The 115,343-nt window shown below is 51.2% G+C and carries 74 protein-coding genes, 1 tRNA gene and 1 pseudogene (1 of these 76 only partly in view); 48 read left to right on the forward strand and 28 right to left on the reverse strand.

All coding sequences use genetic code 11. The annotated features are described in order from the left end of the window. The first annotated feature begins 387 nt into the window (after positions 1-387). The 4 genes and pseudogenes from SH449x_RS25575 to SH449x_RS25590 all read left to right on the forward strand — a co-directional run bounded on the left by SH449x_RS25575 (position 388) and on the right by SH449x_RS25590 (position 4,077). The gene (locus SH449x_RS25575; RefSeq protein ID WP_482378914.1) at positions 388-693 is read left to right on the forward strand and encodes a hypothetical protein; all 306 of its coding nucleotides are present in this window, start codon (positions 388-390) and stop codon (positions 691-693) included. Positions 694-708: 15 nt separating this feature from the next. Next, a pseudogene (locus SH449x_RS25580) lies at positions 709-1,437 on the forward strand (RHS repeat domain-containing protein); the annotation flags it as partial. 65 nt (positions 1,438-1,502) lie between these two features. After that, positions 1,503-1,910, forward strand: coding sequence for a hypothetical protein (locus SH449x_RS25585; RefSeq protein ID WP_482378915.1), 408 nt, complete (start codon positions 1,503-1,505; stop codon positions 1,908-1,910). 1,108 nt (positions 1,911-3,018) lie between these two features. Then, the gene (locus SH449x_RS25590) at positions 3,019-4,077 is read left to right on the forward strand and encodes an endonuclease/exonuclease/phosphatase family protein (RefSeq protein WP_482378916.1); all 1,059 of its coding nucleotides are present in this window, start codon (positions 3,019-3,021) and stop codon (positions 4,075-4,077) included. Between the two features lie 42 nt (positions 4,078-4,119). Here SH449x_RS25590 and xseB read toward each other — a convergent pair whose 3' ends face one another. Then, entirely contained in the window at positions 4,120-4,473 is a 354-nt protein-coding gene (gene xseB, locus SH449x_RS25595) for an exodeoxyribonuclease VII small subunit (RefSeq protein WP_482378917.1), read from the reverse strand. A gap of 228 nt (positions 4,474-4,701) precedes the next feature. Here xseB and SH449x_RS25600 point away from each other — a divergent pair, with 228 nt between their 5' ends. From SH449x_RS25600 to ispG, 4 genes are all read left to right on the forward strand, one after another. Then, positions 4,702-5,895, forward strand: coding sequence for a hypothetical protein (locus tag SH449x_RS25600; protein ID WP_482378918.1), 1,194 nt, complete (start codon positions 4,702-4,704; stop codon positions 5,893-5,895). A 73-nt stretch (positions 5,896-5,968) separates the two neighbouring features. Beyond that, positions 5,969-7,438 carry a leucyl aminopeptidase gene (locus SH449x_RS25605; RefSeq protein WP_482378919.1) on the forward strand — a complete coding sequence of 490 codons (1,470 nt, stop codon included), beginning with the start codon at positions 5,969-5,971 and terminating at the stop codon, positions 7,436-7,438. Beyond that, on the forward strand, positions 7,435-8,193 hold the full coding sequence (gene tsaB, locus SH449x_RS25610) for a tRNA (adenosine(37)-N6)-threonylcarbamoyltransferase complex dimerization subunit type 1 TsaB (protein WP_482378920.1): 759 nt from the start codon (positions 7,435-7,437) through the stop codon (positions 8,191-8,193). Before SH449x_RS25605 ends, tsaB begins: the two co-directional genes overlap by 4 nt. Before the next feature lie 61 nt (positions 8,194-8,254). Further along, complete coding sequence (ispG, locus tag SH449x_RS25615; protein ID WP_482378921.1) at positions 8,255-9,409, forward strand: (E)-4-hydroxy-3-methylbut-2-enyl-diphosphate synthase; 1,155 nt, start codon at positions 8,255-8,257, stop codon at positions 9,407-9,409. A 28-nt stretch (positions 9,410-9,437) separates the two neighbouring features. Here ispG and SH449x_RS25620 read toward each other — a convergent pair whose 3' ends face one another. Next, complete coding sequence (locus tag SH449x_RS25620) at positions 9,438-10,835, reverse strand: hypothetical protein (RefSeq protein ID WP_482378922.1); 1,398 nt, start codon at positions 10,833-10,835, stop codon at positions 9,438-9,440. 460 nt (positions 10,836-11,295) lie between these two features. Between SH449x_RS25620 and SH449x_RS25625 the strand changes: the two genes are divergently transcribed. The 3 genes from SH449x_RS25625 (at position 11,296) to SH449x_RS25635 (ending at position 38,117) form a co-directional block, all read left to right on the forward strand. After that, positions 11,296-36,177: a golvesin C-terminal-like domain-containing protein gene (locus SH449x_RS25625; RefSeq protein WP_482378923.1), complete on the forward strand. Its 24,882-nt coding sequence runs from the start codon at positions 11,296-11,298 to the stop codon at positions 36,175-36,177. Positions 36,178-36,287: 110 nt separating this feature from the next. Then, complete coding sequence (locus SH449x_RS25630) at positions 36,288-37,319, forward strand: Lpg1974 family pore-forming outer membrane protein (protein ID WP_482378924.1); 1,032 nt, start codon at positions 36,288-36,290, stop codon at positions 37,317-37,319. Between the two features lie 18 nt (positions 37,320-37,337). After that, a complete protein-coding gene (locus tag SH449x_RS25635) occupies positions 37,338-38,117 on the forward strand; it encodes a hypothetical protein (protein ID WP_482378925.1) in 780 nt (259 codons plus the stop codon). A gap of 43 nt (positions 38,118-38,160) precedes the next feature. On the opposite strand, the gene SH449x_RS25640 is transcribed toward SH449x_RS25635, so the two are convergent. The 3 genes from SH449x_RS25640 to SH449x_RS25650 form a co-directional block, all read right to left on the reverse strand. After that, entirely contained in the window at positions 38,161-39,597 is a 1,437-nt protein-coding gene (locus SH449x_RS25640) for a transposase (RefSeq protein ID WP_482377353.1), read from the reverse strand. A 490-nt stretch (positions 39,598-40,087) separates the two neighbouring features. Further along, positions 40,088-41,629 (reverse strand): tryptophan halogenase family protein, encoded by a 1,542-nt coding sequence (locus tag SH449x_RS25645; protein WP_482378926.1) that lies wholly within the window; start codon positions 41,627-41,629, stop codon positions 40,088-40,090. Positions 41,630-41,699: 70 nt separating this feature from the next. Then, on the reverse strand, positions 41,700-41,948 hold the full coding sequence (locus SH449x_RS25650) for a hypothetical protein (protein ID WP_482378927.1): 249 nt from the start codon (positions 41,946-41,948) through the stop codon (positions 41,700-41,702). Positions 41,949-42,087: 139 nt separating this feature from the next. Between SH449x_RS25650 and SH449x_RS25655 the strand changes: the two genes are divergently transcribed. Continuing rightward, positions 42,088-43,287, forward strand: a complete 1,200-nt coding sequence (locus tag SH449x_RS25655; RefSeq protein WP_482378928.1) for a formylglycine-generating enzyme family protein — start codon at positions 42,088-42,090, stop codon at positions 43,285-43,287. Between the two features lie 11 nt (positions 43,288-43,298). Continuing rightward, entirely contained in the window at positions 43,299-44,291 is a 993-nt protein-coding gene (locus SH449x_RS25660; protein ID WP_482378929.1) for a UbiA family prenyltransferase, read from the forward strand. 229 nt (positions 44,292-44,520) lie between these two features. Here SH449x_RS25660 and SH449x_RS25665 read toward each other — a convergent pair whose 3' ends face one another. Beyond that, the gene (locus tag SH449x_RS25665) at positions 44,521-46,467 is read right to left on the reverse strand and encodes an ABC transporter ATP-binding protein (protein WP_482378930.1); all 1,947 of its coding nucleotides are present in this window, start codon (positions 46,465-46,467) and stop codon (positions 44,521-44,523) included. 185 nt (positions 46,468-46,652) lie between these two features. Continuing rightward, the gene (locus tag SH449x_RS25670) at positions 46,653-48,065 is read right to left on the reverse strand and encodes a glycosyltransferase (protein WP_482378931.1); all 1,413 of its coding nucleotides are present in this window, start codon (positions 48,063-48,065) and stop codon (positions 46,653-46,655) included. A gap of 289 nt (positions 48,066-48,354) precedes the next feature. Here SH449x_RS25670 and SH449x_RS25675 point away from each other — a divergent pair, with 289 nt between their 5' ends. The 5 genes from SH449x_RS25675 to SH449x_RS25695 all read left to right on the forward strand — a co-directional run bounded on the left by SH449x_RS25675 (position 48,355) and on the right by SH449x_RS25695 (position 53,684). Next, complete coding sequence (locus SH449x_RS25675) at positions 48,355-49,143, forward strand: O-methyltransferase (RefSeq protein ID WP_482378932.1); 789 nt, start codon at positions 48,355-48,357, stop codon at positions 49,141-49,143. Positions 49,144-49,173: 30 nt separating this feature from the next. Next, positions 49,174-50,340 carry a hypothetical protein gene (locus tag SH449x_RS25680; protein WP_482378933.1) on the forward strand — a complete coding sequence of 389 codons (1,167 nt, stop codon included), beginning with the start codon at positions 49,174-49,176 and terminating at the stop codon, positions 50,338-50,340. 73 nt (positions 50,341-50,413) lie between these two features. Continuing rightward, positions 50,414-51,307, forward strand: coding sequence for a hypothetical protein (locus SH449x_RS25685; protein WP_482378934.1), 894 nt, complete (start codon positions 50,414-50,416; stop codon positions 51,305-51,307). Positions 51,308-51,343: 36 nt separating this feature from the next. Then, positions 51,344-52,639, forward strand: coding sequence for a polysialyltransferase family glycosyltransferase (locus tag SH449x_RS25690; RefSeq protein WP_482378935.1), 1,296 nt, complete (start codon positions 51,344-51,346; stop codon positions 52,637-52,639). Positions 52,640-52,709: 70 nt separating this feature from the next. Further along, positions 52,710-53,684: a glycosyltransferase family 4 protein gene (locus SH449x_RS25695; protein ID WP_482378936.1), complete on the forward strand. Its 975-nt coding sequence runs from the start codon at positions 52,710-52,712 to the stop codon at positions 53,682-53,684. Here the strand turns inward: SH449x_RS25695 and SH449x_RS25700 are convergent. Further along, positions 53,676-54,629, reverse strand: coding sequence for a hypothetical protein (locus SH449x_RS25700; RefSeq protein ID WP_482378937.1), 954 nt, complete (start codon positions 54,627-54,629; stop codon positions 53,676-53,678). The genes SH449x_RS25695 and SH449x_RS25700 overlap by 9 nt on opposite strands. A gap of 264 nt (positions 54,630-54,893) precedes the next feature. Between SH449x_RS25700 and SH449x_RS25705 the strand changes: the two genes are divergently transcribed. The 5 genes from SH449x_RS25705 to SH449x_RS25725 all read left to right on the forward strand — a co-directional run bounded on the left by SH449x_RS25705 (position 54,894) and on the right by SH449x_RS25725 (position 60,760). Further along, positions 54,894-55,610 carry a class I SAM-dependent methyltransferase gene (locus SH449x_RS25705; RefSeq protein ID WP_482378938.1) on the forward strand — a complete coding sequence of 239 codons (717 nt, stop codon included), beginning with the start codon at positions 54,894-54,896 and terminating at the stop codon, positions 55,608-55,610. 19 nt (positions 55,611-55,629) lie between these two features. Then, positions 55,630-56,217, forward strand: a complete 588-nt coding sequence (locus tag SH449x_RS25710) for a class I SAM-dependent methyltransferase (protein WP_482378939.1) — start codon at positions 55,630-55,632, stop codon at positions 56,215-56,217. A 59-nt stretch (positions 56,218-56,276) separates the two neighbouring features. Beyond that, a complete protein-coding gene (locus SH449x_RS25715) occupies positions 56,277-56,969 on the forward strand; it encodes a TylF/MycF/NovP-related O-methyltransferase (RefSeq protein WP_482378940.1) in 693 nt (230 codons plus the stop codon). Between the two features lie 321 nt (positions 56,970-57,290). Then, positions 57,291-58,199 (forward strand): hypothetical protein, encoded by a 909-nt coding sequence (locus SH449x_RS25720; RefSeq protein WP_482378941.1) that lies wholly within the window; start codon positions 57,291-57,293, stop codon positions 58,197-58,199. Further along, positions 58,196-60,760 carry a U32 family peptidase gene (locus SH449x_RS25725; RefSeq protein ID WP_482378942.1) on the forward strand — a complete coding sequence of 855 codons (2,565 nt, stop codon included), beginning with the start codon at positions 58,196-58,198 and terminating at the stop codon, positions 60,758-60,760. Before SH449x_RS25720 ends, SH449x_RS25725 begins: the two co-directional genes overlap by 4 nt. Before the next feature lie 86 nt (positions 60,761-60,846). Here SH449x_RS25725 and SH449x_RS25730 read toward each other — a convergent pair whose 3' ends face one another. Genes SH449x_RS25730 through SH449x_RS25740 form a run of 3 tightly spaced genes read right to left on the reverse strand, consistent with a single transcriptional unit; the run spans position 60,847 to position 63,673 of the window. After that, a complete protein-coding gene (locus tag SH449x_RS25730) occupies positions 60,847-61,914 on the reverse strand; it encodes a hypothetical protein (RefSeq protein ID WP_482378943.1) in 1,068 nt (355 codons plus the stop codon). 28 nt (positions 61,915-61,942) lie between these two features. Continuing rightward, positions 61,943-63,427, reverse strand: a complete 1,485-nt coding sequence (locus SH449x_RS25735; RefSeq protein WP_482378944.1) for a DUF1593 domain-containing protein — start codon at positions 63,425-63,427, stop codon at positions 61,943-61,945. A 33-nt stretch (positions 63,428-63,460) separates the two neighbouring features. Further along, on the reverse strand, positions 63,461-63,673 hold the full coding sequence (locus SH449x_RS25740) for a hypothetical protein (RefSeq protein WP_482378945.1): 213 nt from the start codon (positions 63,671-63,673) through the stop codon (positions 63,461-63,463). A 311-nt stretch (positions 63,674-63,984) separates the two neighbouring features. On the opposite strand from SH449x_RS25740, the gene SH449x_RS25745 reads away from it, so the two are divergent. Next, positions 63,985-65,382: a hypothetical protein gene (locus tag SH449x_RS25745; protein WP_482378946.1), complete on the forward strand. Its 1,398-nt coding sequence runs from the start codon at positions 63,985-63,987 to the stop codon at positions 65,380-65,382. A 53-nt stretch (positions 65,383-65,435) separates the two neighbouring features. Here the strand turns inward: SH449x_RS25745 and SH449x_RS25750 are convergent, their stop codons facing one another. The 5 genes from SH449x_RS25750 to SH449x_RS25770 all read right to left on the reverse strand — a co-directional run bounded on the left by SH449x_RS25750 (position 65,436) and on the right by SH449x_RS25770 (position 70,887). Next, positions 65,436-66,332, reverse strand: coding sequence for a DUF58 domain-containing protein (locus tag SH449x_RS25750; RefSeq protein WP_482378947.1), 897 nt, complete (start codon positions 66,330-66,332; stop codon positions 65,436-65,438). An 80-nt stretch (positions 66,333-66,412) separates the two neighbouring features. Continuing rightward, positions 66,413-67,795: an ABC transporter permease gene (locus SH449x_RS25755; protein WP_482378948.1), complete on the reverse strand. Its 1,383-nt coding sequence runs from the start codon at positions 67,793-67,795 to the stop codon at positions 66,413-66,415. Between the two features lie 2 nt (positions 67,796-67,797). Beyond that, positions 67,798-68,529, reverse strand: coding sequence for an ABC transporter ATP-binding protein (locus SH449x_RS25760; protein WP_482378949.1), 732 nt, complete (start codon positions 68,527-68,529; stop codon positions 67,798-67,800). Between the two features lie 106 nt (positions 68,530-68,635). Further along, complete coding sequence (gene smpB, locus SH449x_RS25765; RefSeq protein WP_482378950.1) at positions 68,636-69,181, reverse strand: SsrA-binding protein SmpB; 546 nt, start codon at positions 69,179-69,181, stop codon at positions 68,636-68,638. Then, positions 69,178-70,887, reverse strand: a complete 1,710-nt coding sequence (locus SH449x_RS25770; protein WP_482378951.1) for a DUF6798 domain-containing protein — start codon at positions 70,885-70,887, stop codon at positions 69,178-69,180. The genes smpB and SH449x_RS25770 overlap by 4 nt, the downstream gene beginning before the upstream one ends. A gap of 388 nt (positions 70,888-71,275) precedes the next feature. On the opposite strand from SH449x_RS25770, the gene csrA reads away from it, so the two are divergent. From csrA to SH449x_RS25790, 4 genes are all read left to right on the forward strand, one after another. After that, entirely contained in the window at positions 71,276-71,470 is a 195-nt protein-coding gene (gene csrA / locus SH449x_RS25775) for a carbon storage regulator CsrA (RefSeq protein WP_482378952.1), read from the forward strand. 294 nt (positions 71,471-71,764) lie between these two features. Beyond that, positions 71,765-71,837: transfer RNA gene (locus tag SH449x_RS25780), tRNA-Glu, on the forward strand. Positions 71,838-72,354: 517 nt separating this feature from the next. After that, positions 72,355-72,603, forward strand: coding sequence for a DUF4160 domain-containing protein (locus SH449x_RS25785; RefSeq protein ID WP_482378953.1), 249 nt, complete (start codon positions 72,355-72,357; stop codon positions 72,601-72,603). A gap of 24 nt (positions 72,604-72,627) precedes the next feature. Continuing rightward, entirely contained in the window at positions 72,628-73,521 is an 894-nt protein-coding gene (locus tag SH449x_RS25790) for a helix-turn-helix domain-containing protein (protein WP_482378954.1), read from the forward strand. A 513-nt stretch (positions 73,522-74,034) separates the two neighbouring features. Here SH449x_RS25790 and SH449x_RS25795 read toward each other — a convergent pair. Together SH449x_RS25795 and SH449x_RS25800 are read right to left on the reverse strand one after the other, a co-directional pair. After that, a complete protein-coding gene (locus tag SH449x_RS25795; protein ID WP_482378955.1) occupies positions 74,035-74,238 on the reverse strand; it encodes a carbon storage regulator in 204 nt (67 codons plus the stop codon). A gap of 95 nt (positions 74,239-74,333) precedes the next feature. Beyond that, a complete protein-coding gene (locus tag SH449x_RS25800; protein WP_482378956.1) occupies positions 74,334-74,600 on the reverse strand; it encodes a hypothetical protein in 267 nt (88 codons plus the stop codon). A gap of 47 nt (positions 74,601-74,647) precedes the next feature. Between SH449x_RS25800 and SH449x_RS25805 the strand changes: the two genes are divergently transcribed. Then, a complete protein-coding gene (locus SH449x_RS25805; protein WP_482378957.1) occupies positions 74,648-74,821 on the forward strand; it encodes a hypothetical protein in 174 nt (57 codons plus the stop codon). Positions 74,822-74,981: 160 nt separating this feature from the next. On the opposite strand, the gene SH449x_RS25810 is transcribed toward SH449x_RS25805, so the two are convergent. Together SH449x_RS25810 and dnaG are read right to left on the reverse strand one after the other, a co-directional pair. Then, positions 74,982-76,613 (reverse strand): sigma-70 family RNA polymerase sigma factor, encoded by a 1,632-nt coding sequence (locus tag SH449x_RS25810; protein WP_482378958.1) that lies wholly within the window; start codon positions 76,611-76,613, stop codon positions 74,982-74,984. A gap of 74 nt (positions 76,614-76,687) precedes the next feature. After that, positions 76,688-78,616, reverse strand: a complete 1,929-nt coding sequence (dnaG, locus tag SH449x_RS25815; RefSeq protein ID WP_482378959.1) for a DNA primase — start codon at positions 78,614-78,616, stop codon at positions 76,688-76,690. A gap of 330 nt (positions 78,617-78,946) precedes the next feature. Here dnaG and SH449x_RS25820 point away from each other — a divergent pair, with 330 nt between their 5' ends. Together SH449x_RS25820 and SH449x_RS25825 are read left to right on the forward strand one after the other, a co-directional pair. Next, the gene (locus SH449x_RS25820; protein WP_482378960.1) at positions 78,947-80,143 is read left to right on the forward strand and encodes an amino acid aminotransferase; all 1,197 of its coding nucleotides are present in this window, start codon (positions 78,947-78,949) and stop codon (positions 80,141-80,143) included. A gap of 23 nt (positions 80,144-80,166) precedes the next feature. Then, positions 80,167-81,261: an AAA family ATPase gene (locus SH449x_RS25825; protein ID WP_482378961.1), complete on the forward strand. Its 1,095-nt coding sequence runs from the start codon at positions 80,167-80,169 to the stop codon at positions 81,259-81,261. Positions 81,262-81,383: 122 nt separating this feature from the next. Here the strand turns inward: SH449x_RS25825 and SH449x_RS25830 are convergent, their stop codons facing one another. After that, entirely contained in the window at positions 81,384-82,820 is a 1,437-nt protein-coding gene (locus tag SH449x_RS25830; RefSeq protein ID WP_482377353.1) for a transposase, read from the reverse strand. A gap of 196 nt (positions 82,821-83,016) precedes the next feature. Here SH449x_RS25830 and SH449x_RS25835 point away from each other — a divergent pair, with 196 nt between their 5' ends. The 3 genes from SH449x_RS25835 to SH449x_RS25845 all read left to right on the forward strand — a co-directional run bounded on the left by SH449x_RS25835 (position 83,017) and on the right by SH449x_RS25845 (position 88,073). Continuing rightward, positions 83,017-83,415, forward strand: coding sequence for a hypothetical protein (locus SH449x_RS25835; protein ID WP_482378962.1), 399 nt, complete (start codon positions 83,017-83,019; stop codon positions 83,413-83,415). Positions 83,416-83,783: 368 nt separating this feature from the next. Next, positions 83,784-87,587, forward strand: a complete 3,804-nt coding sequence (locus tag SH449x_RS25840) for a PAS domain S-box protein (protein ID WP_482378963.1) — start codon at positions 83,784-83,786, stop codon at positions 87,585-87,587. A 30-nt stretch (positions 87,588-87,617) separates the two neighbouring features. Continuing rightward, positions 87,618-88,073, forward strand: coding sequence for a response regulator (locus SH449x_RS25845; RefSeq protein WP_482378964.1), 456 nt, complete (start codon positions 87,618-87,620; stop codon positions 88,071-88,073). Between the two features lie 819 nt (positions 88,074-88,892). On the opposite strand, the gene SH449x_RS25850 is transcribed toward SH449x_RS25845, so the two are convergent. The 5 genes from SH449x_RS25850 to udk form a co-directional block, all read right to left on the reverse strand. Further along, entirely contained in the window at positions 88,893-90,698 is a 1,806-nt protein-coding gene (locus tag SH449x_RS25850) for a hypothetical protein (RefSeq protein WP_482378965.1), read from the reverse strand. Positions 90,699-91,106: 408 nt separating this feature from the next. Next, entirely contained in the window at positions 91,107-91,361 is a 255-nt protein-coding gene (locus SH449x_RS25855; RefSeq protein ID WP_482378966.1) for a hypothetical protein, read from the reverse strand. A gap of 105 nt (positions 91,362-91,466) precedes the next feature. Beyond that, on the reverse strand, positions 91,467-91,697 hold the full coding sequence (locus tag SH449x_RS25860) for a hypothetical protein (protein WP_482378967.1): 231 nt from the start codon (positions 91,695-91,697) through the stop codon (positions 91,467-91,469). A gap of 13 nt (positions 91,698-91,710) precedes the next feature. Continuing rightward, the gene (locus tag SH449x_RS25865) at positions 91,711-91,845 is read right to left on the reverse strand and encodes a hypothetical protein (RefSeq protein WP_482378968.1); all 135 of its coding nucleotides are present in this window, start codon (positions 91,843-91,845) and stop codon (positions 91,711-91,713) included. A gap of 27 nt (positions 91,846-91,872) precedes the next feature. Beyond that, a complete protein-coding gene (gene udk, locus SH449x_RS25870) occupies positions 91,873-92,535 on the reverse strand; it encodes a uridine kinase (protein ID WP_482378969.1) in 663 nt (220 codons plus the stop codon). Between the two features lie 118 nt (positions 92,536-92,653). Here udk and hisN point away from each other — a divergent pair, with 118 nt between their 5' ends. From hisN to SH449x_RS25940, 14 genes are all read left to right on the forward strand, one after another. After that, the gene (gene hisN, locus SH449x_RS25875; RefSeq protein WP_482378970.1) at positions 92,654-93,556 is read left to right on the forward strand and encodes a histidinol-phosphatase; all 903 of its coding nucleotides are present in this window, start codon (positions 92,654-92,656) and stop codon (positions 93,554-93,556) included. A 269-nt stretch (positions 93,557-93,825) separates the two neighbouring features. Then, entirely contained in the window at positions 93,826-97,524 is a 3,699-nt protein-coding gene (locus SH449x_RS25880; RefSeq protein WP_482378971.1) for a hypothetical protein, read from the forward strand. Further along, positions 97,521-104,114, forward strand: a complete 6,594-nt coding sequence (locus SH449x_RS25885) for a hypothetical protein (RefSeq protein ID WP_482378972.1) — start codon at positions 97,521-97,523, stop codon at positions 104,112-104,114. Before SH449x_RS25880 ends, SH449x_RS25885 begins: the two co-directional genes overlap by 4 nt. Before the next feature lie 39 nt (positions 104,115-104,153). Then, positions 104,154-105,512 carry an N-succinylarginine dihydrolase gene (locus SH449x_RS25890; protein WP_482378973.1) on the forward strand — a complete coding sequence of 453 codons (1,359 nt, stop codon included), beginning with the start codon at positions 104,154-104,156 and terminating at the stop codon, positions 105,510-105,512. Positions 105,513-105,640: 128 nt separating this feature from the next. After that, positions 105,641-106,963, forward strand: a complete 1,323-nt coding sequence (gene odhB, locus SH449x_RS25895) for a 2-oxoglutarate dehydrogenase complex dihydrolipoyllysine-residue succinyltransferase (RefSeq protein WP_482378974.1) — start codon at positions 105,641-105,643, stop codon at positions 106,961-106,963. Positions 106,964-106,965: 2 nt separating this feature from the next. Beyond that, positions 106,966-107,886, forward strand: a complete 921-nt coding sequence (locus SH449x_RS25900) for a sugar phosphate isomerase/epimerase family protein (RefSeq protein ID WP_482378975.1) — start codon at positions 106,966-106,968, stop codon at positions 107,884-107,886. Positions 107,887-107,897: 11 nt separating this feature from the next. Next, positions 107,898-108,890, forward strand: coding sequence for a 3-oxoacyl-ACP synthase III family protein (locus tag SH449x_RS25905; RefSeq protein WP_482378976.1), 993 nt, complete (start codon positions 107,898-107,900; stop codon positions 108,888-108,890). A gap of 317 nt (positions 108,891-109,207) precedes the next feature. After that, positions 109,208-109,975: a metal ABC transporter ATP-binding protein gene (locus SH449x_RS25910; protein WP_482378977.1), complete on the forward strand. Its 768-nt coding sequence runs from the start codon at positions 109,208-109,210 to the stop codon at positions 109,973-109,975. A 577-nt stretch (positions 109,976-110,552) separates the two neighbouring features. Next, the gene (locus SH449x_RS25915) at positions 110,553-110,846 is read left to right on the forward strand and encodes a PIN domain-containing protein (RefSeq protein WP_482378978.1); all 294 of its coding nucleotides are present in this window, start codon (positions 110,553-110,555) and stop codon (positions 110,844-110,846) included. Positions 110,847-111,040: 194 nt separating this feature from the next. After that, complete coding sequence (locus SH449x_RS25920) at positions 111,041-111,268, forward strand: addiction module protein (protein ID WP_482378979.1); 228 nt, start codon at positions 111,041-111,043, stop codon at positions 111,266-111,268. 209 nt (positions 111,269-111,477) lie between these two features. Then, a complete protein-coding gene (locus tag SH449x_RS25925) occupies positions 111,478-111,795 on the forward strand; it encodes an SMI1/KNR4 family protein (protein ID WP_482378980.1) in 318 nt (105 codons plus the stop codon). Between the two features lie 480 nt (positions 111,796-112,275). Beyond that, positions 112,276-112,677, forward strand: a complete 402-nt coding sequence (locus SH449x_RS25930) for a hypothetical protein (RefSeq protein WP_482378981.1) — start codon at positions 112,276-112,278, stop codon at positions 112,675-112,677. A gap of 44 nt (positions 112,678-112,721) precedes the next feature. After that, positions 112,722-113,054: a hypothetical protein gene (locus SH449x_RS25935; RefSeq protein ID WP_482378982.1), complete on the forward strand. Its 333-nt coding sequence runs from the start codon at positions 112,722-112,724 to the stop codon at positions 113,052-113,054. Between the two features lie 524 nt (positions 113,055-113,578). Then, a complete protein-coding gene (locus tag SH449x_RS25940; RefSeq protein WP_482378983.1) occupies positions 113,579-113,818 on the forward strand; it encodes a hypothetical protein in 240 nt (79 codons plus the stop codon). Between the two features lie 336 nt (positions 113,819-114,154). On the opposite strand, the gene SH449x_RS25945 is transcribed toward SH449x_RS25940, so the two are convergent. Both SH449x_RS25945 and lpxD read right to left on the reverse strand, forming a co-directional pair. Continuing rightward, positions 114,155-114,997 carry an LpxI family protein gene (locus SH449x_RS25945; RefSeq protein WP_482378984.1) on the reverse strand — a complete coding sequence of 281 codons (843 nt, stop codon included), beginning with the start codon at positions 114,995-114,997 and terminating at the stop codon, positions 114,155-114,157. A 27-nt stretch (positions 114,998-115,024) separates the two neighbouring features. Next, positions 115,025-115,343 carry the end of a UDP-3-O-(3-hydroxymyristoyl)glucosamine N-acyltransferase gene (lpxD, locus tag SH449x_RS25950; RefSeq protein WP_482378985.1) on the reverse strand. 755 nt of this gene lie beyond the right edge of the window, so 319 of the gene's 1,074 nt are visible here — the last part of the coding sequence; the start codon falls outside the window, past its right edge — the gene reads right to left on this strand; it ends in the stop codon at positions 115,025-115,027.

Genomic DNA, 115,343 nt, shown 5'->3' on the forward strand with positions numbered 1-115,343 from the left:
GGAGATATGCATGCCTCGATGGCCGGTTGCAGTATGCCCCGACCACATACTGTGTCAATTAAAATTATGGAAAATTTGGCATCGAACTTCACCCTCCCGAAGAATTCGGGAGGACCAGAGTGGAGGGACGATCACTCGGGGAGGGGGCTTGTAGTGGACGAGGCAACGAGTCCCGGCTGTTGTAGTGGACGAGGCAACGAGTCCCGGCTTTTTGTAGTGGACGAGGCAACGAGTCCATTTGCACTGGAGACCGCCTGTTCTTATACCAAAAGGACTCCTGCCGTATTCGTGCCAGGCGGTCGGGCCTCGTTGCCTCGTCCACTACACGCGAAAAAAATCCCAAAAATCAGCTACCAATCCGCCTCCTTGACCGTTTACAATTCGGATATGACGAATCACCCGACCATCACTTCCGAAGCCCCCTCTTCCGCATCGCTGCCATTCGATGCCTCGTTGGATTCCATCGACTCGCTCACCACCTCTTTCACCGCGTCCGTAGTACCTACATTAGAAACTACGACCGTCACCGAAGTTGCACTAGGCTACCATCGCAACCAACAGTACTCCATCACCGCTATGACCACCTCAAGTGGCGCAGTCGCAGAACGCTACGCGTACACGGCGTATGGTCAACCTACGATCCTAAACGCCAGTGGAACTGTACTTACGAGTTCCGCGGTTGGCAATCGGTAGACGTATACCGGCAGAGAATGGGACGAGACCTTAGGTCTCCATCACTTCCGAGCCCGATGGATGAGTCCGCTGGCAGGTAGATTCTTGGGGAGAGATCCGATCGGATATTTGGATGGATTAAATCTCTTCGCACTATTTATTAACCTTCATTTGACAGACCCTGAAGGTCTCGCTGTTTTCTATGATGTTTTGGTGCCAAACCTTAATCCAGGTGCATTCCCGTTTGAACCACCACGATTGCCGACAGGCCTTCCGTTCAGGCTGCCTATCACAATTCCGGCTAATCTTTTACCAATACTAACACAGGTTCTACCCAGAATCTTAATTGGAGGTGGGATTCTTGGTGGTGCTGTGATAGTTGCACGTTTATCGTATTGTGCATACGTGTGGCATCAATGTGAACAGGCGAAACCTACTGGCCAAGTTTTGGAAACATGCGCTTGGAATGATTTTCAACTATGCAGAGTGAAGTGTGGCAATCAAGGGCAACGTCCGCCAACTCAAAACTCGTTCTACAACTGCGCCAAACCGGCTCACAAAGCAGCTTATTCCGCAGGGTGTACGGCTAAATTTATCGCTTGCATTACGAGCTTTAACCCTTTGCGTGGATTTGGACCGTTTTCTCCACCATGTATACCGGGCGCGGGATCCATTCCGGTTTGTTGCAATTGTTTGCGAAACCCAGCGAGGCCAAATGTAGTTCCGGGCAATCCTTCTGGAGTAACGTCATGCGAATCACGGTAGGATTTCATCCAAGGGAGGAGAAGCTTCTTGCATTCGCATTGCGATATGTGTTCAGTTCTGCACCTATGGGTACAACGATGGTGTTTGCCACGATTGACGAACAAGAAAGTTTGTTTTTAGGAATTGGTGATTCAATTTTCTATCAATACTCGATGCTTCGAATCCCTCGTCTTCTTTGGGTATTTGATTTTGCGTTTTCCATTGAGGATTTTCCGGAATGCTTTACGTTAGAGAAACCCGACTGTAGTGCAAAAGCGATTAATTGTCGAGTTGTAGACAATCACGACAGATTCAAACCTTGCGTAGCGATTGAATTTAATCGTAACGAGGTTGATCGCTGGCTTGATTCAGCGTCACTAGATTCAGAAACTAATGCAGACGCAAATCTTCTGCTCCTTGGGCGGACGATTGATCCAGGGGATACACACACTTTTCGAATCGATAGAAAAAGGAAGATGGTTCTTTACGAATAACAGTGGTCAAGCTGAAAACCGTTCACAGAATAAGAGATAAGACCAGTCAGTAAGGTCTCCGCCAATTGCGGTCGGGCGGAGGAAATTTGAAGGGTGAAGTGGGAAGTTTCAAAGAAAGCCAATCTTTTCCCTATAGGATTACCAACGGTGTTTTGGTTTTCCTAGTCTTCCGATCGAGGCTCAAGCGAGCCATGAGATACCGTTTTCGAGCAGTTTGTTGCACCGAATTCGGTCATTTGCTCTCCACTGAGTTCACTCAGTGGAAGCACGACTAACAAAGCTAGCCACGACGCTCTCCTCCCCCCTCCCTTCTGTCTCGCCTGCGGCGAGACAGAAGGGAAGGGGGAGGTTTATATTGGGGTATCCGTTGCTAGCCTGTTAGTCATCGCTCCACCGACTCGAGGTTGGCTGGAGGCGTTCACGAACAGGTCAATGCTACTCACACGAGTGCATGAGCACTCCAGTTGTGAGCAGGTTATTGTTTCGCCAACTTCGAGCTCACTGATCGAGGCGAACTCTTGGCTCGTGAACCACCAGTCCTGCAGCGTGAGTTACCGCCTTATTCACCCTCCCAAAGAATTTGGGAGGGTCGAGTGGAGTTTACGATCACGAGGGGAAGGGGCTTTAGGATCGCTGACTAGTCGGGGCCATTATGCATCGCTGTGCCTCTCACCCTCTCCGAGCTACGCTCGACTCTCCCTCAAGGGAGAATGAATGCGTTCTTATTCACCCTCTCCGAGCTACGCTCGACTCTCCCTCGAAGGGAGAGTGAATGCTGTAACTGCGCAGAGCCTTGTTACAGCATACCTAGCTGCCAGTTCCTGAGGATTCAGTGCTGGGGAATCTTGCGGGATATCGACCTATCCCACTCACGCAATACCCGGCAAGGAAGCGGTATCTAGGGCATTTCGACAGGATTCGACCTCGACACCCTCTCGTATTTTGGCTAATTGACCACATAGCCCGCGAACAGTGCACTGTTTAGGCAAGCTGCATCGATCGCACCTTTGCCGGTGAGGCATGTTCAGGCTGGATGCGCACGGATAGCGCATTGGCGATCGTTTTCATTGGTTTTGTTGTCAATTACCCGAGCATGGAGGCGAGGGGAATGAGCCGTAAGACAGCTGCATTCGCTATTTTCGCGAGCCTTTTTCTGATTTCGTTTTTCGTCGGCTGCGAGCATGTCGAATCGTTTTCCGACCAAATCCTTACGCAGAATAACGAACGCCTTGCAGGAGCTCCGAACGGGGCCACACTCGAGAACAATCGCCCCGCTAATGCAGGTTGGTTGGTATCGCAATCAACGGCCAGCCGGGCGCCCGGACTCCCGGCTCGCAATCCGCAAACCATACTGATCGCCAGCTTCAACATTCAAGTCTTCGGCGTGTCAAAGATGTCCAAACCGGGCATCCCGGAGCAGCTGGCAGAGATCATCAGGCAGTTCGACATAGTTGCCATCCAAGAGATCCGCGATAGATCCAACAAGTCCCTCCCTGCTCTGATGGAGTACGTCAATCGAAACGGTGCTAAGTATGACTATATCATTAGCCCGCCCCTCGGCAGAACGGTTTCGAAAGAACAATACGCTTACGTGTTCAACACAGAAACCATCGTTTCCTCAAATGAGTTTAGCTACCTTGTTGAAGACACTCAGGACCTGCTGCACCGAGAACCTCTGGTCGCACGATTTGTGACGCGGGTGCCAACAGGATTCCAGCCATTCCGCTTTACATTGATCAATATCCACTCCGACCCGGATGAAGCGTTAGAAGAGAGCGAGGTTATGTCCGCTGTATTCAAGTCAATCCAGAATTTCGAGTATGCCAACGCGGGTGAAGATGATGTCATACTGCTTGGAGATCTCAACATCGAGCCTAGGAATTTCCAGAGCTTGGCTCGAGTTCCCGGGTTGATCTGGTTGTTTAATGAACCGACCAACACCCGGCGAACCCGAATCTGGGACAACATACTACTCGATCGGGACCTCACCAACGAATTCACGGGACGTTTCGGAGTGCTAGATATGGAGCAGATGTTTCGTATAAGTCGCGACGAAGCACTTGCGATCTCGGACCATCTTCCTATTTGGGCCGAATTTTATGTCACAGAAATGCCACTCGCCGGACCAAGTAGGGCTGCCGATGGAAGAGGTTCAGCCTTCAGATAGTTTGGACCCGCTTCCCGTAACCCTCGCAACTTACGTGCTGGCTTAAGGTTCTGATTTCCGACGCCTAGGAGAAGGCGAGTCTGGTTCTGGTGCAGTCTCCTGCCAGGTTGTGGCGACAACCTCCCCGGATTTGGACATGCTTCTCAGCTGCTCGATTTTTTGCTTGGCTTGCCCAAGCCGATTCTGGCAGTGCGTTACGTACGCCACTGCTTTGGCATATTCCTCCAGCGATTGCTCTAGTCCCAGCGAATTACCCTCGAGTCTTCTGACGGATTGCTCTAGGGCAAATATAGCGTCCTCAAACGTCATGTCTTCGGAACAGTGGTTCTTTTCGGTACTCAACAGCAACTCCTTATCATTGTGATCATCGCTCAAATCGGCAAAACCGTTAATCATCCTCACGAAAAATTCTACCCTCCCGGCGCGAAACGGGAGCTACCGGTAACCTAATAACCTATCGTTCACGCGTAGATTGCTCCATAGCACCTGGAGTGGAGCCCAAGCCCTAACAACGTGATTCAGATGATACCTAATCGGCGTAGAATTAAGAAAAAAGCAAAGCGTGGAGGTTTGGCTTCCGCTGAACGTCCCTCTGCGCTTTCGGCCGAGAAAGCGGATCAAATCATGCCATTCGATCAAACTTTAGAACAGCTCGAGTCGTTGTTAACCGTCGACTCTCAAGCTAAACCGGAGACCGATTCAGCCACGCCCAACGAACTTGTGTCCTCCCCGGGCACCAGTAAGGCAGATGAAGTTCTGATTGATCGAATCGATCGCAAGCTTTCTGAATTGGCAAGTAGTGCGGCCCAACTGGAAAGAGAGAGACTCGAGATCCAGGATCTGCGAAGCCAGTTACAGCATGCTATTGATGCCGCAGAATTGCGAATCGCCCAGGCCGATACGCGTTCAATCGGACAGGATACGTCGGGGCAAAGCGGGATTGTTGAATCCATGCGTATAGAGAATGAGCGGTTGAACAGCCTGTTAAACCATTCGCGAGCTGAATATCAGACCTTGCTCGACTTCATTGAGAATGAAGACATCAAGGAGCTTACCACCGTCGTTCGCAACGAGCACATTGAGCGAGAGTGCGAATTGAACCGCGAGATCGATAAGCTCAAGGAAAAGAATCAGCTTCTGGAGGACGAACTCGGGTCAAGCCTCGGTACCGGATCAGAGAGCGAGCTTAGGAAGCAGATAACTACCCTGAAGAGCGAGCTGATGGAGACAAGACACGAAGTTGTCGAGCTTCGGCTTCACAGCAACGAGCTCGCATCAAGGCTGGCAAAATACCAGGACCCCAGCACGATAAGCCACGAAGCGGTCACCTGGGAGGATCGAAAGCAAGCCTTGCTACAAATTCTCGAGCAGCAAGAATTGGACAGCAACGAGGGTGCAGCAGAGACCCTTGATATAAAGCGGATTCTTGACGAGACATCCGCTCAGGTCAACCTTAAAGACAAGGAAATTGCAGACCTACGTAGCCTGCTCGAACAACAATCTGTGGCGGCGAACGGCATGGCTATCGGTGCTGCTGCCGTCGCTCAATTTGTTGACGCAGACGAAATTATCGCCGAGGAGCGTCAGCGATTGAAAGAAAAGCAACAACAATGGGAGCAGAAGCAACGCCAGGACGAGATCGAAATGTCTCTAGAACGTGCAAAATTGGCTAGAGAAAGGCTTGAGATACAAGAGAAATTACAACAATTAGAGGCGGAGCGAGCCAGTCAAGTGCCGACTGACGGAGAAACAGCCTCATCCCCGAGATCGCTCCAGAAAGGAAAATGGTGGGCTAGGTTGGGGCTGAAAGATGACTGATGTACCATTCTGGTTTTTCGGATAAGATACTGCCGTTGTCTTAACGATACTCCAACACCAACTCGTCAGCTTCATGAGATCTTTACCAGCTCCTCAGCAATGGATTCAGAGTCCGTGTGATGCACTTGTGATCGCCGTATCCGATCAGTGGCGAACCACTCCTTCGATTCTTGAGCTAGACCAAACAACTGGGGGCTTGATCTCAAAACTGATCGAGTCCGGCGAGATATCTACAAAGCCGAATCAAATCTCCACGCTCTATTCCTTGATCGGTGTCGCTTCTTCTCAGGTGGTAATGGTCGGGGTCGGCGAAGCTCAGGAACTTGCTCCCTTGGTCGCACACCGTGCAGCCGGTAGCGCGATGAAGAAAATTGCGAACAAATACCGCGAGCGCGTTAGATTCGTTGGCTTCCATGGTCTACCGATCGCAGAACGAGCTGCGATCTGCGGAGCTACCGCAGGTTGCGTCGGGCAAGACCTGTTCAAACAGGAAAAGTCATTGATTCAGCCTGAGTTTTGTGAATGGGTTGGTCTTAGCGAAGCGAACATTCGTCGCGGCACAATCATCGGGGACTCGGTGAATTTAGTACGTAAACTAGTAAACTTGCCGGCTAACTATCTGTACCCAGAGTCGTTCACCGAAGAAGCCACCTTGGTCGCACAGCAATGCAAGCTGGAGCTCGAGATTTGGGACAAGTCGAAATTGGAATCGGAACGGTGCAACGCTTTGTTAGGAGTGTCGCGTGGTTCGAGTCGGGAGCCACGACTGCTCATCATGCGATACCGAGGAGGTGAGTCCACCGAACCGCCGACTGCCCTAGTCGGTAAGGGGGTAACCTTTGATAGCGGTGGTTACTCTATCAAACCGTCAGACGGTATGCTCACCATGAAGTGCGACATGGCTGGCGCAGCGACCGTGCTTGGGATCATGCAGGCTGCCGCACTACTCAATGCTAAGTGCAACTTAATCGGCATTATTGGCCTAGTCGAGAATATGATATCGGGTTCAGCATTCAAGCTTGGTGATGTGCTCGTTGCTCGAAGTGGCAAAACGATCGAGATCCATAATACTGATGCCGAGGGGCGATTGGTTCTCGCCGATTGCTTGAACGTCGCTCTGGACTCACAACCGAGCAAGATCGTTGACTTTGCTACTCTGACGGGGGCGTGCGTCGTAGCTTTAGGAAATGACATTTCTGGTTCGATGTCGAACAACACATCTTGGCAATCTGAGATCTCACTTGCAGCAGAAGCGGCAGGTGAGTATATGTGGCCGCTGCCCATGCATGCATTCTTCTCAGAACAAATCGCTGGCAAGATCGCTGACATCAAGAACGTGGGCGAAGGACGATGGGGGGGAGCCATTACAGCGGCTAAGTTCCTCGAAGAGTTCGTCGGCCAGACACCCTGGACTCACATGGATATCGCAGGTCCCGCCTTTCTCGATTCAGCGAAAGCTTGGTGCGATGCCGGAGCGACAGGTACTCTGGTTAGAACCTTTGCGGAGATGTTCGCAAAAGAATCTGCGGATGCAGACTCATGAACTACCTCCTAGCTATCGAAACGAGCGGGAAATTCGGATCGGTTGCTATCGCCTCAAGAACTGAAGAATCTTCTCAAGCGATCGTCTCCCTTGATCTCCCCAAAACGATTGGTTCGGCGCAGTCACTTGCTCCATGCATAGAACAAATCGCAGCGACGCACGGTATGCCTCTGTCCGAGCTGGGGTGTATTGCCTTAGTGAACGGTCCAGGCTCCTTTACGGGATTGCGAGTCGGGGTGGCCACCGCCAAGTCTCTGGCCTACGCGCTGCGGGTTCCGGTTGTTCCTTTGGATACGCTGGATGTGGTTCATTTGCAAGGGGCAAACGCCGCGTTGCTCGCGCAGCGAACGGATCCTCCTAAGCACATTCATGCTTTGCTGGATGCGTACCGGGGGCAATTGTTTGTGCAATCGCGAAGCATTCGCAGCTCCCTTTCGAATACCGGTGTGCTGGATATCGAAGACTTTTTGCGAGAATGCCGAGAATCAAACGATTCCCCGCAAGCTCACGCATTAATCGGCCCCGGTTGTCAGCGGGTTCTTCGATTTTGCGAGCGGGAACTAGAGGATGCAGAGCTAAAAGGGTGGTGTGAGCAATTGCCCTGTTTTGAGAGTACCGATTTTGAGCCGCATGCAGTTTTTGTGGCAAAACTCGGACTTGAACGCTGGAACCAGGGCCGACAAATCGACCCATTCCTCCTGCTTCCCAATTATTTTCGGGGAAGCGCAGCGGAGGAGAAAGCGAAAGCCTTATAAGGAAATTGCCAAATAGGTATAGTAAAGCGACCTTGCAAAGTACCTGTCGAGAAAAACAAACATGGAAATAAAACGCAATCCGACCCGCTCCGTCAAAGTTGGCAATATCTTCATCGGTGCCGCTCATCCTATCGCAGTCCAGAGCATGACTGCCACGCATACGACCGACATTGATGCCACCGTGGCATTGGTCAATGATTTGCATCGTGCGGGAGCTCACGTAGTCCGAATTGCAGTGGATAGCGACAAGGATGCGTTGGCCCTAGCTGAAATTCGTAAACAAACAGAAGCCAACTTGTCCGTCGATTTGCAAGAGAACTATCGACTGATCGAAAAGGTCGCTCCTCACGTTGATAAGGTCCGGTACAACCCGGGTCACCTTTACCACCACGAGCGAAATCGCCCCTGGGAGGACAAGGTCAAGTTTATTGCTGAGGTTGCAGCGGCAAACGATTGTGCGTTGCGAGTCGGTGTGAATTGCGGCAGCGTCGATCCCGCTCAGAAAGAGAAATTCGGGGATAAGGACTCTATCGGTCCCATGTTAGCTTCGGCCTTTGAGCATTGCGAATTACTTGAGTCGATAGGTTTTGTGAGGTTCGTCGTATCTCTTAAAGACAGTGATCCGAGCAAGGTCGTCGAGGTCAACAAACGATTCGCCGAGCAGCGCCCAGACATTCCCTTGCATTTGGGAGTTACTGAAGCAGGGCTTCCACCAGACGGCATTATCAAAACACGCATCGCCTTCGAGCAGCTCATCGGACGAGGTATAGGAGATACGATACGGGTCAGCTTAACTGTACCGAACTCGAAGAAGTCGATGGAGATCGAGGCGGGGAACCAGATCATCGACGACATTCGAAACGGACGCCTCCGATCTGTGGTGGCATTGGATCCATCCAAGCTGAATATCATTTCCTGTCCGAGCTGCTCGCGAGTGGAAAACGAAGCCTTTGTGGAATTGGCTCAAGACGTCAAGGAGATGACAACCTACGCGAAGGACTACGCGATTACCATTGCGGTCATGGGATGTCGTGTAAATGGACCAGGAGAGACCGACGATGCAGACCTCGGTTTGTGGTGCGGCCCGAATCGAGTGAACCTCAAAAAGGGAGAGGAATCCCTCGGATCGTATCCTTATGACGAGATCCTCGGCGTGCTAAAGACGGAACTCGACAAGCTCATTGAACAGAAGAAACTCGAGTCTGCCGGGGTTTAAACGTAAGTATCTAGCGTTCGGTGCTCGCTCACTTAACCTTAAAATCGCCGAGGGTTAAGTAGCCAGCGACCGTTGCATCTTGCGTTTCGTTAGCGAACTTGAGTGGCTTACCGTTCGCCAATGGATTTTTCGCCCGAAGAAGCACGCTGTATTTACCAGCAGTTAAACTCGCCAGATTTAACTGTGCTGTACGCGTGTTTGGTTCGTCGGATGGCAACTGCCCTTTCAGCGACCAATCTGCGGCAATCGAGGAGTAGATAATCCCACCCGTTTCGTTTGCGATCGCGATTTCCATGGGCCAATCGTAGTAAAACGGAGCTATGCCCTTGTTCACAATGGAGACGCTTACCGATAGCGATCGGTCCGAATCGGACCAAGCGAGCGTTGCATCCTTTGCATAGAAATCGTAGCCAATCATTGAAACCGACTTCAAAGCACGTGACATCCTTTCCTTAGGAGCAGATTCGCGAAACATTCCCGTGTCCATAGTCCAGGACAAATGTATGGCTCGCGCACATTCATCGAATGGCTGAGCCTGCGGAATCTTGACGTTGGCATCAAAGATTTTACCCCAGACTTCGGGGCGAATTTCACCACCGATAGGGTGCGATTTCCATTTGTTCAACGCCTCGCTCCCCGCAGCCTGGAGTGCCGGAACAAAAAACCAGTCGTCCTCTTTCCGGCCGGTTTCCAAGGTTGCCCAGCATAGGGAGTCGTCGTGGTATCCAAAACTGCGATCATGATTAGGAGCTTTGTCATAATTGTCGACCCCAGCAGGGTATCGCAACAAGATTGGCGTTACTTGAAATGATGCTTCGTAAGCATCCATAACCAAGGTCTGCGTTTCCTTGCTGGCCCATAAATCTTCGCGAGGATACGTGTGCCATTCCCCCCAAGTTCCGAGTAACCCGGCGGTGATGAAGGCAAGTCTTGGATCGCCGTCATACTTGTGACCAAACTCGCATATGAAATTGACCAAAGCTTTGCGGAGTAGAGGTGAGTCGTAATCGGGGGTGGTAACGTCCGTGGGAGGAAGTGGTGCGGTGTTGGTATTGGTATAAGTCTCCGTCTTGAGACCAGCCTCGATCAAATACTTTGGAATGCAGTCTTTCTTGCCGGGATACTCTAGATAGATTCGAATGATAGCCATGTTGCCACGGGAGGCGATGTCATCCAGCAGCTTCTCCAACTCCGTCCAATCGTATTTATTGGGCCCAACATTTAGTTTCGCAAATGGGAGATAGTTGAACTCCATCGTATGCGGGAATCGATCCCGTTTCGGATTGGCGTAGGGAACCAAGCCTTTAAGCGGATTCTCAAGGGGACTGGGGCCGGGGTTTAGCTGAAACGTTTGGGCCTCAGCGGGAATCGCAAGGCATCCAAACAATGCAGCCTTCGCTACCATTAAAAAGACTACACGCAGCATGGCTGGTGACCTCTGTTTGTTAAAAAATTGCTACTGGGAAACGAATAACCCGCCCCTCAACCTCACCCAGTGTACCTAAATTTCAGCCTAGTTCGCCATCCATTCTCACCCTTCCCAGATCCCCTGTTTTAATGCGCTCTAGCAGCATTCGCAGAACTTTAGTAAATTCCGCGAAATTCTCGTTTGCAAGGAAGCATTCAGCGGGGCAAAAAATGACGATTCGAGACCATGCACAGGATGTGCGCAGTCTAAACGCAACCACCAATTACCTTGGGTTCAGTTCGCTTACGAGACGAATTGTTGGGGTTTCACGTCATTCTCTCTTTCTTGAGTGCTGTCAGCAGACAGCCTTTCGCCCTATCTCCGACGCAAAGCTAGCAATCTCGCCGCTAGATCTTGTAAATACTCCAACCTTCAACGCCGGGGGCAGATCGTGATTCGCCAAAGAAAAATTCGTTCGATGAATCGTTCTGCCGAACGGCAGACAAGTAGGTCGCGTGTACGACGCTCCTTGATGGAATCGCTCGAGCAAAGGCAAATGCTGGCTGTGGATTTCGATCTTAGCCTCCATCCAGCAGTAGAAGGTTTTTTGCTTACCGCCGAAAAGCAAGGTGCGGACTACAGGCTGTCGTTGCGGGATCGATCTAGTCCGGCGTTGCCATTGCAACAACTCCTGCTGTCGGTAACTCCACAAAACGTCTCAATCGCAGGCTCTACCGGCGACGACAGTCTCTGGATCGATTTTTCGACCGTGACAACCGTTGACGCAAACGGGAACTTCAACGACGTCGTCCCGGCCTCGATCACCGTCAATGGTCTGGCTGGCACTGATGATGTGCGCTTCACGGGCCATACCGCCGTTACCGGCAACTTGATCGTCAACGCAGAAACGATCTTGGTTGGGGCGGGCAACTATTTGTCGAGTGGAACGGGACTGCAACTCAACGCAGCAGCTGATCTGGGCACCTCTCAAGTAAGTGGTGTTGATGTCTCGCAGACAGGGTCCGTAGTAGCCGGTGTCACTGTGTCAGGTCATCTTCGCGCCACAAGTATCATCGTTCATGCAACTACAAGTGGAACCATTGAGTCCACGGGAAGCACCTTCACCGGCAGCGCCGAAAACCGATTCACCGACTCGGCGACCATCATCGTTTCGCCTGGCGCAACCATTGACGGCACGCAATCCGTCGACTTGCTTGCAGAGCGAGGAACGACCTACTCCGCCTCTGGAGTAGCAGCCCTCAATCGTATTGTTGGCGATACGTCGATCACCGTTGGCACCGCCGGGCAAAACACACAAATCACGGCCGGCAACAGCCTCTCGATTCGCGCCGTCGACAATGTTAGAGCGGATGCGATCAGCCCTGACCTATCGCTCAATCTATCGAGCTGGTTGGTCCCCTTCGCGATGGACGCTAGCTCTGCGAGAAACACCTTCATCGGTGATACGCAAGTTATAGTGACCGATACCGTACTCTCTCAATTCATAGGTGGCGGGGCGGGAACTAGGATCGAAGCCAATCGAAAAACGATCGGGCTTACCGACGTTTCCTCGGTTTCTATCGCCCAAAGCTCGCCAATCTCCGATCTTAGCATTTCGCTCGGCGGAACCTATGCTTCCAACCTGCTGATCGGCAACGTGCGTGCCGCAATAACTGGCGGTTCCCTTCAAGCAACAGAAGCCAGCGTGTCGGCAGTCGATGATTCCATTCTCACGGCTACCAGCGATTTAGCAGCTCGTACGATTTCCGAAGTTTTTCCTAGCTCGGGATTCTCCGTAGGTTCTTCGATCGCTTACAACGCTGCTGCTGGCTCCGGGCTCGTGGAATCGGCCCTCGGTGCCGCGCAAGCCCTCGCACCAGAGACCCGTAGCGAAACACCTGCCGAAATCTTGGCCCGCGTCTATAACGCCTCGATCAACATCGTTGGTGATTTTCGGATCGATGCAGAGTCACGTATCGGCATCAATTCCACGGTAAGCAACGCGGCGGAATCGATCGCTTCGACGGTCTTTGGTTCCGCTGGCTCCGCTGCTGCTGGAGTTGTTGCGACCAACTACATCAATGCTTACACCTTTGCCCATCTCGACTTTGCAGACGACTATGAGATTCTAGGCCTACCGAGCTTGGGACAAGTTCTAGTGGGTGGCGATCTTGAGATTTCTGCCGAAGACAATGGCGAAATCTATGCGAACACAAAACTAGTTTCATCCAGCATTGTTACCAATCATGGCGGTGCCTTGCTGTTACCGGACTTGATCGATTACTTCTTGCCCTCCGATTTCGTTTCATCGAATCAAACGGCCGCATTGATCTTTGGCTCGAAAGTACGAGTTCTTAAGGGACACACGGGTGGCGGGGAATCGGGCAAGGTCTATACCTATCTCGGTACAGGGCTTGATCAGGACGGCAATCCGACGACTTTTGATCTGAGCACCGCCGATTTTGGCGATCTCGACTTTTGGTTGCCTCCTCCTACGGCGATCTTCCCTGAAGTCATGAACGTAGACGACAGCAACTCGGTGGCTGTTGGTGGCGTGGTGACTTTCAATGATGTTCGTGGTGGCGCTACTGCTACGATCAAGAATGCCAATGTCGATGCTGGTTCCGTTCAAGTCGAATCGATTGAGAATGCCGTCATCCTAGCGACGGTTGACTCGACCGTGGAATCGTCCGGAGGCAGTGCTTTTGGCGAAGGCACCAGCCTAGCAGTCAACGGTACGATCGCTACCAATAGTGTATTGACCTATTCCAGTGCTACTATCACGAATAGTCACATCACCACGACCGCAGCAGGAGATAGCAACGGGGCCATTTACGTTTCGGCCACCAATACGTCCATCGTCGATGCGGCGAACAACAGTGTCACCAAGTCGGGGGATACAGCTGGCGGCGCGATGTTAGCGTTCAATACGATTGGTTACGTTCCGCAGAACGCGTTGTTCAACTCCATGAACACCATTCTGACTAGCAACATCGGGACTAAACAACCTGCATTGACCAATGCTTCATTGCTCAACACAAAGGTGGTTGCAGCGGGGAATGTGGACGTTTTAGCCAGTTCAACCTCGTCGATCAACTCTACGGTCAGCAATGCAACGACTTCAGCTGCGTCCGCTCTAGAGGGAGCTAGCGGTAAAGCCATCGGAGGTGTGATAGCCTCCAATATGGTCGCGTCCAATGTCACCGCCTTCATCGACAGCTCGGGGATCACCCCTGCTTCGGATCGAATCGTGCAAGCTGGTGGGAACATTACCGTCGATGCAAACGACTCGGCATCGATTACATCGGATACTAGTTTATTGGCGGACTCGACCACAACCAATGATGGTGGCAGCAGCTTGTTCGGCGATTTCCTGACCTCGTTGATTATGCAATACGAGTACTCCAGTACTTCGGGGGCTAAGAACCTCGTGTTTGGAGACAAAGTCCGAGTGGCTTCGGTGTATGAACTACCCGCCAATGCGATAGACGAAGACAATTTCGAAGCCGAAGCGGTCTATCAATACATGGGTACAGCCGCCCTGGTCGATTTGAACGCAACCGACTATTCCGACTATGGTTTATGGAAGAAGCTGGAACCGTTTAACATGCCTGAAGCCGGAATGAACGTGTCCGACTCCGATTCCGTCGCCGTGGGAGGCTTGGTTGTTCGCAACGATGTCGACGGTAACGTAAAGGCCTATCTGTCGTATGTTACAGCATCTTCGATTGGCGATATCACCATTTCCGCCACGGGGAATCAGAACCTCGATGCAAGAACTGATAGCACTGTCAGCTCATCCGGAGGAAGTAAATTCGGCGATGGGGTTTCGCTCGCGATCAACGGCGTCATCGTTACCAATAACATGACTGGTTTTAGTGAAGCCTACACGAACAATAGCTCTATCACGACGACTTCAGCAGGGAATGATCCGGACGACGCTCAAGGCGATTTCCAACTGGTTGCGGAAAACACGGCATCGTTCACAGCCATCAATACGAGCAGTACACAATCCGGCGATACGGCTGCTGGGGTTACGCTCGCCTTTAACCGACTCGGTTATGCACCGGACAATTTGCTGTTCAATACGCTTCAAGCGATCTTTGGAACCATCTTAGGCGGCGATGCCCCAGTTGGTGCGAAAGCGTGGATGCGGAACTCACCTGTTTCCGCTGCTAACGATGTTTCTGTACTAGCCCACAATGACGCGATGTTGACTGCGGAGGTCACCAACGCGACGGCGTCGAATGCTGCCGCCTTTACCGGTGCTAGCGGAATGGCCGCTGCCGCAATCGTAGCGAGCAATATGGTCGACAGCGAAGCTTCGGTTACCGTTGATTTTACCTCTAGCTATTTAACCACCAACAACTTGAATCACGGCCCTATGGAGGCTGGTGGTTCGATCACGATTCGTTCAAGAGATCGGGCCGGAATCCTCTCTGACACGACATTAGAATCGACCTCTCAAACAACTAACCTCGGGGAAGATGCAGTCCTGGCAACCTTCCTCAGTCAATTCGAAAACACGTACACGTATACCAGCAATTCAGGTACGCGACTTGTGTCCCCTTTGACACCGGTCCGCATCGCGCCCGGTTACACAGGCGGGGGGGTACCTGGCGGACTTTATCGATTTATTGGAGTCGCCACCAACGCTAACCTCGGCACCGAAGACTATTCGAACGCAGCCCGATGGACCCGCGTCACTTTTGCGATCGAAGACTTCCTGCCGAATTTTGGAAATGTCACAGAATCTGATTCCATAGGCGCTGGTTTGCTTTTGATTCGAAACGATGTCAGAAGCGAAGTGACGACCACCATCGATCGCACCCATGTCAACGCAATCGGCAACATCTCGATCGCAGCCTTGGAACAAGCGGACATTATCGCTACCACATCGTCCCTCGTGACTAGCAGTGGTGGAAGCAATCAAGGCGCGGGGACCTCTCTCGCTATTAGCGGCGTGATTGCAACAAACATCGTCCTGAGCAGTGCTGTCGTCGACCTTGATGCTAGTTTGATAAGTGGCGGTGCAAACCTGAGTGTACTCGCAGAGAATCGAAGCGGAATCGATTCCTCGCTCAACGCATCAGTGGAAACGGGAGATACCGGCGCGGGCGTTACAGCCGCATTCAACTTGCTCGGTGTTCGCTCGCTGAATCTATTTGGAACGCTGGTGGATACCTTGCTTGGTATCAATTCCGATTTATTGATCGATGCTCCCGCTGAAGTCAAAGCGAAAGTCAACAACACGCCCATCAATGTGTCAGGCAACGTCAGCGTCGTTGGAGATAACTTTGCGGAACTCAACGCGAGCGTCACCAACTCGGTTGCTTCCAATGCAGGTGCTCTCACTGGAGCAAGTGGCAAGGCAGCGAGCTTTATCCTAGCTGCCAACCGCGTTATTACCGAGGCAGAAGCCGGAATCGAGTTCGCCAATGGCTTCAGCAATCCTACTGTCAACGCTGGTGGTTCTGTCGACATCCTGGCTGAGAATCGGGCTGGCAATTACAGCAACACTAAGATGGTTGCCTCGAGCGAAACGATCAACGATGGCGGACTGTCGATCGCAAAAAACAGCCTCATGGGGCTCGATCCAACCCCATTTACCTATCTCAGCAGTGATGGAACCCAAACAGTTCAGTTTGGTGATACTGTACGATTGACGCGGGGGCACTCCGCTGGTGGTAATGGCGGCAGTCGCTACAAATACATGGGTGAAGAAGCGGACCTTGATTTAATCAATACCGACTTCAGCGACACGGGGTACTGGCGCGAAGTCTCACTAGTTCGTTTGATTCCATCAACTGGAAACATCTCTGATTCCGACTCCACCGCCGTCGGTGGAATCATTATTCGTAACGATGTGCGAAGCAGTGTCGATGCGTATTTAACGAACACAACCGTTACAGCAGTGGATGACGTATCGGTTCAAGCGATCGAACGAGCAGCGATTACAGCGGCAATCGATGCATCTGTTACTTCGTCGGGGGGTAGCCAAACGGGGAGCGGCACTTCGCTCGCTGTGAATGGAATCATCGCAGTCAATCTTGTTCTGTCTAGTGCGGAAGCACTCGTTACAGATGGAACCATCACAACGACCGATGGTGACATTATCGTTCACAGCGAAAACTCTTCGTTGTTGGTAGCTCGCAACAAATCCTCGGTAGAGACCGGGGACACCGGCGTCGGCATCACGCTGGCATACAACACGATTGGCTACGAAACACAGGATATTCTCTCACAGACCTTTGACGCTCTTTTCGCAGGTGATTGGTTCGCTCGCGAGAACGCCTCCAAAGTCCACGCTGTGGTAACCAATACGCCGTTGGTCGCTGGTGGTGGAATTTCGGTGACTGCCGATGCAACCGCAACAATCCGAGCATTAGTCTCGAACGAAGTCGCCTCGAATGCCGGTGCCTTGTCGGGAGCAAGCGGCAAGGCGGGAGGCGCGATCCTCTCCAGCAACGTCGTTTTGGCTGATACGAAAGCGACGATTCAAAAGCCCAATGGTGGTAATGGCCAAGCGACTGCGAACGGTGGCGACTTTATCGTTCAGGCAAACGACCAAGCCAACATCACTGCCAACACGAAACTCCTAGCCACCTCCTCGACCACTAACGATGGCGGCCTTTCGCTCGTGTTCAACGCGATCGCCGATCTGATCGGCTACGATTTCACAGACCGCTCTGGTGTACAGACGTTGTCTCCATTAACGATCGTTCTGCGTGATGATGCCGACTACACCTCGTTCGATTTTGCCGACGTGCTCAGTCGCGGTCAGCGAGTTCTGCTGGAGTTTGACACCGAGTATGCCGCCAAGGGAGATGTTTTTGAGTACATCGGTGCTGATGACTGGGAAGGGGTCGATCTAGACATCGTCGACTATAGCAATACGACTTTGTGGCGAAAGCTGAATGGTCAGATCGAACAACTATACATGTATATTGGTCCTACTCAGAGTATCAATCTCGCGACGACCAACTACGACGACACCAATCTTTGGCAGACCTTGCCCAGCATTCAACCGACCGATCTGATTCCTGGCCTAAGCCTGAATAGCACCTCGTCAGATTCGCACGGTTTCGGTGGCCTATTCGTTCGCAACGCGGTTCGTACCGGCGTCGAAGCTTTGCTGGATAACTACACAGTTGAGGTACACGGTAACCTAGCTGTTATTGCTAACGAACGAGCGACCATCAACGCCAACAATGACTCCACTGTCACGAGCAGCGGCGGCAGCATGGCTGGTGAGGGTGCCAGCGTTGCTCTGAACGCTATCGTCGCAACGAACGCTGTCCAAGCTTCTGCCAAGGCTCTCGTCGAACGTAGTTCTCTTACCGCATCTGCCCACGGGGCCAGCCTTGGCGATATCGAGGTCGAAGCGACCAATGCGGCCCGTATCCGCGCCACGACCGCCAGTACCGTTGAAGCCAACGGGCACGGCATCGGAGTGACGCTTGCATTCAACACGGTTGGTTACATCCCGCAGAATTTCCTTTCGAACTTGGTCAACGTCATCGCAGGCAATTTGCTCGCAACCAAAGATCCTGTCCAGACCTTTGCGTTGATCAACAATTCCTTGATCAATGCCTCGGGATCCGTCGGTACCAATGCTCGCGCATCGGGAGCGATCGATGCCTTGATCACATACGCGGGCAAAACCCTTTCGGTCACACCAGCGGGAGGGAGTGATACCCTCAACGTCGGTGCAACAATCGCCTTGAACACCGTCGCGACCGACACGCAAGCTCAGATCAATTCGCCACTATCTCTCACGACTGGAGGCGACTTGACAGTTTCTGGGAACGACAATTCCCGAGTGATCGCAGATGTCCAAACCAGCTCTATCGCCGTTGGTGCAGGGACAGGGGATTCCAGCGGTGTCGCCGTCGGATTGACTTGGGCACGAAACGAGCTCGACAATAATGTTAACGCTAAGATCGTGAATGCAGGCACCCAAGCCGCTCCGGCAGCCGTGGGTGGTGATCTTCTCGTCACGACTTATCGACGGGGTGCCATTGTCGCTACGACCACAGCGACAGCCATCGGATTGGCTGTGAGTGCCTCGGGGGCCAAAGCGGTCAGTGGTGGGGGGGCTATCGGTGTCAATTACCTCGCGGGTTCCGCAGTTGCTGAAATCGTTGGTAGTGCGATTCACGTCAGCGGCAATATCGATTCAGACGGTGACGCGACGATTCGTAGCGATGACGCGTCGAGAATTGAGTCGCTCGTGCGTTCAGTGGCGGGATCGGTCGCTGTGAGTGGTGGCAAATCTCCTGCCTTCGCACTCGGGCTTTCGGTCGCCAAGAATTTCATTGGATGGACCACAGACCAAACCGACCACGACTTTACCGATAACAACACAGCGGCTGCCGTCGATCAAGGTGAAAAGGTTCGCATCCTGGCTGGGCCTCTGCAAGGAAACGTTTATCTGTTCGTCGGTCGAGGGCTCATCCATTTTGGCCCACCTCAAGTCATCGATTTGACCAAGGAGAACTTTGAGGATCGAAAGCGATGGAAACTGGCTAGCACTCGAGCGTCGGAGTATTCTACTCTCGCATCGGTTGATGGAACTGTGTTGAACATCGTAGGTCACCTCAGTGTGACAGCCGACAGCGTTTCCACCATTGGTGCTAAAGTTCTATCAGGGGCGGTCGCTATCGGAGTCGGATCGCAATCCAGCTTCGGTGCCAGCATCGCCGGGGTCGTTTCCGTCAATACGATCGAGAGCAACGTTCGTGCTTCGATTACGAACACGCCGGTCATTATCGCGGACCCAACTCTACCTGCGATCATCGCGGATTCTATCCATGTCACAGCCGATGAGGCAGCCAGAATTGGATCGGTCGCAGGTGCTGCGTCGATTGCTGCTTCGGTTACTGGCCAGAGTGGTATCGCTGGGTCGATCGGATTGTCACTGGCCTTTAACGATTTGACCGGTGGGGCGTCTGCCACGATGTCAAACAATGGTATCGTAGCAACTCGGAGCGGCGACCTATACGTTTCTTCAATCAGCCGTGCAGCTCCGCTGTTCGACTTCTCGCTCGCCGCGAACTCACTATCCGCGGCACTGCTCGACGATGCTTCGGTCCAAGACCTAGATAACGGCGATACGACGCTCATAGACGAAGCTGCCATCGATGCGGCGGCTGACAAGATCATCCTCGGTCATTTAGCAGCGACTCTAAGTGCAAATGGCGAAAAGCTGCCAACAGTGGATCGACTGCGAGGAGGTTGGACCTACACGACGGGTGATGGCACGCAAACCATCCAGAGCGGGCAAACCGTGTTGCTGGAACGTGGGTACCGCTCGGGCGGTATCGGCGGCGATATGTACGAGTACATCGGAACGACTCAGTCGCGGGACCTCGGCACCCAAGACTACAGCAATACCGCAATATGGAGGCGGGTGGACCCAGAGCTCAAGTTATCTATCCTCGAGCCAGGAAAGTCATGGCTTTTGGTAACAGGCGACGGCACCAGTTACACGTTAAAGCTTTCGGCTGTAGATCCGACCCGTTTAGAAGTTTCAAGAAGCAGCATCAGCGCCATTTCGGTGGCAGCTTCGCTCGCGATCGGTATTGGTGGTCAAACGGGGATCGCTTTCAGCGGAGCCGGAGCTATCGCGATCAATAGTGTACAAACACAAGCAGAAGCGATCGTCGATCGATCGGAAATTACGGTTGCTGGTAGCATGAACGTTAGTGCAGCCAGCACCGCCGCTATTCAAGCGACAGTCGTGGCAGCCTCCATCGCCGCAGGCATTGGTGGTAGCAATGGTGTAGGGGCATCGATCGGAGTTGCGGTCGCTCAGAATAACATCGGCATGGGAGACAACAATGAGACTGGCACCGCTTCGATCGTGGCTGCTGTTCGTCAATCCGACGTCCATGTCAGCAACGGGCTGAGTGTCATATCGACTGCTGATCAGACGATTGGCTCGACCGTCTTTTCGGGATCGGTCGCTATTGGTGGTGGCGGAACTGCTGGAATCGCCGCTAGCGGATCGGGTGTCAATGCCGAGAACCGCATCGGCTCCCACGTTGTCGCAACCATCGACTATGGAACAAGCGGGCCGATAGGAGAAGTGACCGCTGCATCGGTAGAGGTGCTCGCGGCAGATCGTTCGACTATAACGGCCTATGCGGCAGCAGTCTCGTTGTCGGCAGCAATCGGTGGAACCGTGGGCGGAGCAATCTCGGTCGGGGCGACCTATTCCAAGAACGTTATCAACACCTCTGTAGAAGCCTCGATCAAACAGAGCTCCGTCGAGTCGACGACTGGAGGAATTACTGTTGATGCTGCACAGCTTTCTTCGATCCAAGTCTTCGCCGGGGCTGCTTCATTGGCGTTGGGGTTAGGGGGGACGGCTGGCATCGGTATCTCTGGTGCGGGAGCGGATGCAAACAATATCATCAATGCCTCGACCAATGCGTTTGCATTGAACAGCAGTCTTACCAGCGCAGGCAACATTGACATTGCAGCCGACAGTAATTCTACGATCAATGCTACTGTACTAACCGCTTCGGTGGGAGCTGGCGTAGGTGGCACAGCAGGGATCGGAGCATCGATCGGCGTAGGTTTAGCACGCAACATTATCGGTTACAGTCCTGCAACGGTAGGTTTCAATCACCTTTCCGGGGCCACCGTCAACGGCCTAACTTTAGGAACCCGAGTCAAGATTCAATCGGGTGTTCGTGTCGACGAAGTCTACGAATATGTCGGGACCAATCAAGCTGGGTCCATCGATTTGCGTGCCATGGACTACGGTGATTCCAAACTATGGAAGCGAGTCGACTTGTTGGCAGGTCAATCGCAGGTAAGAGCCTATCTAGAGAACACCTCGGTTGATGCGTTTGGGCATCTTAATCAGACCGCTATCTCGCGAGGAACGATCGAAGCCGAGGTTTTTGCTGGCTCGATCGCTGTTGGGGGAGCGGGCGTTGCAGGTGTCGCGTTGAGTGGTGCTGGAGTCGGTGCCGAAAATCGTATCGCAACCCACGTTCATGCGGGAATCGATGGAGATGCTAATACTCGTATCGAAGCGAGGGAAATCGTATTGATCGCGGATGATATTTCCGCGATCAAGGCCAAGACGGGTGCGGCCTCGTTGGCTGCTGCGTTCGGGACCGTTGGGGTGAGCATCAGCGTTGGTGCGGCTGTTGCCTACAATGAAATCGCGAACGATGTCTCGGCGTTCGTAAGTGGTTTGGGCATGGGATTGCTTGCTCGCGATGGAAGTCTCACGCTGCAAGCTTCCGAAAATGCAACCATCGTTAGCGAAACACAAGCCGCCTCGATCGCCGCCGCAGTCGGTGGGCTAGGAGTTGGAATCAGTGGTGCTGGGGCAGGTGCGACGAATGTCATATTGAGTGATGTGAGTGCCTATCTGGAAAATACCGAAGCGGTTGTTCAAGGTGATGTTACGATCTCAGCAACCAGTTCCTCTACCATTCGAGCGGAAGTCTTCGCGACCTCTGTCGCACTCGCTGGTGGGGGCGTTGCAGTCGGTGTTTCCATCGGTGCCGCACAAGCTAACAACTTTATTGGATTCGATGCTCGTGGGAGCGTTCAATCTGCGGGCATTCGAACTTGGATCGATAATGCCTCGCTGATTGCTCATGGAGAATTGAATCAATCGGCCATTTCAACCGCGACAATCATTGCCACGGTTAATGCTGGTTCAGCGGCGGCTGCCATCGGCGGTTTCGGCGGCGCTGCTAGCGGTGCGGGGGTAGGCACCGTTAACAAGATCGGGCAAACCATCGAGTCTCGAATCACGAACAGTATAGGGGCGGGAATCGCGTCTATCGGTGGTTCGTTGATTGCTGAAGATAACTCCACCATAACCGCTGATGCACAAGCGGCATCGTTGGCAGCGGCATTGACAGTTGGGGCGGCGGTATCCGTTGGCGTTTCGCTAGCTGAAAACACCATTTCCAATATTACTCGAGCCTACATCGAGAATGCTACACTTAAGAATCCAGCCAACTTTAGTACAAGCAGCGGGACTCAGTCGTTAACGGTCGGCCAGCGTGTACGAGCAGCAAGCGACTATAACCCGAACCTTGGTCGACCTGGAGCCATCTATGAGTTTCTAGGGCTCGCAACCGATCATGAGTCATCTGCTGGCTCGGTGTTCGTCAACGAAGGACAACTCGTCAGAGTCTCGCAGGGACATACAGCGGGCGGAAGTGTCGGAGCCGTTTACCGGTTTAATGGAATTCCAGACAACTACTTCTCGCTTAACGGAACGCAAACCATCGGACCGGGCGATCGCGTTCGCTTGGCCGTAACCTACGATCCAACGCTGGGAGTGGGAGGAGCTGCCTATGAGTTTCTTGGTACTGACCCCACGTCGATCAATCTGTCAACGGAGAACTACCTCAATGCGTTGTTGTGGCGTGATGTCTCACGCGTAGATCTAAGCATCCAAGATTTTTCGAACACCAACCTTTGGACAAATGTTTCGTCGGTCGCGCTTGGTTCACAAGACTACTTCGACACCAACGTTTGGCGTGAAGTGGTCGATGACTTCTCAATCCAAGCAACCGAGAACGCGACCATCGTCGCTAGCTCGAGAGCGGCGAGTCTTTCAGCGGGGCTAGCTGCTGCGAGTGGTGGTGGAGCCAATTCGATCAATACGATCAACACCACGACATCCGCATTCATCACGAGTTCGGAAGTCGTCATCTCGGGTGATTTGGAACTCAATGCCTTAGAAACGGCAAACGCAAGCGCGGTCGTCGGTACGCTAAATGTTGCGGCTGGAATTATTTCCGTTGCTGCGGGCGGATCGGTTGCCCGAGTCGATTTTAATGGTAACGTCCAGAGCTCGATCAACAGTTCGCAGGTAACTGCACGTGATATCGAAATGATATCAAGCAGTACCCCCAAAGGAGTTGCGAACGGTTTCGGGGTCAACGCGGGAGCCTTGGCCGTCGGCGTTTCCTCTGCCACCATCAATGTCCAACCCACTGTATCGACCACCATAAGTGGAACCGTCAACGCTCGCTCCCTTCACGCTGGATCCATGCTGAACCTGCCGGACAGCGGAGAAACCTCTAGCGTAAAAACGACAGGTTCGAGCGGTGGATTGATTGGGGTCGATTCGACTCGAAGTGTTGTGAATAACAATGCTAACGTTACGAGTTCCATCGCCAATGGTGCAACACTGATGGTCAGCGGTGCGACATCCTTGCGATCGACTGGTTTGGGAGATCACGTTGTCACTGCCGACAGCTATGCATTCGGTTTGCTAGCCGCCGGTATCGCTTCGGCTCGGGTCAACAACCAGTCGAGCGTGACATCTTCCATCGGAACAGGAGTCACGTTCACGGGAGGTTCACTTTCCATTACCGCAGACAACTCCCAAGCCCAGTTCGCTGATACCTTTGCGGGAAGTGGTGGTATTGCGGCAGGTGCATCCGCCAGTGCTACAACGGTCAACAATGGTACTACGAACGTCACGATTGGTAACGGTTCTGTGATTGACCTCACGGGTGATCTGAATATTACCAATCACGGAGATTCCGAGGTCAATGGTCGCGTCAGGACATTCGCTGGTGGTTTATTGGCAGGTGCCGGTGCACGAGTGAACAACACCGTTAACGCGACAACTCTTACGGCAATCGGAGGCTCCGTTACGATCAACGCTGCCGGGATTCGCGTTGACACATCGAGTAGCTCGACCAAGCCGGATATGGATTCCGAGAACATTCGGGGTACGACGGGCGGATTGATCAGCGGTGCAAGTGCCAAGAGTGTTTCCAACTTCGATTTCAACACGCAAATCACCGTAGGTAGCAACGCAACGCTGAACATTACGGGTTCGCGCGTTCAGCCTGGTTCGATAAGCCTCAGCACGCTCAACCAGATCTTTGCTAGGGACAAAGTTAACTTCACGACCGGTGGAGCTTTCTCGGGAGCAAGTGCCGACAGCATTATTCGCAACAATGCAAACGTTTCGCAGGTCAGCATTGGGACGGGAGCAACCCTCACCAGCCTTGGCGATATCTTGCTTTCTGCACGCGGTACCGGTGATGTCAAAACGAAAACGAATGCCGAGACCTTTGGTGCTGCCACTGTTGCCATTGCGAATTCGATCTCCGAGATCACTCCGCACAATACCGTCAACGTTGGAGCCAACGCCACACTGCGTGCCTTCGGCGACTTGAATCTAGCAGCGGGGACCAGCATCGATTTCAACCGAGATCGTTACGCCTTGGATGCCAAAACGGACACCTTCGCCGGTAGTGCCATCCCGATCGATTCGATCGATTCTCAATCCAACCTCATTCAATTCAACACTATCAACGTTGCCGCTGGCTCTCTGTTGGAATCGGCTCGCGATATTCGACTGCACGCAGAACGTCTCGGGTTGGCCGATATGAGCAGCACGGCCAAGGCCGTTAACTGGCTTAGTGCGGCTTCTGGTGCCTTGAACTCGGCCCTAGGTGGTCAAGAAATGCTCGGTGGTTCCATCTTTGCAGAGGCATATGGGGTCGTACAGGTGGAGGGTACCCTGCGGACTGGAATCCATCGACACCAAGAATTGATTCTGGGAGCCGTAGGTATGGACGGCATACCGACCGGTTGGGATCGTGACGCGGGAGTGATCACCACCTATTCTGCAAGCGACGGAATCAGCTTTGATTTCGGTACTGAGATCCTTGAGTCAGGGTTGATGCAACAACTGGATGCTGCTCGAGTAAATCTCGAACTGTATCGCAATACCAATACCGTTTTGCGTGATTTTTACACGACAGAAATCAGTCGGATCGAAACAGAATTGCTGTCCAAGGGGCTCGCTGTAATCCAAGCCGACGGATCGCTAACCGCTAGTGAAGTTTACGTCATGAGCGTGAACGTCAATCCGATCTGGGCACAAGCGGGAGTTATCGACGTTCGAGCAGACCAATTGACAGGAAGTGGCATTATCGATGCCCCGAGCGATGCGTCGGTCAATGTCATCAATCATACACCTGCCCAATTGAACATCCTGGGCGTCACGATCCCCGAAGCCAACGGAGGCTTATTCTTGAATGGTGTTCGGACAGGGACCAACGCGAGTCTCAACGACCTAAACAATCCCAACGGGTCTGCAAACTTTGCTGCACTACCCCCTGTGGCACCACTGACCGATGGCGATGGTAATCCCATCCTGCCTTCGATTACGTTAACCAATACCTTTGATTCTAATCTCATCGTTGATGACGATTACACAAATCCCTCCATCGTCGTTAAGGGAGATGTCACCAACTATTCTGGCAGCTTCACAGCGTTCAATCAACGCGGTGACATTATCTATCGAGCCAGTATCCGTGCCGCTAACGTAACAACGATCGCAGGGGGAAGCGTCTTTATCGATGGCTTGACAAGCTACAGTGTTGGAGGGGATCCGTACGGCAAACTCAAGAGCTTGGGCAATGGTATCGGTGCTTACAACACTCAAGCTGCCCTCGACAAAATACTTGAGCAGTCGAACCAAATCAACTTGCTCGGCGATACAGTTATCATCAGTGCTGAGTTTTTGAATATCAACGGTATCATCCAGAGCGGTAAAGATGTTTACTCGATGACGCTCGATGCATCTGTAACCAATGAGATCAACAATATTCGTAGAAACCCGTCCGGTCCAAGGCTGACCAAGCTGAGCAAGTCCAATCTAGACTTTACCCTCTTCTATGACCGAGTTGAAAACAAGATTGTGGTCCGCGAAGTGCGTGTCAGTGGCGGCAACATCCAACTGACAGGTCACATTCTCAGCACCGGAGCCGGTTCGATTCGAGTGCTCGATGGCTATGGCACCATCCAAATCGATAATCAAACACCATTCGATGTTGCCATCGATCGCCTCGATGCCTCCCAGCGAGGTGCAGGTACATTGTTGATCGCGGATAAAGCCAAGGGAACTCCGTCCAACCCGCTCGCAACTCTTGTGACCGAAAGCGGTACCTACGAGCCCGATGCCAACTGGCGATACGGATTCTCGGTCGGTATGAAAACGGCGACCCGAACGACTACCACTTACGGTAGCTCCGCTTGGCTCGGCATCGATGCATTAGCCGCCGACCCTGGCAACGTGCGCACTGGTCCCAATACGGAAGTGCTCGAACAGCCCCGACTGTTACCCGCTGGTTCGTACTTCTACAAGGCCGGCTCTGCTTTAGGGGACTACACCCATTCCCAACAGGTAAATAACCTGGAACCACCTCGATCCTATAAGACTCGACAGTGGTCAACCAGCACTTGGTACGGCAAGAAAACCGAGTATCAAACTTGGGTGGATGAGATTAAGCAGGAAACCGTAAGCACCCATACGTTCCGTGCTGATCGCCCGATTCAGATTACGATGTTCGGAGCTCAAGAAGGTAATGTCAGTGTGACCTCCAACGCCGGTGGGAATATCCTAATCCAGGGTCCTATTCTCAACCCGACTGGTCTGACAACATTAACCTCTAACGCCTCGATTCTTCAAACCAATGACGGTGCGACGATCGGGGGACGCCAAGTTGTGCTCAATGCAGGGGCCAATATTCGCGACGTTCGAACGAATGTGAATAGCAGTGCACCGCAAGCTGGTGTCTCCGCATCGGCACCACAGCGAATCGATATCTATCAAGCTAGCGGTGTGCTGCCAATTATTAACATCAACTCGACCAATCGAGGCTTGGTGCAAGTGGGGTCGCAGAGCGGTATTGTTTCGGCCGCTCACTATGCTGGCAACAACAACATCATAGGTGGATCGATCTATCTAGATGGTGGAACAGCGGGCATTGGTGCAGAAGATCGATATCTGCGAATCGACAGTGGTAATTTGACCTCGAACAAAGTAGGGGCAACTGCAACGCAGAGTATTTTCCTGGTCGAAACAGCAGGAAACATGCATGTCGATCAGATTATTTCGACCATTGGCGATATCGGTCTCGTTATCGTTTCGGGTGGATTGATCGATGCCAACGATTTCGCCATACGAGACGAGCGAACCTACAATGAATTACTCAACGGCGTTTGGTCAGATCTCGGTCTCACCGAAGGATCCGGCGCCCTCGCAAAAATAACCGAAACCCTCGAGACTTTCGCCGCGAGTAAGACCCGCGAGTATCACACCTACTGGAAGTGGCGTAACACGCAAGCCGATCCAACGGAGTTCGATCCTAGCCATACCATCGCAGTTACCGGAAGCGAACTCGATTTCTACCAGTCGTTCTATGAATCTGAGGGGACCGCACAAGGGCTCACGGGCGCTGACTTGCAAGCCTACATCGACAACGCGATCGCCACCCTGGAAAATTCTCGGACTCAGCAGTACCTAACTCTGCATTCGACTTTTGCAGCTTATGATCGTGGTGGCTACGATGCAGGTGACTTGACCGCATCTTATATCGAGAACTTTTCCTACACCCTCAGCGATGTTGAACATGACACCCTGGTCGGAAGTATCAAGGTTTGGACCGAAGAGGAGTTGCTGAACACAATCGGTGCTGGCTTGATGAAAGAAGTCACCAGTACGCAAGTTGTCATAGAAAACGATAATCTGATTGGGCGAAACATTACCGTCATGGCGCTCGGTGGCGGCGTAGGCACCTACAGCGAACCAATCATTATCGATGTAACGCCACGCCCGCTACAGCTCACCAACGATGAGCGAGTGGCATTAGCCGCTGCGGAACGAACGGACGTAGTCTTTGTAGCAGGAACAATCGTAACCGGCACGATGAACTTCACTCGTGACGCAGTTAATGGCGACCAAATCATTCGAAATGATGGTGGCGATTGGCTAGCCGATGGCTTCCAAGCTGGTTTGTTCGTACGCGTCAAAGGGGACACCGGCAATATCACTGAAAATCAAGCGTTCGTTCGAATCCTTGATGTGACTAGCGATACGCTTACGATCGAACACCGCTCCGCGACCGTCGCAGAAACGAACCGATTGGTTACCATTACACCGGTGGCCGACGATCCGAACGCGCCTGGTATCGTCATCACGGCCATCGAAGTCGGTCAGCGGGATGATGTTAACATAACGGCATCGGGTACTTTACATGTAGTCGCAGGAGATGCGGTCTTTATCGGATCGCAAAACGATTTCTCGATCGAGTATATCCAAACCAGCGGAATCCTCGCCGTGAAAACGGGCGGAGGTATTGCCAATGGTGCCGTCGATCCCGACGCAGCCATGATTCTATCCGATGATCTTCTGCTCGAAGCTGCCACGGGAGGAATTGGAACGCAGCTACTACCCATTCGATTGAATCTACTTCCTAATGCGTCGTTTACTGCTCGAGCTCAGGAGAGTGTTTACATTGTCGAGCATGTCGGCAACTTGAACGTGGATAGCGTCTTCTCTCGCTCGGGTGCGATCAACTTGACCACGCTTGCAGGATCGATACTCGACAACCTCGGAGGGGATCTCAACAATCTAAAGTCCGGACAAGAGATCGTCCTCAGTGCAGCGGGAGGCTCTATCGGAGCACTTGGCCAGTGGCTTAAGACCGATCACCCCAACACCCACATCATCACCGCTACCAGCACAACTCACGATGTTCACTTGTGGGAAGTCTTTGGTGATATGCGAATCGGATTCATCGACGCCCCGCAAGGTGATGTGAATCTCAGAAGCCATCTGTCGATTGTTGGCACAAATGGTCCTGCACTGGACGTACGAGGTAACTCGATCACCCTCAATGCGTTATTTGGCGGTATCGGGGCAGCGGGTGATGAGCTTCAAATCGACAGCAGTTACTCTGCCGATGGATTGGTGACAACGAGCAGTCTTCTGGGCAATACTTACGTTTCGGAATTGCTTGGTGACCTCCGGCTGAACACCGTCAGCACAGGAAGTGAAGCCACCGCATTTATCAGTGCACTATCGGGCAGAATTCTCAATCGTGTCGCAGTTCCCGATGGTAAGAATATTCTCTCGGGTCGCGTGTTCCTATTCGCCTCGCAAGACATTGGCGAGGATCTGATCCCGATTGAAACCATCATCAGCAACGTTGAGGGACAATCTACGACCGGCTCTACTTTTATTGTAAACACCGGTGATCTCGAGGTGGGGGGGGTGGTCGCGGGGAGCCCGCAAGGAATGCTCTCCGGAGGAAGAGTTCGACTGATTGCTCGAAGTCCGGTTACGGTGGGCGAGGATATCATTGCTGCTGACGATATTCTCATCGTAGCGACCGACAGTCCGGGAACCGGCGACGATATCACCATCCTCGAAGATATCTCCATCGAGTCGACGGCTGGCCGAGTGCGTCTGGAAGCGGGAGACAACATTACCACTCTGCTGGGTTCATCGATCACTGCATTCTTGTTGATCGAAATCCTAGGCGGTTACAACGATGTGGATGACATCGGGACAGAGATTCTGATTCGTGGTGCTCTTGCGGCGCCGTTGTCAGTGATCCGAGGAACCGACCACGAAGACTTAATCACCATCACAGACGAAGCCATCACGTCGGGAGTGGTCTTGATCGAAGGTGCTGGTGCAGATGACACAATTACGAGCCATGCAGTCAATGGCCTTGATAGCCCGATCATCATTTATGGAGATTCGCTATCGTATGACTACGACTTCGATACTCGCGTCATAAGTGCTGTCCACACCCGAGAGTCGGGAATCGGCGGCAGTGATACGATCACTCACCTAGGTACTGGAACAGCGGTCCTCATCGGTGGGGCCGATGAAGATGCTATCACAGGCGGATCCGGCAACGTTTGGGCCGTCGGTGATGAAGCCACTGTTCATCTGCTAAACGGTCGAATCATCAGTATCGAGTCGACTGGGTCCGGAATCGGCGGAAACGACGTCATTGATGTCGGCGACGGTGAGAATATCGTAATCGGTGGCGTCGGAGTTGACGAGATCACTGCTGGCTTCGGCGTCAACACGATCCTCGGAGACGAAGGGCGTGTGGTTTTCAACGAAGCCGGGCTGCTCATTCTTGCTGAAAGCACAAACCCAACCATTGGTAGTGCAGATCTATTTAATCTAGGAGCTGGTGTCTACCGAGTTATCGCCGGTGCTGGCGATGAGCGGATCGAGCTGGGGCCAGGTACCAACTTTGTTATCGGCGACGCTGGCAGAATTCGAGTGAACGACGATGGTACAACGACCATGGAGTCGATTGCGCACGAGGTCAGCGGCGATGACGAGATCATTGTCAGCGAAGGCTTCAACGTCATCATTGGCGGCAGCGGAGCGGATACGATTCGAGTCTTGCCGGGGCCAAATGGATCTTCCGACCAAATCGGCATTGCCTTGGGTGACAATGGCTCGATGACCTTCACAAGCACCGGTACGCTGCTGAGTATTCAAAGCAATAGCAGCGATCCTTTCGGTGGTGATGATATCATAGAGTTAGCTGATGGAACTAATACCGTCATTGGAGGTGTCGGCAGCGATTTGATCACGGCAGGTGGTGGACGAAACGTCGTGTTTGGTGATGATGGAGAAGCGTTCTTCAATAGCGATGGGACCCTTAATACGGCTCGTAGCATCAATCACGGATTTGGCGGCCAGGATACTATTCAGTTGCAAGGTGGCGTTAATGTAGTCGTTGGTGGAGCGGCGAGCGATCTGATCGAAGTCGGAGGGGGGCACAATACGCTTCTCGGTGACGAAGGAGAGATTCTCAACTTCTACGACTCGATCTCGGGTTTGCTCACAAGCCGCATCGTTCGCACGCTCAGTGGTCACATCGGGGGTAACGATACCATCCGGGCCGCAACCGGATTCAATGTGGTTATGGGAGGGGCAGGAGCCGATGTTATCGAGTCCTATACCCTGGTCGGACCACAACCGGACGGATTCCAACCACCCCAATTTATTGCCATGGGGGACAACGGCGAAGCTTATTTCGATGGCCAAGACCGACTATTGAGCCTAGAGACAATCGAACCTAGCTTGGGCGGCAACGACACGATTACGACGGGGAACGGTCACGACATCATAGTCGGTGGCTTTGGCGATGACGTGATCCACGGCGGCGGTGGCAACGATATCATCCTGGGCGATACCGGACGTCTAACCTGGGAAGTACGTGACGGCGTATGGATGTTGATCCAGGTCACGGTTACCAGCGAGAATCCCGCTTATGGGGGCAATGATACGATCCATGGCGGAACTGGTGATGATCTGATTTTTGGCGGCACAGGAAACGATACGATCTTTGGTGGTGATGGTAACGATGTAATACTCAATTACCAAGCTACCTTGAACTTACCGATGCTTAGGCCCGAAGCGATTTCTGGGTGGGGAGATCTCGCGTATCGATCCTTGCTCGGAACACCATTGTCGATGTTCGATCTACAACGCCACTTCGTACCCCTCAACGCGGGAGGGGACGTTTCGGTTGGCAACAATGTTATCCACGGCGGGAATGGTGATGATGTATTTGTCATCACCCCGGGCGGTGTTGACGTCCTGAACGAAGAAACGGGCTACGATTCCATCAGCTTCCATTTGGCGAATGCAGGAATCGTTTTCGATCTAGACCGACTCGATGTTCCTCAATTCATCTATAACCCAGTTACGCAAACGGGGCCAACGGTTCAAATCAATCGCAATGCACCTGCGCCTGCGGTCAGTCCGTTTGAGAACTTTATAGGTACACCTTATGCCGATCTGCTTTATGTCAATCCAATCGCTGTGCCGCGCACCGTTGATATGGGGCAGCACATTGACGACCTAGTCGCGTTCCCTGGCGATGAGATGCGAGTTCGTACCTTTGGCAATCGCGTGCTGGATAACGGTTTGGTTTTGAGTGTTTCGGGGTTGGGAGATATACACCACTATCAGGTTGAAACCATTGAGTGGATGGGTGCAGCCCCCTTGATCTTCAACAACGGAACAGGAAACTGGACCGCATCTGGCGGAGCAACTCAGCAGTTCCGAGGCGCTTATATGGGAGATGTCTTCCGCGGCGTCAGCGGACCTGATTCAGTGGCAGGATGGTTGGTCAACGGCTTAACACCTGGAAAGTATGCGGTATCGGTTACATGGCCGAATGCAGGTGGAGCACCAGTGGGATCAGCGAACTTCGCCGCCTACAATGCAGAAGGCGACTTGCGTCATCAAGATATATTCGACCAGCGATTGTTGCCGTCAAGTTACCAAACCTTTGCTACCCGTTGGCAAGATTTGACACAACCTATCTTCGTTGACGATTATCATATACAGCTCAACACAACGGGCGTTCAGAACAATGTCGCATACTTTACGGATGCGATGCGAATCGAACGAATGCGGCTTCAAAGTCCGGAGATTCGCGTTATTGATTTGAATATCAACCGAGAAGTCATTTCGGGGCTTTCTACGGCGGACTTTGGTACGACAACTGTTGGAAACGCGGTCACTCGCCAGTTCCGCATCGAGAACCACGGCGATCAGCCATTGCTGCTGAACACTAGGACGGTCGGCAGCGCATCGCCGTATCGTGAAGTAAATGGTCTGGTGTTAGACGCGTTGCAGCGATCATCTTTGCCTAGTGGATTTACATCGGCAACCTTCGGAAGCAACACGGTTGCCCCAGGCGAATCTACCATCTTGACCGTTGTTTTCGGGGCGAATTCCATTGGCCAATTCCAAGATGATTTCGTCTTCGAAACCAATGACGTTGATGAGGCACTGTTTGCCATCTCTTTAAGAGGTCGATCGCTAGCGCCGGTTGGTCAAACCACGATCATCGATAACGTCAACCCTGGCTTCAGTATAGTGTCAGGTAGTTTTGGGGTGTCTGTTAATGGCAATGCCTTTGGGCAACAAGAGCGTCTAGCACAACCGACTAGCGATGCGGCCGCGACCTGGACGTTCACAAACCTTGAGCCGGGGCACTATCGTATTTCGGCGACTTGGGGGGGAAATGCCACAACTGCTGCGACAGCCGCTCCCTTTACGATCAGCTCGAATGGGGTATCGCGTGAGGTTCAAGTGAATCAGCGAATGAGTCCTTCAGCGTACGACGAGGCGTTCCAATCCAACGGTGCAACCTGGATGGATTTGGATGAAGATTTTGTTGTTACGGGCAATACGCTGACGGTTCGATTACAAAACTCGCCAACCGGAGTTGTTTTTGCGGATGCGATACGAATCGAGAGATGGGTCATTCCACCCGTTCCAGCTCCACGAATGATCGTAACAGATCTGTCGAACGGTAATCGGCTGCAGAATCAAAACGGCGTTCTAGATTTTGGAACGACTCGCTTGTTCGGCGCGGTGGTGCGAACGATCCGCGTGGAGAATCAAGGTCGTGCGTACCTTGAGTTTACCGATGCACCAAACTTGCCAGTTGGATTCTCGTTAGCTCAACCGATCTCAGTAAACGGGCTGCAGCCGGGCGAATCGACCATGATCCATGTGCGATTCGACGCGACTAGTCCCAACAATGCTACCGCAGAATTGCGGCTATTCACCAATCAACCAGGAAATCCCATTCATGCGATTAGACTGACCGGTACGGTCCAGATGGAGTACGTTGTCGACAACGGTTCGCCTGCTGGTTTCTCCACCAACTTCGCAACCGAAGCACATCGGTATTCTGTTGGTGGAACACGAGCAGTAAGTACAAACGTTGGTACCGGCGGTGTAGCCACTTGGACCTTCAATAACCTGACACCAGGAAACTACGCGGTGTATGCGAGTTGGTCAACCTCATGGAACAATAGGAATGGTCTGTCCGAGACCGCTCCGTTTACCATCAGTGGTGGCAGTTCAGCGACTACCGTTTTGGCCAATCAGCGGTTAGTTCCATCGGATGAGATTACCGACTTGGGCTCTTGGGCTTGGTTGAGCAACTACACGATCGTCGGCGGCTCATTATCGGTAACTCTACGAGACGATGATCCCGTGCGAGCGATGCAGGCCGACTCGATAAGAATCTTCCATCTTTACGAGCCAAAGGTTGAGCTGTACTCCGGTGGAAAACGCTTAACCCACGAGTCGGTGTTGGATTTTGGTGATACGCCCATCGGCGTACCGGTCAGCCGCAACATTCGAATTCACAATCCTTCGGAAAACCCACTTTTCCTGCATTCCATCGGAGCACTGCCAGCCGGATTCTCTCTAACGGGATTCCAGCCACAGTTTTTGGCTCCAGGTGGTAACCTGAATGTAACAGTAACCTTCACGCCTACTCTATTCAGAGTCTACAACCATCAGTTGGCTCTGCAAAGCAGTGACGCAGGGCTGGCGACATTCAATCTCATGCTACGGGGGCGAGGACTCTCTACGGCACAAGTTCTTGACGATCGTTCATCCGCTTTCCGGGTCGTGGAAGGCGGCTTCTCGACCTTGGATCGTGCTGGTGTGGGATTGGTCAACAACACGGCTCGGTTCGCGACCAATCGTAGCACCACGACGGGAGAATGGGTCATCACTGGTTTGGAGCCAGGAGTGTACCGTATATCTACAACTTGGATGGCTGACCGATTAGCAGCGACCAATACTCGTTTTACGGTCTTGGGTGGAAACAGTCCAACGACGGTTTTGGTAAACCAAACTCAAGCATCAGCTCTAACGGCAGGCTCGTTTTCCGATCAGCACGGTCATTGGGTCGACCTGGCAACATCTTATGAGATCACAGGAAACACTCTGATCGTTCAGTTGACAACCGCTGGCGCGACTGGGCGAATCCAAGCGGATGCGATTCGAGTCATACGACTTGATACCCAGCGGGCCGATGTGACTCCGGTCGCAAATCCACCGGTCCCGACTTTGTCACAAGCGACAGCAGAATTGTTCGTGGCGGCTGGAATCGAGTTGTGGGGCCTAGCGGATTCCAATTGGCAACTGAAGACCCAGCCTCCGCAAGTGATCGTCAAAGATCTGCCAAGTGATGTCTTGGGGCTCGCCTCGGTCGACTCCCATACCATTTTCCTTGATGCCAACGCAGCGGGGCACGGTTGGTACTACGACGAAGAGCTAGCGAGAGCCTTGGTCGCAGGCGATGTAGCGAACAACTTGTACGCTTGGACCGGTAGTATGGACGGAAAGTTTGATTTGCTAAGCGTAGTTCTCCATGAAATCGGTCACCTTTTGGGCTATGAAGACAATGATTCTCGACAGGTAGCGCGATCAGTCATGTTGGATCGGCTTGGCCCGGACATGCGTCGCTTACCGGAACTGAAACAAGAAATTGATGATGCTTGGTGCGAAGCAATTGCTGTCTACAGTTCGGATCGATTGATGAAGTCCTTGGGCAGCGAGTCGAATGATGTGCTATTACTCGATGATGAACAACCACTCATGGGACCGCACATGCCCATCAGTAGGAACGACGAAGACTCGGAGCAGGACTCCGCTTGGAACGATCACATATTGGCAAAATGGGATCTAATGGACGACTTGCTTTAGACCCAGGCTGTAAATAAACGTGATTTGGTATGGACACCAAATCTTACATTGTGAATTATCCCCAATTAGCACTAATGTTAGTGGACTGTCATTCGATCAAGAGGTAGAGAATGCGAATATTCGTGTTGGTAATCATCGCGGTGACTGTATTTACAGGTCGCATTAAGGCAGATGACGGGGCCAGATCAGCACTGCCGAACGATTACGGCTGGGATGGGAACGGACAGACGCAAACGACGTTTCAAGGAGCATCTTGCGATCTTGGCCCGTTTGGGAAATTCTCGGATCTTTTAGATTGCACTCCGTCGATCGTATTTGGACTTGATACGAGCTCTAACGAGAAGCGTAAGCCAAAACTCTTTGGCTCGGCAGAACTACTGATCCTTAAGTATCATCGAGCCGACGGTAATCGCTCAGGAAACTATAGCCTCGTACCCGTGGTTGATACCGACGATGTCGATTTTAGTTCCCAAGCCGCCCCGAGAATGACGCTTGGATACCTGTTCGACTCTGGTATCGGGTTTCGTACTCGCTTCTTTCAATACGATGCAGATGCACCCGCCGTGTTTTTCGATTCCGTTGACGCATCGGCGAACATTAAGACGTTTACCATAGACATGGAACTCTTTGATCGAATTCGGCTGGGAAATCGTTGGGCGATGGAGCTAAGCGGCGGTATTCGCTACAACGAGTTCAAGGAGACGATGGAAAACTACCTGCCCATCGCTCCGATTCGAGAGAACATCTTTCGAGGCTTCGGCGGCGTGGCGGGTATCGAAGTCCAGCGAGCACTAGGTTCCAACGCTGCTTTGTATCTTCGCGGTCGAGGCTCTATTTCCACCGGTGACAAGATGGTCAACAACGGTCTCGATGGCGAGCCGAACGAAGCCGTTATTTTGACCAATAGCATCTTTGGAATAACCGAGTTTGGGGGTGGATTACAGTACTCGCAAAGCTTATTCAAGAACCGAGCCGTCATGGCCCTCCGCGGAGGTTACGAGTGGCAGATGTGGCACAACTATAGTTCCGCTTTCTCCACCATAACGAGTACTCCGAACAATCTTGCTCTAGCCCCAACATTCGCGGGCCCAAGCGACGTTGGCTTTCACGGTTTCACCCTTGGTCTCGAGATGACCTACTAATCATCATACGCCGAACCGATGATACCCGAGGCGATAGCAAACACGAACGAGTTCTACCATTTAAGATCGATCTTGTTGGGCCATGGCGTACCCTTTGCCTTTGAGCGATCAGCCCGTTTTCGAGACGGCGAACTATCCGATCAACGCTGTTTGTTTACGATACCATTAGTCGATTTGGAAGATTGGTTACCCCGACAAGTTCTCTCGGTATGCAATAGCTGGAACGCACCACCTCAGGTGATCGAAACCATCTCGAGATACTTGAGTCGCGCGGAGCATGTTCATTTCGGGCTTGAGATCCAACCAGACTCAGTGACGACCAAGTGTTATCTGGAAGCGAACTTAGACCTGCGATTCTTGGGCTTTAAATGGACTAGCAGCGATACTAGTCGTCCCGCGATTCTCAGTCGCTATCGAGTCTTGAGGGGCGTTCCATTAGATCGCTTTCAAAACCTTTGTGAACGTCTCGTCAGTAGCAACCAATTGTTCGCCATGATGTCCTTGTTCAAGAGTTTATTGACATCCGAAGAAGAGCTGAATCTGTTAGAGATTAGCGATGAGTCCACGGATCGTTGTTCGTATGATATCAACTGCTATGACTGTGAGAAAAGAGTTGGGGACTGCGAAGCGTTGATGAATTCGATTATGTCTAGTTTCGGGATAGATCAATCGCAACGAAAGCGTTGGCTATTCGAAGTATCGAAACACATGATTGGAAACATAGGTATCGGAGCGGATAGAAACCAACGTCCTTTCGTAACCATCTATCACAAACCATCCAGTAGCGGCACGCTATAAATCGTTTAACCGCACGGGCAACGCCCAACGCCGTAGCGGATTTTTAGGCTGCTTGGCTGAGCTCTGCATATCTGTGTTTTTGCTCCGTTGTTGCGTAGGTGAGGACCGGTTTCGTCGCGCTTGGTTTTTTCTTCTTGTTGGGTCGGTAGCGTCCCTGTTTTGATCCCTTACGAATGTAACCATCCAATACGGCGTTGCTCAGTTCGTCGTTGAACGGAGTGAGGCTCGCTGATTTCGAGTGTCTTGTGAACAATGCGAAACGCACTGCTTTAAGTGCTCGAGCTATACTTGTGTGTTCCGGAGGAATGTCTAGCTTCACTTGCTCGCGAATGGCAATCAACTGAACCATCGTTAATGCGATGAGTGACCAGTCTAGTTCCACCAGACAGTTGTCGGAATTGAGACTTCGGAGCGTTCCCCGTTCGAAGGTTTGCTTCGTGGCTCGGAAGTGCAGTTCAATCCCCCAACGAAGTGGATATAGCTGTCGAATCATTTTCATAGACAACTGTCGTTCGTTTAAAACGTTAGTCACCAAGTACATGGTACCTCGACCATCATGGATGGTGATCAAACGCAACGCGATAGCTGGCTGATTGCGTTTCATCGCCTCGCGTGGCCAAACCCACACCATGTCCCTTCTACCACTGATCTTCGCAAGTTTTTTAAGCAGTCGGACATTACCGCCAACTCTGAGCAAGAAGCTATTGCCGGAATTGATGATCGCACTCCACAACTCGTACCCAACAAATCCCGCATCACAGCAAAACAGTGTATTTTCTGGGAAATTCATAGATTTCAGCATGTCCATCATGTGATGTCTTTCACTGGAATTGGATGCGCCTTTTTTCCAGCACCACGGTAATTTAAGACCCATATGCCAAATCAACGTAAGCCAAATTTGCGGTTTAAGTGTGGCAAGTTTCTTACTTCGCTTGTTCTTGTTCTTCCAATGCTGACGCGACTTCGCAGCACGCCCCTTACCATAGTTCTTGGCAGAAAAGGCGTGTTCATTGCCACGTGATCGACGCGTCGAGAATCGTGAACCATCTACCGCCAGTGGGCACCAGCGACCAATACGAAAGCATGCTGGTGCGGTTTGTTCCATGAGTGTCTGTAGTCGACTCCACAATCTTGAAACTAATTCCTTGTGATTACTGACAAGAGCTCGCATCATTCCTTGATACGTATGGATGGCCAAAGATCCAAAGAAATCTAACGCGACCGACTTAGCTTTCTTAAATGCTTCGGTCAATTGCTTTCCCTCACATACAGAAGCTAACACTACCAGTCCGACAAAATGAACAGGATTCCAGCGGCTATTTCCATGGCGTTGCATGCCCTGGAACATCTCTGGTACAAGAATCCATTCTAGACTATCCTTAAGTAGGTTGACTTGGTCGGTCTGATTGCGACCAACCTCTTCCGTCGAGTTAGAAGCAGAACTGCGATCCACTGACGATTTTCGAACACCAATTGACATAGCTGGACTCCTTTCAAGCTGATGTGTTGTCAGATTGATTAATGGGGGGGTCCAGCTTTTCTCATTTATGCATTCTCAAGAAAACCCCAGTTTTTCCAGAAAAAAAATCCGCTACGGCGTTGGGCAACGCCCTGCGATAAGCGTTCTAACCCGGTCCGGCTCAGCGCTAACCAGACCACCATCCCCTGCTAGATGCTACTATGGGCTGCCCCTGAAAGCGTCAGCGCAGAGCCCAATCGTTTAACCGCACGGGCAACGCCCTGCGGTGAGCTCTCTAGCCCAGTTCGGATCAGCGCAAACCAGACTGCCATCCCTTGCTAGATGCGACTATGGCCCGCCCTGGCGACCCAGCGCAGGGCGATGCCCATGCGGTGAAACCATCCATCTTTCCTCAGAGCGTGCCACCCAGGGACGGAATGCTGGTGGAAACTGCACGCGTCCAGGATCTCAAAGCCCCGGTGAAGAGAGGGCTCAACAATTTTGTCGCGTTTCAGTCTCTTCCCAAGTGGATCCATTGCAAATGCTCTTCGTGTATCGGCAATCGATTAACCAGTTCCCGATTCTGCTTGTCAATCACACCCAGGACTTGCAGGATCTGAGGCGAGGGTTTTGCTAACGAGACAGCCGAGACACCGTGAGGCAGGCGTCCGTTTCCAGTCAATAGATGGTAGTAGCTCGTTTCCGTAAAACCATCTGCGAGTAGCGGTCCGAGACGCCCCACCTCTGCATAAGTTGTGAGTCGATCTGCTAACGCTTTGGACGGCTGTGTATTTCGGGCATCATTCCAAAACAATGTGTCAGTCCGGTTGCTTGCTAAATAGTGTAGATGGACAAAGTCAGCGATCTCGTCATACAAAGAGCCCATCAAGTGGTTGTACACGGCTGCATGGGCTGAACGCTTCGCTGAACCGGGGAAGTTATCGATGAACCACTCGATTCCGACTTGTGTCAGATGCAAGCCTGTTGATTCGAGAGGTTCGATAAACCCAGCAGCCAATCCTACCGCCAGTACGTTACCGCGCCAGAAATTCGACTGACGTCCGATTCGCATCTGCAAGTAACGAGGTTCTGCGGCATGAGCCCCTTCCGCACCCAGAGACTGGCGTAGTTCCTCCCAAGCTGCTTCGTCGGATTGGTACCGCCCACTGTAGACGTATCCAGAACCAACGCGACTTGCCAAAGGAATTCGCCATCGCCAGCCTGCTGATAGTGCTCTCGATTCGGTAAACGAGCTTGCACTGCCCTGTGGTGGTGTAGTCGTCACGACAGCGCGATCGCAGAGTAGTCGGCTCGACCAATCCAAGAACGGATCTTTGAGTGTCTTCGACATTAACAGCGACTGGAAGCCGCTGCAATCGAGGAAAAAATCTCCCTCGACTATTGAGGCTCCGTCGACAACGAGTTTTTCAATCACGTCATCTTCGGATAAAACAACATCAGTTACTCGTCCAGTTACCTCTTTGGTTCCATACTTCAAAGCTTCTTCACGAAGCCACTCCGCTAGACCGGTGGCAGAGAGGTGAAAGGCATAAGACCTCGTTTGGGTAATCGGAGACATTCCCGAGATTAGATGCGGCCCCTTCGAAGCGAGGGCCGCTGCTAAGTGTATAGAATAGCTGGTGTAGGAACGTTCTAGTCGATGCTTATTTCGCTGAACCCACCAGTCGTGAAACAAATCTGCTTCGTCGATGCGAGCACCACACACACCGAACGGATGCCACCACTCATGCCCTGGTGAATACCAGTCATTAAATCGAATACCTAGCTTATAGGTAGCATGGCAACGACGCATCCAATCGAATTCATCGATCTGAAACCAATCCAGAAGTCTGAGAATAGATGGAATGGTTGCTTCCCCAACACCGATTCCCTCGTCCCCCGGCGGGCGAACAACGGTGACACGGCATTCACTGGGCAGTGCCCGAGCCAGCATGGCCGCAGCCATCCAACCAGTAGAACCGCCTCCTACGATCACCAAACGCCGCACCGAATCGCGAGCTTCTTGCAAGTTGTTGTTTGTTTCGAAATACATTATTTTGTGGATAGGCTGGGTACCGTTACGACTGGTCCCTTTTTCTGCGTTTTAGGCAATTACCGTTTGCTTAAAGAGCTCGATCGCTGGGGGAGATGAGGCGTAATTCCCGATCGACTTCACGGTGGATTCGCCATTTCATCCAAACCCATTCTACAAAGCTGGCCGATTCGATCTCTCGTTCGTATTTTGCAGCTACGTTGGCTCGAATCTGTTGGCACTTTTCCTGGAATTCGGGCGATTCGATCGTTCTGCTAACGCTGTCGGGAAGGATCGGAAGGCTGCTCGGTATGTCGATTTGGCGTTCGGAGGTAGGCATATGGAAAAAATTCTTGGCTAGGTGGGAATCAGATCAGGTAATGCACCTAGCAGGACTCGGAGAGGTTGGTTAACCTAGGGGAACTGCTCTGGCTGATTGTAGCAGAACCGCACGCCCTGACTCTCCCGTGATTTTTGCGATGAAACGATTTTTTCTAGCCTGTTTGCTTGCTTCTTTGCCTGCATCCCTCGAGTTTACCGTGCCAGCGATCGCTCAAGAAGCGGGTGTGGAAGCCTCGGTATTGGGAATTAGCAAGGTGAAACCTGAGTCGGGTCCCTTTGTGGAATACAACGGCATCTACATGGTCCCCTACGTCCACGAAATCGAGCGAACTAGCATTAAGTTTGAGATGATTCCCGTTCCAGGAGGAGAGGTCGTCGTAGGATCTCCTGACAGTGAAGAAGGAAGAGCGGACGACGAGGGACCACAGTTCACCGTCAGTTTGCCTCCTTACTGGGTCGCGAAGACGGAGTTGACCTGGGGAGAGTACAAGACCTTTATGCGAATGTACGATGTCTTTAAACGTCTTGCAGGCGATGGCATCCGAACGGTCAACGACGAGAACCGAGCCGATGCGATTACAGTCCCGACACCGCTCTATGACCCAGCGCACACTTTCGAGTATGGCGAGGACAGGTATCAACCTGCCGTAACCATGACGCAATACGCCGCCAAGCAGTACACGAAGTGGTTGAGTGGAATGACGGGAATCGAGTACCGATTACCGACGGAAGCCGAATGGGAGCATGCAGCCAGAGCCGGTGCCAAAACAGCTTATTGCTTTGGTGATGATCCATCGGAATTAGAGAAGTATGCAACGTTCGAAGACAATGCTGGTGAAGGTGCGGATAAAGTTGGTTCTAAGCTTCCCAATGCCTTTGGATTGCATGACATGCATGGCAATGTCTGGGAATGGGTAATTGATCAGTACGACGCGTCGGGTTTCGGTGATCGTGGTGGCAAGAAACTATCTTGGAAGGACGGTACAGCTTGGCCCACCGAACAAGACTCACGTTGCGTTAAAGGTGGCGGCTGGCAGGACTCTGCGGATCGCCTAAGAGCCGCGGCAAGGATGGGATCGGCTGACGAGGATTGGAAGGAAAGCGATCCTAACATCCCCCTAAGCCCCTGGTGGTTCACGACCGATCCAGCTCGGATGGTTGGCATGAGGTTGGTTCGTTCGGCAGAGCCACTAACGCCTGAGCTTAAAAAGCTATTCTGGGATATCGATAATGACACAACACAAGAAGATGTGGCATTTCGATTGAAGGAAGGTCGTGGTGCTATTGGTCTGCCTGTTCCAGATCTTATCCAAGAATTTCAACGCCGCGTGCGCTAGGCGAGTCAGGTATGGCTCAATGGAAAGACTGGATGCAGTTGGTGCGTGCGCCGAATACTCTAACGGCATGCGCGGATTCTATCGCAGGCTTCAGCTTCGTCGTTGGTCCTTGGTTTGGCCAGACTGAAGTTTATCTACCTGTCGTTTTAGTTTCGTTGGCTTCGATTTCCATGTACTGGGCGGGCATGGTGATCAACGACGTTAACGATGTTGAAAGAGATAAGTCACAACGTCGACTAGGTCCGCTCGTTTCCGAACGCATCTCGGTCGCGCAAGCAACGAGTGTGGGCTGGATTCTTCTGGGAGCGGGCTTGATCTTTGCGGCGTTTGCCGGATTGTTTACGTCGATAGGTACAACGGACTCGCCGGGCTGGATGATGCATATGCTGCCTCCGTTAGGTGTCGCGGCGTTGTTGATGCTCGCGATTCTGGCTTATGACAGTCGGCTCAAGCAGACCATCTTGGGGCCGTGGCTGATGGGGGCTTGTCGCTCTTTGAACTTGGCATTGGGAATGGCGGTGGGGGCTGTGGTCATGGCTCTTGATCGAGAGATGGTGACGTTGCTCTCGCCGGGTGGTTGGTTGCTTCTGGCTGGACACGGTTTATTTGTGGTGGGGCTGACTTTGGCAGCCCGTAAGGAATCGATGTTAATACAATCACGTGCTCGATTGGCATCTTGCTGGGGGGTGAGTTTTGCTGGTCTGGGTTGTATCGCGGCGGCTGCTAACTTCGTTTCGCCAGAGTTGTATCAAAGGTTAGGAGCCAGGGATTGGTATCCCATGTTGATATTGCTGCTGTCGATTCCTTGGGGGCTAAGGGTTCTGAATTCGATCAAGTATCCGAACGTATCGAGTTTGGTGCCAGCCATTAAACAGTCGATTTTGACGATCCTTTTCCTGGATGCCGCGATTGCCTTGCAGTTCGCAGGAACAGGGCCTGGAGTTCTAATTTGCTTGTTTGCCATCCCAACCTTTTTGATGGGGCGTTATTTCCGGATGACGTGATACCGAGAGCAGGCTTTCACAAAGGACAGCACCTTAGGCGAGCGGCAGAAAAACTACCGAATTCACGCTGGCTGGTTCGTAAGCGAATCCTGCTGGCTCGTCCAGCGGATCGTTAGGTTTGCAGCTAGCAAGGCAAGTCCTGATATTTAGGGCCGGAAACGTAACTATCTCCTACTTGAGTTGCGATAAAATTCCAACTGCCTAACGCCTTGCAACAACTTTGCAAGTCTTACGCGGCGACAGAGTCCTTTTCAGCGTGCTCTAGGTGGGATTGGGTGAGGACGCCTCTATCCATCGTGTAGATTTCATCAGCAACTTTGAGGAGGGCTTCCCGGTGCGTGATAATGATGATGGTCAGCTGACCTTTCATCTTTTCGAGTGTCTCTCGGATTTGAATTTCGCTAGCCATATCGATTTGGCTCGTCGATTCATCGAGGATCAGGATCTCGGGTTTCCGCAGGATCGCTCGTGCTAGCGCAATTCGTTGTCTTTGCCCGCCGCTCAGTTTCTGTCCAGATTGCCCGACGACGGTATCGTAACCATCCGAGAGAGAGTCGGTAATAAATTCATGTGCATGAGCCAAAATCGCTGCCTTTTCAATTTCGCTTCTCGAGGCGTCTGGAGAACCGTAGCGAATGTTCTCCGACACTGACTGATTGAAAAGTTCAGTTGACTGGCTCACGTAGGCTACTCGACGCCGCAGGTCTTGAAGATCAAGCTCTCGTATGTCGACCCCACCTAGCCGAACTCGACCTGCATGCGGTTCATAGAACCTACCAATGAATTGAACCAACGTTGACTTTCCGCTCCCATTGGGTCCCAAGATAACGATGGTTTTGCCAAAGGGAACCGACAGGTTGACATCATTAAGAACGGGAAACTCTTCATGAAACGAAAAAGAAAGTCCCTCGATACTCAAGTCGTTTTGGCTGCTATCGAGTGACTTAGGGTTCTCAGGCGATTCGATCAACGACTTAGAATCAAGAATTCCATAGATCATATTGGCCGACATAACGGCGGTATAGAAAACAATGGACAGCCCCGATAGTTTCCTTAATGGATCGCTCGCGCCGATGAGAAAACCAAAGAACATCAGTAGGTCTGTGATTGTAAGAGGGGTGTCTCGGATCTGTAGTCCGAGTATATGGGTTTGTTGATTGACCACCAAGTAAGCACCTCCGCATACAGCAATAGCGACCATTCCTACCCCAATTAACTCAGCAACAGGCTTCCCCAAGCCTGAAACTAGAATCATCTTCAGACCTAATCGTTGCATGTCTTTGGTGCAAGAGGAAAAGACTTTCTCCTCTTTAGACTCCATCGTGTAATTTTGAATCGTTGAGACGTTGTTGAGGGATTCCAGTAGTATCTCGTGAAATCGAACGTTTTTTCCAAGCATGGAGCTAGCAACTTTTCGTAACGAACGACTTACGATCACGACGACCACAATGAGTAATGGTGCTAGAACGGCTGAGAGTAGCAACAGTCGGAAGGAAATGAAGGAGGCAAAAACAAGGCAAGCAAGCACTCTCAACGGTTCGCGAATGGCCAGTCCAAAGACAGCCATTAATCCAGCGGATAGTCGATCTGTCTTTGAGGTGACCGAAGCTAAAAGGGTACTAGCGCCATGTTTATGATAGGAAAGTCTGTCGAGTTCGAGGGCTTTGTGAAAGAGTCGCTGCCGAAGATTGCGAACCATGGATGACGATGCATATCCGAGCAGCATGTCACTTGCTAGCATTAACAAGTGTTTTACGAGTGTGCTCACGACAAGGATGCCCATGATGAAACAGATCGTTTGGAACGGATCTGTTGGAAAGATCCTCTTGGCCCACGACAGAGCCCACGAACGAAGCTCCGAAGCCGCTTGGGATTGCTTGCGTTGGCGGTCTAGAGACTTTCGCAGCGGAGAATCTGCTGGGTGCAAAAGGGAGCCGTCATCGTTGATCGCGGCTAACTTATTGTCAACTTCCTGGACCTGCTCGTCGTGGTGCTCGACGCTTTTTTCCAACCATCGTTGAATCGACTCTCCATGAAGAGTCATTTCGATTACAGGGTAGAGAGCTCCAATATTCGAGCCCCACAAGACGGCAATACCAATAGAGCAAAGCGTTGCAGCCACAATCGTAGGCAGAAAATTCAGTGATTCACGGAGTGCTCTGCAAAAATTCTTCATTCAGTGACTCAGTTTGTATACTTGGAAAATAACCCACGATGCCCTAATAGCAAATTCAAAGGATCACGCAAATAGAGAAATAGAATTCTGGTCAACCTAACTGGAAAACGATCAGAAAGAATGACGCAACCACAGTCGAGTGCAGTCAGCCCTGGCGGGTCTTAAGAGAGCATTGAGGTAGCCAATTAAGCCACTGCAATTCCCGCGTTCGGGGAAGTGCGTTCCGGAGCGTCATTCAGATTGCCCGCTACCTCAAGAAGCTGTTCTGCGGATTCTCGCCAGCTTGTTAGCGTAAGCGGGATGATACCGTTGGCAGATTTTGCATCCGATGAAAACTGTTTCTCAAAATCCAATACCTTTTTTGCTAGCGAATCGTTGTCGTTAAGGCAGAAGTAATCGCAATGTTCCTGCCCCACCTCACGATGTATGGGAATGTCGCTTGCCCAAGTTGGAATTCCGCAAAGCAACGACTCAACGATCGGCAGACCAAAACCTTCTGTTACAGAGGGGAGGATTGAAACGCTGGATTGCTGATAAGCGAATTGAACGTCGGTGTCCGTCGCATCGTGCACGACAAATAATCGTTTTCCCTTTTCGGGATGATTGTTTAGTCGGTCAAGAATATCATCGCACAACCATCCCATTCTACCTATGAAGCACAATGATGATTTGGATCCTTTGCTCCAGGCTTTCTCAAAGGCATCAAGGACAAATGCATGGTTTTTTCTCGGATCGAAAGTAGAAACCATCAAGTGAACAGGATGAGTACGGTGATGAGGGAATGCTGCTTTCAAGATCGGATGCGTCGATGATTTACGGGAAAGGGAGGAGGCCTCCTTTGAAAAATCGCAGCCCAAGCGAAATGATGAGATCTTTTTTGTGTACACAGAATCTTCGTCTCCATAGTAGGGACGTAAAAATTTGTCCGTCCCATCGCGGATTTCTTTCTCGACTGTCTTTGATATGGCTACGATACCTGAGGTGCTTTTCATGAGCTGACGAAAATACTCTCGAAAGTCGCTGCTTCTACTCTCCCCGACGAACTTCGGATGAGTAAGTGGGATCAAGTCGTAAGCGATAGCAACAACGAAGGCCCCATTGGCTTTTGCCGCGTTTCCCGCTCTCAGTGCTTGCATTTCTGTCCAGTATGCGTCTGGCATAAGGACTAGATCACCCACGGTTGCGTCGGCAAGGAATTCTGATTTTTGGGCTTTGTAGCGAAGTCTGCGTTCCCAAATTTCCGCAGGCAGGCGAAAAATTCCCAGGTGCCCTTTCTGTGGCTGCAAGGCTCGAACCACTTTGCGATGTGGAAAAACCCTACAGGTCGCGTTAGCCACAGATCGGAAACGGTTTGACGTGTGCTCCCATGGTGATTTTTTCCAATTCACGAATCGTTCGAATGAGGTCGTGGTCTCTAAAGTTACACGGTAGAATTTTCCTCGGACGCTGATGACGGGAAGAAATTCAATACCTCGCTCTGAGCAGATATCTGAAAGCTGACGATTTAGGTTCGTGACCACGCGCTCCACCCCTGACATTTTCTCTGAGCTAAGGGTGTAGGAAATATCGAATAGTACTCTGCGAAGTCCCTTTTGCATTGTCAGGCTCCCGGCACTTTTAAGAAAATTGGTTCTGTGGTTCACGGTTCCAGCACGCCTACTAATAATCGATTCGGAATATCGTGTTGTAGTGTAAATGCAAGTTCGAATCAACATCGACGCGGTGGCATTGATAGCATTTTTTCAGCTTGTAATCCGCAAAAAAGTGCTCACTGGCCAAGAATGGTATTGCAACATTCTTGCTGAATTGCCTAAAGTTTTCGCCCAGGGGTGTTATCTCTCTAAAATGCGAATCGTCTCTAATTGATCAAGGAAGAGTGTGGGAAAAATGGGTTCTCAAACGTTTGTGTCTAAGTGGAGGCGATCGATCGCGAAAAGACTTCCTGGCTACCAACCACCAACGGCTCCAGGAAACTCCTCGGTGGGGGCTATTCCAGAAGTGCCGTTCTTGGTCCCCTCTGCGACTTTCGAAGAGATTTTCCCGGGTGGCGATCATGCCGAAGTTACCATGTTGCCGCGGTTGATACGAAGTCACAAGTGGGCGATGCCAGAGCACGAATTGCTGACATTGGGTGCTCTTACGAAGGTGCTACAGCCCAAGATGGTTGTAGAGTTTGGGACCTTTATGGGCGGATCGACACTCTCTATGGTCGCCAACATGCCAGCAGAGGGAAGAATCATAACAATTGATTTGGACCCTCGAGCCCGAAAGACGCATGTTCATGGGATGGGGGTTGGGCTCTCCGAGTTTGATGTGGGATGTTTGTTTCGTGGGACGCGATACGAGGATCGGATCGAACAGCGCTTTGCGAATTTAGTGCAGTTTGAGGACGATGGATTGACTGGGAAAGCGGATTTCGTGTTTGTGGATGCGGATCACACTTATGAATTCGTTAAGCGTGACACACAGAGAGCCCTTCGGTTCCTAAAGCCGGGAGGAAGTATTCTTTGGCATGATTACACTTGGGAGCCAAAGAATTCTGAGTGCGTCGGAGTTACCAAAGCAGTTAATGAGTTTTGGGAGGAACACGGTAGTTGTAGCCAGATAGCAGGTACTCGATTCGTTGTTTTTACCCCCTCTTTAGCATCGAAGAGTAAACTAACCGGCGCTGCTTAATGGAAAAGCCTCGCTATGAAGGAGCTTTGCATGACAAAACGAGCTATCATTACGATCGCTACGAGGAACTACGCTCACTATGCCTATGCATTAGGAGAATCGGTTTCTAGGCATAATCCAGAATGCGATTTCTTCATTTGCTTCGTAGACAATCCGGTTGGGGCTGAGGGGCTGGATTGCGAGGCGGTCAGCACGATTCTCGCTTCGAACATCGGAATTGAGAATTGGAGACGCTTTGCATTTCAGTACACTCCTTTTGAACTATCCTGTGCATTAAAGCCCTTTGCCATTGGGGCCATTCTTGAAAAGGGTTACGACGAGGTCGTCTATTTAGATGGTGACATGCGTGTTTTGTCTCCGCTTGAGGCAGTGTTCAATGCATTAAAAACCGATTCGATCGTCCTTACGCCACACCTAATTTGCCCCTTTCCCGAAGACAACTGCCGGCCAAGCGAGGATTTATTTCTGATGGCGGGAACATTCAACGCGGGGTTTCTTGCGGTTCGGAATGATAACGTCTCAACAGCGTTTATAGATTGGTGGAAACGTCGGCTGTCTAGGCATTGTTATGTAGATCTGTCGGCCTCGATGTTTGTTGATCAGAAATGGCTGAGTCTCGTTCCTGGACTGTTTGATCGCGTTAATGTTTTGAGAGACCCCGCCTACAATGCGGGGCATTGGACTTTGCCGCAGTTCTCGCTTTCACTCGATTCTGCGGGGCGAGCCTGCATTGGCAACCACCCAATCGCACTGTTTCATTTCAGTAACCTCAATCCAACGGCACCACTTGAGTTTGACCATTGTCAAAACAGAACAACCCTGAACGATCAGCCTATACTGAAATCCATGGTGGCGGAGTATCATGAATCGCTGAAGCGTTTTAATGTTTCTGATTTTTCAAGCCAAGGGTGTGAGTTCGACACATTGAGCGACGGAACGCCGATTCGACCAGAGTGGCGAGAGGCGATTCGACGAGATCATCCAGGCTTTGGTTCGGTGACAGATCCGTTTGATGTGCATTCGTCTGCGAACCTAGTGGATAGATTTGTCTCCATCGAAGCTGGAGCTAGAAAATGGAGAAAAGACTGGCGGCTTAAGGGTGTCAAAAGCTCTGCCGAGATTACACGAACTAAGGGCTTTGAACGAAAAATCAAATCCGTCCTTAGTGCGCTTGGTCTACGGAAGAAGGCAGCATAAATGAAGACCATGGTTTCCCCCGTTTTTTGATCGCACCATTCAGCCCACACAATAATTTCAAGGAGATCCTTTAATGTCACAGAAATCCCCAGTACGCGTGTTCATCGGCTCGGGTGAGGCCAGCCTACTTGAAAGAAAAACGCTGATCTATTCCTTACGAAAGCACTGTTCTAGGGAGCTCGATATCTACGTTTTCAATGGAACCCACAACTCCATTGAACATGAAGGTGAGGAACCTGTTCTGGCGAATATGCCGCTATGGATCAAGTATCGCAACTATACCGAGTTCAGCAATTATCGCTTTTTGATCCCTGAAATCTGTAATCACCAGGGGCGTGCGATCTTTTTGGACTCTGATATGGTTTGCTTGCATGATATCGCAACGTTTTTCGACCAGCCCATGAACGGCTGCGACATGCTCGCAAAAGGAGAAGCATATAAAGGAGATAGCTGCTGGGGGATGAGTCAGATCCTCTTTGACTGCACTAAGTGCCACTTTGACCTGGAAAAGATTTTTAGGCAAATGGATTCTGGGTTATTTTCGAATGCAGATCTACACCAAATGAAGGCCCCATTTTTGAAGGCATACCCCTTCAAGCTCGGTGCGTACGATACCACATGGAACGTATTCGATCATTGTGATGAATCGACCAAACTTATTCATTACACGAATCTTGGAACTCAACCATGGAAATTTTCCGGGCACAAGTTCGAGAAAATCTGGTTCAAGTACTTTGAAGAGGCTCGGAAAGCTGGTGTTATAACCGGGGAGGACATCAAGAAGACATTATCGCGAGCCTATGCACGACAGGATATCTTGAAGCCAGTTGCTGCGGAGAAGAATTCGCAGGACAAACCTCCGAAAGTGACGGTAGCCGCCACCCCGGACAAAAAGAAAAGTGTCTTGAAGCGAATCGAACGTGAAGTCAAGCGACTTTTGCGAGGCGCGGGTAAGAAAGCAGCGTAGTCGGTGTTACCCTCTAGCAAAATGATGGAATCGACCGTGTCATCCAGTCCTTTGATACCTACGACAGAAAAAGTTGATTCACCAACAGTTCGCATCGTAGCCTGCCAGGGCGCAGTTCAGTTGGCGTCAGCAATCGCCGCGATGCGGACAACCCGCGATTCAGGGTTGTTGAAAACGCAACTTGGAAACCGTTGTGTAAATCACTTGTTTATTCATGATCTAAGTGCGCCAGAGGGGCAGATTGACGAGTTTGCGGTTTGCATTCGTGATCTCGCAGAGAAGCTGGAAAACTGGGGCTCAATCCATATTATTAAGACTTCTGACGTCGTGCGAATTCAGGGACTTATACGGGAAAAGAAGCTCGACTTGACAACGCTATTCGCGCAAGAGTTTGGGCTTACTCGCTGCGACGAGCTTTACGTTGGACAGAACAACAAGAACTTCCCTGTGTGGCTTCGCCAGGCAATGCCAAACGCGTGGAAGACCTGTTTCGGAGATGGAATTGCCCTCAATTTTACCAATTCCTACTTTCGGCCGAAAGAGTTCTCCGCAGCCCAAACCAACCTTCCTTGGTTCAAAAAAGCTGAGCGAAAGGCAAAGTCTCTCATGCGAAGTTTTTTTAGTCGTTCCTCTGTCCAAGACACTGCGGAGAAACCTTTCGATTCACACTGCTTATTGCTAAAAAATCTGTTCGACGAGCATTTGGACAGTGTTTTGATGATTGACCCCCAGATTTTCAGAGACGTTTTCGACATTTTTGGAGAAGATTTTAAAACCAAGGCACCGGAGACTCATAGTGCTCTTGTAGGCTTGAATTCTGTGCCCGGTCACAATGTGGTGCTTTTAACCTCCAATTTCTCTGAAACAGGTAGGATGAGTATCGAGGGGGAGATTCGAGGCTATTGCAAGATTTTGGAAGATCTGCCACGAGGGGAGTCTGTGGCGCTCGTTATAAAACCTCACCCTCGTGATTCGTATGAAAAAATTCAACGAATCCAGAGTGCAGTGAAAGAAAAATACGACCATGTGCTAGCTCTTTCGGATCCGTGGACATTCTATCTTCCATTTGAATCATTGTACGCGAGATACCTTGCACCGATAAACTCGCCACTAAGAGAGACGCACGTTGCAACCGTTAGTAGTGCATGTATATCCTTAGAATACCTATATTCTCAAAGATGCTCGCTAGGTTTCGGAAAGGATATCGTAGATCAGGAGTTTACCGCTATGTGGCAGGAACTTAGAAACATTCACGAACGAGACCTTGTAAGGATTATTGCAAAGATCCAAAAGGGATCTAGATCCAGAGTTCTTTCAAAGCGAGCTGCTTAAAATATAGTTCACCTATTTGGATCGCTCGATTAGTGAACAGTAGTTGTTTTCTAAGATTTTTAAGACGAATATGATAAACGCAACAGAAGCTCATTCAGCAACAACCTGGCTCAAGCGACTATTTCAACGCAAAAGAAAACCTGCGACAGATTCGGTGTGTTTTTTTGTTCCGGACAAGAGTCGAGGGTGGATACTTGAAGCCGCTTGTCGTGAGATCACGCAGCGTTTGGATATTCCCTTCGTATACGAAGGGAATTACAAAGCGATTCCTGAGGCGACAGCTTACTATTTCTGTCATTACCACTTTTTCCTTTCGGCGCTTAGGATTAATCCATGGCTCGCCGAAAAAAACTGTGTCGTATGGTTTACCCATCCTAAAGAAGAGAATTTTGGTGACAGGGAAACGATCCTGGCACTTAACAAGTCCGTTGTCGTAACGATGTGTAGCCGATGGAAAAACTTTTTAGTTGAGAAAGGATTAGAGGAATCCCGAGTTCAAACAATCACAGGAGCGGCAGACCCTAACATGTTCCTCCCGCATGATCGCGGTGGTGGAAAGGTTGGGTTTTGTTCCGCTTACTACGAACGCAAGATGCCCGACAGAATTCTTGAAATAGCGAGGTCCCTCCCCGAGTATCACTTTGTCCTGATGGGGCGAAAATGGGACGAATATCCACGCTATGCAGAGTTGATTGGGTTACCTAACTTGGAATATCGTGAAGCAGCCTACAAAGACTATCCTAATTTTTATCGTGAACTTGATGTCTTCGTATCGGTCTCTCAGCTTGAGGGGGGACCAATTCCGTTACTCGAATCCATGATGAGTAATGTCGTGCCCGTTGCTAGCGACACGGGATTCGCTCCCGACGTAATTGAGCATGGAAAGAACGGATTTCTTTTTCCAGCCGATGAGCCTGAAGTTTCTAGGATATCTGATTTGGTGCGTCAGGCGATGAAGCTTAATGGGGATGTAAGAAAAACAGTTTTATCATACAGTTGGGAAAACTATGCCGAGCAGCACGCGAAGCTTTTTCGGTCAAGCTGAGTGCCGTTTCTTGTAAGGTACCCTGTCTGTCAACGTATTCCACCACATCTGGATGCGTGGTATTGGCTTTCCTAAAAGATGGCTGAGTGTCTGCCCTGACGAAATCTCCTCGAGATTCCATTGTGTGTATGCTAAATTCTTTAGCCACTGTTGGCGACATGGTGTTTCGGGATTGTTGATTTTCTCTAGGTCGTGGTTGAGGATTGAATACCCCATGGCACCAATGTCTTCAGCAAAAGCAGGTACGCCCGCAATCGTTGCCTCCACACCTGCATTGGAGTTGAAGGTAACGACGGCCCAAGCATCAACCATGTCTTCATCGAGTGTGCGATTCGTTGAAATTTCCACGGGGCAATCTTGCATGTTGATTGCGTTCGGTTGCATCGGATGTGGCCGAAATCGTATAGGACGGTCCGTGATCTCGGAAAGGCGACAGGCGGTTTTGCGACACCATGCAATATGGTCTGTGTGTTGCACAGATGCATCCCAGGGAACTTGGCCACACAGCACAATATGGGTTCCGTTTCTTCGCCATGGCGATAGAGTAACACCCAATTGCTTAATGCGGTTTCCTGGACTTCGTTGGTTGCAAAAATCGGCACGTCCGTTGAGGCCATCCCAGCCGACCATGTAGTAGTGTTCGCGTCGGACGAATCCTCTCTCGATCACCAAATGCTTTCGTTTAAAATTCTCAACAGGCTGCCCTTTTAAATCATCTTGAAGGTGAACGCGATGGTTGTCTATGATTTCCTGTACGTATCTGCCTCTTTTGGTGGCTTTTTTACCAATCCCAAACGTTACAATTACGTCACAGGCTCGGTAACCGGTTTCTAGAGCATGCAGTTCGTGGTTTAATCCAAGCGAATCTAATCCAGCGATGAATGCCTCCAAAGCCGTTTGGTGCATTTCAAGTTCGGTTGGAATGAAGACGCCGTATTTTTCCATGCTTCTTGAGCTATTGACGAGTAGAACCGGTTATGTTTTGCTTCCTCAACCGTGATTCAAGTCCGATTCATCGATTGCAAACAATAGATTTTGTTGTTCAAAGGAATGTCGTTCTAGCAAAAGCCTGTTTGCGTTGCAAGCTAGAAATCTCACAGCATGATTGGGGGCAACTCGATCTAGGAATCAAGGTCGGGATCTTGCTATAATCCGATATCTCGCTCTGATTCTATGCTTTCACCTTCGAGTAACCGGAATATCGCAATCATGTTCAAGCCGGATCGTTCGATTTTTGAGCAATGCTTTGTTCGAATGGCCAAGAGTCTTGGCTATGAACTAAAGAAGGCCTATCGTCCCCAAGTTGTGGGGGAGGTTGCTCGAGGCTCACGAGTTTACATTGGTTGTGGCGAGCAAAGCCTGGATGGTTACTTGGGATGCGATTTGCGCCCACTTCCGAATGTGACGATCGCGTGTAGAGCTTGGGAGCTCTCTCAATTTTGCCGGGATCTCAAGGAAATCTACAGCCGGCATATGTTGGAACACTTGACCTATTACGAAGCAGTACTAGCACTGCGAGATTGGAATAGTGCTCTAGGGGCCGATGGATTCGTTCGAATCGAGGTTCCAAATATTAGATTTGCAATTGCACAATGGCTTCGAAGCGAGTGGAGCCGTGAAGAGTGGAGCAATCGGTACTCCGACGCCCGGTGGGGATTTGCGGGCTTATTTGGATGGCAGCGCGAGTGCGACCCAACGCAAGTCGACTACAACAGTACTTATTGGGACGTGCACAAATCTGGGTATGATGAACAAATTATGCGATTCTTCTTGCAAGAGTCAGGATTCCATAATATTACGATACGATTAGAGGGGTTTACAACTGCCCAAATGCGTCGAAGAAATCTACCTGTGGGGGCAAGTGATGGCTGCCATTTGGTTGCTGTGGCCTACAAACAGGCTCAGGAAGTGAAAAACGTAGCTTAACCCGAATTGGAGTGATAATATGGCAGAGCGTCAAATGGTAGTAACCCTCGATGAAGTTCGGGAAGATCATCTTAAACGTTACCAGTTTGCTTTGGAGACTCTTGTAAGCCTAAATAAACTTGGCACCGTAATTGATGCTGGCTGTGGAGTCGGATATGGTTCCTCCATACTGGCATCTCGCGTCGAAAAGGTCTGGTCGCTGGAGATTAGCGAAGAGGCTTTTGGCGTCTATCGGGAAAACTGGGAGCGACCAAACATTAATTTCCGATGCGGCGATTTGCTTACGTTTGAACCGGAATGCAAGGCAGATGCGGTTATATGCTTCGAGTTTATTGAGCATATTGAGTTTTACGACCTCGCAATTCAAAAATTCTCAAGGTGGAGTGACTTCCTCGTTATATCGACACCAAACGAGTCTGTTCGCCCCCATCTACAAGAACCGGTCAATCCGTTTCATTTCAGGCACTTCACACCCGAAGAGCTGGAGCAATCCTTGAACAAGCACGGCTTCCAAGTTGAGAGCTGGCACTGCCAGAAGAATGGGGCCAAGCCAGATCTGTTACCGGGAACTCAAGGTAAATTCATTATCGCCGTTGCAAGCAAATGATCAGTAATCGATGCATTGATGATTTTAATCGTTTAACTCTTTGTAAGAAACTATTAAGCATGGAAATCAGCACTCTTGCCACAGTGGACTGTGAAGCCGGTTTACTTGAAGGTATCCGCTCCTCTTTGTTTTTGGATCATGAACCCAATATGGACGACATGTTCCGTGTGTCGTTGGACTATGTGAAGCAGCATTTGGTTGTGCCTGAGGGGCTGATGCTGGAATTCGGTGTCTTTGATGGGAAATCCATTAACCGTATTGCAGATCATTGGCCCGAGAAAACCATCTGGGGTTTTGACAGTTTCGAGGGGCTCCCGGAAGATTGGGACCTCGGGAGTAAAATATACAAGAAAAAAACGAAATGGCATCTCAAGGGGAGTTTGCCGGTTGTTCGGAGTAATGTTCGATTGGTAAAAGGATTCTTTAGTGATTCCTTGCCTACCTGGTGGGAAGAAAACAAGGCCCCCATAGGTTTTCTTCACGTTGATTGCGATCTCTACTCAAGCACGCAAACCGTTCTTGAAACGCTCAACGATTGTATTTTGCCAGGGACGATAATCCGACTGGACGACCTCATCGATTTCCGAGAATTCGAAAACTACGAAGGCAAGGGATCCGAGATCTCTCAATATACCACTTGGCGGGAACATGAATGGAAAGCATTCGTGGAATGGATCAACCGCCATGGTCGGGAGATTGAGCCGCTATGCCGAGGTTGGTTTCAGTGGGCGGTCGTGCGTGTAGTCCGCTGAATCCATAGCTGACGCAACAGCTCTACCTCTCAGTCGATCTGACTTATGCTACCTCCTAACCGAGCCGCAGGTCCGGGCCGAAAAAAATTGAAGTCTTAAGAATTTTATTGCCTAGACTGAAATGGCTCAGGCACTCTCGCTTGCACTTGGACACTGGGTTCATTTCTGTCTATTGCTCGCACGTGGTGCCAAGGTTGACTGGCTGAATTACTTCTCCTATCGTTAGGAATTTGCGTTTGGTTTTCGTTTCGCAAGCACTTAAAATCATGGCCAGAGTTTAGAAAAGGCCTCGCACTCCCGCCAAGTAAGGAATGTCTCAAAGTGAAACTGATGAATGTGGTCGGTGTTTTGCTAGCTACAGCGACATGTGCGCTGCACCCGTCGGCTATAGCCCAAGAGGTGGAATTTCGCTGGAAATTGGCTGAGGGGACTACTCTGCAGTCGATCGTTAGCCAAGAAACACAGCAAGGCGAAGAGGGGGCTGCGACCCCTGTTTCGCAAAAAACTGAGATGACCCAGGACTGGATGGTGCGCGAAAACTATGGGGATGGTACCGCCCTAGTGGTCACGATTTTGCGTCGTGCCCAACTCACACTCGATATCCCGGGAGCAGGGAAAATCGAAGTCGATACGAGCAAAGAGGACGGCGAATCCGCCTTCGCTCAGCAAATTGCCAAGATGTTTCGCCCCCTGATCGATGCCGAATGCTCGAACTCCATGAGCGTGCTAGGCAAAATCGCAGACGTGAAAATCCCGGAAACGGCCTTAGCCGGCTTTCGCAATACCCCAGGCGGTGCCAACATTGAATCGATGATCAAGGAGTCGATTGAGAACGGTTCACCCGTCTTCCCGGCTCAGCCTATCGCTCCAGGCTTTAGCTGGTCCCAGGTTACCTCGAACAAAACTCCGACCGGCTTATTCTCACTCACCAACCAATATACTTACAAAGGAACTGTGAATCTCGGGGGGCGTGCCCTGCACGAATTTACGGTCACCACGAATCTAGCTTTTGCCGGGGATAACAACTTCGGGGCAAAAATTTCCATTCCTGCCCAAAAAATTACCGGTAAAATGCTCTTCGACAACGAGCTCGGTTATTTGGTCGCAAGCGAACAGACCCAAGAAATGACCATGGAAATCGAAGTGCCAAACCAGAAACCGAGCCGACAGACCCTGAAACAAAAGATGATCACCAAATTTCTTCAACCTGACCAAATCGAGAAACCATGACGAACGAACCGTCCAGGGGGATGCCGGCGCCCGAGCTGCTGGCTCCCGCAGGAAACTGGGAATGTATTCAAGCAGCGATCGAAAACGGAGCCGATGCCGTCTACTTTGGCCTCGACGTTGGATTCAACGCGCGAGCCCGCGCCACCAATTTTGGATTAGCAGACCTCGAGCCTCTCATGAAAACCCTCCATCGAAGAGGGGTTTTAGGGTATGTGACCCTCAACACGCTTATCTTCACCGATGAGCTGGCTGCCTTTGAAAAGAACGTCGATTTGCTCGCCCGAGCAGGCGTCGATGCCGTTCTCGTCCAAGACCTCGGGGCTGTTCGCCTCATCCGCGAAATCTGCCCCGAACTCAGTGTTCATGCTAGCACTCAGATGACGATGGTTTCGGCCGAGACGATCGCAGCCATCGAAGGGCTCGGCATCGATCGAGTCGTGCTGGCTCGCGAGTTGTCGATCGATGAGATTCGCAAAATCACATCTGCCACCTCGATGCCAGTCGAGACCTTTGTCCATGGTGCCCTTTGCGTTGCTTATAGTGGGCAATGCCTCACCAGCGAATCGCTCGGGGGACGGAGTGCCAATCGAGGTCAATGCGCCCAGGCCTGCCGTCTCAATTACGATCTGATCTGTGACGGAGCGGATGTCGACCTAGGGGATAATCGCTATTTGCTATCGCCCCAAGATCTAGCCGGCTACGCTCACATTCCCCAACTCATCGATGTCGGTGTCTGCTCCCTGAAAATCGAAGGCCGATTGAAAACCCCCGAATATGTCGCCAACATAGTCTGGCATTACCGGAAAGCCATCGATGCAGCTGTTCAAAACAAAGCAATCCTTTGGTCAAACGACGATCGACGAGAGATGGAACTTAGCTTCTCCCGTGGATTCAGCCCCGGCTGGCTCGAAGGCTGCGACCACAAGCGATTGGTCCCCGGACTGAGTAGTGCGAAGCGTGGCGTACGAGTTGGTACCGTTCTGCAAGTTCGCGGCGAGCGCGTGGTCGCCCAGCTCGAACACGAACTTATGCCCGGCGACGGTGTTGTGTTCGAAGGTGATCGCGTTGCTGGCGATGAAGTCGGCGGACGCATCTATCAAGTCTTCGTCGGAGGTAAGCTGGCGGAATCGCCGCAGCGAGGCCGAGTGGAACTGGCTTTTCAACGAGGGCTGATCCAAGCGGAAACGCTTCAACCCGGTCTCGGAATCTGGCAAACCGACTCGCCACAACTAACTAAAAGACTCCGTGCGACCTTCGACTCCAAGCAGCCTTTGCGCAAGCTTCCGATTTGGATGGAAATCAAAATCGAAACCGGAAAGGAAATCGAATGCAAGGCAGGGATTTTACCCGCGAAAGACCACGCAGTAACCTGGACACACGCCTTTGTTCCCGAGGTAGCTCGCAAGCATTCTGTCCAGCACGATTCTCTCTTTGAGCAACTGAATCGACTTGGTTCCACTCAGTTTGTACTAGCGGACCTCGAGTCGCAGATCGAGGGGAACCCGATGCTTCCTTTAAGTGTCATCGGCGAGATTCGGAAAGAGTTGGTGCCTCGACTAGATGACCTACTTATCGAGCGGCCGGCTCGAAGAATCGCATCAGGCGGAGTTGCCGAGCGAATGCTCACAACTGCCAAACAATCGACAGCACCGAACTTGGCGATAGATCCAGAAGCGTCGGCTTCAAAAGATGTGGCCATACCGCAGTTGCATGTTCTGGTACGGTCTCTCACGCAGTTGGATTCGGTGTTGGCTACTGGCCAATTATCGATTTATGCGGATTTTCATGACATTCGAGAGTATCGCCAGGCAGTCGAAATGTGTCGTCAGGCCAAGGCCGCGATCTTTCTAGCCAGTCTACGAATTCAAAAACCAGGCGAAATGGGGCTGTTCAAGGCTCTTGAGAAGCGAAATGCCGATGGATGGTTGGTGCGGAATGTAGCCGCATTGGATTATGCGAAGAAGGCCGGGATTCCCTTCGTATGTGACTTTAGTTTGAACGCCACGAATCCATTGACGGCCGAGTGGTTGATACAGAAGGGAGCTATGCGCTTCACAGCATCGTACGATTTGAACCGCGACCAACTCACCGAACTGGTGGATGGCGTGGATCCTCGTTCGATCGAGGTGGTGATTCATCAGCACATGCCCATGTTTCATATGGAGCATTGTGTATTCTGCACGGTGCTTTCACCGGGAACGAACAAAACGAATTGCGGGCGGCCTTGCGATCGCCACGATGTCAAGCTGCGCGACCGAATCGGCATGGAGCACGTCTTGCACGCCGACATCGGATGTCGCAACACACTTTACAACGGCCAAGCCCAAAGTGGAGCCGAGGCTGTCTCAGGTCTTCTGCGGCGAGGAGTAATCAGTTTCCGAGTTGAATTGCTGCGTGATGCAAGTTCCCAAGATATCGGAGAGATCGTCACGATTTACCGAAGCTTACTCACAGGAGAGTTGCAAGGTAGCGACGTTTGGAAGCGACTCAAAGCAGCCAATCGATTGGGAGTCACCCGAGGCACGTTGGAGCACCCACGCAACCCTCTCGCGATTTTGTAGGCCACCTCGCTATACGGTTAGAGCATCTTATCCGCTGTGGCATTGTTAGTCGCTCTGTTGCAGTGGTTCTTCAGGATAAAGCTTGTTCAAAACAAGTCTGGGGTCCGCAATACGCGGAAGAACTCTTCTCGGCTAAGCGGCAGATCCGTGTTCTGTTTGGGGACCACCAAGACGTCTCCTTCTTTCCTCTCCGATACTGCAGTGTACCTCATAGAACTGCCATGAAATTCTACTCCCTTCACAACGGCATCGGTCCAACATTTGGGCTGCCACAACCAAACCAAGGGGGCTCCGTCACCAAGCTGATTCGCGCGTCCCAAGTCTGTTCGAATAAACCGTTTCATATCAATGGTGAACGGATTGTCGGGAAGGACATCAAAGTCCGCTGCTTGAAAGACGGAATCGCGGTCCCAAAAATCGCCTCCCCCCCAGTCGACCGACCGTGTTTTCTTAGCCACAATGTACGCTGACCAACCGTCTTTACCATTGTAACCACCATTCACGGTAAGATTAAAGACGATCATGTTGGGGGCAATCTCTGGATTCGTGAGCAACGCATTGGCGACTGTTGTTTGTGGCCCTCCGGCTATAACCAGTAATGGCTTTTCAGGAGTCGCTCGCAGGGCTTCCGCCACAATCAGCCGACTACCGGCCGATGGATGCGGAATAGTGTCCTCGATGCGCCCAGACTCCGGGCGTTCCAAAGCTCGGTCGGAACCCCGTGTCAAATCGGGGATGTTTTTCAAACCTGAATCGCGGGCTAGCTTGATGGCTTTCTCCGCATCTTCCCATGACTGTTCAAACGAGTACTGATAACCTTTTTGCCATTCCCACATATCCCGAGAAACGATGTTACCTCGTAGATCAGCCGCTCCCAAGCTGGCCTGGGCCCAAAGATAGTTGTTATCAAAAACATCAAACCACCAGTCGTTGTCATAAACGATAGGATTATCCGGCCCAACGCCTTGTATGGTCACCTTGCCATCGGCAACTCGAAACTCTGGCACCTCTCCTCGGGCAGCACTACCCATCTGCCAGCAACCAAGCAATCCGAAAAGAATCACTACCAAGCCGAACACCGATCGTCGCGTTGCATGACTGGCATGCGGTGTGGTATCTCGAAAGGTTGAGTCTGCTGATAGGGAGAGGTTCATCGTATTGGGGTTCTTTACTCGTAGAGGTTTATGGCGTGACATGGACAATGAGTCTGCGGTAGGCGAACAAGCTGGGGGAACCGCTATCCTCGACCTCTAGAATAACATGATACGAGGTCGGCGCGGCAACTTGCGGCAATTGCAACTTGATTTCTATTCCGGATAAAGTGCTAAACCAACTGGTCCATTGCGAAAGACTTTCCTCGCTTCGATTGGCCAAGGTTGGTTCGGGATAAATCCACCAGCGAAACGCAAGCGAGTCGCCGTCGGGATCGGAGGAACCTGCTGCCGAAACAGTAATAGAGGCGCCGGATTTCGCCTTTAATTCCGTGACGCTCTTCGAAGCGTCGCCGTTAAGCACGACGCGAGGATGATGATTCGCCTTGGTAAATTCTTCAGTGATCGACCAATTCATTCTCGCCGCGAAATCGTTCTGGAACGCTCGACGCCATCGAAAGACGGTGGCGTATTCGTTGTTGTATTCTTGCTCCCCATGAGTCCAAGAATCTTTCGCATCGCTGAACATTCGGTAGGGGCGATGTTGATCCAGTAGTGGATCGACCGTATCGTTTCCCGTACCGGTTCGAACATTCTCGACTTTTTCGGCCGTGAAGCGACCTCCCCAGGAACCCCAGTGTGGTTGATTGGGATCGCTGAGCCCATTAGGTACCAGATAGAGAAAGGAAGGCGTGTCCCCCTCCCAAAGATAATCGGCATTAGGATAAACCGCACCCAGAGGCCCTTTGCTTTGAACATTTTCTGCAACCCATGCTGCGTTGAACAATGCATCGTCTCCGCCCCAGGATTCGCTCCATGCGTTGAATCGCGGAGTTGTTCTGGAGATGCCTTTCCAAAGTAGCTTGGCCGAGATCAAAAAGGTATCTGGATAATGGTGAGCAACATAAGCGAACGCGTCATCTTGCAAAGCAATCTCGTAACCTCGAATCTTCGCGACCAGACGCTCGGCATCGTGAGGGCGTTCCCTTTGAAGCTTCATTACAGCTCCGCCCAGAGTATTCCCACCACCCCAGACACAGAACCAAACCGGTCGCGGATCTTCTCGATCCAATACCGTGATGATGAGATCGATCCCTTCGTTATTCAGCTGCTCAGCGGCGGCTTGCATCCCGTATCCATCTACTCCAGACTTGGTCACTTCGCGCAGAGCATTCGCAACCGGGTAGCCGACCGCATGTCGCGCAATATTCGGCTGAACTTTTTCGTAAGCATCCAACACTTGCAGGATCGTGGCCTTATCCGGATTGTTCTTCCGCCAACAAGAAGTCGTCGCAATGATTCCTTCGATATCAAACTCATTGGCATAAGTCAGAAACCGCACGAGAGATTGTTGATCGTCCGGCTCGTTCGACATATCACTGAGAATGACGACTCGTAAGCGATCGTCTTTAATCAGTTCCGAGCTCGCATCTTCGTTTGCGGGGACTTCCTGACTGAACAGTACCAGGCAGACAAGCAGAACCGCTTGGACGATCCATAGCGAACGTGTAAGCATTTTGGACACCTAAATTGTCTGGTCTAGAGTGTTTTAGACGAATGACAGGTCAAACGGAGCATAAGCTGGGAACCAGGCTATAGACCCAGTATATCTTAGCGATCTCCCAAAAAGTATGTCGCACCGTTCGTCGCTCGCTGCCGCGCCGCAAGGCATAGGGCGAAGCGACCCGCGAAACTCGGTGGATAGGTTTACACCGCGAGAGATGGGAGTGACGCAAGAGTTGTCTTGAAAATAGTTGATCATTGTTCCTCTCGCGTTTCTCTTATCTCTAGCGGTGTGAATATCTCAAGAGAGGGGGCCGCATAGGGAAAAGGTGCGGTAGATTACTTACGCGGCACTGTTTGTTTCTCACCGGGGAAAGATGGATGATTTGCGACGCGTCAAAGAGGTGCGTCTCTATCTGCTGGATCATCGTCCGCATGAAAGACGACTGGCAGCAAATTTTCGCGTTTGAAAGATGAATCAACACTCCCTTTATGTTGATGGTACTTGATTCTCTTTGAAGCTTTGGGACAATCGATCAATTGTTAGAAAAATATCTACGGAGTTGTATCATGAAGTTGTTGTCACCTTGTTTGCTTGTTTTCTCATTGGTTTTCCTGCCAAACGCAACGATAAGTCGCGCCCAGGTTCCCGCCTTACAGAAGCTTGTTTTGTCCGTTCCCGACAGAGCCAATGCGATTCTTTATTTAGACACCCCCGTTTTGAGAAAGCTAGTCGATGGCGATTCCATTGCCAAAGACTTATCAGAGCGTATGGGAGAAGTTCGTATCGTTGCGGATCTAGATATCGGTACCCTGCAGCCGAATTGGGAGGTGGGTGTGATTGATCTGTCCGGTGTTTCGAATGCAGATAGTATTGCAAAATCGGTTGGTGGATATGTTGATAAAATCGGTAGCACCGCAGTCGTGTGGTCTCCTCGACAGGCCTATCTGATTCCAACCAGTAGTTCACAATTGTCCATGGTTAGACCTGCCGATCGGAAGCTGGCCAGTCGATACCTAAAGCACAGCAGTGACACGGACAGGTCGCCTTATCTGGTGAAGGAAGCCCAGCGAAGCTTGTCCACGATCTCATTGTTACTAGCGATTGATTTAGAGGATGTTTGGTCGCCTATCGCAATTCGGGAAAAGCTATCCACCATAGAGGCGACCAAGAGCATCGACCAAGATTCACTGGTCCGATTGCTGTCTGATTTCAAGGGTATACGCCTTTACGTAAGTAAGAAAGATCTCACGGATTGCATCTTAAGTGTTGATTTCGCATCCTCACCCGCAGTCCTATTGCCTATAGCAAAAGATTTTTTGGCCGAAGTTTTGGGGAAGAGTTCGGCTTCGATTCCGGATGTTAAGAAGTGGACCGTTGGAGCTGACGGGAACACCATTTCGTTTCGCGGCACAATTACTGCCAGCACGCTTGATGATTTGGTAGGGATTTTCTCCCTTCAAAATCATTCCTCTGAGTCATTAGTAAGTGAATCGCAGTCATACGAAACAGACTCCGGTGTTGCATTGAAGTCTAAAGAATACTTTGGAAAGGTAGTGGATCTGGTGCATCGGATTCGTGATTATTCCGCAAGCAGTACCGGTGATCGAGCCCGTTGGAATGGGCGAATGGCAAATCGAATCGACGAAATACCGACACTAAATGTTGATCCAGAACTCGTCGAGTTCGCCTCTCGTTTAGCCTCAGGTTTTCGCGGAAACACCCTGGAAATCCAGAAGACAAACGTGACCTACGGCACCAACTCTTATGTCAATTCAGGTTACAGCGTGAATAGCTACGGGTATGGGAACGGCTACGGTTACTACGACGTCAACACCCCGGGTCAATATCAAGCTGTTTCACGGGGCCTCAACAATGTATCCTTCCGGGAAACCATGTCCCAAGCCGAGCAGATGATTGCCGATATGCGGAGAGCGATGACCGAGAAATATCAAATTCAATTTTAGTTCTTGCCGCATTATGATTTCCACACCATCCTAGCCCCTTTAAGACCAAGGGGCTAGAACCGGCTACGACGACTGACCAGGTACTCGGTGATCGCTTTGTCGTAGGGCATGCTGGTGTCGAGCGGGACGTAATCGATCTTGGATTCGCTCAAACCCTTTTTTAATTCCTCACGAAACTGTTGGATGTTTTCTTGATACTCGTGGCAAATATCATCAGCATTGACGTTCACAGTTTGCTTGGTCTCCGGATCTTCCAATTGGACTAAACCAGTGAAGGGAAACTTAACCTCCGCCTCGTCCAGAACATGAAACACGATGACATCATGCCCGGCATGCTTCAATATGCGGATGGCTTCGAGTGTTGGTTTGGTGTCGGCGAGCAAATCGCTCATCAACATAATGAGCGACTTATGCTTGAGCATGGAGGCCAACTGAAGCAGCGGCGCCTTTAACTCTGTTTGGCCAGCCACCTTTAATTTTGTGAGCTGACTCAATATGGCACCGAATTGACTGCGACGCGATTTAGGTGGCAAGTTGGCTCGAATCTTTTGATCGAACGTTATCAGCCCAACCGGGTCTTGCTGCATAAGCATCAAATAAGACAAAGCCGCCGCTAGACAAATGCAGTAATCAAATTTGGTCAAATTCTGTTGATAGGTATAGTCCATCGACTGGCTGAGGTCCATGACGATATAGCCTGTGATATTCGTCTCGGCTTCGAACTTCTTGACATAGTAGCGTTCGGTTTTTGCGTACGCTTGCCAATCGATATCTTTGGGGTCGTCGCCAGGTGCGTAAAGTCGATGTTCGCTAAACTCTACCGAAAATCCATGGTAGGGACTCGAGTGCATCCCCTGTAGAAATCCTTTGACGATCATTTGGGCCCGAAGATCGAGCCGCTTGATTTGAGAAGCCAGTTCCGGCTTGAGATACTGCTCGACGTTTACCACGAATCAAAACCTATCGCCTTCCTTGTCCCCGCTCGCTGGGACGGCAAGCTTCCAAGCTCGCACAAGTCACAAGTACACAGTTACAGTGATTCTACCACACTAGTTCGATAGGCAATGATCGCAGGGACAACGCCAGCCAAAATTCCTAATAAGATCATCCCTGGTACCAGCCATAACTCTTGGGGAGCCGCTGAATCCAGGAACCCGATGGTTGTCCCCGTTGCTTTTTGTGTCCACATATTGCCGATAGGTCCAGCTAAATGCCCAACGAACCAGCCTACACCGCCTCCAACGACTGCAATAATGGTCGACTCTAGCAGGATGATCAACGTGATATGATCGCGTGATGCTCCGAGCGATCGCATCACCGCAATATCCCTTTTGCGTTCGCTCATGCTGTTGTAAATGCTAACCAAAATTCCGATTGCACTCACTATGCAGACCAAACTGGTCAACAAAAAGAGGCCGAATCGCACTGGCTTGACAAATGTTTCCAGAAGCTGCGTCAATACGTTGATCGGGGAGACTGCGACGGCATAAGTCGACTTGTTGACCTGCTTTTGTAATCCAATCGCGGCAGCTCCACCGACACCTCCCGATTTGATTAGAACAGCGGTAACCTCCCGCTTGTCGATAGGTAGCCGAACTTTCGATAATTTGGACTCTCGCTCGGGAGCAACCGCAGACCCACGGACTTCGATGCCGTCATCGTCCCGGTCTGGAGCAATGTGTCCTTCGAGCAAGTAAAAGCCTTCCATGTTTACAAAGGCCCCGCGATCGTTCGGAGTCCCAGTCGGCTTGAGAATTCCCACTACGCGAAAGCCGTCGTCGTGCTGCTCGCCACCTTCCATGCCGTGCGATGCAAAGACTTCATCACCGAGCTTGAGCTTCATGACGCTCGCCACTTCGCTGCCGATGACTGCTTCGAAGAAACCATTCTCCTCGGAGTAGTCAACAAAGTTCCGCCCTTCTGCGAACTCGTAGTCCTTATCCCCATCGCGGCCGTGTTTGAGCAAATTGAAATAATCGGGAGTCGTCCCTACGCAACGGAACGGACCGACATAATCCCCCATGCACATTGGAATCGCGAATCCACCCGAGGTGTAAGCCGAATACTTGCCCTTGCGATCGGGCTCATCCAGCTTGCCACCGATCTTCTGATAGTGCTCCTGTCGAGCATTCGGGCCGGGCAAGAATTCCATGTAAGCCGAATAAGGGATGTTTTCAACCGGTTCGCTCAGGAACATCACGGTGTTAAACACCAATTGCACCGAACTACCCTTTGCACCGATGATCAGGTTGTAACCAACGTTGCTGGTTTGCTCAAAGGTACGTTCGATCATGCCAGCGATGGTCAATACGAGTACGACTAACGCGACCCCCAGCGACATGGAGATCATCGTTAGCAAACTGGGCAAGCGTCGATAGAAAAGATTTCGAATCGCGATTCGGATCAAGCTCATGCTTATGCCTCAATTCCTGTTCTCAAGCTCGCATGAGCTGCTGGTAGTGGCTCGGGCTGGGATGCTCTAACGGCAACTGCCTTATTGATCTGTTCAAATCGATCGATTCGGTCGAAGCAGCGAGCGACTTCATCGCTGTGTGTGACGATCAGAATGGCAACATTCTCGGCGCGGCAGACTTCTTGGATCAACTCGATTATGGTGGCTTGATTTGCGGGGTCGACGTTGGCTGTCGGTTCGTCCGCCAAAAGGAGTCGCGGTTTGTTGGCGAGGGCTCTAGCGACCGCGACCCGTTGTTGCTGTCCTACCGAGAGTTGCTTCGGGAGGTAATTGAGCCGTGATCCCAAGCCTACTCGATCCAGTAGTTCGACAGCACGTGCGTGGTTGACACCTTTACGGGAAAACTTCATACCGATCTTCACGTTTTCGATCGCAGTAAAGGCGGGCAAGAGATTGAACGTTTGGAACACATAGCCCATCTTGGCAGCTCGGATGCGGTCCCGCCCAGCTTCGGAGAACTTGGTAAGCTCCACACCATCGAGCTGGATCGAGCCCGAATCGCAGGAGATTAGACCAGATATGATGTGGAGCAACGTCGTTTTTCCGCAGCCGCTCTCACCCCTGAGTACGACTTGCTCCCCCGCATCGATCGAAAACTGAGGGATGTCGAGAATGGGGAGCTGGTCCCCAGTTGGTTCTCGAAATGATTTCTTTAGGTTGGTTATTTTAAGCATGTTCTCATATACGCTTTGGTGCAACGGTGGTTCGGGAGGATGATTTCCAGGGTTCGGGTAAGGCAGTAAAGGCTATGACAATAGGGAGACCGAGGCTTCCAAACTGCTACCGACCCTGGCCACGTCCCTTCATGGCTCGTTGCATCTCCCGCTTCGCATCATTCTTCTTGAGAGTTTCCCGTTTGTCGTGGGTTTTCTTACCCTTGCACAGTCCGATCACGCATTTCGCAATACCGCGATCAGTGAAGTAGAGCCGAAGTGGGACCAAGGTTAAGCCTCGCTCCTTGGCTCGGCCTGCGAACTTGCTCAGTTCACGTCGATGGAGCAGCAGCTTGCGAACTCGTTTGGTCGGGTGGTTCCAAATCGTGGCTTGTCGGTATTCATCGATCTCGCAACCCACCAGCCAAAGCTCACCATCCTTGATGCGTCCGTAGGCTTCCTCGATCGAGCAACGGCCGTTCCTCAGGCTTTTAACCTCGCTTCCGTGTAGCACCAACCCGCATTCGAGTGAATCCAGAATCTCGTAGTGGAATTTGGCCTTTCGGTTCTCGCTAATCGACTTAAAGCTGGCCCCTTTGGTCTCCTTCCTAGGCTTGGCGGAGCCGGCGGGGGATTTGGTGGGGGTAGGAGCTTTGTTCTTTTTCTTACTCATGGTGACAGGTCCGATGCGGGTGGATTGTATTGAAGTACCGCAAAGGAATCATTGGCTTCCGGAAAGTTCGGGTAGATTTGTCTGCCCTCGGGAATCGTCTGGCCGGCGACTCGCAAATCGAGCAACACGTACCGAATCTTATATTTGTTTACGAGTCGGTCCAAGTCTTCCTCGGACCAAGGGAGCAACTGTTTCCGCTTGTCGAATTTGTATGCGTCGTTCAAGCGGGAGCTCCATTCTACAACCGCTCGAGCATTTTGTGGCATATCTTTCCACACGGCTAGCTCCGGCTGGCGCACTCGCCACTTGAAACTTTGCTGCCGCCGGGGGGTGAGCCAAAGTCCTTGTTCCTCGATGTTTTCGTTAATCCACTCGCACACTGCGATCCAGTCCGCATACTGACTGAGCCGGGTCTCTACGGAATCGGTTTTCAGGGAAAAGCTTTGTTTTTCGCCCGCCGGAATGTCCGGTTCGGTGTTCCTTTGATATCGCGTGATCAGCAGCGATACAACCAAAACAAGCCCAAAGGTCGCAAGCACCTTGCGGGTCATTCCTTCGCTGTTTGCCTCTAAGCGGAGCTCACCTATGGCGATGACATACACTAGAAGTGCGGCGAGAAGAGGTAGGCTCACGTCGTTCCAGCGAAACCAGTAGAAACGCAGTAGGGACGATGCAAATTTGGGAGCTAAGTTGCTCAGCACAAGATCCAGCAACAGACCAATCATCGAAGTAAAAAATGCAACCACGCAAACCAAGGCAAGGAATCGAAACGGCTTGGGTCCAGCGATGAGCCAGCCAGGAATATACCTAGCGACGATTGATGCAGGACGGTCTGTCGCATCGTCCGATGAGTAGTCATCTGGGCGGCCAGCAACCTTCCAGCGTCCATTTCTTGAGATGAGCAGAAGGGAAAAGGTAAAGATGACCAGAATGGCAAAGCCTCGCCAACGGATCTCACTAAACTTGATGGGTGATAAATGGTGTCCAAGTCGGTTGTAGACTTGTTCCATAGCGCTCAACGTGGCTTGATCTCGCGGTGTGTCGAGATCCATCAGCACCGCTGGAATTGCACCGGCGAGGAATCCGATGCCGCATAGCACTAAGCCGGCGAAATGAGACCGCAGCCATTGCTGTATTGACTGTCGCTCCCAGACCACTTCGATCACGAAAATAGATACAAAGGCTGTGGCTCCGACCCAAAGCCCGGAAATAACATGAAACCAACACCCGAGGCCGATGAGCGACCAGCCGATGGTCGGCTTGGAACGGGACAATGCCGCTAGGCCGCCGAATAGAAATGCGTATGCAATGCCTTTGGATTCGCAGCCCCCGACGACCCACTCGCCCGCCCACAACCCCCATTCCATGCCTGAGAGCCATAAGCCAGCTAATACGGTTGCTGGAATCGCCTGAGAAGCTTTTGCTAACAAAACCACGCCCGAACCAGAGTTCCTCGGACCAGAGTTCCAGGCGCTAAGAATTCCCCGACAAAGTGCGGTCCAGGCAATAGACAGGCTTATCCAAGTAACAAAGCGTCCCGCCCAGACGGATGTTTCCATGGGAAACCAGAGCGTGAGGGAACCAAAGAAATAATAAAAGGCCCAATGGGCATCACCGGATTCTAGGAACAGATCGCCGGGTGCGAAGCTTGGGTCCCAAAAATGCGCTGCTTTGGTCCAGTAGTGAACCTCGTTAACTTCTGGCACGGGGCATGCAGCGTAGAGGAAAAAAAATGTAAAAACCCCGAGAAAATCGATCCAAAACGAATCGTGCCATCGTTTCGTTCGATTTAAGCCTGGACCAGAATTGGCTAGTTTGGAGGAATTCACGCGGTTTGCAAATTTTGCTATGGTTTGGACATTGACGGGTAGGGTGACGACGACTGGCGGAAAATTGTCATAGATAGGCCCATTTCTTAAAAAAACACAACGTAATTTTGCACTTTTTCTTGACTCGCGCGTCAATGCACCTAGAGTTGTGTGGTATAGGAACTTAGATCAGCCGCTAAGCGAATGGCCATCGGCTAGTCTTTCCACGTATGCAACAGGAAACAGGAGATGGGTATTTTGCCCACGGATTTTAGGAAGGGAAGTCATGTTAGTATTATCTCGAAAGAAGAACGAGAGCATCGTCATAAATAACGAGATCACCATCGTGGTGGTCGAGATTCGTGGCGACAAAGTAAGGTTGGGTGTAGAAGCCCCGCGGGAGGTACCCGTGCACAGACGTGAAGTGTACGACGCCATCCAGCGAACGGAAACCCAAGAACCTGAGAAGTTGGAAGAGTAATCTGGGTTCGTTTCACTGCTCAGCCGCGGCATAAAGTTGTCGTATGGCCTGCATAACCGTTTCTAAAATTGAATTCTGCTGGATGGAGTAAGCCCGCGATTTGACGGATGTCGTGTTTGTTCGGGTGTAGTATCTGATTTTCGTCCGGGAATATCTTCAGATTGGTTGGCAATTCCACCGAACACATTGCTTGTAGGTTCGGTTGCCGGATTGTTCTTACGATCAGATTATCTTTCGTATTGACACTTCGACTGCGTTAAGTACACTTTGCCTCTCTCGGTTACGAGAACAACTGGCCCCGTCGTCTAGAGGCCTAGGACATCGCCCTTTCACGGCGGTAACACGGGTTCGACTCCCGTCGGGGTCACTAGGTAGGGTATCACACCCCCGCTTAGGACATCAGAACCCAGCAAATTGCTGGGTTTTTTTGTGTCCTGATTTTTCTTGAGCGGTGGACTGAGCACATCTTTGCTCCGGGCCTCATTTCAAGGGATTAGCCTTTGCCCCTCGTCGCGGGTTTGATCTACACTTTGCATAATCAGCTGCCTGGAGACATTTCCGGCAGGTTGTCTAGAGTTCCAAAGAAGCGATTTGAAAGATCTTCGGTTTTGGCACGTTGCGTATAGCCCGACGAAATCAATAACCGTTTTCCAAAGAGATGTGGATTGCTTGCCTTTTGCGCGATGACGTCTGTGCAATCTGGTATTCCAAGCCCCGCTCGTTGGATCCGCGGCTAAGTACTTCTGGTGTAACCGGCGCATCAGATCTTGTTTTCTATAACCATGTACTAAACTCTCGATTCAATCAACCGAACCAAACCGGACATTTTGCAAAAATACTATTGGAGAATTGTCCGATCAAGGGGTAGTATAGAAATGGTAACGGTGACAGCTTTCAAAATCCCAGGCCTGAAGATCTGGTTTTACTCGAACGATCACGAACCTCCTCACTTTCACGTAAAGCGCCGAGGAGAGTGGGAGGTTAAAGTCCATTTCCTTCTCGCACCAGAAGAGATGATTGACGCCGTATTCGGGCAACCCGGTAGCGGCTTTGTGAAACAAATCACGAGGTTAACCGAGGAACATCGAATGGAACTGCTTGAAGAATGGCAACGAATCCATGGGGTTGAGTAATCAAACTAAGCTTGGCTTGCAGCAATGACCAAAACGAAAACAAATCAATCCGAAGTCGTATTTTTACCCACCAATCCAGAGTACAGAGATCTAGTCAAGCGGACCATGGAGAGGGCCAACTCTTTGTTTAAACCGAAATTTGCACTCCGTTTGGGGGATGTTTCACAGAACCAACCTTTAGCAGGTGTCCGTAGTATAAATTCTGTCGTGAGTGTTTCTCGCGCGGCGGATCTAACAGCCGAAGTCTTAGAGCATCTCGCATCCACCACGATTGACAAGCATATCGTTTTCACAAGCGGTCACCCCGTGGAGGCGATTACATCTTTGTTGCGGGCACTGAAAGTTCGCAGCCCGGATAGAATTCACTTTTCCTCAAAGCCTGACACGAAGACCGAGCTAGCGTTGATCTATCGTTTTGTGATGGGGGCCGCTGACAAAGACGAGAATGTATCCATCGTCGATGCTTGGTTCGAGGCCCATGAACTGGTTCTCCTTTCCGCATCCTTTGAGCGATTGGTTGTTCCTCTATCCAAGCTAGAGCCATTCTTAGGTAAGAGTCTAACCAAGCAGCAACAATTTGAGATCGATGAGGATGGTCGCTTTCTATATTGGCCTCATGCGGAAGTCCATTTGGGATGGAAACAACTCGATCAATTGCTTCATCCCTCAAAAGCAATTAGAGATAGAGGGAACTCGAAAGAGTTCGCGTTGAAGTACGGAAAGGCGATCCAGCAGCTGCGCACGTCGACTGGGCTGCGACAAAGGGATATTGCCGGTATGGATGAACGACAGGTCAGGCGTATTGAGCGCGGTGAACAGTTCCCATCAACCAAAGCGTTGGAAGCGCTCGCTAAATCACACAATCTGGATGTTGGGGATTACATGAAGCGTTTAGCTTCGTTAGTAGGTTCTAAGTAAGCGGAAGCACCTATGTACCCTTGGTGGATCCTGACCAGTGAGAACGATAGAGCTAAACCGTAGGAAGTGCGTGCACTCCGATGGACTCTGTGTTGGAATTCCAGGCAAGAACGGTAGTTTTCCAAGCTGACTTTAGTCCCGTACAAACTGCTTGTCTTTTGGTGTAAGATCTTGTGCGACAGGCTACCTGGGGCGGGTGGCTTGGATCTTCACGCAAAACGGAATTCGGATACCGGTGTTTGAGCAAACCTTTAAGAATATCGACGATGTGCTCTACTGCGACTGAAGTACAACAACTCGATTGCTGATGCTATCGTGGAACTGGGGCGACCGGAGGAGATCGGCAAGATGTTTACTGGTTTCCAGCAGTATCTCTACCAGGTTGCGTAACCTATCTAGTTGTTTATGCGACAAAAAAATAACCGCTCAAGGCTTTGTTGGTAGCGATGAGCGGCATCTTTGGTTTTTGTAGCAGACTGCTCGGTGGATAGCTCTGCGTTGTTTACGTCGAGCCTAGGCGGCGCGGCGTGCTACGTTTTGTTCCAAAGCTGGTTTAGGCTCAGCAATTGAGACCTCCAGCTCTGTTCGAAGGATCTTCACGTGCGGGGGGGCCTCGACCCCGATCCGTACCTTATCACCATTTACGCGAACTATGGTTAGCACGATGTCGTCACCCAGGTGAACTCGTTCTGACTCTCGCCTGGATAATATCAACATATTGAGATTCCATTCTCCTTATGCTGTTGGGCTTTGCTGATCTCGACACGTGCGGCCCACATTCGCCGATGCCGAGTCCCCGGAGCTCGCGAGAGCTATGCTGCGGAAAGGAGCATCTCCTTAACGCAACGTGTTCCAGCTCGCTGACCGGTGGAATCATAAAATAGCACTCGAGCCGTCGCGATGTCAAAGACTGCTGTCAATCGGACACTGCGAGGGCCATGCAAGCAATAGAAAACACCGCATGGGCTTCCTTGCTTGCGAAGGACTTTCTCCGTGAGGGGAAAGGCCTTGGGTAGTAGTTGGTTTTGGTTACAGATCTCCGCTTCAACAATCTCACGAATTTGAGCTAATTCTGACAATTCGAACCATCCAAAGCTATTACGAGTAAACAAACTTCCATCGATCCATGAGATGCGTTGATATCGCAGCGAAACAGAATCGACACCCTAAACTATCGACGGGAACGGGGCTTCTCTTCGCTGGCGGAGGCACCGAAAATCAGAATTCTTTGCCCACAAGTGTCACCAGCGGCAAGGTCGATGTGGTACGTCTAATTTGCCTGACCGGCGCATCCCGATAAGAAAAGAGGCATTTATTCCGTGATTGCTTCAATGGGAGTAGGCTCAATCGATCCAGTGCAGTCCCTTGGATCGAATGCGGACAAGCTCGTAGGCCGTAACTTTACAAAGCCTTGTTACGGCCTACCTTGGTTCGAGTGACTGTGATTGTTCCTGCTGAGCCTATGCAACTTGCTTCAAGAAACCCTCGAGCATCTGAGCTCGCATGGGATTCTGCAACTTAGCAACGGCCTTGGCTTCGATTTGACGCACTCGTTCTCGAGTGACTTTAAAGATTCGACCAACTTCTTCGAGCGTGTACGAATAGCCATCACTCAAGCCGTATCGCAACCGAATGATCTCTCGCTCCCGGAAGGTCAGTGTCTTGAGCATGCTGTCGATTTTGTCCCGCAGAAGGCCATTGCCAGCATTGCGAACGGGGTTGTCGCTGTCTGGATCTTCGAGAAACTCGCCGAATGCATTATCTTCGCCTTCACCGACGGGTCGATCAAGGCTGATCGGATTGCGTCCGATATCCATAACTCGGCTTACTTCTTCGATGGGCAACTGAGCTGCTTCTGCGATTTCATACATACTGGGCTCGCGTCGTAGCTCTTGAACCAATCGCTTTTGGATGTTTCGCAACTTGCTCAGAACATCAATCATGTGAACGGGAATGCGGATCGTGCGTGCTTGATCGGAGATCGCTCGCGTGATCGCTTGGCGAATCCACCAGGTGGCATAAGTCGAGAATTTGAAGCCTCGTCTGTACTCATACTTGTCGACGGCTCGCATGAGTCCCGTGTTGCCTTCCTGAATCAGATCGAGGAAGCTCAGGCCGCGATTGCGATACTTCTTGGCGATCGAAACAACAAGCCTTAGGTTGCCGCTGGACAATTGTCTCTTGACCGCTTCGTACTCCTTAAAGTTGCGTCGAAACTCCTCGCATCGATTTCGGAGGGACCGAGGACTCTCTTGGGTTGTTAGGATGAGGTGCCTAAGTTCGGCGATGTTGCGGTTAAGCTCCAGGGTGTTGGTACCGCTCTGTTTGAGTTGAGCAATCCTTGCCTGTAGGTAGTCCATGCGTTGTGAGTATTGTTCTAGCTGACGCATCAGCGGGATTACGCGACGCGATCGGAGCGAGAGCTCTTCAACCAGCACCAACGACTTCTGCCTTCTTCTTTGGTACCTTCTTTTCGCGTGTTCTTTTTCAGACTCGCTCGCACTCTCGCTCACAATCAAGCGGAAATCATGCCGATTTTCCTTGATTAAATTGTCGAGGGTTTTCAAGTTGTGCGGCATGCGTGCACTGATTTGTTCTTTGGTTAGTCGCTCGGTCAATGAGACTTTGATGGTGCGATCAAAAGGAAGTGCACCCGCAGCAACTCGGCGGAGAATTTCAATCGTGTTTCGTAGTGCAAAATCATTGCCGAGAGCCGCTCGTCGAAACTTTCGTCTGGTAATCTCGATCTTCTTTGCGAGGGAGATTTCTTGTTCGCGACTAAGCAGGGGTATCTCGCACATTTGGCTGAGATAGAGTCGGATGGGATCGTTGGTCAAACGAGGTTTCGGCTCCGAACTGGTCGACAGATCCCCTTCGTTATCAGCAGAATCGCTGAGGGACATCGTTCCCTTGGGATCGATATCGTCGATAATTTCAATTCCGGCTCTTTCGAGAGCGATCAGTAATTGATCAAGTGCTTCTGCGTTGTTGGCTTCGTCAGGTAGAAAGTTATTTACCTGTTCGTAAGTCACGTGCCCTTGGGTGCGGCCCAAGTCGAGCAATTGCTGCAGGTCAATAGATCGAGATTCCACGGGATCAACTCCTTTTGATGGTGGTGGTCATTGTCGACGAACAGTCATCCATTGACAGTTCGCTGGGTCAACAATTATTGCGGGGTATCGGTTTGTGTCAGGCCATGCTTGGCCCGCGCTTGACTTACAATTTGGTTGAGCAGATCGAGTTCGCTCTGCTCATCAATCTGTTTACGCTCCAGGATGCTAATTTGCTGCCGTCGATAAGCTCGGTCTTCATGACCGCTCAGTCGGTCGCATAGCGAATGGAGCCGTTCGTCGGGAGTCATCGCACACTTCTCCGCTCTTCGCGAAGCATGCTCCTCGATGCTTACAAGAACGCTTTTGACTCCTGCGTCCTCTACAGCCGACAAAACACTTCCAAAGTTTAACGCGTTTCCGTTCAACTCCAAGTCCAAATATGTTTGAAAAATCTTTTTTGCTGTGTTGCTGTTTAGATTGCTAACGGGAAAACGCTCAATCGCGATCGGTACAATGTGTTCATATAATGCCATCAATTCAAAGAGCTCGATTTCGATGGCAGTCAATTCCGAATAGCGAACGACGATAGGCTGCGGTGCAACAGGGTGTTCGGACACCATCTCGCCCAATGCGGGGGCCGCCGGCGAGTTGGTGGATGCTGCATTCTGGGCAGCCTGAAATCGTTGGCGTTGACGGGCTCGCTCAGACGATTCCTGCCTTATGCTCTCGATTCGGTTTCGCAGCTCCATCTGTTCGATTCCAAATTGCCTCGATAGCCGTGCAATAAACTGATCGTGTCGCAAGCGAGCGGAATCATGAGAGACGAGCGTTTCCCGGGAGACTTTGGACATAGTACCGAGAATATCTTCTAGGGCAGAATTAGCTCTGTGAGTGTCGATCAAGGGGTCGAAGCCCTGACAAAGATGCTGAACTTTGAATTCCAAGGCATCCATCGCCCCCGAGATTTGTTTTCGCAACTCATCGCCACCATACTTGACGAGGTAGTCGCATGGATCCAGGTCTTCGGGCAGTGTCAGAATTCGGAGATCCATTTGTTCAGCGACGAACAGCTCTAGGATTTCACGACTTCGTTTTTGTCCTGCTTCATCACCATCGAGCAACAAAACAACGGAATCGCAGTATCGCCGTAGCACCTTGAGCTGCGTTTCACCTAGTGCCGTACCGCAGCATGCGACCGCATTGTGGATGCCGTGCTGCACGGCCATAATCACATCGGTGTAGCCCTCCATCACCACGGCTTGTTTTGACTTTACGATAGCGTCGCGGGCCAGGTCGAGATTGTAGAGCTGATGACTTTTATGATAGAGGGCCGTCTCGTTGCAGTTCACGTACTTGGCGGCTTCTGTGTTGACGCCGGGGAGAATTCGTCCGCCAACTGCGATGGGGCGAGACTGAACATCGCGGATGGGAAAAATAACTCGATTGCGGAATCGATCGTAAATCGTCCCTCGCTCGCCTCTCGCCCCCAAGCCGACCGACTCAATCAATTGTGGCGTGAACGACTTGCTCGCTCCACGGTCGACCAGCCAGGACCAACTTTCGGGAGTGAAGCCAATGCTGAATTTCTTGATGCTTTCTTCGGTCAAGCCGCGTGATTCGATATATTCCCGTGCCGCTTTCGCATCGGGAGAGGTCAGCAGGTATTGGTGGAATTCCTTGACAGCCCACTCCATCGTCTCGTAGAGCTTCTTCTTGTCGCTGCGGAATTTGGACTGCGACTTCGATTCCTCGATGACGATGCCTGCACGATCGGCGAGCATGCGAAGGGCTTCGGGAAACGTCACATTTTCGCGTTTCATAACGAAGCTAAAGACATCACCTCCAACGTCGCAGACCCAGCATTTCCAGGTCTGGCGGTCTGGATTGACCTGAAGACTGGGGCGTCGGTCGTCGTGAAACGGACAGGTCCCTACGAAGCCTCGACCTTGACGCCGCAACTCCATGTAGCTACTAAGCAAGTCAACAATGTTGACTGCGATTCGAACTCTGTCTTTGACTTCGTTATCGATCGCGAAGGACACTCGTTACTCCAAGCGAACCATTGGGATTTCGAAAAGGTAATCGTCCCCAAGAAGGGACAGCAGCCCCCAAATCGGGTGGCAAACCATATCGATAACGCGGTTCGATTGCATCGTGCAGGAGCGAAATTAAAAGCTCTCCGCGAACAACTGATTGGCTGCGCCGCAAGAGCAATTTGAGTCATCCGTAACTCGGGGGAAGATTATGCCTTGTGAGCAAAACCCGCGTCAATATCGATTTTGGCAATTCAAAAGGTTTCGACTCCTCAGAACTGCGAATTCATAGTAATCTTTTTTGACGCATTCACCAATGACCTCAATCCTAATCATCCCATGTTCGAAAATCTTCCGATTGCCCCTCCCGATTCCATCTTGGGCTTGAATGACGCCTTTCAAAAGGACCCTCGGCAGGAAAAAGTAAATTTGACGGTCGGAGTCTACAAAACGGAAGACGGCAGTACTCCCATTTTGGAGTCTGTAAAAAAGGCGGAGCTTCAAATACTCAACACGCAGTCTACGAAGAGCTACATGCCGATCGAGGGACATACAGGCTTCCTTTCGGCGGTTGTGCCATTGGTTTTTGGTGACTCGATCGATCACGCCAGAGTCGCAGCTGCCCAAACTCCGGGTGGAACGGGGGCCTTGCGGTTGGGGGCTGATTTGGTGGGACGTCATTTTCCCAGTGCGAGAATTTGGGTCAGCAACCCGACGTGGGCCAATCACCAGGCGATCTTCGCCGCCGCCGGACTTAAGCCAGAGGTTTACACCTATCTGTCGGCGGATAAAACGTCCTTGGATTTCGAGGGAATGGTAAAGGATATCGAGTCGCAAGGGCGTCCTGGCGATCTGATTTGTTTGCACGCGTGCTGTCACAATCCAACCGGCGTTGACCCGAGTCTGGAGCAGTGGGAAAAGATCTCCAAGTTGCTCGCCGCAAAAAAAATGATTCCCTTCGTCGATTTCGCCTACCAGGGTTTTGGGGATGGCTTAGAGGAGGATACAGCGCCTCTCAAAATTTTGCTCGCTAAGAATCCGGAGCTCTTTGTTTGCTCCTCATTTTCGAAGAACTTTGGACTCTATTCTGAGCGAGTTGGGTGTTTTTCGATGGTTTCTGCGGACCCCAGCCAGAGGGGGGCCGCTCTCAGCCAGTTGCATATGGCGATTCGATGCAACTACAGCAATCCGCCGAGGCATGGTGCGACCATCGTCGCCACGATTTTGAACGATCCCACCCTTAAGCAAGAGTGGATCGCAGAGGTGGATGGCATGAGGAATCGTATTTCTCAAATGAGATCTCAGTTTATAGAAGGCATGAAGCAGACTGGCATTGATCGAGACTTTTCGTTCCTGGCTGCTCAAAAGGGAATGTTCTCCTACAGCGGGCTTAACGCCATGCAGGCGGATTGGCTCAAGAAGGAACGCGGCATTTACATCGTAGGAACGGGGCGGCTCAACGTTGCCGGCATGGCTCCGCAAACCATGGCGAGTCTTTGCAACGCCGTGGCGGACTGTATCAGGGCGACGACATAGCATCATACCTTGCTGGATAAACAATGATTACACGACTTTATGCCAACAACTTCCGCTGCCTTGTCGCATTCGAGGCCAGATTTGACTCTTTTGGCGTGTTGTGTGGCCCAAATGGTTCTGGGAAAAGCTCTGTAATTGATGTTCTGAAGCTAGTGCGTGACCTCGCCATGGGCGATGCGTATCTCGGCGGCGAAGGGGAGAAGGACATTCGTCAGTTGGAATTCACGAAGTGGCTCAATCTTAAGACACAAGAATTTGAGCTAGATGTCAACGCTGAAGGCCACAGATTCCAGTATAAGCTGAATCTAGAGCAAGTCGATAGCGATGAGAAACCAAGAGTTGTTTATGAGCGTGCGGTGTGCGATGACCGAGAGTTGTTTATACGGGATCTTGATGGGGTTCGGTTTCAAAAATGGGACGGTTCTTCGGGTAAGTTTCCGCTTGACTGGAGAAGGGCTGCGATAGGAGCGATTCAACCGAATGGACCGCTAGAGGACATTCAGATTCTTCAAGAAGCCCTTGCTAGACTTTTGATCCTGAGGCCGAATCCTCGTGCCATGGAACCAGAAAGCAAGTCAGAATCAAGAAGCCCGTCCTTTCATTTCACCAACCTCATTTCATGGTACCGTTCGCTCTCGCAAGAACAGGAATGGACCGATGCACTTCGCGAAGCGTTGAAGAATGTTTGGCCTGACTTCAAGTCCTTTAAACTTGTGGATGCAGGAATGAATACGAAAGCGCTTCAGCTTCGTTTTGAAGGTGTTGATATCTTTTTTCATCAACTTTCGGATGGCGAAAAATCGTTGATTGCGCTTTATATGATTCGTGCTGCCTTAGAAACGCACGCAGCCAGAACCGTCGTGATCGACGAACCAGACAACTATATTGGACTTCCAGAGCTTCAACCTTGGGTACTGGCGATGCGAGAGCTGCTTGATGATGAGCATCAAGCAATTCTGATTTCGCATCACCCTGAGATCGTTGGCAACGCAGGCGAGGAAGATGGAATCTATCTTTGGCGCGATAGCCATATTTCTCCGACGCGACTTGGGCCGCTTAAGGTTCCAGACGGACTTAGTCCTGCGGAAGCGGTTGCTAGGGGGTGGGCTCATGGCTAATCGAACACAAATTGTTTGTTTACACGAAGGGAAGAAAGGGCGAAGTATCGACCCGGTGTTTATAAACGCTCTGATCAAGGCTCTTAATCCGTCGTGGCTACGCCCAACGCCGTAGCGGATTTTTAGGCTGCTTGGCTGAGCTCTGCATATCTGTGTTTTTGCTCCGTTGTTGCGTAGGTGAGGACCGGTTTCGTCGCGCTTGGTTTTTTCTTCTTGTTGGGTCGGTAGCGTCCCTGTTTTGATCCCTTACGAATGTAACCATCCAATACGGCGTTGCTCAGTTCGTCGTTGAACGGAGTGAGGCTCGCTGATTTCGAGTGTCTTGTGAACAATGCGAAACGCACTGCTTTAAGTGCTCGAGCTATACTTGTGTGTTCCGGAGGAATGTCTAGCTTCACTTGCTCGCGAATGGCAATCAACTGAACCATCGTTAATGCGATGAGTGACCAGTCTAGTTCCACCAGACAGTTGTCGGAATTGAGACTTCGGAGCGTTCCCCGTTCGAAGGTTTGCTTCGTGGCTCGGAAGTGCAGTTCAATCCCCCAACGAAGTGGATATAGCTGTCGAATCATTTTCATAGACAACTGTCGTTCGTTTAAAACGTTAGTCACCAAGTACATGGTACCTCGACCATCATGGATGGTGATCAAACGCAACGCGATAGCTGGCTGATTGCGTTTCATCGCCTCGCGTGGCCAAACCCACACCATGTCCCTTCTACCACTGATCTTCGCAAGTTTTTTAAGCAGTCGGACATTACCGCCAACTCTGAGCAAGAAGCTATTGCCGGAATTGATGATCGCACTCCACAACTCGTACCCAACAAATCCCGCATCACAGCAAAACAGTGTATTTTCTGGGAAATTCATAGATTTCAGCATGTCCATCATGTGATGTCTTTCACTGGAATTGGATGCGCCTTTTTTCCAGCACCACGGTAATTTAAGACCCATATGCCAAATCAACGTAAGCCAAATTTGCGGTTTAAGTGTGGCAAGTTTCTTACTTCGCTTGTTCTTGTTCTTCCAATGCTGACGCGACTTCGCAGCACGCCCCTTACCATAGTTCTTGGCAGAAAAGGCGTGTTCATTGCCACGTGATCGACGCGTCGAGAATCGTGAACCATCTACCGCCAGTGGGCACCAGCGACCAATACGAAAGCATGCTGGTGCGGTTTGTTCCATGAGTGTCTGTAGTCGACTCCACAATCTTGAAACTAATTCCTTGTGATTACTGACAAGAGCTCGCATCATTCCTTGATACGTATGGATGGCCAAAGATCCAAAGAAATCTAACGCGACCGACTTAGCTTTCTTAAATGCTTCGGTCAATTGCTTTCCCTCACATACAGAAGCTAACACTACCAGTCCGACAAAATGAACAGGATTCCAGCGGCTATTTCCATGGCGTTGCATGCCCTGGAACATCTCTGGTACAAGAATCCATTCTAGACTATCCTTAAGTAGGTTGACTTGGTCGGTCTGATTGCGACCAACCTCTTCCGTCGAGTTAGAAGCAGAACTGCGATCCACTGACGATTTTCGAACACCAATTGACATAGCTGGACTCCTTTCAAGCTGATGTGTTGTCAGATTGATTAATGGGGGGGTCCAGCTTTTCTCATCTATGCATTGTCAAGAAAACCCCAGTTTTTCCAGAAAAAAAATCCGCTACGGCGTTGGGCTACGCCCCAACAAAGGCAGCAACCTGATACGTTCTGTGGATTGCGGGGGACGGAAGGAACTCATCGGAGAAATGCCGAGGCAGCTGCGTGCGTGTTTGAACGCGGGAGCAGATACGACGCTAATCGTTTGGGCCGATGTTGATGACGACAAAGAAGATTGCGACCAGCTACGGGAAGAATTCTGGAAAGCTGCACAGTCTTTTGGAATTTCGGAGGAAGAGTTTTCTAAAGTTGTTTTTGCATTCGCGAAGGATCGCCTTGAGAACTGGATTCAGTTTCTCAATACCGGTAGCACAGATGAGTCGACAGAGGGCCCCCGCGTTAAACACAATCGAGAGGTGGCGGTCGCAGCAAGGAAACTTGCGACACGATGCATGAAACAATTGCAAGATCCACCGTTACCTCCTTCGCTCCTATGGTCGTGTAGTAATTGGAAGAGGCTCGTAGAGAGAATGAAGCAGGACTTGTGATACGTCTGGACGGAGCGTTTCTGTTTTTATTCCCTATCCCTTTCTGTGCTACTATGATCGCCATTTCAGAGGTTTGGAAGAAAACGTGGGACGCAGCACATGTTGGCACAATTTCTGAACCATTGAGAACGGTTATTCGGTCTGCCGTTTTTTAGTGGCCCTTGATTTCTAGGGTAATTTTCCCTCCTGCGCAATTTCTAGGGTTAGACTCTCTCCGAGCATGTCTCGGTAGTTTGTGCTGGACTGTCCGGATGTACCGCATCTAGGAATTGCAGCCCCTCTCGCTGTATCGATTCTTGGACATTGCCTATGAGGTAGCTCACTTGCTCACTGACTAGAAAGCAACAAAGCCAAGAGATGACGCAATTATGATCTTCGCACGAGCACTTTGGTTTTGTCTCGCGTTTTGTAGTGTTGCGGCTTCCGGGGAACTTAGAGTCACGCATCCAGAACAGGAAGCGGCTAACGCAGGGGGCGTTTGCTGTACAACAGAAGCGGGACAAGGTGGCCAAGCGACTCGCCAGTTTCAGGCCGAAGGTGTATCCACGTTTTCGGCCAAGTTATTCGACACAGGGGATTTCCCAGCGCGATGGTACTGCGGGACGTGGTCAACAGATGTTGGGTGGCTTCATATCCTGTCGGACATTGGAATCTTTACGGCCTACTTTGCGATTCCGTGTGTGCTCTTATTCTTTATGCTTCGAAAGAAAGACCTTCCCTTTCCCAAGGTGATCTGGCTCTTCGCGGCATTCATTCTAGCATGTGGCATTGGGCATCTCATCGAGGCTTTGATCTTTTGGTGGCCCGTCTACCGATTGTCCGGTTTGGTCAAGGCATTCACGGCTGTGGTATCGTGGGTAACCGTATTTGTTCTGATACGTCTCATGCCGTTGGCACTACAACTTCCCTCGGCTGCCTTGCTTGCGAACCGTTTGTTAAAAAGTCAGGAGCGACTGGATTTGGCATTAGGGAGCGCGATGATCGGAGTTTGGGAAGTCGATCTCAACTCGAACCAACTAACAACGGATTCACTTGCTCAAGAAATTCTTGGCATCGATAGTTCCAGGCAAGTTGATTTCGATCAATTCATCTCACTTGCAAATGAAGATGACCAAGCCGAGTTGCGTGCCCTCTTAAACCAGACTGTCACCACACGTTCTGAGTTTCGCACGGAGTTCAGAACCGTTCATGCAAACGGCCAGTTTCGTTATATCCATTGCCAAGGAAGATTTGTTGCTGATGAGAACAAGAAAACGGCATCGAGTGCAGGCTCATTGGTTGGCGTGTGCATTGATGTTACCGAGAAGCATTTGAAGACCGAGGCCCTCTTGGAGAGCGAGCAAAATTTTAGAGGAACCTTTGAGAATGCGGCTATCGGAATTGCTCAAATCGCGCTCGATGGTTCCTGGATTAAGGCAAACCCAATCCTTTGCGACATTTTGGGTCGCTCAGAAACAGAACTTTGCAGTTTGACATACCAGAGTGTTACGAATCCTGAAGATCTGGAAAACGTCGAGCGACATTTTGCGGACGCTATCCATGGTAACATTGATTCCTATCGTCTGGAGAAAAGGTACGTTCACAGAACAGGCAGGGATGTCTGGGTGCGTGTGTCAGCCTCTATCGTTCGCGATCAAGAAGGCAAACCGAAACATTTCGTCAAGGTGATTGAAGATATTGACGCTCGCAAGAAAGCAGAGATCGAACTGCAGCTTTATCATGAACAAGTAGAAAAGCTTTCGCTCGTAGCCAGCAAAACGCAACACTCCGTCGTAATCACTGACGCCAATGGCAAGATCGAATGGTGCAACGAAGCGTTTACTCGATTGACCGGGCATAACGCCGAATCCGTTCAAGGTCGAAAGCCGGGAGAGTTGCTACAAGGCCCCGACACCGATCCCGCAGCCGTTACGCAAATCCGGGAATCACTTAAGCAGCGAGCGAGTCTGACAACCGAGCTTCTAAACTATCATGCTGACGGTAGCAGCTACTGGATTGAACTAAAGATCGATCCCGTGCTCAATGATCGGGGTGAGTTAACCAACTTCATTGCAACACAGGTTGACGTCACCGAACGTCGAAAAAACGAGCAAAATCTGCAATCGGCAAAGGAATCAGCTGAACAGGCGAACAAAGCGAAGAGTGAATTTCTGGCGGCAATGAGCCACGAGTTGCGAACACCTTTGAATGGTGTTATTGGTATGACGGAATTGCTCGCGGATTCGAACCTGGATTCGCGTCAAAAGCGGTTTGTCGATGCTTGTCGAAAGAGTGGCCAGAACCTTCTGAAACTGATCAATGATATACTAGACTTTTCAAAGATCGAATCTGGAAAACTGGAGTTAGATCCGCATCCCTTCGATTTGCTGCAAGTGGTTACCGATGCAGTGGAATCAATGCAGTTTCGCGCAGACCAAAAGGGTTTGCAGTTGAGATATCGACTGAAGCATCCAGTTACGATGTGTATGGTCGGAGATAGCCATCGGTTGCGACAAGTGGTTATCAATCTTCTCGGCAACGCCGTTAAGTTCACGGATGAAGGGCGTGTTTCGATCGAATTGGAATTCGTTTCCCTTTCCGAGCAATTGGCGAAGTTGAGGATCCGAGTCAAGGATACCGGAATCGGGATTCCAGACGATCAGCAGAAACTTCTTTTCCAAGAGTTCTCTCAGGTGGATCAGTCGGCAACTCGCCGATTTAGTGGGACGGGATTAGGCCTGTCGATTAGTAAGAATATCATCGAGGCTATGGGAGGAAGAGTTGGCGTCAAGAGTATCGATGGTCTGGGCTCCGAGTTCTGGTTCCAAGTGGAACTGCCTCGATCTCCCTATGAGAAAGGCATGCTCCCTTTATCGCCCAGTCAGTTACAAGGCATGAGGGCATTGGTCGTTGACCAGGACCTTGAGACGATAAGGTTTGTTGCTGAGATTTTGCCAGCGTGGGGAATTAGACTAGAGATCTGCGATAGTCTTAGCTCGCTTCATGGCTTGCTGGGGAGCCAAACCAACGAGTCTGGTTTCGATCTCGTCTTTGTAAGTGAAGAATGTGGCGTGAGTCCATCGTTATTGATGGAGCTGTCGAGGGACGATCGACGTTTCAATACAGCGAGATTTTTTTGGTTGGGAGCACAGAATCTTTCCAGCCCTGAGTCTTGGTTTGAGGGGCATGAACGAAAACGGATCACAAGAGCGGGTGAGTACCCTAGAATCTTGAAACCGTTGGCTCCCTCCCTGCTTTTAGATGCAATTGTTGACGAGCTATGCGGCAAGCGTTTTTCAAGTCTTTGTGCTAAAGCACCAGCGGTTATCGATGCGGATGCATTAGAGAGTTCCAGCAGAACGATTCGTATTTTGCTCGCAGAGGACAACGTGACGAATCAGATGTTTGCCCAGGAGATCCTTCAGCGGAAAGGTTGGGAATGCGAGATAGCTGCAAATGGTCTAGAGGCTGTGGAGAAGGCGCGAGGTTCCCGATTTGACGTGATCCTAATGGATTGCCAAATGCCTGAGTTAGATGGTCTTTCCGCAACAAAGACCATTCGAGCGTTTGAGCGATCCTTGGGACTAGAACAGGGAGTACCGATCATCGCCTTGACAGCCAATGCGATCAAAGGGGATAAGGAAAAATGCCTCGCGGCTGGTATGAACGAATACGTGACTAAACCTTTTAATCCTTCGATACTTGTAGAGGTCATTGGGAGACTGGTTCAGGAGCGTACCGAGTTGACTAACGGTAAGGTGAGAAGCGTGGCGGATGATGGCGTTTGTACCGTAGAATCCGATAGTACTGAAGATTCCGACCAGCGTCCGATCAATCAGGTGGCGTTTCTGGAAGAACGCTGCTTGGGGGATCTAGACTTCGCGATCTCCCTTTTGGAATCATTTGCAAACACCTGTGCCCAACGAACCGATGAGATCAGGCGAGCCGTTGAAACTCGAGATCCACAGTCCGCTGGTGCGGCAGCTCATTCGCTCAAGGGATGTGCGGGCATAGTGTATGCAGAAAAATTGGTACAACTGGCTAGCCAGATTGAATCGGCAGGGCACGTAGGAGATCTACAAGAAATTGCAGATCAGCTTGACGACCTGTTGAAAGAATCAAGCAATTGTTTAGGTTTTACTAGCGAGTGCACCAGGGAATTTCGGGCTAGGCTTCAACAGGGAATGTCATAGAAAATGCTCCACTCACCAAAGATGTAATGAATGAAATCGGAATTGATGACCGCATTGATCGTCGACGATGATGAAATGGTTCGCAAGATGCTCACCTTTGGATTGAAGCTGGTGGGTTTTAATTGCCTCTGCTCGTCCGATGGTGCCGATGCCTTGACCACCTTGGATGTTGCCACATTCGACTTGGTCGTGACCGATCTTCTGATGCCAAAAACTCATGGCTATGAGCTCGTGACTCAGTTACTTCAATTCGACGATCGACCTCTCATTGTTGTACACACTTCCGTCTCGGATCCCAAGTTGACAAATGATCTGAAAGCTCGGGGGGTGGATGAAATCGAATACAAGCCAACAGATTACAAAGCCTTTGCAGCTCGAATGGATTCGTTGGTTCTCAAACGCAGGCGGGAACGGGAGGAAAAATCGCAAGACATGTTTTTTTCCTCATCGAGCGATTCGAGCATTCCAAGAGGGCTGTTTTACTAGCTTTCCCAGGGTGCGTTTCACGACCCTGGCTTTGGTGTCCGTCGGTTGCATTCTGGCACGCAATCATGAAATCTGATGAGGCAGCTCGCCTGCCAGTATAAACATCAACATCAGACTTCTTTGCCTTCACGTCGGTCGGGGATCTTAGCCCGCCCAAGCCCCCCCCGGAATCGGGACACCGACTTTAGATACCACTGGCTTGTCCAGTGGAGTTTCATGTTTGTCGCTAATTCGATGGCACCAACTGCAATCCCCCCCTCTTTGCTCGGCGGCTTTGCCGCCGAGCAAAGAGGGGGGGGACGGGGGCTGAGGAGTTATGTAGCGAGAAACGTAAAGATCCACCCGGCAAGCGGGAGGCATTGCAGAGCCATGACGGTCGTCACGTTACTTCTCAGCCACTGAGTTACGGGGACGCAGCACATTTTTGACGGAGTTCGGGGATTTGGTAGAACGGTCAGACGCTGGGGAATGCCCCGCTGACTGGAAATAATCTCGCCCACTTAAAATTTTGGTTGGATGAGGAACGGAAGCGGCTGGCGGCTCATTTTGTCCCCGGGCTTCCAAAAGTGGTGTGTCCTCAGCTTGGCTTGTAAACTTAAACAAGGACAGAGAAGCATCTTAGAGCTCCAGCCTCTCGGAGAGAATTTTTTTCAAAAGCCTCTGAGACGGCCTCTTTTCGAAAGATGGACTGACGGGCATTACCGCGATTCAAAGCATGGCAAAGCCCACCTGATTCATCAGCACGTGGTCGTCGTGCCATGTCAATATGGCTTACCAAAGACTCTGGCGTCAATTAATGAGTCCTGCCCCAGTAACATACTATCGGCGAGTTAGCATGATGTACTCCAGTCGGAAACCATTTTGGTTCTTTGAGACTGCACCCCCAACAGGCCCAAGATCTCCTGCCATGGAACGGAACAAATCATCGAATGTCTTGGCGCCTACTATTCCTAAAAGCGTCCCAATCGTAGAGTTTTCGAAACTATTTGCCGCGTTCTCGAGCAATGGTGACAAATCCCAATAATCCAAAGCGAACGCCTTTCCTGAAAACTGCTCATCCAGCTTCCGTTTAACCATTTGGTAGGCGATTGATTCACCCAGGGGATCTTCCGGATTGAGCGGTAGTTCCCGGAAATAATTTTCTGAATTACATACGATGAAATAGTCTCCACGAATTCCATAGTACTTCGGCTTAGGGGCGATCTTAGACGTATCAAGCCCCAATTCTGCAGGGAACTCCATAGAAATGTTGATTATTTCGGTATGATAGACGCCATCCGAACTGGCTGTTCGCGTTGTAGAAATAAAACCTCCAGTCCTTGGAGGCATCCGACTTTTGGAATAAGTGTCGAAGGACACATCCCGGTTTCGAAAACGGAAAATTATAGCACTAGAACCATCAGCTCGAACGCATCTGAACACAATGGGTAGTAGATGTTTGCTATCCTTATTGGCGAATATAGTTTCCGGTATACCATGCTTTCGAGCAAGTTGCCTATTTTCTTCATGTGCTTTCAACATCGTCGCATCCATGCTCAATCGCCGTAAGTGATCCGAGGCTGTCCAGAAGTCGGCATTCAGAACTGAGTAACTGATAGCATCAAATGCCGCAAAGGGGGCATCTTCTGGAAAAGTCGCTCTGCCTGGTTGCTCGAATAACTTATCCCCGTCAGGAGTGTTGATCTGAACCTTGAGGGCGAGCTCAACACCTTTTGACCTATCAGGAAATTGTAAGCTTGCAAAAGTCGAAGTAACTTCTGATTGGAAGAATGGGAGGACTCCGTACACATCGAGCGAGGCTAGCGCATTCAACATCACCCAATATACATTGTTGACTACGGATAACGAATAGTCATTTGCGTCATCGAACGAACGAATCAGTTTGATTTCCTGATTTCGAATGAATAGATTCATACCGGGCTGCGATAGGGCAAAGGTTGACCTACAAGCTGTTGCAAATTCTAAATCAGCATGTAGCCCATCCGTACCCTTTTCGATCCACCTCTTTGTCATTTCGGCAAGCATTCTGGGCGAGTTCGATGCTAAAAGCTTCTCATTTCGAATCACGTAGGTAAGAAAGCAGTCTTCGTCTTTGCTCCAAGAATATAAATAGCAATCCCCAATTCGATTCTCTGCTCGGATACAGCCTCGCTTTTCAAACTGTTTCTCGAGATTAGAGCGAAGAATTTCCAATGCGACATACTCGCTCCTCGGATCAAGGAAAAAGCACCATCTCTTCGCTTCATCTTCATCGAATAGCCCGAGCGCGACTTCCCCTTCCAGTAATTCAATCAGCTCAACCGTTTTCAAGCCCGTTAGATTGTATGCAGAGTGATCGTTGAGATTCAAATTCCGGAGGACAGTGCTCCACTGAGCAGATTTCACGATTTTCTGGTACATCGACTCCACAAGGCCTCCCGACATCAAGTCTCGGACCGCCCGCACATCAGAAATCTGTAACCAAAATTTAGCGGATGCAGGGAAAATCTTTGCGGAGTCAAAATCCGCTCGCGTACTTGAATGGGAAAGTAAGCAGACCACAACCAATAAAAGCTTAACCATCAACTGATTCATTTCTAATCTCGCATGCATATGGTCGTTTTGAGTGGTTGAGTATTGTAGCATAGTCGTGAGTTTCTCGTTACAAGACTCAGGTCTGCATCAACGGTTGCGTTACCTTCGATCACGTCGTCTGCGGCGGTTCGATGAACGATGCTGCATTCATCTGGCCGCCACGATCAGGGGAAATCAGCAGGCTGTGCGTAAACAGTTGAGGACAACTGTTTTACATTCTTTCGATGCGGGCTCTTCGTGTTCCCAGAGTGCACTTCGCGACCCTGGGCTTTGATGTTTAACCCCGTTGGGGTTGTCACGCGAAAATGGTGCACCAACCCCCGATAGGGCTGCGCTTGCCGCAACGTTGCAACACGTTGGAGTGGTGTGATGCTGTGTAGATATCCGGGGGACAATGCGATCAGACGTTGTTATGAGATCGCTTCTCGATCGAACTAGCGTTGCGATCAATTTAAAAGCTCAGTAGTCCTCGGAGATTTGTGCGGCTTGCCAGAGCTCAGCGAATTTTTCTTGGACAAAGGGATTGAGTTGGCTTGCGTAAGCCTGATCCAAATTGTTGATGCGGATCAATTGGATCACGTCGTCAAGATCTCTCGGACGATGGGCAGCAGTCATTCCACTGGCTATCTTAAGTTCAAGCAGCGTTTTGAGATTGAGAAATGGCAAGTTCTCGTTGTGAATCTCCCGAACCGATTCAGGAGTTGGAAAAGACACTGGTTTAACTTTGCCATCACCAGGGTAGCCACCCACGTCCAACACATCGACTTTTACGCCATTGAGCGTGTCCTTGAACCCCTTTGAGCCTTCGAAAAGATCTAGTCAGCCGCGACCGATCCAATGGTCTTTGAATCGCGACAAATCCTCACGACGCAACAACACGTTCACATCGGCTGTTGTTCGGCGATGTCCGTGTGCATTGGCTGCCATCGCTCCCGCGATCGCAAACGGAATCTCCAGCTCATTAAACGCATTTGCTAGTCGGCGCATCGTATCGTGAACCGGTGATCGTTCCATCATAAAGGCGTCTACTCGCTTTGCGATTTCAAGCATCCTGTCCATATGATTAGCCTAGCTCAAACACCTGGCTGTGTCCATTAACGCTCAAAATAGAATTGACTAAAGTGGCCCCGAACCAAGCAACAACCAGCGGCGCCTTGAGTTGGTGATTGTTGTCGAGAATTGAAATTGGATCGTGCATGAAGACACCTCTTCCGACGTGTTTGCATCATGCCGAGCGACGTAGTTGCTCCTGAAGGAAGCATTCCAGAAATTCACAGGTCTTGGTCAGATGTCGATCGTGCTGAGTCGGGATTAGAAAATGAGCGTGCTCACGACTTGGCTCAATCCATTCGTCATGCATGACGCGAGTCGTGGTCCGGTATTGCATTACGACCGATTCTAGAGTGCGGCCACGTTCTCGCGTGTCACGTATGATCCGTCTAAGCACACGTTCATCCGGTGAGGCTTCCAAATAGATTCGCCAATCGAGCAGATCGCAAATCGCTGGGATCGCAAAAATGAGGATCCCCTCTACGATGATGATCGGTTTGGCTTCGATGCTAAGCGTCTCTGGTCGTCGACTGTGTGTTGCGAAGTCATACTGAGGTGATTCGATCGAGCCGCCCTGCTTGAGTGCGATCAAGTGCGATACGAACAGATCGTTGTCGATGGATTCGGGGTGATCCCAGTTTTCTGCAGTGCGGATTGGCTCAGGCATGTCGCTGTGATTGCGATAGTAGTCGTCATGCTTGAGAATCGTAATTTGGCCTCCTACGCTGCTCGCCAATAGCCCCTTCACCAGCGTTGACTTTCCCGAGCCGGAACCACCCGCGATCCCCAATACGGTTGGCTGCTGTTTTTGGGTGACTGTCGTTTTATCGCTGGCCATACTGTGAGCAAAACGGGAAAGGAGCAAAGAGTTGTGCGGTATCGTGTTGACAACTATACCTTTGATTCGCGAACTCTGGAATCGCTGGACTTGGTGAGATCCCCCTGATTAATTCCACTTGAACGATTACAATCTCAAGCCGCGACTGCCCGAGTTTATTTCCCCGGATCAAAAAGATATGTTTCCCAAATTTAGTTTGCCCGCTGCGTTGCAGAGTGGTTTCGATGGAAGGGTCACGTTTGCAATGCGGCTCGCCGAAGAGGCTAGCAATACGACACTCAAATACTTCCGGACAGATCGCTTTCAAGTCGAGCGGAAACGTGACAAGTCGCCGGTCACCGAGGCTGACAAGGAGACGGAATCTGTTGTGCGTGAGTTGATTCGCCAGAGCTTTCCCGGCGATGCCATCGTCGGCGAGGAAATGGGAAATGTCGCTGGAGATTCTGGCTATGAGTGGATTGTTGATCCGATCGACGGCACGAAGAGCTTTATCTCGGGAGTACCTTTGTATTCGAGTTTGGTAGGCATGACCTACAACGGGGAGCCAACGATTGGAGTTATCGCGATCCCTGCCCTACGCGAAATCATCATTGCAGCAAAAGGCATGGGGGCGTGGTACGGAACGGTCGATGGTGAAAACAAGCCGCTCCCTATGCAAAGAGCCCAAGTCTCCAAGCAACCGGCCCTTGAGGATGGGTTGTTGGTCACGTCGCAAGCAGACAATTTCCAGCTTAGAAATGCTCTAACCGCCTACGCAAAGCTTGAGTCGATAGCTTATGTGACGCGAACCTGGGGAGACGGGTACGGCTATTTGCTGGTCGCAACGGGGCGGGCTGAAGTCATGATCGATCCCATTGTCAATCCGTGGGACGTAGCAGCCGTCGCTCCGGTGATTCAGGAAGCCGGCGGGCGATTTTCAAGCTGGGATGGTCGCTATGACATTCGCGCGGGGCACTGCCTGGGGAGCAACGGGCTGGTTCACGACGCGGTGCTTGACGAGCTAAAGCCTTTCGCAAGCTGAACTTATGAGCTTTATTTTCGAATAGACGTTTCCCAAGTTCCGTTTGTAGGGTTTAGGGCGGATAGTAAGGCAGTATCGATCTATTTCCGCGAGTCGGCTCGGGAGCGAGTTCATCTGAGGTTGCGGTTTGCGTAGAATGGAGAAGTTGGGCAAGCGAGATTTTACACCTAGAAGCAACCACGGACAGACGGACCATACTTGTGTTTCCTCACCGATCATCGACTAGCGACCTAAGGAGTAGGCCGATCCGATTGGGGAAGCTGCTAATTATGTTACTCGCGTGGACGCTGGTTGCTCTACCGATAGCAAGTTCGCCGGCTCGTGCTCAGCCGACGCAACCGCCCATCGGTCCCGGCGAATTGGACGATTTGCCTCCAGGTTTTCTGCCGGATGCGGTTTACTATCAAAACGAAAATCGCGAGTTGGTTCGTCTGCTACTGGACCGCGTCAAAGAGTTCGAGAACTTTCTCCGGACGAAGAACGATCCGGCTCCCAACCTCAGTCCTGCGTTTCGCTTAGAGGACACCTCGCTGGAACTCGCTCTAGAGGGGAGATTGGTTCGATTGAAGGGCGCCTTGAGTGGGGAGCTCGAAGAGGAGGCGGAAAAGTGGTTCGAGATTCCGATCGCTTTTTCCAATATTCAGATTCTTCCCTCGGAGCAGCGAAGTGTTTCACGCGTGATTCCTGCCACGGCTGGTGGTTACGTTTGGCGGCATGGGCCAGTTCAATCTGGACGGTTAACGCACTCCTTCGAAGCGGTGACGAGCATCACTCCTTCTGCCGACGGGGGATCGGTGCGTTTGGATCTTCCGAATTCACCCTCGAGAATTCTTGTTCCGCTTTCACCTAACGATTGGGAAATCTCGGTATCTGGTTCGGGAGGCGAGGTTGTGGAACCGAGGTTGGAGGAAAAGAGTTTTCTTATTCGCGTACCGGGTGGAGCGTCGGTTATTTCCTGGACCCGCAAAGCTGCGACCGACAATGCGCAGTCAACTGAGGTCACCAGTCAGTTACGAGTCTCCGTCGACTCGGCGAAGAACGATTATAGCGTGAACTGCCGAATGACCATTCGAGGACCGAGACGTTTGGGAGGGCGTAGCTTTACGGTCGAACTGCCTGAGGATAGCGTTTGGAAAAATCGCTTGTCTTCAACGGCACTATTGACCGGATACCGTCTGATACCCAGCGTTGATTCTCCTCGCGTTCAGACCATCGAGATTGACGAATCGATTGTACAAAGCGAGTTTGAGGTATCGCTCGAATGGACTGGTAGACTGCCGGCTGACACCTTCGCTCTCGCAATCTCTTTACCCAAGGTGTCCGATGTCACAAGGCATTCTGGTAACATCACCCTCAGCCTCAGTCGTGCACAATCGCTCGTATGGGAACCTCAGGAGGGCATACTGTTTACTCGAACAGCCGTTTCCGCCGACCCAACGGAAGTACTGGCAAATAATTTTTTTCTTCCAGATGACTCACTTGTGCTGCGGTGCCAGATTGCCAAGGAACAAACTTTGCCAGCCATCCGTGCGGATCATCGCGTTCAAATTCTTGCTGACCGGGTCTTCTTGACAACGATTGTGGAGTTCAAAGAGGATGTTCGGAACCTTCCGTTTCTTCAATGGGAAGGGAAAGGCTGGTCGCTAGTCAATGCCGTCGTGCTTTCGAATGGTAAACAATTGAACGGGAATCAGCAGACCAAACCCGGGGATGACATAGTCATTCTGCCGTTGCCCATAGCAGATCTCAATGAAACGCCAGAATCCCCGGCAGTTCCCCCGATCGCCGATACGAGCGTATCGAGACGGGTGCTCGTACAGTGTGTCCATTCGCTTCCCGCTTCGGATTTTGCCTCTATTGAAAATTCTGGAAAGTTGTCCGAGTTGGATTTGAATGTGCCCGTTCTCTCCTGGCTTGACGAGGTGACGCAAACAAGGCGACTTTGGAGCCCTGCTGGGGTGGTTCGTTTCGAGTCGTCGATCTTTCAGTTGCAGAATCGAGGTTCGGATGCTGAGGGAGAGAATGCGGTCAGTGTTTCGGGAACTGCCTCCCTGTTGGATAGCATTGCCAATGATTCGCGGCTGTTGTCGCTGTCTCGACTGCCATCTCGCTCCTCGCTAAACGCGATGAATCGTGGCGAGCAATCACAAAAGCAATGGAAGCTCAACTTGAAATTGCTTCCACCTGAGTTGGAATCCAACGAGACGATCCGCATCATGGCTGGACGTGGAACGCAAGGGTTTGAACAAGAGTGGTTGCTGAAGTCCAAGGGAGCATTTCCCGGTCATTTGTTACTTGCCCTGCCAAAGCGATTGTTGCCGTCGCTGGAGCAGTTTGCAGAGGAAGTGACTAATGAATCCCCCTCCGAAGCACCACGCTCAGCATTCGATCTTACGTTTAATGGTACGCCCCTTACCGAATGGACACCATTGGGGGATGAGGAGATTGCGAGGTTGAACTTTCGGCTTCCTATGTGCAAGCCCGATCACAACTGGGTAAGGCTAACGATACCTGAATTTCTTAGATCGCAGGTTTCTCAGGATACACCCTCGCTACTATCCCTGAGGCGCATGGAGGATGGTTTAGTCGATAGCAACACAAGCTCGAGCTCTTTGCAGATTGACTATGGATTTGCGTTGCTCGAATCGGGAGTAAATCAATCTCACCTCCAGCAATTATCATGTGTGTGTTTGGTTCTTTCGGAACCGGACACGAGACTGGTGGTCGAAGATATTGCGTTTTCCAAGAGTATCGCAGAAATACGGATCGGAAACGACATTTGGAAACAGACTCGGCTCGATATTCCTTTCGATAGCGTTAGGCTCCAGGGTGTTCTCGTAAAGCAGGATCCCAGAGCAACGTCCAACGTGGAGCTCGAAAAAGCTTGGGTGCAATCCGTAGTTCAAAGGGAGGGCGTTCGACACCGCATCGTTCTTCGAGTCGATGCTACGGAGCCAACGATCCGTTTGCGTTCGCAAGTGTCCCTACCCGCAGAGACAGAGGTAAGCGTCAATGGAGCTAGAGCGACGTGGACCTTTACGTCCGATGAGAATAAGGAGATGATCATTAGTCGCGGCTTGATAGCGGATTCTAACTTCGGAATTCGTACAGCGATCGGTACAGAGAGCGACGAGATAGATTCCGCCACGGTTATAGAGCTCTTTATCTGGGAGAAAAACACTGCGGGTTTTTGGCATGTTCTAGGATTGCCCAGTATTGAGATTGAGGGAGGCGGAGAGCTGAGCACTCCCGTTCTGTGGCAGATTCTGACGCCCTCGACCCAGCACCTCTTAGCATCTTCTGAAACCTTGGCACCTCAAAACCATTGGAGTTGGTCGAGATTTCTATTTTCTCGGCAAGATCCGCGATCTCAGTCAGAGATTGAATCCTGGATAGGTGCATCAAAGCAACCCGACCTAGACCTGCAACTGGCTCAATACTCCGTCATGGCGATCAACCCCATGCACGATCGTTGGGTATGCCTGGTGCCGGCATACGTCGTGTGGTTTCCGGTCGGACTGGTGACTTTATGTTTTACTAGCCTTGTATATTCGAACGCGTGGTTGCGATCTCCGTTTGCCCTGATGTGTTACCTTATCATGTTGGTCGGCATGTCCTTTTGGTGGCTCGAGGGGACGATTTTGCTGTCTCAGGTTGCCCTATTGACTGGCGTGTTTGCCGTTGCCGCGATGATAATCAGTTGGGTTCTCGACCGCAGTTCTCGGCGCAGAACCGTTTTGGCTGGGCGAGGAACGACCGTCGGTACGTTGCAATATCGATCAAGTGGGAAATCGGATTCGAAAGTCAATATCAGGCAGGAGGGACCGGTCAATCCGATCGATACGTTACCCACGACCATTTCCCCAAGCAACGATATCGTTCGGGAATCCAACGATTCAACGGAACTCCGGATGCGTGAGGACGGAAGAAGACAGGGCGGATCAAGCGTTAAGGGGCCATTGAGATGATATCTCGCGTATCATTCTCGGCTTGCTGTGCCTGCTGGTTCTTCATTGCGTTGAACGCAGTCGCCCAGGTTGCCCCCCAAGAGCCCGAACGAGCATCGGTGCAGTTGGATGATATTCCGACACAATCGATCATTCCCTATCAACGCGTATTCCTGCCGATAGAAGTGTACGAACAGTGGGCCGATGACTTAAGCGAATACGATCCGCTTCGCCGAGAAGACTGGCAGGGGATCTTCTCGCCGCTGCAAGTTGATAATGAAACAGCGGAAATTTTTCGACGAGCACCGGAGATCAGCAATCTTTACCTCTCGGCGCGACTCGATGGAGCTAACTTGGTTTCCATCGCATCTCGGATCCGATTTTCGAGAGGTTCGCTTACAGCAGAGACCTTTAGTTTGGATCCGTGGTCCCTCGCGATCAATACGAATCGTCCGGGGGAATCCACACTGTCGAGTCGAATTGCTAGGACACCTGTGGACAACATGTGGGGGCACGACCGAACTGGGCTGCCCGTGATAAATCTGCAACGAGCCTCAATCGAAGCGGCAATGCAACCGCTCGATCTGCCCTTTCCCTGGAGCATGAGAAGCTTAAACACGAGTAAACCCACGAAACTGGAATTTAGCTTTTCGATCCCAAGAGTTAGCGATGCCTGCTTGATCTTATCTTTGCCCAAACAAGCCGAGATTATTGACTCGGATGCCCCGGCTTACAAGATCGAAGATTGGAAAACGGTAGGTAAGCGGTTTGGTGAATGGGGAGAGCAAGCAGACTTGGAGTTGAACCGTCTCAACTTCTCTGGCGACACTCGTTGGTTAATAGAACTGTCCGGCATTAGCAGTTGTCGTTTCACGATTAGCTTCGACGAAGCACCTGCATTTGGAAAGAGTGTTGGTAATTCGTTGGACTATATGGTTCTCGAGCAGAACACTGAGCATGAAATCAATCCGTTTGCTATCGTCAGCAACACCCGGCTAGAAATAGGGGGAGAACGAACGTTGTGGGACCGCCCGCTACAGTTCGCTTTACCATCGACGACTCGGATTCGCTCGTTGACTGTTGCGGGGCGAGAAGTCGGGTGGCGATTCCTGGATGGCATGGTAGTGGTCACACCTGAAGAGCTGCGGCGTATTCCTCCGACGCGCGATGCTACGACTTCTTTGAGGATTTCCTATCTAACACTCTTGAAAGATAGAGATAGTGACGACGTCGTCCTCCCACCTATGACGCTGGACAAGTCGTTCGTGTTAAAGGGGACCACCTCGATCAAGCGATCTGCGGATCAAGAATTTGCCAAGATTCAAACCTTTGCCAAGCTTCGTCCTTTGGAAAGAGAGCTGGAAACCGTTTGGGAATGGTCTGGCTATGGTCCCGAAATCCTAGTAAGCCTCGCTCCTAAGGTAAAAGCGAGGACAGCTCGCGCGATCACCAAAATCACGACCCGAAGTGGCGTACCAAAGGTCTCGATGAGACTGATGATACCTCCGCATCATCGGATGCCTTTCTCTATTGTATTGCCGAACGAGTGGCAAGGGCTCACTGTGATAGACACCGCCATGTCTCTTGCTAGCGGTTGGACGGTGACCAAGGAGCGAGATGGTGAAAGGAATCGTTTTTTTGTTCTGGGCGATTCGACCGAGATATCTACTATCTTAGACCTGGAGTTGCAACACGAATCGCAGGACTTGCTTTCCCAAATCGATTTTGACTCGAATTGGATCAGGATCGATGGAGAATCCCTTTCGAACAAACTGGTTGTGGAGTCATTGCCCACCGACTGGGCGATTAAAGGCCTCCGAGCGAATGAAACGATTCCCGTATCTCAATTGACGCTTGACGAAAAGGCATACTTAGGAGCAGCAGACTCGATCGCGGTATTCCCTTTGAAATCGGCTTCGATACGCGTTTTCAAGAATACACCCAAACTGATTGCGAACGCGGCCATCAAAGGGGGTGTCAAGCGAGTTGGTACTGGGCTGGTCCGTGCCGAGTATGTTATCGAGGTCGATCCTGCTCTCAACGTGGATCAGCTAAGCCTCCTCTATGAATCGACAGATGCCACCGCGATTGCCTGGAGAATGCTCGACAAGGCAGGTAACGCCTACACGGCACCTGTTGCTTCTGGTGCCGAACCAATCATCAATCAAGTTGGAAATGCAGCCAATACCGTTTACCAAATCAAACTCCCAGACTCCAATCCATCGCTTGTTCTAAGTGCGAATCATCCAGTAATCGATGATCAAGTGCAGATTGCTATCCCCAGAATCTTGAATGGTGGCATTTCGTCATTGTCGTTAACGATTGATTCCGCACTGGAAATCAAGCAACCACAGCGGGGGCGTTGGGAGTACGACATCGCTGGCGAGCTGGTGTACGTATTGAAAAATGAGGATTTGGAGCACGATGCACAATTCCTCGAGCTAACTTCAGCGGAGAGTTTCCGCCCCCTGAGTCCAATCAAAAATGCTACACCTAAAGCCCATTATGATATGACCGTTGACGGTCAGGGATGGGTCTCAACCTATTGGGAGTTGCGATTCCCTCAAGCATTTGTAGGTGAGCAACGATTTCACGTCGAACCAGGCTGGGACATCGAACTAAACCATGAGCCTGCCCAGAATGATCTTTTAGCAGCGTGGATTGATCGCAGTTCAAAGGAACCGATTTTGTCCATCCGCATGACTCAGGTTAATCGAGCTACCCCAGCTGCACGATCCGAGGAATCGCTCGTTTTGCCGTTTGTTGCGAAGCGGAGTCAGGCTTTGAGTTTGCCTGGAGTCTTTCATTCACTCGATGTGTCCCCACCTGTACTCCTTACAGAAGAAGGGGAGCCGCTCAGCACTCGCGGTCGTGTCTGGTTTCCGAATGAGTCGCGGTGGTCGGCCAAGCTAAACACAGCGGTGCCTTATATTTCCCTCATTAATCGCCCCCTCTCGGATAGTCTTTGGATCTGGAGCCCATGGCAAAAGCTCGCTCCTAGTCCGGTGGATTCGAACGGTGAATCATCGAACCAAGCCGATCGACCAGTCAATCTCGAAGTGGCCAAACTTAGCGGTCTATCGAAGGACCAGTTGTCGAGCGAAACGACCCACTTTTTTGAGCGAAGCCAAAACGGATGGAAGCTAGTCGCGGACTCCAGTGGTTTGGCAAGCGGCTCGCCATACCGTTTTTGGAATGTAACAGTACAAGATAGGTGGAGTATCTTTGTGCTTTGTATGGGTGTCTTTGTTGGAGCGTTTGTTTGTAGACTTTCCAAGTGGCTCTTCCTAGCAGCTTGCGTGGTTACGATCGCTTGGCTTGCTTTACTAGGAGAAGCTTCTGCTGGATACGGGAATGCAATTGGTTTAGCAGGCTTGTGGGGAGCATTAATCGGGGCAGCTCTTTGGCAAATTCGTATCGCCGTGACTCGCAGCCCTACGAATCTTGTTCGCAAGTCCTCAAACTCAACGTTATGGGATGCTGCACAAGGTTCTCAAGTCGAGATGTTGAATCGATTCATCATTGCCGGGCTCTGTTCCTTGTTCCTCCTCGCGGGCCAATCAAGACTGCAAGCCCAGGAGAGCATGCCACCTCTAACGCCGAGCATTCCCAAAGTTCTTATTCCTTACGCCAAGAATCCGGAAACCGGCGAAGGAATCGTCGATCAAGTGCTCGTCCCCGATTCTTTGCTGAAAAAACTGCGAGGGAATCCTGGGGTGCCGTATGTCCTGAAGTCTGCGCGACATCAGCTAAAACTCAGTGCTCGCGGAATGACCGTGGAAGGAGTCGATCAGATCGTCTCGACTTACGAAATTTATGCCTACGAACCCAATGCGACGATTGAGATTCCGTTCAAGCCGGGCTTGCAAACGTTCAGTCGCATGCTCGTCGATGGTCGTGAGGTCGCGATCGTTCCAGCCTTGTCGCCGACGCGAGAGTACTTGACCTGGGTAAGTGATCGCGAAGGCATGCGGACCATACAGGTGTATCATGTGCCACGGTGGGTGAATCGCCCAGCTGCAGCTGTCGGAACGATTGCGTTGGATTCACGCGACCTAGAGCTCGCCATTTTGCCGGCGGCGAATGCTGTTTTGGAGGTCGATACCGACCCGACAGTACGATTCGATGTAGAGTCCCAGGGGGCATCGCTCGACAAAGAGTCGGGGCGGTACGTCGTGCATTTGGGTGCCATGTCATCGGTGCGAGGTAAAGTTCGTTACGAGCCGGTCATGTCCAGCGTTCTAGCAACCCGATCGCAGACGGATTTAACGTTTGATATAGAATTACTGTTGCAAGGAAAAACGGTGATTGCCAGAACTTTGCTTAAGGCCGGCACAGGTAGCTCGCTCGACAAACGAATCACCATTGAGGCCGACAAAATGTGGGAGCCGGTAGGGTCCAGCTGGGGCAATCTCAAATTAGTGGAAACTCGCAATGGTCGTCTTCAATACCTGAGACGATACATTTTTGAGTTGGTGCCCAACAGTAGCGAAAGAGCGGAATCGGAGGCTTCTATCTATTGGGCTTTAGCGGATCGATCGGCATCCGAAGCCAGTTTGCTTTTCGCCGAGTGCGTTGAACCGTTCATTCGGCCTCGGACACTGCGATTCGCTCGAGTGACTAGGTCGGAGTGGAATGTCGAGCAAGTCACGAACTGGACTCCTGTTCTCAACGAATCGGAGTCCCTCAACTGGCCGGATCTCAAACTGATCAAGGCGGATCAGCGTTCCACTTCTCTTCGTGTGCCACAGACCGGAGGTGGCTATCTGCGGCGAACCGTACCGAATAAGAACCTCAGGGCTCGTGTTGCCTCGCGTTGGTTTATCGATGCTGACAAACAGGTGCTGACCAGTCGCGTTGAGTTTTTTGGAACGTCCCATACCGATATTCTCGAGTTGGAACTACCCAGCGGTTTCGTGCTGGAGGAGGCCACCAACAGGAATTTCAAAGTGCGAGTTTACGAACGGGAAGAAAATGGTGTTCGGTTCGCTCAGTTAGTTGCAGAGCGTTCCAACTGGGAAAATTATGACTTCACAGTACGGCTAGTTAAACGCGAACTCCCCACCGACACCGTCATACCAATCCCGTGGCTTGGAATTCTGAACTCTCCCATGCCAGAACAATCGGTGGAACTGGTGGCTTCGAATCGCTGGCGAGTTGATTTGATCTCAGCCTCGGCCACGGAGAAGGTGCTTCTCGGACTCGGCGAAGAGCAAGGAGTCGCAACGCTAATGCCGGGCGACCAAATGCGAGTCACCGCTCGCAGTCCTGTGGCGAAAGGAACAGTCAGAGCGAGTCAACGACGCAACGTGGTGGACGGGCGGTTCGAGATCGTTTTGTCTGGCGACTTCGCGGTCCAGCCTGATAGCGTTGCAGCGATCATTTGGGAGATACCATCGTCCCTGGCGAATCGGTGGCGAAGCGATACCGCAGTGGCGACGATTCCATGCCCACTGAATGGTAAGGCTTGGATAAAGCTGCCACTGGAGCGTCGATTCGAGTCGACAGCCAACGTCCCTTTCGAGCTAAGCTTTTCGATGACCGATGAGGAATGGACACAGTTTCAAGAAATGAGTGATTGGCTTCGAGTACTAAACCTCTCCGAGATCGAGTTAGAAAACGGTATGGCTGAGGAGCTGAGTCAGCTCGAGAAGATTGCACAACCGAGCGTTGCTAAAGCTAGTCTTGAACAGAGCCGCTTTCTATGGAGCGAGCGCAACGCTGGTGCTAACAATTCTGAAAATGATGTATATCGTTATTGGTGGAATCAATTCGAGCCGACCGTTATCGTGGACCTCGAGCCTTCCATCGCTGTTCAATCCGTTCGTTGGAATGGAATGCCGCTTTCACATAGAGTCGAGTCATTGCAATTGACGATCTATGTTCCCCCTTTTCCCAGCGGACAGTGGAATGAGCTCGAGATCGAAGTAACGACCGATAGCTCGACGGGGAGTGAGAAAGATAGCCCGCCGATTGAGATGCATGGAAATGACGAATCGATCTTGGAGATAGGCTTACCGTCGAGCAGTTCTGTTGCAGCCATGAAGCTCAGCACTGCGACAGAAACCGATTCTGGTTGGTCCCACTTTTTTCAGGCCGCCAAGGCGATCCTTTCCACAACAAAGAGACAGATCGGCGACCGAGCTGTAGCAGGGTCTGATGCCGCATCTCACGGAACGTTTTGGGCGAATCGTATCAGCGAATTGGCGAGACTCCATGCCCCCGGCCTGGCCGAGAGCGAGCAGGCACGGATGGCTGAGATTCAGAGAGAGTTGGAGCAATTTACAACGGTGCTTCCCAGTTCTTCGAGTTTGCAGATTTCTCAGCTAGGGAACGGTAGAGACTTGGAGCAATTGTCGGAGCGAGCGACGGAGACTCCGTGGCAGTACAGTTGGCTCTGGACTGTATTGCCCGCACTTGGCGTCATCGTTGTTGCCAATGGCAAACGATATCCGCTAGCCACGCTCTCGCTTTTGGGGTTGGTATTGTGGATGTTGACGGGGCTATGGATACTGACCGTGTTGTTTCTGTTGGTCGTATTGCTGGTTGGGCTCGACACGATTTGGCTAAATCGTTCGAATCGTAGGCTTGGAAGAGGAAGGGCCAACTAAAGAAAAGCTCAGTGGAACCAACAACGGGAACGCGGTGATATGGACCGAGAGTTTGTAGAAATCAACGTCGATGGCATGATCGGTCCGTCTCATCACTTTGGTGGGCTTGGGGTTGAGAATAAAGCCAGTGAGCAGAACCGCTCGAGTTGCTCCAGCCCGAAGCGAGCCGCGCTGCAAGGGCTCAGCAAGATGGAGATCGTGGCCAGCTACGGCATCCCTCAGTTCTATTTGCCCCCGCCCAGTAGACCGGTCTGGAGGTGGCTCGCGTCCCTGGGGTTCACCGGAACGCAGGCTCAAATCATTGCCCAGTGTCAGAAAGAATTTCCGCTGCTTCTTTCGGCGGCATACAGCTCTGCGTTTATGTGGACTGCGAACGCTGCCAGTATGGCTTGTGGTTCCGACACTCAATCGGGCCGCATGCTGCTCAAGTTAGCAAACTTGAATGCCAATCTACATCGCTCCATCGAAGAGTCGGATCGCTTTCCCCAGTTAATAAGAATGTTTGCTGGAGTAGAGAACACGGGGGTCCTCAGCGGTCTTTTCTCATCCCGGCCGCTGAGTGATGAGGGAGCCGCCAACATCATGCGGTTCTGTAGCCCCTCGGGAGCGAAAGGCGTGTATGCATTCGTATTCGGCGAGGTCCAAAACAGTTCGACAGCCAGCACGACAACCAACAATCGGCGACCCCGTCAGCCTCGCCAGACCCGGTTAGCATCCGAGCTCGTGGCCCGATCGTTGGAGCTCGACCCGCTCGATTACGTATTCGCACAGCAAACTCCCGAAGCGATTGACGCAGGAGTGTTTCATAACGATGTCATCGCAACCAGCCACGAAAACTTGCTGTTGTACCACGAGGATGCCTTGGTCGGTTCTGAGCGCGTGGTCGAGCAGCTCAAAAGTCGCTTCCGGAGCAAAACAGGTGGCGAGTTGGAGACGTTTCGCGTGGCGGACTCGGACTTACCCCTTGGCGAGGCGGTGGATACCTATCTATTCAATTCTCAGATCGTGACGGACCGGGATGGAAACTGGCGATTGATCGCCCCCGAGAATTGCGGTCAGTCAACAGCGGTGCAACGGGTCATCAAGCAAATTCAGGCGGCCCATCCACGTCTCAAATCGGTCGATTATGTTCCGTTGGCAGAAAGCATGAGGAATGGCGGTGGACCTGCCTGTTTGAGGCTCAGGATTCATCTTTCGCCCGAACAGATCGCTCAGATCCCCGCTACCATGCGAATTTCCCCAGCGATACTCGACCAATTGCGACAACTGGTAGAATCGGAGTATCCAGACGAACTTCACGCTTCTGACTTCGCAAATCCGGACTTTGCGGAACATTGCATACGAATATCCTTGCAAATTGATCAACTCTGGGGGGCAAATTCAGGGGTTAGCCGATGACACTTTTCGCCTAGTGCGATATGCTCATGGTTCTTGAGAAGATGGCGGCCAGGGGTACTTTGTGGCTGATACCAAAACCCCGGCTAAGGCTTCATTTTTCAACTCCTGAAACGTAATCCTGTGACCTTATGATCGATATCGTTGTACCTTCGGTTGGTGAGAGCATTTCCGAAGTCCAAGTCAGCAAATGGCTTAAAGGTGAGGGCGAATGGGTCGCCAGCGGAACCGATATCGCAGAACTGGAGACGGAGAAGGCTTCCGTTCAAGTCTCAGCTCCCGAAGATGGCATCCTGGTCAAAATCACCAAGCAAGCGGATGAGTTTGCGACGGTGGGAGAGGTGATTGCCACGTTTCAGCCCGCCGCCAAGCCTGCCGGGGAAAAACCAGCGGCCCCCGCGGCGGCAACACCGTCGGCCACCGGCTCGGCCTCATCCGCCGGTAGTCCCACGGCCGGAGCTGCATCCACGGGCGAGGCCCCTCGCGTGATGCCGGCTGCCCAGCGAGTCTTGTCAGAGAATCAGCTCGACGCCTCTCAAGTACCAGCGACCGGCCCCGGTGGACGACTCCTAAAGGAGGACGTGACAAAGTTCGTTTCTCAAGCAGCCAATGCCATTGGATCCGCCGCGAGTGCGGTAGGCTCTGCTGCCATGGGAGCAGCTCGATCGATCGTGCCAGACGTGGTCTCCTCGTCAAAACCATCCGCTCCAGCTTCGTCCAGTAGCACGGGGCTTGTTCAGCAGGGAACGCCGAACCGCAGCGAAGAGGTCAAGCCGATGAGCATGATCCGCCGCACGATTGCTTCGCGGCTCGTCCAGGCGCAACATGCTGCGGCACTGCTAACCACCTTTAACGAAGTGGACATGCAGCCGGTCATGACGTTAAGGAACAAGTACAAGGATGCTTTCCAAGAGCGGCATGTCGTAAAGCTCGGCTTTATGTCGTTTTTTGCCAAGGCAGCTTGCGAGGCACTGCGTCGATTCCCTTCAGTGAATGCAGAGATTCGGGGAAACAACATCGTCTACCGCAACTACTTTGATATAGGCATCGCTATAGGCGGCGGAAAGGGACTCGTCGTTCCTGTTCTTCGCAACGTCGAACGTATGAGCTTTGCTGATATCGAGCGAACGATCGGTGAATTTGCAGCCAAGGCGACCGCAAACAAGCTGATGCCAGAGGATCTCGAGGGTGGCACCTTTACCATCAGCAACGGTGGTATCTACGGTTCGCTGCTATCGACTCCAATCGTGAACCCACCGCAAAGCGGAATCCTCGGATTGCATTCCATTCAGGAACGACCAATCGCCTTGAATGGCCAAGTGGTAATCCGCCCCATGATGTATTTGGCCCTGACCTACGACCACCGAATTATCGATGGTCGCGAGGCAGTGACGTTCCTGAAAACCATTAAAGAAGTAATCGAAGACCCATCTCGATTATTCTTGGAAGTGTAACCATGATGCAGCTAGGGTTTGTCAGTGCGATCCTGCCTGACCTATCGCTCCGAGAGGTACTACAGGTTGCCGTAGATATAGGCTACTCCTACGTGGAGGTGATGTGCTGGCCCCCGAGCAAAGCTGAGCGACGGTATGCTGGAGTCACTCACATTGACGTCTCAGCACTAAATAAGGAATCGGCCGCTGACATTTTGACGATGCAAAAGTCAACAGGAGTATCGATCAGCGGACTCGGTTACTATCCGAATTGCCTCGCCAACGATGAGGCCGAAGCGGAGCGGGGTGTCGAGCATCTCAAGCAAGTGATTGCCGCCGCCCCTAAGCTCGGTCTGACAACTGTGAATACGTTTATAGGTCGGGACCATACCAAGAGTGTGGAAGAGAACTGGCCACGTTTGCTCAAAACCTGGAAACCGATCGTTGATCTCGCCGAATCCATTGGGGTTCGTATTGGTATCGAGAATTGCCCGATGCTCTTCACGAAAGACGAATGGCCAGGCGGTAAGAATATTGCCACCACACCAGCGATTTGGCGACGACTGTTCAGCGACTTAGGGAGCCCCAATCTCGGCTTGAACTACGATCCGTCCCATATGGTCTTTCAGTGCATGGATTACCTGAAGCCGATGCGAGATTTCATCGATCGCATTTTTCATGTCCATGCAAAAGACGTTCGCGTGGATCAGCATAAACTCGATGAAGTGGGAGTGTTCGCGCACCCGAATCTTTATCACACTCCCAAATTGCCAGGTCTCGGTGATGTTGACTGGGGCAAATTCTTTTCGGTATTAGGCGATGCTGGCTATCAGGGGCCCGTGTGTGTCGAGGTCGAAGACCGCACCTACGAAGGCTCGATAGACAACCGCAAAAAATCGTTAGCTCAAAGCTATCGATACTTATCTCAATTTGTTGCTCGCTAGGTATTATCAAAGTGCCTCACTCTCAGATCGGCCCTATCGCTGTCCACTTCCCAGAAAAAGTAGAGACCAACGAAGAGCTACAAGCTCTCAATCCCGACTGGGACTTGAGTTTGCTTGCAAGTAAAACGGGCATCTACTCGCGAACGCTCGCAGCCGACGGGGAAACGGCATCAGATCTGGCGGTAAAGGCTTGTGAACGGCTGTTTACAGAGAACAATATCGACCCGGCATCGGTCGACTTCTTGCTGTATTGCACCCAGACACCAGACTACATACTTCCCACGACGGCGTGTCTCATCCAGGACCGCCTCGGACTCAGGACAAGTTGCGGTGCCATCGATTACAACCTAGGCTGCTCGGGGTTTGTCTATGGCATGTCTTTGGCCGAGGGGCTCATCGCTAGCGGACAGTGCCGCCGCATTTTGCTGGTTACCGCAGAGACGTATTCTAAGTACATACTTCCAAACGATCGTTCCATTCGCCCCATTTTTAGCGACGCAGCAGCAGCAACCTTGATTGAAACCGGCCGGGAAAAATCGGTCTATGGGTTCGAGTTTGGGACCGATGGCAGTGGAGCGGACACCTTGTTCGTAGAGGATGGAGGTGCCAGGCAATCTCCGTGTGCGATTCAGCCTCGCAATCGAAAGCGGTGGAAGAGTCGGCTCTACATGGATGGTCCCAGCCTAATGAGCTTTACCGTCGGAGCGATCCCTCAAATGGTTCGCGAAATGATTCAAAAAGCGGATCTAACCGAGGATGATATTGACTATTATCTCATGCACCAGGCGACGCAGAAAATGCTCGAGCAGTTGCAGATCGCGCTCAAGACCGACGACGAGCAGCTCCCGATAAGGTTAGCCAATCGAGGAAACACGGTTTCTTGTACGCTCCCCATCTTGATCAACGACTTGAGGCAAGAGGGGAAGCTCGTACCGGGAGACATAAGCACTTTGGTTGGTTTCGGCGTAGGCTGGTCCTGGGCAGGGTGCCTCTGGAGGTGCTAGGAGCTAGTAAAATTTCGTAAAGTCACAAGTTCGTTTGATAGGTCGTACGCTCCCAGCTTTTGCTCTCCACTGACCTCGTGTCCGTGGAAGTATGACTAATCGGCTAGCAAACGGAGCCTGCAACGCTCCCGGCTCACCACCGAGTTTACTCGGTGGGAGTGTGACTCGTCAGTGGAGCCGAATGATAAAGGTTTGTGGTACTTGTTCTCGAAATAGCGTGTCTAATACGAGTACTGTGAAAACCTGAGTAAGATTAAGAGTAAGAGTAAGATTTTTAGTAACCGTTAGATTTTGGTTCCCATTCCAAGCATCCCAAGATGTCCGAATCCAGTCCCTTTATTCAGGTAGCCGATCTGACGGTTGCGTATCAACGCAAGCCTGTGTTATGGGAGATTAGCTTAGAAATCCCCGAGGGGGCTTTGGTCGGCTTGGTCGGTCCTAACGGGGCAGGCAAGAGTACGCTTCTCAAGGCCATGTTGGGGATGGTCAATCAGGTAAGCGGCGAGATAACTTTGGAGGGCAAGCCGATTCTTCAGCAGCGAGAGAGAATCGCTTACGTTCCGCAGCGTGAATCGGTAGATTGGGATTTTCCAGCTTCGGTGCTCGATGTGGTTACGATGGGGCTCTACCGAAAGATCGGTTGGTTTATGCCGGTTCGCAAGCACCATAAGCAGCTTGCCCTGGAGGCATTAGAACGAGTTGGGATCGCCGATCTCGCGAATCGTCAGATCAGTCAATTGTCTGGTGGGCAGCAGCAACGCACTTTTCTAGCTCGGGCTTTGGTGCAGGATGCTGATCTTTACATGATGGACGAACCCTTTGCTGCGGTCGATGCGGCCACCGAGCAGTCCATCGTGTCGGTCCTAAGATCCATGCAGCGTGACATGAAGACCATGCTGGTTGTGCATCACGATCTTCATACCGTCCCCGATTATTTCGATTACCTCATTTTGCTCAATGTTCACGCCGTAGCATACGGTCCCATGCAAACTACTTTTACGCCCGACAACCTCCGCAAAACCTACGGAGGCCGTCTCACGTTGCTAGACGAAGTCACCGAGGCCATCCGCCGCCGTCACACGTAGACAGCTCGCGTAGCGTTTTGCTCAAATCGTTTAACCGCACGGGCATCGCCCTGCGTTGAGGTCTCCAGGGGCCGCCCACAATAGCGCTCCCATAGACAACCGTCTAAACATCCCGTTCAGCTCCCGAATAGACTTCCGAGGAGCAGCATCGTATTAAGTCGACCATTTTGTCCCTCGGGATTTGATCAATCTAATCCATCTGGAGTTGGCTCGCGTTTGGCGGTAACAGGCGGTAGACGCAACCGGGAAGTAACAGTTAAATTGCATCAAAAAAGTCCGCTCACCCCCACATTCGAGGGGGGGACGATAGCCGAAACCGGGATAATAATTATCCCGGTTTCCTGCCGAGCGAGGACAAAATGTTTGACTTCCGGGGACAACACCCGATAACAACGACTTTCCCGGTATCAAAGCTGGGATAATTACAACTTATTTGCGGTAGAATGCATGGATGAAAAGCGTCTACCTTGAAACTACTGTTGTTGGGCACATCGCTGGTCGGCTCCATCCGATCGCAGCCTTACATGCGCGACAGCAGGTCACGCGATAATGGTGGGACTCAGCCTCAAATCGGTATTTGCTGTTTGCGTCTGACCTTGTCCTTGCCGAATGCGCTGATGGCGATGGTGCAAGCGAACGCCTCAGAATTGTGGATGGAATTGACGTGTTGCAAACCTCCGCTGCAGCAAATGCGCTCGCAGCAGAGCTGATTGCTGCCCACGCAGTGCCTCAATCGGAGCCGCGTGACGCACTGCACATTGCCCTAGCTGCTGTCAACGGCATCGCTTGGGCGCAGAGTTTGATTACGACCTCGATCGAATCTTTGCGGACATCCAGCGTCGTCAATCAGAGTCAGGTCGAACGTATGTGACTAGGCCGTCTCGGAGAATCGCAAATAACAAAGCGATGCAACGGAGCGGCGACGTTTCTGACAACGCCGAGTCAACTCCTGCCGCCCGCTGATCGCGGCCGTTCGTCCGGCTGGGGTAACACCAATGCGTGATCCAACAATGGTAATTGCACCGTCTCCTCGCGATGGTAAAATGGACGGATGGAGATCCAAGAATGACCGTTGAGCAAGCAATTAACGACATTTCTGCCCTACCGCCGAGTGACCAGCTTCGTATCGTTCAGGCGATCTGGGACCGACTGGCGGACGGCGTTGGCACGGAATTGAGCGATTCGCAGCGTGCAGAGCTGGACCGTCGCTGGTCCGAATACAAGGCAGATCCATCGACCGCACTTAGCGAGGAAGAATTTCGAGAACGCATCCGTGTGGCGCGTGGTCGATGAAGGCTCGTCTAACGGCCCATACCGAAGCTGATCGCGACCTTCAAAATCGCGGACAACATAAATAGGCTTAGAATTTTGCGCCGGGCAGTCGGGTAAAACGTGCCCCGACCATGGGGCTGAGCACTCGATCCGACAAATTCTGAAGTCACGCTTAGCCTCTCGTGATAAGTGATGGCTGCCGTTCGTCTCAGGTATGTTTCGATGATAATATGACAAATTGGAAGCAGATCATCGATAACTTCCTTCGGGTATCAGATCCAGAGGGAGACTACGATCATTATTCCCCAGCGGGTGCGTCGGAAGAACAACTGACCATGCTCGAGGCGAATTTGGGCGTTTCCTTGCCTCCCGAACTTTGCGACTTCTATCGGCACTGCAATGGACTTGGTTTGGTACCTCGCGACGGTTCTAGCATGCCGCTGTTCGTGCGACCGACACACGAGCTTGTCGAGTACATTCAGCTCTGTCGATCGTCATTCTCTGAATCGCATCTAAAGTATGCGATGGGTAGCTGTTCTGCTAATTGACCTATTTTGTAGAAATGCCCCACGCTTGACGTGGGGAATGTTACGCTTCTCGCTAAACAGGTGGAGACTCTCCCCGCCCCTCATCCAGGTTCGGCGGCTTTGCCGCCGAACCTGGATGAGGGGCGGGCGTTGGGCGGGTAATTAATTAGCGAGAAACGTGAAGCTCCGCAGGGCAAGCCTGCGGCATCTTTCCTTTATCCCACGGCCAGAATTAAGATTACGGTCACTCGTCCTTGTTGTTCCGTGTCCCATCAATCCACTAGAGTCGAACATATTTTTGAATTCGGCTCATCCAGATATCAAGGAGTTAAAAGTGGACAAAAGAGGAATCCGCCGATAAGTTGCAAACCGCGACCGGCCAAGTGATAATTACGGGAGTAGCGGAGCAAAGCTATGCAGTTCGGGCTCCCAATCGACCTAACCATTCGGATGGGGTAAAGGTGCACTTCGTTGTCACCAGTAAGAGATTCGCTTGAAACCATGACAAAACAGAAACAGATAGTGCTAAATTACGTTGGCATAGTTGTCTCGATGGTAGTGATCGTCTTAACGTCGATGTGGGGAGTTTCAGCGAACCCGCAAACAATTGCTTTCGCCTCGTTGGCAATGCTGAACGTAGTCAATATTGCGCACGCAAATGATCGGTTCTTCCTCAATCGGCATCGCCTACTCGTCGCAATGATTTTGGCTGGAATTGTCTTGCCTCTTCTGTATTGGACTGGCACCAGGATTCTTACAGCCAGCGAATGGCCGTGGTCCGACAATACCAGACTTCCGGCATTGATCTTGATTACCATTGTAGTTGGCCAGTCCGCGATTGTAGGATTCCTCCGATCAACAGGTATGCCAAATAACGCCGAAGCCCCGACATCCGAGACATGAGATACGATAACATCGTATCGTGACCAAGCGGAGGATCTTAAGACGTGGCACTTAATTCTCGATTAATCATCCAGCTCATAACAGGGTGTATGCTGGGCCTAGTATTCCTGTTTGGCTTGCTTCAGTTTTATGCGGCCAAGATGGTTTTCCAGGGAGACGTTCGAGAGGCATGTTACCTTGCTATTGCTTTTGATAACTTCCGCCGCGAGCACGGAACCGAGCCAACAGTAAACGATGTCAAGTCTTTTCCGTCGCGTATAGAGTTCTTCAAACGGGAAGGGAACCGGTACTTATTCAAGTGTGGGCTGTACGGAAAGAGCTTGTTGATCATACAGCTAAATGAGAAAGGAACTTTCGACTTCTTCGTTGAAGGGTGAGGTATTTATGCTTGGTAGCGATATCTCGCCTATACCGGGACTGATAAAGCAAGGCCAGACGCGTAGCAAGATATCTCAACGCGCGCAGTACAACGAGTAAGTCGGTTCCGTAGGAATGAAAACAGTGTTCACGATGAATTAAAAGAGAGCAGAATCCGCTATAAAGTTGCAAACCGCAACCGGTCAAGTGATAATGACTGGTGTTGGGGAACAAGGCCATACATTTCAATCGCCCCATCAACGCAACCGCTACGGGAACACAAGCTTGCATTTCGTTTGCTTGACCGCTGGATAGGTAGGATATAGATTTGATGTTCCTCGAAACTAAAATCCTGGCTCTTACCTAAATCCTTGGTAACCTATGAGCGAGAATACTCATCGCCCGAACGATCGTCAAATTGTTCGAATGGTTCGGTTGGACGAAGAGGACGGGACACTCACGCCAACTGATACCGACGCCTCGGAACCAATATTGATGATGTGGCGAATAACGCAAGACTGCTGGGCCTTTGTTCCAGGACACGATGCTAAACGAGAATTTCAGAGACATGTTACTCGCGTTGAACGACGCGGGCGCTAAGTTTTTACTTACAACAATCTCGAGAGTACGGTTCGAAGATGCTTGGAAGAATAGGCTGACCGTTGAGATTGAAGGAATACCGATCGCTGTCATAGGTCTCAAAGATCTGCTTTTGAACAAACAATCTACTGGGCGAGAAAAGGATGCCGCCGACATTCCGCTGATAAAAAGACTTCTCGGATAAGAGGCGACTAGCTTCCGAGCGATTGGAGGATTGCGAAAATCTGGAGTGGCAGGTGGTTGTTGGACTGAAAGATGGCAAACTACTAGCAGAACGTCCAGCAGCTGCACCTAATCCGGCAATCGAAGTCCGTCAGATATTGCCTGATGGAACAGATATTAAGGCGGTTTGGTCGCATCTGAGCCGAACTAGGAACCACGTAAGCCAACGATAAACGAAATGGTTGGGGCAGAAGGATTGATGGGTGGGGTGATGGGCGGTTGGCGTGCCAGAGCCCTACCGGAGTGCTTGGGCATGTTCCGCTACTATTGGCATCGCTTCGCTAGGCAGTGGCCGCGTCTATAAAGAGACAATCGCGATCCTAGCCGCTTCGGCTTCTTGGATTGTTCGCTCGCGATCCAGTAGAATGGTTTTTCCTGCCTCGATGGCGATAGCTACCCCACCAGCTCGCTTCATAGAGGCGATCGTCCTTGGGCCAATTGTTGGTAAATCAAAACGCATGTCTTGCTGCGGCTTCGCAACCTTGATCAAACTAAATCCACCTCGCGGACACACCGTCGCTGTTCGAAGAATGCACGCATCGGTTCCCTCGATAGCTTCCACGGCTAGCACCGTTCGATCCCGAACCGTGACACTTTGCCCGATGTCGAGTCGCCCCATTTCCTTGGCCATTTTCCAGCCGAATTGCAAGTCCGTATCAACACGGGAGCTGGGACGATTTTTGGTCAATATCCCCTGTTCGGCGATAAGCTGTGTCGCGTAATCGGTTCCCGGTACTGTCTTCATCCCTTGTCGCTCGAAAGATTGCACGACCGCTCCCAGCATCGAATCGTCGGACGTGTTCGTTCCGCGAGTCTTGGAGACGTAGATCGGAAAAAAGGTCTTAATGCATTCCCAATCGGGCACATGAGACACCCAACCCCACCCATGAAACAATATCTTATCCTTGAAGACCTTACCCGATAAACAAACGTACTGCACATTGTGCTTACGAAAAAATCTTTGCATCCCACCCAGCTTGCAGACCCCGACCCAATGCATCGCATCTGCCAACTCGGCCAACTCCGGCGATGCATGCCCATGAATCGCAGCAACAACCACGCGATGGCCTTTCTCTCGAAGAGATTTGGCAACATTGATGGGGTAATCTCCCCAGCCTGCGACTATACCTATCGTTTCCATTATGATGCCTCGTTGATGTCTCGATCTTTATCCAGCTTTGCGTTGCTCCGCGTCGGTCTCCGCCATCGCATCGAGCTTGCGTTCGAGTTGCTTCAGTGACTTACGCATTTCAGGCAGCTTTAGCATGGACGCGATCACCATCGCTTGCTCTTTCCTTGGAATCGCCGGACTGCCTAGCAAAATCTGATTCTCCGCGACATCTTCGGCAACTCCAGACTTGGCCAAAATGATCGACTTGTTGCCAATATGAATATGATCTCGCATGCCGACCTGCCCCGCCAACACGACATAGTCTCCCGTGCTGCAGCTTCCTGCAATGCCAACTTGAGAGCAGACCAAGTTGTGC

It is taken from the genome of Brakhagea baltica (assembly GCF_052161605.1).
Classification (GTDB): Bacteria; Planctomycetota; Planctomycetia; order Pirellulales; family Pirellulaceae; genus JBKCUI01.

Coding starts and splice junctions, on each gene's coding strand:
- SH449x_RS25575 (WP_482378914.1), top strand. CDS start 388: ATGACGAATCACCCGACCATCACTTCCGAAGCCCCCTCTTCCGCATCG.
- SH449x_RS25585 (WP_482378915.1), top strand. CDS start 1,503: ATGGGTACAACGATGGTGTTTGCCACGATTGACGAACAAGAAAGTTTG.
- SH449x_RS25590 (WP_482378916.1), top strand. CDS start 3,019: ATGAGCCGTAAGACAGCTGCATTCGCTATTTTCGCGAGCCTTTTTCTG.
- xseB (WP_482378917.1), bottom strand. CDS start 4,473: ATGATTAACGGTTTTGCCGATTTGAGCGATGATCACAATGATAAGGAG.
- SH449x_RS25600 (WP_482378918.1), top strand. CDS start 4,702: ATGCCATTCGATCAAACTTTAGAACAGCTCGAGTCGTTGTTAACCGTC.
- SH449x_RS25605 (WP_482378919.1), top strand. CDS start 5,969: ATGAGATCTTTACCAGCTCCTCAGCAATGGATTCAGAGTCCGTGTGAT.
- tsaB (WP_482378920.1), top strand. CDS start 7,435: ATGAACTACCTCCTAGCTATCGAAACGAGCGGGAAATTCGGATCGGTT.
- ispG (WP_482378921.1), top strand. CDS start 8,255: ATGGAAATAAAACGCAATCCGACCCGCTCCGTCAAAGTTGGCAATATC.
- SH449x_RS25620 (WP_482378922.1), bottom strand. CDS start 10,835: ATGCTGCGTGTAGTCTTTTTAATGGTAGCGAAGGCTGCATTGTTTGGA.
- SH449x_RS25625 (WP_482378923.1), top strand. CDS start 11,296: ATGAATCGTTCTGCCGAACGGCAGACAAGTAGGTCGCGTGTACGACGC.
- SH449x_RS25630 (WP_482378924.1), top strand. CDS start 36,288: ATGCGAATATTCGTGTTGGTAATCATCGCGGTGACTGTATTTACAGGT.
- SH449x_RS25635 (WP_482378925.1), top strand. CDS start 37,338: ATGATACCCGAGGCGATAGCAAACACGAACGAGTTCTACCATTTAAGA.
- SH449x_RS25640 (WP_482377353.1), bottom strand. CDS start 39,597: ATGTCAATTGGTGTTCGAAAATCGTCAGTGGATCGCAGTTCTGCTTCT.
- SH449x_RS25645 (WP_482378926.1), bottom strand. CDS start 41,629: ATGTATTTCGAAACAAACAACAACTTGCAAGAAGCTCGCGATTCGGTG.
- SH449x_RS25650 (WP_482378927.1), bottom strand. CDS start 41,948: ATGCCTACCTCCGAACGCCAAATCGACATACCGAGCAGCCTTCCGATC.
- SH449x_RS25655 (WP_482378928.1), top strand. CDS start 42,088: ATGAAACGATTTTTTCTAGCCTGTTTGCTTGCTTCTTTGCCTGCATCC.
- SH449x_RS25660 (WP_482378929.1), top strand. CDS start 43,299: ATGGCTCAATGGAAAGACTGGATGCAGTTGGTGCGTGCGCCGAATACT.
- SH449x_RS25665 (WP_482378930.1), bottom strand. CDS start 46,467: ATGAAGAATTTTTGCAGAGCACTCCGTGAATCACTGAATTTTCTGCCT.
- SH449x_RS25670 (WP_482378931.1), bottom strand. CDS start 48,065: ATGCAAAAGGGACTTCGCAGAGTACTATTCGATATTTCCTACACCCTT.
- SH449x_RS25675 (WP_482378932.1), top strand. CDS start 48,355: ATGGGTTCTCAAACGTTTGTGTCTAAGTGGAGGCGATCGATCGCGAAA.
- SH449x_RS25680 (WP_482378933.1), top strand. CDS start 49,174: ATGACAAAACGAGCTATCATTACGATCGCTACGAGGAACTACGCTCAC.
- SH449x_RS25685 (WP_482378934.1), top strand. CDS start 50,414: ATGTCACAGAAATCCCCAGTACGCGTGTTCATCGGCTCGGGTGAGGCC.
- SH449x_RS25695 (WP_482378936.1), top strand. CDS start 52,710: ATGATAAACGCAACAGAAGCTCATTCAGCAACAACCTGGCTCAAGCGA.
- SH449x_RS25700 (WP_482378937.1), bottom strand. CDS start 54,629: ATGGAAAAATACGGCGTCTTCATTCCAACCGAACTTGAAATGCACCAA.
- SH449x_RS25705 (WP_482378938.1), top strand. CDS start 54,894: ATGTTCAAGCCGGATCGTTCGATTTTTGAGCAATGCTTTGTTCGAATG.
- SH449x_RS25710 (WP_482378939.1), top strand. CDS start 55,630: ATGGCAGAGCGTCAAATGGTAGTAACCCTCGATGAAGTTCGGGAAGAT.
- SH449x_RS25715 (WP_482378940.1), top strand. CDS start 56,277: ATGGAAATCAGCACTCTTGCCACAGTGGACTGTGAAGCCGGTTTACTT.
- SH449x_RS25725 (WP_482378942.1), top strand. CDS start 58,196: ATGACGAACGAACCGTCCAGGGGGATGCCGGCGCCCGAGCTGCTGGCT.
- SH449x_RS25730 (WP_482378943.1), bottom strand. CDS start 61,914: ATGAACCTCTCCCTATCAGCAGACTCAACCTTTCGAGATACCACACCG.
- SH449x_RS25735 (WP_482378944.1), bottom strand. CDS start 63,427: ATGCTTACACGTTCGCTATGGATCGTCCAAGCGGTTCTGCTTGTCTGC.
- SH449x_RS25740 (WP_482378945.1), bottom strand. CDS start 63,673: ATGATCAACTATTTTCAAGACAACTCTTGCGTCACTCCCATCTCTCGC.
- SH449x_RS25745 (WP_482378946.1), top strand. CDS start 63,985: ATGAAGTTGTTGTCACCTTGTTTGCTTGTTTTCTCATTGGTTTTCCTG.
- SH449x_RS25755 (WP_482378948.1), bottom strand. CDS start 67,795: ATGAGCTTGATCCGAATCGCGATTCGAAATCTTTTCTATCGACGCTTG.
- SH449x_RS25760 (WP_482378949.1), bottom strand. CDS start 68,529: ATGCTTAAAATAACCAACCTAAAGAAATCATTTCGAGAACCAACTGGG.
- smpB (WP_482378950.1), bottom strand. CDS start 69,181: ATGAGTAAGAAAAAGAACAAAGCTCCTACCCCCACCAAATCCCCCGCC.
- csrA (WP_482378952.1), top strand. CDS start 71,276: ATGTTAGTATTATCTCGAAAGAAGAACGAGAGCATCGTCATAAATAAC.
- SH449x_RS25790 (WP_482378954.1), top strand. CDS start 72,628: ATGACCAAAACGAAAACAAATCAATCCGAAGTCGTATTTTTACCCACC.
- SH449x_RS25795 (WP_482378955.1), bottom strand. CDS start 74,238: ATGTTGATATTATCCAGGCGAGAGTCAGAACGAGTTCACCTGGGTGAC.
- SH449x_RS25805 (WP_482378957.1), top strand. CDS start 74,648: ATGAGATGCGTTGATATCGCAGCGAAACAGAATCGACACCCTAAACTA.
- SH449x_RS25820 (WP_482378960.1), top strand. CDS start 78,947: ATGTTCGAAAATCTTCCGATTGCCCCTCCCGATTCCATCTTGGGCTTG.
- SH449x_RS25825 (WP_482378961.1), top strand. CDS start 80,167: ATGATTACACGACTTTATGCCAACAACTTCCGCTGCCTTGTCGCATTC.
- SH449x_RS25830 (WP_482377353.1), bottom strand. CDS start 82,820: ATGTCAATTGGTGTTCGAAAATCGTCAGTGGATCGCAGTTCTGCTTCT.
- SH449x_RS25835 (WP_482378962.1), top strand. CDS start 83,017: ATGCCGAGGCAGCTGCGTGCGTGTTTGAACGCGGGAGCAGATACGACG.
- SH449x_RS25840 (WP_482378963.1), top strand. CDS start 83,784: ATGATCTTCGCACGAGCACTTTGGTTTTGTCTCGCGTTTTGTAGTGTT.
- SH449x_RS25845 (WP_482378964.1), top strand. CDS start 87,618: ATGAAATCGGAATTGATGACCGCATTGATCGTCGACGATGATGAAATG.
- SH449x_RS25850 (WP_482378965.1), bottom strand. CDS start 90,698: ATGCTACAATACTCAACCACTCAAAACGACCATATGCATGCGAGATTA.
- SH449x_RS25860 (WP_482378967.1), bottom strand. CDS start 91,697: ATGCTTGAAATCGCAAAGCGAGTAGACGCCTTTATGATGGAACGATCA.
- SH449x_RS25865 (WP_482378968.1), bottom strand. CDS start 91,845: ATGCACGATCCAATTTCAATTCTCGACAACAATCACCAACTCAAGGCG.
- udk (WP_482378969.1), bottom strand. CDS start 92,535: ATGGCCAGCGATAAAACGACAGTCACCCAAAAACAGCAGCCAACCGTA.
- SH449x_RS25880 (WP_482378971.1), top strand. CDS start 93,826: ATGTTACTCGCGTGGACGCTGGTTGCTCTACCGATAGCAAGTTCGCCG.
- SH449x_RS25885 (WP_482378972.1), top strand. CDS start 97,521: ATGATATCTCGCGTATCATTCTCGGCTTGCTGTGCCTGCTGGTTCTTC.
- SH449x_RS25890 (WP_482378973.1), top strand. CDS start 104,154: ATGGACCGAGAGTTTGTAGAAATCAACGTCGATGGCATGATCGGTCCG.
- odhB (WP_482378974.1), top strand. CDS start 105,641: ATGATCGATATCGTTGTACCTTCGGTTGGTGAGAGCATTTCCGAAGTC.
- SH449x_RS25900 (WP_482378975.1), top strand. CDS start 106,966: ATGATGCAGCTAGGGTTTGTCAGTGCGATCCTGCCTGACCTATCGCTC.
- SH449x_RS25910 (WP_482378977.1), top strand. CDS start 109,208: ATGTCCGAATCCAGTCCCTTTATTCAGGTAGCCGATCTGACGGTTGCG.
- SH449x_RS25920 (WP_482378979.1), top strand. CDS start 111,041: ATGACCGTTGAGCAAGCAATTAACGACATTTCTGCCCTACCGCCGAGT.
- SH449x_RS25925 (WP_482378980.1), top strand. CDS start 111,478: ATGACAAATTGGAAGCAGATCATCGATAACTTCCTTCGGGTATCAGAT.
- SH449x_RS25930 (WP_482378981.1), top strand. CDS start 112,276: ATGACAAAACAGAAACAGATAGTGCTAAATTACGTTGGCATAGTTGTC.
- SH449x_RS25940 (WP_482378983.1), top strand. CDS start 113,579: ATGCTAAACGAGAATTTCAGAGACATGTTACTCGCGTTGAACGACGCG.
- SH449x_RS25945 (WP_482378984.1), bottom strand. CDS start 114,997: ATGGAAACGATAGGTATAGTCGCAGGCTGGGGAGATTACCCCATCAAT.